Genomic DNA, 115,343 nt, shown 5'->3' on the forward strand with positions numbered 1-115,343 from the left:
CGGTCTTTGGCAGAAAACGCAAAATGCGTCATATTCCGCGCTCTCTGCCACGTCAGGGTGTTTTCAGTCGACTAATCAATCCCGCTTGGTCCTCTGCAGTATCCCACGCTGCGGGATCAGTGGGATCAGTGGGATCAGCGGGACCTGCGAGACCAGCGGTCCAGCGAGATTGAGGCTTGATCAGTGACGGGCGAAGCCGGAGAAGCCGGCGCAAGCGAGCGAGGCGACAGCGGCCTTGATCAGATCACCGGCCACGAAGCCCATCGAGGCGAGCGCGACGGTGGCGATCGGCGCACCGGTGAGCGCGGACTGGATCACGAAGCCGAACGCATACACCACAACCACGCAGCCGATCAGGCTGGCACCGAAGTAGCGCAGTGCAGTGAGCGCACGCTGGGCGACCGAACCGGTGCGTGCCTTGCCTCGCAGCAGGGCGGCCACGATCACGCCGGGCAGGAAGCCGATCAGGAATCCGGCGCTCGGACCGAACAGTGCGGCCGTGGACGCGCCACCCGCGAACACCGGCAGACCCGCGGCACCGGCGGCAAGGTAGACGGCCATCGAGGAGCCGGCCTCACGCCAGCTGAGCGTCAGTGCGGCAAGCATCACCACGAACGTCTGCAGGGTGATCGGCACCGGCGTGCCCGGCACCGGAATCTCACCGACCGCGGCCGACGCCCACATCAGTCCGGCAAACAGCAGCACCTTGGCCCCGGAGACCAGCAGACGACGTGCGCGCGTGGAGTCGGCGGTCCTGGAGACTTCGCTAAGAGGCTGGTTGCTGTGTTGTGCGTTCATACAAATTCCCTTTCCGTCATGGCGGCGATCAACATCGATTGACGTCCCCACTCGTCATATGCGACTTGATCCATGACGTGAAAACGTTGCAATCAAGCCAATTGTTTACTGTATGGCATTCATCCTAGGGATCCAGGCTACGGAACGGTTTGTAGGAGCATACAAAATCCGATCGGGAATTTTGTCGTCTGCCGTCTTTCGGGTGCAATGCGTACGCGAGTAGGTTGTGGGATACAACCGGTGCCATGGGTGTGGGCATCGGTCGGGGAATCATCGTCGCGCGGCAAGGAGCCTGTATGGAACGGTCGGATCAGTGCACCGGCATGGGAGCCAAGGATGATCGTGCCTCCGACGGGACGCCACTGATCGCCGTTCCCAATTGCGCCGGCGACGTCGCTGATTCCAATGATTCCGTGCAGTCCGCCGATTCCGTGCGTGTGCTGACGAGTGTGGATTCGACCAACACCTATGCGACCAGTTCGGTTCGTCGGGCGCTCGCTGAAGACGACATTGATTGCGTGGATGTGGTGCGTGGCCTGTTCGACGATGGACATGCCGAATCGTCGGCCACCGAATCGTCTGCCGTTGCATCGGACTTCGAGCAGCGTGTGCCGATGAGCGTGGTGCTGTCGGATACGCAGACGGCCGGTCGTGGACGACTGGATCGCACATGGTACAACGAGCCGGGCGAATCGTTCGTCGGCACGTTTGTGACGGCAGTGCCCAAGGCGCTGCTCGATGGGGGAAGCTCAGGGTGGATGACCATGGCCGCGGGACTCGCGGCCATCGACGCGTTGGAGAAGACGACAGGGCTGGTCGCCGTGGATCGGCAGAACGAGGCCGGATACGGCGGATGTTCTGAAGGCGTCAAGAATGTTCACGATAACGATAATCAAGTTACACAAGGTGATGATCACGACGGTCGTGCACAACACGACCGGCCCGAACCTCGACTCGCTCTGAAATGGCCGAACGACGTGTATCTGACCGGTCGCAAACTCGGCGGCATCCTCGCCGAACTGGCCGCCGTGCGTGGGGACACCGCGATCGTCGTGTTCGGCATCGGTCTGAATCTGTTCGTGCCGGCTGATCGTCTGCCGACCGATCAGTCCACATCACTGCAACTGCAGGTGAACGATCTGCCCGAATACGCGGAACTGCGCAATCGGATCGCCAACGGCATCGCATCGTCGTTGCGGCATCGGCTCACCCTGCTGGCGGCCGATCCGGTCGCCGCGGCCGAAACGCTGCGCAAGGAGACCGTGGCAGTGAGCTGGACGCTCGGTCGTCATGTGACCGCACGACTTGCGCAGAACGGCGTGACCAGCGGACAGGTGGTGGAGGGCGTGGCGGAGTCCATCAACGCCGACGCGTCGCTGACCATCCGCACCGCGGACGACGAGATCGTCACCGTGACCACGGGGGATGTGGGCGTCGAATAGCGCCGGCACACGGTGGTCGGCAACACAACAACGACCACCAACACAACGGCTGGCAGACCGGCACATCAAGTCTTGATCGAGTAAGCACAACGAACGGTACGGAAAGGAATCATGAAGAAACTGCTGATAGCGAACCGCGGCGAGATCGCGCTGCGGGTGGTGCGTACCGCCCAAGAGATGGGCATCGCCACCGTGGTGGTGTACGCGGAACAGGATCGTGAGTCCATGGCCGCGCAGATGGCCGACGAAGCGTATCTGCTGTCCGGCGACACGTACAAGGACACGTATCTCAACGAGGACAAGATCATGGAGATCGTGGACCGGTCCGGTGCGGACGCTGTGCATCCCGGCTACGGCTTCCTGTCCGAAGTACCCGATTTCGCGCGCAAGGTGATCAACGATGGCATCACATGGGTGGGGCCGAGTCCCAAGGCTCTTGTGGATCTGGGCGACAAGATCAGCGCCCGCCGCGTGGCCGAGTCCGCCAAGGTGCCGCCCGTGCCCGGTCTGTCCGAGCCGGTCACCGACATGCGCGAACTGCTCGACTTCGCCAATTCGCACGGCTATCCGGTGATGCTCAAGCGCGCCGACGGCGGTGGCGGCCATGGCATCACCGTGGTGCACAACGACGACGAGCTGCGCCGGTTCTTCATGAACCACGACGCCTTGCAGGGCGGCGATCTGCAGGACTACTTCATCGAGAAGTTCGTCGATCGCGCCCGTCACGTGGAGACGCAGTCCGGCCGCGACAGCCACGGCAACTTCACCGTCTATTCCACGCGCGACTGCTCGGTGCAGCGCCGCAACCAGAAGCTCGTGGAGGAGGCGCCGGCGCCGTTCCTGCCCGACGAGGTGACGCAGCGGCTCATCGGCTTCTCCAAGCGACTGTTCGACCAGGTGAACTACGTGGGTCTCGGCACCTGCGAGTTCATGGTCACGCCCGCCGGCAAGGTGTACTTCCTCGAGGTCAATCCCCGACTGCAGGTGGAGCATACGGTGAGCGAGGAGGTGAGCGGTCTTGATCTGGTGCGCGAACAGCTCGTCATCGCTAGCGGCGGCACGCTGACCCAGGCACCGGCCCCGCGCGGCCACAGCTTCGAGCTGCGCATCACATGCGAGGACCCCGCCACGAACCTCACGCCGAGCTCCGGCACGCTGGAGAGGATCGTGTGGCCGTCCGGCCCCGGCATCCGCATCGACTCCGGTGTGGAGGAGGGCGACACCGTCTCCCCGAAGTTCGATTCGATGATGGGCAAGGTGGTCGTCACCGCGCAGGACCGCGCATCCGCCGTGGCCCGTGTGCGCCGGGCGCTGCGCGAGATGGAGATCGAAGGCGTGCCCACGCCGCAGAGCCTGTTCCAGAAGATCTTCACCAACCCAGAATTCACGGCCGAGGGTCATCCGTTCTCCGTGACCACCAAATGGCTGGAACGCACATACCTCAATAAGACCCCGCACTCCACGGTGGCGGGTCAGCCCGCGTCGCAGTCCGGTACGACCGGCCCGAACGTGGCCGAACGCCGTACGTCGGCCGCCGAGACGTTCGTGATCGAAGTGGACGACAAGCGCGTCAAACTCACCATGCCCGAGGCCATGCTGGCCGGCATGGGTGGGGGCGCGTCCCGCCGCGGCGATCGTCGGCCCACGCAGCCGTTGCGCGGTCAGGGACTGCACAACGTCGACACCGGCACCCGGCATGACGATGGCGCCGCGTCCGGCATCATCGCCTCGCCCATGCAGGCCGTGGTCACGCGCATCAACGTGGCGGAGGGGCAGACGGTCGCCAAGGGCGATCTGCTCGTCGTACTCGAATCCATGAAGATGGAGAACTACGTGTACGCGCCGGTCAAGGGCACGGTGACGAAGATCTTCGTGTCGCCGGCCGACGGCGTGGAGGCGGGGGAGACCCTCGTCACGCTCGACATCAACGGCGGCGGTAAGGACGGCAAGGCGGGTCAGGACGGCGGCAAGACGAACGATCAGTCCGACGATGCGACAGCAGACGCGAAGAAGGAGGACGTGAAATGACCGACGTCATGGGCATGCGCATCGACGCCCCCGCGCATCAGGCGCAGTCGGCGCAACCGATGCGCGCCACCATCGTACGGGCCGCGCAGCTGGCCCGCGACGCCGAGGAAAAGGCCGTCAAACGTCAGCACGCCAAAGGCAAGTACACGGCACGCGAACGACTCGACCTGCTGTTCGATTCCGACACGTTCGAGGAGATCGGCCGGTTCAACGGCGGCGATATCAACGACGGCAAGGCCGGCTCCGCGGTGATCACCGGATTCGGCACCGTGTACGGACGCAAGGTGGCCGTGTACGCGCAGGACTTCTCCGTGCGCGGCGGCACGCTCGGCACGGCGGAAGGCCGCAAGATCTGCCATCTCATGGACATGGCGATGGACCTGAAGATCCCCGTCGTCGCGCTCATCGACTCCGGTGGCGCCCGCATCCAGGAAGGCGTGGCCGCACTCACCCAGTACGGGCACATCTTCCGCAAGACCTGCGACGCCAGCGGATTCATCCCGCAGATCTCGATCATCCTCGGCCCATGCGCCGGCGGTGCCGTCTACTGCCCGGCGCTCACCGACCTGATCATCATGACCCGTGAGAACTCCGACATGTTCGTCACCGGACCGGACGTGGTCAAGGCAGCCACCGGTGAGACGATCAGCATGGATGAACTCGGCGGCGGCTACGTGCACAATGCCAAGTCCGGCGTGGCCCACTACCTTGGCGAGGACGAGGCCGACGCGATCGACTACGCGCGCACCGTGCTCGCCTACCTGCCGTCGAACAGCGACGAGGAGGCGCCCGTCTACGCGTTCGCATCCGGCCGCGCCGAGCAGGAGGCCGCCAAACGACTGGCCGAGATCATGCCCGACAACGACCGTCAGCCGTACGACGTACTCGACGTGATCCGCTGCATCGTCGACTACGGCGAATTCGTGCAGGTGCACGAACTGTTCGCGCGCTCCGCCGTCGTCGGCTTCGCCTGCGTGAACGGACGACCGGTCGGCATCGTCGCGAACCAGCCGAATGTGAACGCCGGCATCCTCGACGTGGACGCCAGCGAGAAGGTGGCACGATTCGTGCGCCTGTGCGACGCGTTCAACCTGCCCGTCATCACGCTCGTGGACACCCCCGGATACAAGCCGGGCGCCGACCAGGAGCATGCGGGCATCATCCGTCGCGGCGCCAAGGTGATCTACGCGTACGCCAACGCGCAGGTGCCCATGATCACCGTGATCCTGCGCAAGGCATTCGGCGGCGCATACATCGTGATGGGATCCAAGGCCATCGGCGCCGACGTGAACGTGGCATGGCCCAGCTCACAGATCGCCGTGCTCGGCGCCACCGGAGCCGTGAACATCATCCACCGCAAGGACCTGCAGAAAGCCAAGGAGGCCGGACGCGACGTGGACAAGCTCCGCGCCGAACTCGCCGCCGAATACGAAAGGACCACCGTGAACGCGAACCTGTCGCTCGAAATGGGACAGATCGACGCGATGATCGACCCGGAACAGACGCGCGACGTGATCGAACGATCACTCAAACTGCTGGCGACTAAACGTCGTCATCGGAAGACCACGAAGCACCACGGCAACCAGCCGCTGTGAACCACCGTGGACGGCATATGAAACACACTGACACACATACGGAACACACTGACACAGACTTCATCCATCAAACCGATCAAAGGAACACATCAATGACCAGCAACTTCTTCCTTGACCGTCTCGCCGGCCAGCCGCACGCGCTCGCCTTCGCCGGACAGGGCACCCCGTGGCCCGTCGCGCTCGCCGACCAGACGGCAAACCCCGATCTCGACAAGGCGCTGCACGACCACGTGGCCGCCGCGCACACCATGCTCACCCCCGTGGCCGCCGAACTGCTCGCCACCACGGGACGCCCGGTCGACCTGTTCGGATTCGAAGCGAACCCGGCCCGACTGGGTGCCGCCGCCGCGGCCCCCGCCAGCGTGCCCGGCATCGCGCTCACCCAGCTCGGCGCACTGCTCGATGCCCGCGCGCTCGGCTACGACGTGGCCGCCACCAAGCCGGTCGCCGTGCTCGGCCACTCCCAGGGCATCCTCGCCGTGCACATGGTCAAGGCCATCCAGGACGCCGGCTCCATCGAGGCCGCCGCTCGCCAGATCGACGAGATCCTCGCCACCGCCACGCTCATCGGCATCGCCGGCACCCGTCAGGCCCGCCAGATCGCCCTGCACTCGCGCAGCGGCGAAGCCACCCCGATGCTCAGCGTGAAGAACGTCACCCGCGCCCAGATCGACGCGCTCGTCGCCCGCGTGGTCAACCCGCGCGGACCGATCGCCATCGCCGTGACCAACTCGGCCAACCACTACGTGCTGTCCGGATACCCGGAGGATCTGGGCGCGTTCGAGATCGAAGTCGGCAAGGAGCACGCCCGTCAGGCCAAGCTGCGCGAGGAGAAGGTGCGCGGCGGCCGCGTGTTCGACCCCACACTCGAATACCTCGACGTGACCCTGCCGTTCCACTCGCCGCTCATGGCCGACGCCGTGGACCAGACCGTGGCATGGGCCAACGCCTGCGGCATTGACGCCGACCGCGCCCGCGCGCTCGCCGACGAGGTGCTGCTCAGCCATGTGGATTGGGCCGCCCGCGTGCGCGAGACCATGGAATCCACCGACCCGGCAACGCTGTGGGTGGTGGACTTCGGTCCCGGCACGATCGTGGGCAAGCTGCTCGCCACCGTGGCGCAGGGAACCGGCGTGGGCGTGGTCGACGCGTCCACCGTCGAGGCCCGCGCGAAGCTGTCCACGCTGGAATCCGATCCGGCGCGCGCCCAGAACTGGACCCGGTTCGCTCCGCGCGTGCTGCACACACCGGCCGGTGACAAGGTGCGCACCGCGTTCAGCGATCTGACCGGCAAGCCCCCGGTGCTGCTCGCCGGCATGACCCCCACCACCGTGGAGCCGGAGATCGTGGCGGCCGCCGCCAACGCCGGCTACTGGGCCGAGCTCGCCGGCGGCGGCCAGGTGACCGCCGAGGTGTTCGACCGTCACGTGGCCGGACTCGAGCAGGAGCTCGAGGAGGGGCGCACGGTCGAGTTCAACGCCATGTTCATGGATCGCTACCTGTGGAACCTGCAGTTCGGTTCGCAGCGCATCGTGCCGAAGAAGCGCGCCTCGGGCACGCCGATCGACGGCGTGGTCGTCTCCGCCGGCATCCCCGAGCTCGACGAGGCCGTGGAACTCGTGCATTCGCTCAACGCCGACGGATTCCCGTACGTGTGCTTCAAGCCCGGCACGGTCGAGCAGATTCGCGCCGTGGTGCGCATCGCCAAGGCCGTGGCCCCCACCAAGGTGATCATCGAGGTCGAGGGCGGTGCCGCAGGCGGCCACCACAGCTGGGAGTCGCTTGACGATCTGCTGACCAGCACCTACGCCGAAGTGCGCGAGCAGAGCAATATCGTGCTCGTGGCCGGCGGCGGCATCGGCACGCCGGAGCGTGGTGCCGACTACATCACCGGTGAATGGTCCCGTGCCTACGATCTGCCGCTCATGCCGGTCGACGGCGTGCTCGTCGGCACCGCCGCCATGACCGCCAAGGAGGCGCACACCAGCCCGCAGGTCAAGCAGATGATCGTCGATACGCCCGGCATCACCGCCGAGGCCGACGAAACCGATCCGTTCGCCCCGATCGGCGAGCGCTGGGTGCCGTCCGGCAAGGCCGTGGGCGGTGTGACGTCCGGTCTGAGCCACCTGCACGCCGACATCTACGAGCTGGAGAACTCGTCCGCGCAGTGCGGTCGTCTGCTGGTTCGCGTGATGAAGCATCCGGAGGAGCTGGACAGCCGTCGTGAGGAGATCATCGCGGCGCTGAACAAGACCGCGAAGCCGTACTTCGGCGATCTGGAGACCATGACGTATCTGGATTGGGCCCGTCGTTTCGCCGAGCTGGCCTTCCCGTGGGTGGACGACACGTATGCCGATCGTTTCCTGCACCTGCTGCAGCGTATCGAGGCGCGTGTGCGTGCGCAGGAGTCGGGTGAGTTCGAGTCGCTGTTCGTGTCCCGCGAGGATGTGGAGTCCGATCCGAATGCGGCGATCGAGCGTCTTGCCGACGCCTACCCGCAGGCCGGTGAGATCACCGTGGTACCGGCCGATGTGGCCTGGTTCCCGGTGCTGGTTCGTGAGTATCCGAAGCCGATGCCGTTCGTGCCGGTGATCGATAACGATCTGCTGCGCTGGTGGGGTCAGGATCAGCTGTGGCAGTCGGAGGACCCGCGTTATTCCGCCGATTCCGTGCGTATCATCCCCGGTCCGATCTCCGTGGCCGGCGTGACGACCGTGGATGAGCCGGTCGCCGATATTCTTGGTCGGTTCGAGCATGCGATGATCGAGCGTGTGGCCGGTGCTGACGGTGCCGGTGCTGACGGTGCCGGTGCTGACGGTGCCGGTGCTGCCGACGTTGCTGCCGCTGCCGACGGTGAGGTCTTCTCCCAGCTGGGCGAGGCCGCGTCCGCCGAGGAGTTCATCCGCAAGAGCCCGAACATCTCCTGGGTCGGTCATCTCATGGCCAACCCGGCGTATGGCACGCCGAACGGCGACAAGTACTACGAGATCCGCAAGGTGGCCGACACCGACCGCGGTGAACTGTTCGATCTCGACATCCATCTGGACACCTACTGGGACAACGATCCCGACGGTGGTGTGAGCAAGCACGCCGTGCGTGACATTGTGATTCCGCTGCTGGTTGATGGCTCCGAGCCGGGACGCCTGCCCGTGGTGGATCGCGAGACGCTGCCGAAGCACGTGTATGCCATGCTCGCCGCCACGGCCGGCATCGGCAACACGGCCATCACCGGCGACAAACTGACCGCCATGCCCGCGATCGAGGAGCAGGACGACAAGTCCGCGTATCCGTTCGGTCTGGCGCACGCCACGTACACGCTGTCCGCCAATCTCGGATTCGATCATGAGGCCGCCACCGGCGGTGCGCTGCCGGATAGTCTGGTGGCGTCGCGCATCGCGCCCGACGCGCTGGTGGGACCGGCCTGGCCGGCCATCTACGCGGCACTTGGTTCGGTGTACGTCAACGGATTCCCAGTGATCGAGGGCCTGCTCAACGCCGTGCATCTCGACCATCTCATCGAACTCGAGGTCACCGAGGACGAACTGCTGCAGCACACCGGCGAGACGATCACGCTCACCAGCTGGGCCGAGGACTATTTCGAATCGGCATCCGGCCGCGTGGTCACGATCCACGTGACGCACACCGCCGCCGACGGCACGCTGCTCGCCCGTGAAACCGAACGCTTCGCCATCCGCGGTCGCGCATACTCCGACGCACTGCCGCCCGAGGCACCCGACTACGGCGGCATCGACGCCGATGTGCTCGACACCCCACGTCGTCTGCTGCGCCGCGTCAAGGTGACCGCCCCCGGCGAGATGACCGCGTTCGCGCGCACGTCCGGCGACTTCAACCCGATCCACACGTCGCATCGCGGTGCCGCCGTAAGCGGACTCGCCGCGCCGCTCGTGCACGGCATGTGGCTGTCCGCCACCGCGCAGTACGCCGTGCAGGCCACCGACGACAAGGGTGCGCACTACGAGATCGCCGGCTGGACGTACAACATGTACGGCATGGTCCAGCTCAACGATCAGGTCGAGATCTCCGTGGAACGCGTGGGCAAGGTGAACCACGGCGGCATGGTGCTCGAAGTGACCAGCCGCATCGATGGACAGATTGTTTCACGTGGAACAGCGATCGTCCGCGCCCCCAAGTCCGCCTTCGTCTACCCCGGTCAGGGCATCCAGAAGCAGGGCATGGTGCTCGACGAACGTGCCAAGTCCCCGGCCGCCCGCGAGGTATGGGAGCGCGCCGACAAGCTCACCCGCAGCAAGCTCGGATTCTCGATCCTCGCCGTGGTGCGCGACAACCCCAAGGAACTCACCGCCAACGGCGTGACCTACCGTCACCCCGAAGGACTGCTCAACCTCACGCAGTTCACGCAGGTGGCGCTCGCCACCGTGGCGTTCGCCCAGACCGCACGTCTGCGCGAGGCCGGCAGCGACATCTGGCCCGCCTACTTCGCCGGCCACTCACTGGGCGAGTACAACGCACTGAGCTCCTTCGCCGACATCATCCCGCTGGAGACCGTGCTTGAGCTCGTGTTCCACCGCGGCTCCACCATGCATCACCTCATCGAGCGTGACGCGCAGGGTCGCTCCAACTACCGTATGGGTGCGCTGCGTCCGAACCAGTTCGGCGTGGGCGACTCCGGCGTGAAGGAGTACGTGGCCCAGGTGGCGCGCGAATCCGGCGAGTTCCTGGAGATCGTCAACTACAACCTGGCCGGCGCCCAGTACGCCGTGGCCGGTACGATCGCCGGACTCAAGTACCTCAAGGAGGATGCGAACCGCCGTGCCAAGGAGGCCGGCGGCAAGCCGGCGTTCATGCTGGTGCCCGGCATCGACGTGCCGTTCCACTCCACGCTGCTGCGCAAGGGCGTGCCGGAATTCCGCGACAAGCTCGACGCGCTGCTGCCCAAGCACATCGACTACCGTGGACGTCTGGTCGGTCGTTACATCCCTAACCTGGTGGCCGTGCCGTTCGAGATGACCAAGGAATTCGCGGCGAAGATCCTCGAGGTCGTGCCGTCCGAGCGCATTCGTGAGGCGCTGGAGAACCCGGAGGTGTGGGACGCCTACGCCGCCGACGACCAGAAGCTCGGCCGACTGCTGCTCACCGAACTGCTCAGCTGGCAGTTCGCGTCCCCGGTGCGTTGGATCGAAACGCAGGCGCTGCTGTTCGGCGACGCCGCGCACAACGGTCTCGGCGTGGAACAGTACGTGGAGGTTGGTCTCGGCAATGCGCCGACGCTTGCCAACCTCGGTGCCAAGACCCTGCGCCTGCCCGACTTCAAGCATCGTCACGTCACCGTGTACAACGTCGGTCGTGATGAGGGCCGTGTGTACATGACGGATTCCGACTCGCTGGTGCCTGAAGAGCCGGTTGAGGAGACCGTGGCTCCGGCCGCCGCTCCGGCTGCTGCCGCGGCGCCGAGCGCAACGCCGGTTGCTGCTGCCGCTGCGCCCGCTCCGGCTCCGGTTGCTGCTGCCGCTCCCGCCGCCGACTCCGCCGTCGCACAGCTCGGTTCCGCGCCCGCCGGTCCGGTCGACGATCTGCCGTTCAAGGCGTCCGACGCCATCGGCGTGCTCATGGCCTACTCCACCAAGGTGCGCATCGACCAGATCGGCGCGAACGACACCACCGACACGCTCACCAACGGCGTCTCCTCCCGTCGCAACCAGCTGCTCATGGACATCAGCTCCGAGCTGGGCGTGGCCAGCGTGGACGGTGCCGCCGAGGCGACGCTCACCCAGCTCGCGCAGATCGTGAACAAGGTGGCCCCCAACTACAAGCCGTTCGGTCCGGTGCTGTCCGAGGCGATCCGCGACCGTCTGCGCGCACTGTTCGGCGCGGCCGGCGTCAAGCCCGCGCACATCCGCGAGCGCGTGACCAACGTCTGGCAGCTCGGTGAAGGCTGGGTTGCCGCCGTCACCGCGGCTCTGTTGCTCGACACCCGCGAGGGTGCCAGCTCCCGTGGCGACGATCTGGCCAAGCTGCCCACCGGTGCCGTGGCCAACGCGGCCGCCGCGGACAAGCTCATCGACGACGCGGTGATGCTGGTCGGCCAGACCAAGGGCGTCGCCGTCTCCAAGCCGTCCGCAGGCGGTGCTGCTGGCGGTGCCGTGGTCGATTCCGCGGCCCTCGACGCATTCGCCGAAAAGGTCACCGGCAAGGACGGCGTACTCGCCGCCACCGCCCGGTTCGTGCTGCAGGAGCTCGGCGTGGCCGCGCCCGTGGCCGAACCCGGCGAGGACGAGAACGCGGCCGTCGTGGAGGCGGTGTCCGCCGAACTCGGCTCCGACTGGCCCAAGCAGGTCGAACCGCGATTCGACGCGAACAAGGCCATCCTGTTCGACGACCGCTGGGCGTCCGCACGCGAGGATCTGGCCCGCGCCTTCTACCACAACGATCCGGCCGAACTGGAAGGCAGCTTCCGCGGACTGGGCAAGGCCGTGGCCGACGAGGCCGCCTGGTTCGCCGGCAAGGCCCGTGCGAACGGCAACGAGACCCTCGCCGCCGCGTTCGACGCGATCGCCACGCAGGCGCTCGAGCCCGCGTCCGACGATGAGGCCACAAGCCGCTACGCGTCAGACGTGGCCGTGGTGACCGGCGTGTCCGCCAACTCCATCGCGGGCGAGGTCGTGGCCGGTCTGCTCGCCGGCGGTGCCACCGTGATCGCCACCTCGCACAGCTTCCGCCCGAGCATCAAGGCCTGGGCCAAGCGCATCTACCGCGAGCATGCGGCCGGCAACGCCAGCCTGTGGCTCGTGCCCGCCAACCTGTCCAGCTACCGTGACGTCGACGCTCTCGTCGACTGGATCGGCAACGTGCAGAAGAAGGTGAACGGCGCCACCACCACCATCCTCAAGCCCGCCTACGAGCCCAGCCTGTTCTTCCCGTTCGCCGCACCGCCGGTGCACGGCACGCTCGCCGACTCCGGCGAACTGTTCGAATCGCAGGCTCGACTCATGCTGTGGGGCGTGGAACGCGCGATCGCCGGCCTGTCCGCCATCGGTGCCGACACCGACGTGCAGCACAAGCTCCACGTCGTACTGCCCGGTTCGCCGAACCGCGGCATCTTCGGCGGCGACGGCGCCTACGGCGAGGTCAAGAGCGCATTCGACGCGATCGTGAACCGCGCCCGTGCGGAGAAGGTCTGGTCCGGCCGCGTCACGTTCGCCCACCCGAAGATCGGCTGGGTGCGTGGAACCGGACTCATGGGCGGCAACGATCCGCTGGTCGACGTGGTCGAACGCCACGGCATCCACACGTACTCCACCGCACAGATCGCCGAGAAACTGCTCGGCCTGTGCACGGCGGACCAGCGTGCCGCCGCGGCCGTCGCCCCGCTCGACGTGGACCTGACCGGCGGACTCGGCAACGATCCGATCGACATCAAGGCACTGCGCGCCGAGGCCATGGCCGACGCCGCCAAGCAGTCCACGGACGATGCGGATGCGGCCGTCGCGGACGATGCCAAGGCGAACGCCGACGGCAAGACCGTCGTCAAGGGCGCATCGCTCAAGGCACTGCCCACCCCGCACGTGCCGCATCAGGCACCCGTCGATCTGGCCGACTGGACGAACGTCACCGCCCGTCCGGAGGACGAGATCGTCATCGTGTCCGTCGGCGAACTCGGACCGTGGGGCTCCGGCCGTACGCGCTTCGAAGCCGAACTCGGCATCCACCCCGACGGCACCGTCGACCTGTCCGCAGGCGCGATCCTCGAACTCGCGTGGAACATGGGCCTGCTCACGTGGCAGGACAGCCCCAAGCCCGGCTGGTACGACACCGACGGCAACCTCGTGCCCGAGGAGGACATCGCCGAACGCTACCACGACGAGGTCGTGGCCCGCTCCGGCATCCGCCCGTTCGAAGAGGGCATGGGCGCCGACTACAAGGACGGCGCCGACGAGGAGGAGACCGAGGTCTACCTTGACCACGACGTCGCCTTCTCCGTGCCCAACGAGGACGTCGCCCGCGAATACGTGAAGCTCGACGAGGCCCACACGACCATCGCCAAGGACGAGGAGTCCGGCGAATGGACCGTCACCCGCCACGCCGGCTCCATGATCCGCGTGCCGCGCCGCGCCACCATGACCCGCACGGTCGGCGGACAGTTCCCGAAGGGCTTCGACCCGATCAAGTGGGGCATCCCCGCCTCCATGGTCGGCGACGTGGACGAGATCGCGCTGTGGAACATCGTGACCACCGTGGACGCATACCTGTCCGCCGGCTTCACGCCCGCCGAGATCCTGCAGTCCATCCACCCGTCGCTCGTGGCCAGCACGCAGGGCACAGGCTTCGGCGGCATGCGCTCCATGCGCAAGCTGTACCTCGACCGGTTCCTCAACCACGAGATCCCGACCGACATCCTGCAGGAGGCGCTGCCGAACGTCGTCGCCGCGCACGTGATGCAGTCGTACATCGGCGGCTACGGCAACATGATCCAGCCCGTCTCCGCCTGCGCCACCGCCGCCGTCTCCCTCGAGGAAGGCGCCGACAAGATCGCACTCGGCAAGGCCGACTTCGTGGTCACCGGCGCGATCGACGACATCGGCGTGGAATCGGTGATCGGCTTCGGCAACATGAACGCCACCGCCAACTCCGCCGAAATGTACGGCAAGGGCATCGACGCGCGCTTCTTCAGCCGTGCGAACGACCGTCGCCGTGGCGGATTCCTCGAATCGCAGGGCGGCGGCACGATCCTGCTGACGCGCGGCGACATCGCGCTGAAGCTCGGCTTGCCCGTCGCCGGCGTGATCGGCTTCATCCACAGCTACGCGGACGGCGCGCACACGTCGATCCCGGCTCCGGGACTCGGCGCGCTCGCCGCAGGTCTGGGCGGTCGCGACTCGAAGCTCGTGCACGACCTCGCCAAGCTTGGCGTCACGCCCGACGACATCGCCGTGGTCTCCAAGCACGACACGTCCACCAACGCGAACGATCCGAACGAGTCCGAGCTGCACAACACGCTCGCCCACGCCATCGGCCGCACGGACGGCAACCCGCTGTTCGTGATCTCGCAGAAGACGCTCACCGGCCACGCCAAGGGCGGTGCCTGCATCTTCCAGGTCAACGGCCTGACGCAGCTGTTCAACTCCGGTGTGATCCCGGCCAACGCGTCGCTCGACTGCGTGGACCCGAAGCTGCGCCGCGACGACCACATGGTGTGGCTGCGCTCGCCGCTCACCGTGGGCGCGGGTGCGGTGCAGGCCGGTCTGGCCACGTCGCTCGGCTTCGGCCACGTGAGCGGATTCGCCGCGATCGTGAACCCGGGTGCCTTCGAGGCCGCCGTGGCGCACACCGCTGGCGAGGATGCGCTTGCTGAATGGCGTCGTCGTGCCAACGCCCGACTGGCCGCCGGTCAGCGTCGTCTGGAGAACGGCATGATGGGTCGTGCCGCGCTCTACGAGCCGATCGACAACCGCCGCTTCCGCGAGGACGGCACCAGGCTCGCCGACGGCACGCGCTACAACGGTCACGAGGTGGAGAAGGCGATGCTTCTGAATCCGAACGCTCGCTTGGGAGCCTCCGGGTACTTCGAGGCGTGAGGTGCTGTAGGTCGCGTTCGGATTCCGTGCGCGGCCTTGGCAACTGCCCTCTAGGTGCGTCACGTGGGCCGTGTTGTGTCACATGGGCCGGGTCGGGCATTGTGCGCGTGTTGAGAAAACGTTGAAATTGCAACGTTTTCACGCTGTGCGTCACATGGTCCGCCCGGCCCGCGTGACGTAACCCGGCCCGCGTGACGCAGGACGGCCCGCGTGACGGCGGTGCTGTGGAAGTCGGGTTGTTTGGAATGAATTGAAGAAAATGGGAGCCCCGAGTGAGAATCGGACTCACGACCTCTTCCTTACCAAGGAAGTGCTCTACCACTGAGCTATCGGGGCGTGGAGCGATGAACGCTCCGTAACGTTGGATCTGACCGTGTGAGTCAGGTCTGACGGTGTTGAATCTGATTTTCGTCAATCCGGCCTGACCGTTATCAATCGGGTCCGGTTTGTCGATCGGACTTGACCGTGTCAAAAACAACCTAGGCATCATGACATGGTTTCGTATATTGCGCAAGTTATGTGATCGCTCCGCGAGTGTTGGCCCGGTGGGCGGCGTGAACGTCGTCGGTCAGTCGTTCCGTGGAGGTTGAGCCGTTCCGAAGGTATCGGGAATCGCGAATGCGTTCAATGAGATTGTTCCGCGGGCGTTGTGTCGTTCTCGGTTGCGCGCTGATGAATCCATATGTGCCTGTGTCTGTCCATCGCCTGTCAACGGGTTGACGCGTCCGACACAAGCGTGACTATATCAGCCATAAAATGCAAACGCTGTGATCATAGGGAATATTGCGGTTGTGGGTATTTGACACGCCGAATATCGAACCGGTTTGATCAAGCTGTTATCTGAGGTACATTGAAAGCGCTGTGGATGATGCATGACGGACGTATCGAACACGTCACATGCACAATCATCAACGGCAACGAACGTGCCACATACCGCGCTCAACTGCATCATGCGTCAGACTGAAACGAAGGAGTTTCCCATGGCCAAGGCCGCCAAGCCCAACGCGTCATCCAGCGCCGCAACCGCGCCGGACACCACCATCTACAACGAGCGTCTCGCGCGTCATTCCGCCGAACTCGATTGGCTGTTCATGGAGCTGTACAACGATCGTGCCGCGCTTGAGGATCTCAAGGCCGCCATGGCCGACGCCTACGCCGCCCGTCCCGATGATCTCAAGGATCTCGACGCCAAGCGCGAGGCCGATCCCGACTGGTACAAGCGCGGCGACATGTTCGGCATGACCATGTACACCGATCTGTTCGCCGGCGATCTCAAGAAGCTCGCACGCCGCATTCCGTACCTCAAGGAGCAGAAGCTCACCTACCTGCACCTCATGCCGCTGCTGCAGATGCCGCACCCGCAGAACGACGGCGGCTACGCGGTGGAGGACTTCGACAACGTCGACCCGTCGCTCGGCACCAACGAGGACCTTGCCGCCCTCACCGCCAAGCTGCGCAAGGCCGGCATCAGCCTCTGCCTCGACTTCGTGATGAACCACACCGCGTCGTCGCACCGCTGGGCCAAGGCCGCGCAGGCCGGCGACCCCGAATATCAGGACTACTACTTCTGCTACGACGACCGCACCATCCCCGACCAGTACGACGCCGTGGTGCCGCAGGTGTTCCCCGGCTCCGCGCCCGGCAACTTCAGCTGGAACGAGCAGATGGGCAAATGGGTCATGACCCAGTTCTACCCGTTCCAGTGGGATCTCAACTACCGCAACCCCAAGGTGCTCATCGCCATGCTCTCCAGCGCATTGCACCTTGCCAATCTCGGCGTTGAGGTGCTGCGCATCGATGCCGTGCCGTACATCTGGAAGGTGCTCGGCACCAACTGCCGCAACCTGCCCGAGGTGCACACCATCGTGCGCATGCTGCGCATCGCGCTCGAATGCGTCTGCCCGGCGGTGATCCTCAAGGGCGAGGTCGTGATGGCCCCCAAGGAGCTCGCCGCCTACTTCGGCACCCCCGAAGCGCCCGAGTGCCACATGCTGTACAACGTGTCGATCATGGTGAACTTGTGGAGCGCGCTCGCCAGCCAGGATGTGCGCCTGCTCAAGACGCAGATCGACAAGCTCAACGCCCTGCCCGAGAACTGCTGGTTCGTCAACTATCTGCGCTGTCACGACGACATCGGCTGGGGACTCGACGAGGACGTGGAGAAGGAGCTGGACATCGACCCGCTCAAGCACAAGGAATTCCTCTACCACTTCTATGAGGGCTGCGTGCCGGGCAGCTGGGCCATGGGCGAGCTGTACAACTACGATCCGGTCACCAGCGACGCTCGCAGCTGCGGCACTACCGCCAGCCTGTGCGGCGTGGAGAAGGCGCTGATCACGCACGACAAGCCGATGCTTGAGAAGTCGGTGGAACGCGACCTGCTCATGCACTGTGCGATGTCGTTCCTGCGTGGATTCCCGATGCTCAACTGCGGCGACGAGATCGGCCAGCTCAATGGCTGGGATTACAAGGAGGATCCGGAGCGCGTGGCCGACAGTCGCAACCTGCATCGCAGCAAGTTCGACTGGGGAAAGGCCGAGCTGCGCGAGAAGCCCGGAACCCTGCAGAACCAGCTGTGGGAGGGCATGGATGGTCTGCGCGAGATGCGCGACGATCCGTGCTTCGCTCCCGACGCATGGGTGACGACGTGGGACACGCACAACGATACGGTGCTCGGCGTGGTGCGTCGCTCCGGCGACCAGACGCTGGTCGGCCTGTTCAACTTCTCCGACGCCAAGCAGGACGTGTGGCTTGACGGAGCTGACGATCTCATGCCGCGCAACGGTGCCGAACTCGCCCCGTACGAGGCCCGTCTGGTGCGATTCCACCACTGACATCCGGGTATGCGGAATCCTGCAATGCGGGCTCCCGCACTACGTCGGAAGTGGTAAACGGAATAAAGCCGCAGGTGAACGAACGCCTGCGGCTTTGTCATATTCCGGGCCTTCCTGGTCAGATACTCCGGGGATGGGTTCCCTCGGCGGCGAGGTTTTGAAACGATGGCAACGATGAGCGCGTGGAGTGGTGATTATCGGCGATTGACCGTTCGGCGGGAACCGTATATTCCGATGATCTACGCTGGGCGATGGAACCAGTGAACACCGTGAACCGTGAGGGAGGGCAGGATGCCGATTCTGGGACTGGGGCATGACGTGGTGGATGTGAAGGCATTTGCCGAGCAGCTGAATGCACCGGGGGAGGGGGCGCGCAGGCTCTTCTCCGCGCGCGAGCTGCGGCAGGCCGTCATGCGGGGGCGCGCTAAGAACGACGGCGAGGCCGTGCATCTCGCTGCGCGATGGGCCGGCAAGGAGGCCGTGCTCAAGGCGTGGTGCGAGGCGCTCGGAGACAGGCCGGCTCCATACACGCTCGACGATTTCCCCTGGACTTCCATCGAGATCCTCGACGATTCACACGGTCGTCCGCAGGTGGCGGTGCCCGACGCCGTGCGTGCGGTTCTGGAATCCTCGGTGTTGTCGCTCGATGGTGTCGGTGGTGGCCCCGGACGCAGGCATGACCTCATCTGGCATATTTCTCTGAGCCACGACGGCCCGATCGCATCCGCGGTTGCGATACTCGAATCCCGGTGAGAAGATCGCGGCATGGGCTGGCATGGGCTATCTGCGCTACGGTGCCAACGTCGCGGCAGATGCGGTGGAACCCCGCGAGGCCGGCACTCAGAACACGTATTCGCTCAGTCGTCGCATGGCCTCCTCCACACGCGACTTGGGTAGCGCCAGATTCATTCGGATCGCGCACGGATGCTGGAACTGCCGGCCATCCTGCCATGCCACGCCCACATCCGATCCGCGCTTCTCCAGCTCGTCGATCGTCATGCCATGCGTCGCACACCAGTCCGTGCAGTCGAGGAACAGCATGTACGTGCCCTCCGGCTTGGCCACGTGAATCCCCTTGAAATGCGTGCGAATATAATCCACCGCATACTCCACGTTCTCGGTGAGCACGCCGCGCAGCTCATCCAGCCACGCATGCCCCGCAGGCCGGTATGCGCCGATCAGCGCATGCATGGACAGCACGTTCATGGCGTTGTAGTGCGTCTTGCCGCTCACCGCGATCAGTCGATCACGCAGATATTTGCTGTAGACGATGTGATAGCTGCCCACAAGCCCCGCCAGATTGAACGTCTTGCTCGGCGCGTAGAACGCGATCGTGCGATTGCACGCGTCGTCGCTCACCGACTGCGTGGGGATATGCGTATGCCCGTCGAGAATGATGTCGGACCAGATCTCGTCGGAGATCACCACGCAGTCGTTGGCCGCATACACCTCCATCGCGCGTTCGATCTCCCAACGTTCCCATACACGACCGCACGGATTGTGCGGGCTGCAGAACACGACCGCGTGAATGTTGTTCTCCTTGATTTTGCGATCCATATCGTCGAAGTCCATGCGCCATACGCCGTTCTCGTCCGGCTTGAGCGGACTGTGCACGATCCGGTAGCCGTTGTCGCCGATCGAATGCGTGAACCCGACGTAGGTGGGGGAGTGCAGCAGCACCGCGTCGCCCGGCGTGGCGAACGCCTTGAGCGCGCTGACCACGCCGCCGAGCACGCCGTTCTCGTAGCCGATATGCTCTGCGGCAAGGCCGGTCACGGCGTTGCGTGTACGCTGCCAGTCGATGATGGCATCAAAATACTCATCCGTCGGCTGGAAATAGCCGAACAGCGGGTGCTGCGCGCGACGGATGATCTCCTCCTGGATCGAGGGCGCAGTCGGAAAGTTCATGTCGGCCACCCACATGGGGATCACGTCGAATCCGGGCTTGGGGGCGGCCGGTGCCATGTCAGGCATGCGACCCACGGCGTCGATCGCGATGGCGTCCTTGCCGTGCCGGTCGATGATCGAAGTGAAATCGTACGTGCTCATGTCAACTCCTTGACTCTTCCTGGGCGGACTGGGGAGGTCCGCGATCGTTGCTTTCGGTCCGTCGCCGGTGTCATTCCGGTGCCATACCGTGTCTCGGTGCCCTTCGCCGTCGGAGGGCGCGAGGAAACACGGTTATTGTACGAGGTGAACATCGGGTGTATGCGAATCTTTCCACGGAATGCCATGGCATCCGTCAGCATGCCATGTGCGGTGACCGTATGGGACTCGCAGAAGATGGTGACGAACCTGTCTGCCATGCCATGCGCGCAGAGGCCGTGCGGTTGCTGCGTTTCCGTCGCGTGTTGCCGTGTGCCGTCCGCCGCATCCTTAGTGTGATCACACTAAGGAATGGGTGGACCGTGTGTTGAGGTATGCCGCCTGATCACACTAAGGAATGGGGAAATGAGTGAGGGGTGTTGTCGTGTGTTGTGTGGTGTGTACCGTGTGTCGTGGTCGATGCGGCGGTGGTTTGGCACGCGTTTGCGATGAACGCGCCTCGCCGAACATGCCCTCAACATGTCCTGGCGAACACGGCTCAACGAACTCGATGGAACACGCCGTTTGGCAAAATCGCTCAGGTATGTAATAATCGTGATTCGGAAGTTTGACATGTCGACTTCCACGCGGATGTAGCTCAATGGTAGAGCCTCAGTCTTCCAAACTGATTACGCGGGTTCGATTCCCGTCATCCGCTCCAAGGAACCGTTGGGAAGCCAACGGTTTTTTTGTATCCGGTGCGCCGGCGACGGGCAAACGACCTTTCGGGAGGACACATGGCAACCGAACAGCAGTCCACTGATCAGTTCACCGCGCGGCAGTCCGCCGACACAGCCAACGTCGACACAGCCAATACCACCGGTACCGCCGACGTCGTCGACACCGTCAACGTCGAATCGACGGCGACGGTCGCCGATCCGGCCGGTTCCGGTATCAGCGCAGACATCGATTCCGGCACGTTTGGCATGTCTGGCACGTCCGACGCGCTCGGCACGCAGATCGGCCCGGGCCATCGTCCCGTCAGACGCACCGACCCGAGCGCATCGCATCCGCGCGTGCCGTCGATGGCCGAGCGCGAACGCAGCGAATGGCACAAGAGTCGATGGATCGCGTTCATCGTCGCACTGCTCGTGGCGATCATCGTGCCGTACTGGGCCGGTCGTCAGCTGGCCATGACCGGCACGCAGACCGTGGTCGACGCGGTCTCCCCGATCGACCCGCGCGGTGCCGCGCTCATCGCATGGGTAGTCACATCGATGACGTTCATGACGTTGGGCATGGCGGTGATGGAGACGCGCAAGGTGATCTGGCGAGTGCTGTTCATCCTGCTGCTGGCCGTGGAGCAGCTGATCTCCGGCGTGGGACTGCTGCGACTCAACTTCTGGTACTCCACCTATGTGGTGTACGGCGATGCGGCCGCGCCGATCAACGCGGCGAACCTCGGCATCCTCGCATCGGCGATCGGACTGGCGGTGTTCGCCGTGCTGTACGTGGGGCTGCTCGTGCTGATCCGCAAGGATTCACCGCTTAACGTGCTGACGCGCAGCTGGTCGGCGCTGGCGATCTTTTTCGTGATCGAGCTGGTGGCGCTCGCCGTGGTACTGTTCGGCGGACTGGTCACCACGGTGTGACGGCGTGGTCTTCGTCCGAGGGGTGAGTATACTTGAATGTTGGCGTGTTTCGCCCGCGGATAGAGAGCGCCATGAGCATCGTGCTGATGGCACCGCGCAACACATTCAATATAAGGAGGAGCTGTGGCTCTTAGCACCGCTGAAAAGCAGGCAATCATTTCCGAGTACGCGACGCACGAGGGCGACACCGGCTCGCCCGAGGTCCAGGTGGCGCTGCTGTCCAAGCGCATCTCCGACCTGACCGATCACCTCAAGGAGCACAAGCACGACCACCACTCCCGTCGTGGTATGCAGCTGATGATCGGTGACCGTCGTCGTCTTCTCGACTACCTGAAGCGCAACGACATCGAGCGTTACCGTTCCCTGATCGAGCGCCTCGGTCTGCGCCGATAGTATTCTTCCGCCCGAGCATAACTTGCTCGGGCGCTTTTGCATGCCGGCTTTCGGACGGTGGGATGACAACATGAGGGGCCCCGAGAATAGTGGAGGGGTCGGGGAAGTATGGAATTCTGATGCGAGGAGCACGCGGCCAGGTATGCCGCGCCCGGTGTGCTGAGATGATGAAGTGAATGGCCGACGGAACGAACACGGTCGATAACCGATAATTACAACTGAAGCAAGAACACGCACGTACAACGTAATCAAAAACGTAATCAAGCAAGTTCGAGTACGAAAAAAGGAGGAACCCTTGGAGGGTCCCGAAATCAAGGCCGTAGAGGCCGTAATTGACAATGGTTCATTCGGTAAGCGGACGCTGCGCTTCGAAACCGGTCTTCTCGCCCAGCAGGCGGACGGTGCCGTCGCCGCCTATCTTGACGATGACTCGATGATTCTGTCCACCACCACCGCCGGTTCCAGCCCGAAGGAGAACTACGATTTCTTCCCGCTGACCGTGGACGTGGAGGAGAAGATGTACGCCGCGGGCAAGATCCCCGGCTCCTTCTTCCGCCGCGAGGGTCGCCCGAGCTCCGAGGCCATTCTGGCCTGCCGCATCATCGACCGCCCGCTGCGTCCGCTGTTCCCGCACACGCTGCGCAACGAGGTGCAGGTCGTGGAGACCGTCCTCGCCGTGAACCCCGACGACGCATACGACGTGATTGCCCTGAACGCCGCCTCCGCCTCCACCATGATCTCCGGTCTGCCCTTCGAGGGCCCGGTGTCCGGCGTGCGTCTGGCCCTGATCGACGGCCAGTGGGTCGCCTTCCCGCGCTGGAGCGAGCGCGAGCGCGCCGTGTTCGAGATCGTGGTCGCCGGCCGTGTGATCGAGAACGGTGACGTCGCCATCGCCATGATCGAGGCCGGTGCCGGCAAGAACGCCTGGAAGCTGATCTACGAAGACGGTCAGGTCAAGCCCGACGAGACCGTTGTGGCCGGTGGTCTCGAGGCCGCCAAGCCGTTCATCAAGACGATCTGCGAGGCTCAGGACGAGCTCAAGCGCATCGCCGCCAAGGAGACCAAGGAATTCCAGCTCTTCCCGGAGTACACCGACGATCTCTACAACCGCATTGATCAGATCGCTCACGCCGATCTCGATCAGGCTCTGTCCATCGCGGAGAAGCTGCCGCGTCAGGATCGCATCGCCGAGATCAAGCAGAACGTGAAGGACACCCTCGCCGGCGAGTTCACCGAGATGGACGATGCCGAGAAGGAAAAGGAGATCGGCAACGCGTTCAAGGAGCTACAGCGCCAGATCGTGCGTCGCCGCATCCTCACCCAGGACTACCGCATCGACGGCCGTGGCCTGCGCGACATCCGCACCCTGTCCGCCGAGGTCGACATCGTGCCCCGCGTGCACGGTTCCGCCCTCTTCCAGCGCGGCGAGACCCAGATCTTGGGCGTCACCACGCTGAACATGCTCAAGATGGAGCAGCAGATCGACGCCCTGTCCGGCCCGACTTCCAAGCGCTACATGCATAACTACGAGATGCCGCCGTACTCCACCGGCGAGACCGGCCGCGTCGGCTCCCCGAAGCGCCGCGAGATCGGCCACGGCGCCCTCGCCGAGAAGGCCATCGTGCCGGTGCTGCCGGACCGCGAGGAGTTCCCCTACGCCATCCGTCAGGTCTCCGAGGCCATCGGCTCCAACGGTTCCACCTCCATGGGTTCCGTGTGCGCATCCACCCTGTCCCTGCTGGCGGCCGGCGTGCCGCTGAAGGCTCCGGTGGCGGGCATCGCCATGGGTCTGGTGTCCGGCGATGTGGACGGCCAGCATGTCTACAAGACGCTCACCGACATCCTGGGTGCCGAGGACGCGTTCGGCGACATGGACTTCAAGGTGGCCGGCACGAGCGAGTTCATCACCGCTCTGCAGCTCGACACCAAGCTCGACGGCATTCCGGCCGACATTCTGGCCGCCGCCCTGCAGCAGGCGCATGAGGCCCGCGCCACCATCCTCGACCTGATCAACGAGTGCATCGATGAGCCGGCCGAGATGAGTGAGTTCGCCCCGCGCATCATCACCACCACCGTTCCGGTCGAGAAGATCGGCGAGGTCATCGGCCCCAAGGGCAAGATGATCAACCAGATCCAGGAGGACACCGGCGCCGAGATCGCCATCGAGGATGACGGTACCGTGTTCATCTCCTCCGAGGGTGGCGAGGCCGCCGAGAAGGCCAAGGCCATCATCGACCAGATCGCCAACCCGCACGTGCCGGAGGCCGGCGAGCAGTACAACGGCAAGGTCGTGAAGACCACGTCGTTCGGCGCGTTCGTGAACCTGACCCCGGGCACCGACGGTCTGCTGCACATCAGCCAGATCCGCAACCTCGCCAATGGTGAGCGCATCGATGCCGTTGAGGACGTGCTCAAGGAAGGCGACACCGTCGAGGTGGTCGTGCAGGGCGTGGACGATCGCGGCAAGATCTCGCTGGCCATCCCCGGCTTCGAGGATCAGGAGTCCGGTGCCGGTCGTGGTGCCGCTCGCGGTGACGATCGTCGTGAACGCGGTGATCGCCGTGGTGGTCGTGACGACCGCCGTGGCAGCCGTGATGACCGTTACGATCGCGATGATCGTCGTGGTGGCCGTGGCCGTCGCGATGATCGTGATGATCGCCGTCGTGACGATCGTGACGACCGTCGTCCGCGCCGCCGTCGCTACGATGATGACCGTTATGACCACGATGACCGCGACTACGATCGTGATGACCGTCGTCGTGGCGACCGTTACGATCGTGATGACCGTGACGATCGTGATGACCGCCGTGGCAGCCGTGATGACCGTCGTCGTGACGATCGCTACGATCGTGATGACCGTCGCGATCGTGATGATCGTCGTGGTGGCCGTGGCCGTCGCGATGACCGCAACCCGCGCTACGCCGTCGACGACGCCTACGATGAGTACCGCGCCGATCGCGAGGAGCGTTCCGAGCGTCCTCGCCGCCGTGTGCGCCGCGACTTCGATCCGTTCGACGAGGACTGATCGCGTCGATCGCGTGATCTCGTGATCAGATCGTGACCGTCTAGGTACACGATCGGATCACAATCCCAAACCTTCGCCCGCCTTGGTTTCATGCCAAGGCGGGCTTTTCCGTATGCCGACGTGCTTGTCGGACGCATGCATGCGTCGCATGAGCATTGGGGATGGACGCAGATGCTTATTGGACGTATGCATGTGCCAAATGAGCACGGTGGCGGTACTTGGGTGTGTATTGGACGTATGCATGCGTCGAAAAAGCACGGGGGAGATGCCTGGGTGCTTGTTGGACGCATGGGTGTGTCCGATAAGCACCGGACGGGCGGGAAAATCGACGATTGCTGTCATACGGGTGCTGTACCGCATCTGCCGTACTCGTCATACGGTCGTCGTATACCGAGTCGTGAAATCCGCCGTGTTCTTTACGCTGAATGTGGACGATCATGACATATTCATGACGTATTCATGACGCGAATGAAGGAGCAGAACATGACGTTGCGGCGTAACATCGGTCCGTTCGAGACCACGGCCATCGGCATCGGCGAGATGGGCCTGACCATTGAGGGATATCCGAGTCACGAGCAGGCGCTGGAGACGATCCACGCCGGTCTCGACGCCGGCTCCCGCATGATCGACACCGCGTGGGCGTACTACGCGCCCGGCGAGGAGGAGCAGACCGGCGAGAAGCTCACCCGCGAGGCGCTCGACAGCTGGAACGGACCGCGCGACGAGGTGCTTGTCGCCACCAAGATCGGTCTGCGTCGTGATTTCGATGAGAACGGCAAGCCGATCTGGCCGCGCGACGGCAAGCCTGAACATCTGCTCGAGTACGGCAAGCAGTCGGCGATGGCGCTCGGCGTCGACACGATCGATCTGCTGTACATGCACCGTCACGATCCCGAAGTGCCGTACAACGAGTCGATCGAAGCCGTCCGCCAGCTGCTCGACGAAGGCGTGGCCCGCTATGCCGGCGTCTCCAATGTGACGATCGAACAGCTCGACATCGCGCGCGGTATTCTTGGCGACCGTCTGATCGCCGTGCAGAACCAGTATTCGCCGATCCATCGTGAAACGCGCGATACGCTGGACTACTGCGCGAAGCTGGGACTGGCGTTCGTGTGCTGGAGTCCGCTTGGCGGCTTCCGACACCCATACGACGAGCATCTGTTCGATCCGTTCCGCGAGGTGGCGGCGGCTCGCGGCGTGAGCTACCAGCAGGTCACGCTCGCGTGGGAGCTGGCACAGGGCGACCACATGTTCGTGATCCCCGGATGCCACCGTCCCGCCACGTTCCTTGATTCGTTCAAGGCCGGCGATCTGACGCTCACCGACGAGGAACTCGCCAAGCTCAACGCGGGTGCGTGAACGCCGGAGTCCGCACACGCATGTGACGAATGCGAATGGGCACGCGACCATGACTGCATGATCGTGCGCCCATTCGCGTCGCTGTGATTGCGCACGGTTCCGGACTCCGCGATGCCGATAGAACTCGTAGAAATGCAGGCGTCCCTAGAGCTTCCTCGCCACGTCGGCGAGTGTGCGGGCGGCCGCGGCGAACTCCTCGGGCGTGGTATACGCGTAGCTCAGACGAAGCGAATTATCGCCCTCGAAATCGTAGATATCGCCGGGGTTGAGGAGTATGCCGGCCTCCACGGCCTTGGCGAACAGACGGTTCATCGGCATCGGCTGGTCAAAGGTCAGCCAGATGTAGAAGCCGCCGTCCGGCACTCTCCAATGCGCACGGCATGTGCCGGACGGTGTTGTGCCGGACGTTGCTGCCGTGCTCGACGTTGTTCTCGCGTTCGCTATTGTCACCGCGCTCGACGTTGTATCTTCTGATATTGCGTCCGGTGAATTCCCTGTCAAATCATTAGTCAAATCATTAGTCAAATCAGCAAACTTGCTGACTGCGGCATCGTCGTACTCGCTGGACGAACCGTTTGTTGAATCGCCAAACAATTCTTCAAGCGTATCCAACGCCGCATCCCGGCGGCGTCGCAACTCCCGCTTGAGTCCGGCAAGATACTCGTCGTACATGCCGTTGGTGAGGAACCGGGCGAACACCCACTGCGAGAGCAGACTCGCGCCGTAATCCATCTGCATCTTCACATCGGCCATACGATGCACGATCGGCTCGGGGGCCACGATCCACCCGATGCGCAGGCCGGGGGCAAGCGCCTTCGAGGCGCTCCCCAGATAGATCACCATGCCGGTCTCGTCCATCGCCTTAAGCGGCAACGGCGGGCGATCGCCGAAGTACAGGTCCTGATACGCGCCGTCCTCGATGATCGGCAGACGGTTGGCCACGCAGCATTCGATGAGCTCACGTCGTCGCACCTCGCTCATGGTGCGGCCGGTGGGGTTGTGGTTCGTGGGGATCGTATACAGCACGGACCCCGATCCGCGGTGTCGGGCACTCGCCGTACCGATGCCATTGCCTCCGTTTCGATTGAGACCGCTGCTGCTGAGCATATCCGACAGTCCGTTGACGCTCAGCCCGTCATCATCCATGGGCACGCCCGTCAGATGCATGCCCGCCGACTGAAACACCTGCAACGACTTGATATAGCTCGGAGCCTCGGCGAATACGGTGGAACCCGCGCCGAGCAGACTCACCGAAATGATCTGCAACGCCTGCAGTGCGCCCGACGTGACAAGGATCTGCGAGGCATCGGTGTCGATGCCGAGTCTGCGCATGTGGTCGGCGATCGCCGCGCGCAGTTCGGGAATGCCCTCGGGCTCGGGGTATCCCATCGAATCGATCTCGTCGGCGGCCTGCCGCATCACCGTGCGCCACATGTCGGTGGGGAAGAGACGCGGATCGAGTTCACCGGTGCCCAGCCGGGCCATATGCGGCGCGAATTCGAGGCGGTTGATCGCCTGGATCGTGTCATTGTTCGCCTTGAAGAATCCGGACGACACGTAGTCGGCCCAATCCGGCGCGCCGGGCAGCATCAGCGACCAGGTGTTGCTGACGATGCGCGTGCCGGCGCCGTGGGCCCCCTCCACGATGCCGTAGTCGGCGAGCTCGTTCACTGCGGCGATCACGGTGGATCGGTTCACACCGAACCCCTCGGCCAGCGCGCGCTGCGAGGGGAGACGCGCGCCGATGGGCCACGCGCCGCTCGACACCTGCCGACACATGTACTGCACGATCTGCTCGGTCACCGGCACGTTCAGCGTGCGGTTCGGTTTCCAGTCAATGACGAGCGGTGCCGGTCTGGCCATGTGGAATCCCCCTCTGACGGTTGTGTGGTGTGTGCGGTGGCGGCGGTCGTGGCGCGAACGATATGCGATCCGTGGTGTTTGGCTGTCTACTCAACGATTTTGGTTGGCTGTTTGGTTGATGACGTTGATATCGTTTGGCCGGTTGCCAATTGTAGTGTCACCCATAGAATGATGGATAGAAATTGGCGAATATCACTATTCGCAACGATTTCTATTGGTTATGGTGTGGTGGGAATAGTGATTTTGGTTGAGTGAATATGATCCATCCAAAACTGATGTGGACGGATTATGACTGTGATTGGATGGGAAGAGGTAGGTCATGGGATTCTATTTGCAGGGCCTTACGATGGGGCTGGCCTATATCGCGCCGATCGGCATGCAGAACCTGTTCGTCATCAACTCGGCGTTGACCAAGACGCGTCGTCATGCACTGCTGACCGCGTTGATCGTGATCGTGTTCGACGTATCGCTGTCGTTGTCATGCTTCTTCGGCATCGGCACGCTTATGCAGCGTTACGACTGGCTGCGCCTCGCGGTGCTGGCCGTGGGTGGTGTGGTAGTGATCGGCATCGGCGGCGGTCTGCTGCGCCAGCGCGTGGATGCCGACTCCGCCCCGCATGCTGCGGTTACTTCGGATGCTCGCACCGCTGCACACACTGACACTGATGTCGCGAGGTCCTCCGACCGTATGGCGTCGGGCAAGTCAGGCAAGGGTTTGGGGACGCTGGGCGGCTTTCTGGGCAAGACCATCTCCACCGCATGCGTAGTGACCTGGTTCAACCCGCAGGCCATCATCGACGGCACGCTGATGCTCGGTGCATTCTCCGCCACGCTCACCGCCTCGCAGTCCACGCCGTTCATCACTGGTGTGGAGACCGCATCCATCGCATGGTTCATCGGTGTGACGCTACTCGTGTCCGCATTCCGCAACCGTTTCAGCCCCAAGGTGATCGGCGTGCTCAACAAGGTATGTGGCGCGGTGATCATCGCCTACGGTGTCAAGCTGCTCGTCCAGTTCGCGCTCGCTGTGATCTGACGTCCGTGTTGAGGGGTTCTGTGGGATTATGTGCGATTGGTCGCTGGGTCTCCGGAGCGGACAGCGCACAACTCGAAGATACCCTTCGGAAAACGCCCTATTTCGGGCCTTATATTGCAGTTCTGTGATTTGTGAACCGACGCCTTATCGATACTGCGGGAATTTGGGCTCGAAAACCGAACATTTCTGACTGCGACACGTCCGTAACAACGGTCCGCAACGGTCTGTATCGGTTTGCACCGGGTTGCATCGGTTTGCATTGGGCTATTCCGCTACGTCCGTCTCTTCCGATGGTCAATGAAGCCGCCCGTGCTCCGTTCATCCGGATGCCGGCCACTCCGCCCACTCCGAGAGCGAAGGGCCAGCGTTCCTGCCTCTGCCTGCCGCTAGACTTATGGGCGCTATGAACGTTAACGAATCCCTGAACACCGCAGCCGGCATTGCGCAGACCGGCACCCCGACCATGATCCGCCGCACCTCGCCCGAAGTGCTCGCACCGGCAGGCAACCTCAAGTCCTTCAAGGCCGCCATCGACTTCGGTGCCGACGCCGTCTACTGCTCAGGCAAGATGTTCGGCATGCGCTCCGCTCCCAAGAACCTTTCCCTCGAGGAGATCGCCGAGGCTCGCGACTACGCTCACGCCCGCGGCGCTCGCATCTACATCACCTGCAACATCCTGCCCCGCAACGAGGAGATCGCCGGCATCCGCGAATACATCGGCCAGCTTGCCGACATTGGTGTGGATGCGATCATTGTCACCGACATCGGCGTGATGATGATGGCCCACCGCATCGCGCCGGACCTCGAACTGCACGTGAGTACCCAGGCGGGCGTGACCAACTGGCTCGCCGCGAACGAACTGCACGAACTCGGTGCCAAGCGCGTGGTCCTGGCCCGCGAGCTCAGCCTCGACACCGTGCGCGGCATTCGCGCCAACGTGCCTGCTGATCTCGACATCGAGGCGTTCGTGCACGGATCGATGTGCATGGCGTTCTCCGGCCGCTGCCTGATCTCCAACTATCTGACCGGACGCGACGGCAACCACGGCGAATGCGCACAGCCCTGCCGCTGGAAGTACCATCTGGTGGAGGAGAAGCGCCCCGGCCAGTACTTCCCGATCGAGGAGACCGACAAGGGCTCCTACATCTTCAACTCACAGGACATGTGCATGCTCGAACACGTGGGCGACGTGATCGACGCCGGCGTGACCAGCCTCAAAATCGAGGGCCGCGCCAAAAGCGTCTACTACATCTCCGCCATGACCAACGCCTACAAGTGCGCGGTCAATCTGTGCCTGGAAGCCGACGATCCGCGTGACGTCGTACTCCCCGAATGGCTGCGCGCAGAACCGTACAAGGTCTCGCACCGCGACTACAGCACTGGATTCTGGTACCCCGAACACAAGGTCACCCAGAACGCCGACCGCAACGGCTACTACCGCGACTGGGTGCTCGTGGGCGAGACCCGCGGCTGGGCGGACGGCCGACTCACGTTCATGGGACACAACAAGATCACGCCCGGCCAGACCGTGGAGATCCTGCGTCCCGGCGAGCCCCCGGTACGCATCGAATCGGCCGACGACTCGTTCCTCGACGCGGACGGCGTGCCCGTCGCCGCGGCCGCATACCCCACGCGCACGTTCTCCATGGCCTGCCCCGAGCCTGTGGCCGACGGACTGATGATGCGCTCGCCCGCACCCAACCGCACACTCAAGGCCGAATGATCGGAACGCGCGGAATGATCGGAACGTTCGAATAATCGGCACGCGCGATCGCAACGATCACAGAGCGCACATGATCGAACACAGATCGAATGCAAAGGACTAGCAAGGACCAACAATGCCTAACGACAACACCAACTACGACAACGAAATCCTCAACAGCAACGCCATCCCCAGCCACGACAAGAACGGTCGCCCCATCCCCGTGACCATCCCGATCCAACTCGCTCCCGGCATCAAGGTGGTGTACACCACGCGTCTCGGCGGCGTCTCCACGGGCGACTGGGCCGGACTCAATCTCGGCGGACGCGGCGGCGACGATCCCGCGCACGTGGCCGCCAACCGCCAGGCGCTTGCCGACGAGCTTGGCGTGAAACTCTCCCTGATCGGTCAGGTGCACTCCGGCATCGCCGTGGACACTGACGAACTCTGGGAGGAAAACGCCCCCTACGGTTTCGACGCGTCCGGCACCGCACTGCCCGACGGCACCGAAGCCCGCCGTGTGGAGGCAGACGGCCAGGTGACCAACCAGCGCGGCGTAGCCCTCGGCATGTTCGCTGCGGACTGCCTGCCCGTGCTGTTCGCCGACCCTGAATCCGGTGTGATCGGCGCGGCTCACTGCGGCCGTCGCGGACTGCAGCGTGGTGTGATCGGCGCCACCGTGGACCTCATGGTGGCCAAGGGTGCCAAGCGCGAATCCATCGTCGCCACGCTCGGCCCGTGCATCTGCGGAGACTGCTACGAAGTGGGCGATGAGATCGCTGAGGACTTCCAGAACCGCTTCCCTCTCACGCGCACCGTCACACGATTCGGCGGTGCCGGCGTGGATCTCAACGAAGCCGCGATGATCGACCTCGCATTCGCCGGCGTGACCAAGGTCGGCCAGTCCATGCCGCGCGTGAACGCCGCCACCCAGTACCTCGATGCCGACGAGGAGCTCGCCGAGCTGTGCCGTACCGACGGCGAAGGCCCCGAGTCCCTGCATGAGCGCCTCGAACAGATCCGTCACAGCATGTGCACGCTCGAGAACCCGCTGTGGTACTCGCATCGCCGCGCCGCGCTCGCCGGCAAGAGCCACGAAGGTCGCCTCCTCGCCCTGATCGTCCGCGAGTAACCACGCCCGCTCCGCTCCACACCGAGCGCACTCCGCACCGTCCCGTAGCGTCACTTCCACGAGTGCGGGAATTCCCGAACCGCAGCATGAATAAAACACGGCGACCCCGCAGCGCCCGTACATGCGACGTGAAAGATTCGGGCAGTTGTCGATGGGCGGGCGCGGCATCCCCCCGAAGCGGCTACGGTGGTGCCCATGTGTGAGAAGAGCGATGTTACCCAGAACGATCCGACTGTCGACTCCGCTGTCGACCCGACCGTCAGTGTGAATGCCGATCCGGCCGCCACAGCAGCAGTGCAGTCGGCAGCAGCAGTGCAGTCGGCACAGTCCGTGCATCCCGAACAGTCCACCCCGCTGCCCACCGATGTCCCTGTGGTGGCCGTCGTGCTGGCCGCGGGATTCGGCACCCGCTTCGACCCCGACAACCCCAAGCAGCTCGTGTCGGTGGGTGGCAAGGAGATCGTCCTGTGGTCCATCGAGGCGTTCGAGCACAATCCGCTGGTCTCCGACATCATCGTCGTGGTCAATCCGCGTGTGCACGAGCAGGTGGAGAGTCTGATCGTCAACAATGGCATGAGCAAGGTGCGCATGGTGATCGAAGGCGGTGCCGAACGTTCCGACAGCACGCAGATCGCATTGCAGACGCTTGCCGACGCCGGCATTCCCGACGATGCGAAGGTGCTGATCCACGACGCCGTGCGACCGTTCGTCGAACAGTCCGCCATCCGCGGCTGCATCGAGACGCTCAACCAGTTCCGTGCCGCCACCGTGGCCGTGCCCTCCACCGACACCGTGCTGCTGACGCAGGATCTCGGTGACCGCAAGATCATCTCCTCGGTGCCCGAACGTCCTGACACGTTCCGCGCGCAGACCCCGCAGGCGTTCCGTTTCTCCACGATCCGCGAGGCGTACGCCAAGGCGGTGGGTGATCCCGACTTCCATCCCACCGACGACACCCGCGTGGTGGTCGACTATCTGCCCGGCACCCCGGTGGCCATCGTGGCCGGTGCCGATACGAATCTTAAGATCACCACACTCGCCGACATTCCCGTGGCGGAAAACATCGCCGCGAACCTGACGCAGGGCATGTCGAAGGAGGAGGCCCGCGCCCGTATGCATGCCATGCTGTCTGGCGCGCTCGACCAGATGCGTCGATAGGCGGTCACCCCTACAACGTCACCCAACGTCATCCCTACAGCACTTACACTAGGAATCATGCAAGAGTTCAACGTCGTCATTTCCGGATTCGATCATTACGAGGACATCGACATCAACCCTTCGGCCGAAGTGTGCGCGGCGCTGGAATCACGTGGCGTTGAGCCGTCCGAAGACAGTGCCGGCATCGTGCACATCAACGTCACATCCGTGTTGATTCCGCTGAGTTTTCAAAATGCGTGGCCCACGCTGCGTGACGCGATCGATCGTGTGCATCCGGACATGGTGCTCGCCACCGGACTCAAGACGCATGCGCATTCCGTGGCATTGGAACGCTGTGCCACCAATCTGATCGACGCATCACGGCCTGATGCGGACAATATTCAGCCGCGTCGTGCGCCCATCGATCCGGATGGGCCGGCCGCCTACTGGACACGTCTGCCGTTGCGTACGATCCTGCATGATTTTGCCGAGCAGAACATTCCCGCCACATTGAGTTCCGATGCGGGCACGTTCGTGTGCAATTCGTTGTTCTATCGTCTGCTGGACTGGAATTCCATGCAGTCGACGGCGTTGTCCGGATTCCTGAGCTTCCCCAAGATGAATGATGGTGGCAAGTACGGTTCGGGACTGTCGTTGGAGCAGATGATCGCCGCGGCGCAGGACGTGATCCGTGCCACCGCGGACTATGCGATCCACCCGGTTTCCGACGAGATCTGAACCGCGATCTGAGACGGACACCGTTTGTACTCAGTTCGGGCCACCATGCATGATCACGACGATCGGATTGTCCTCCGGTCGTCGTTTTTCGTTACGTCATTCCCAACGTTTTGCATACGGATCAGCGGCTTTTCATCATGCTTCGAACAGCCTGTGATGACTGTGTGTGACATCTGTGCCAAGTATGAGTCGCTGCGGCGCGGCAGAGCGATGCGTGCGCTAAAGTTCCAAGCAGTCGGGGGTGAATCATGCTCCCGTGCAATCGATCGAAGGTAGTGGCAAGGCAGGAGCTGTTATGGCAGAGGAATTCCCCGTCGTTCTGCGTGGGTATGACAAGGAGCGGGTCGATCAGGCGATGGCCGGCATGCGTGAGAACACCGAACGCATGCGTGAACAGATCAAGGCGTACGATCAGCGCATTTTGCAGTTGGAGGCCGAACTGCGCGAGGAGAAGTCCCGCAAGGCCGCTCCCCAGAAGAACTCCTTCGCATCGTTGGGCGCTTCCGCCCAGCAGCTGCTCGCCTCCGCCGAGCAGACCAGCCGTGAACTGCTCGACCGTGCCAAGCAGGACGCGGCCCGCATTCGCAAGACGGCTCAGGAAAAGGCCGACACTATGCTCAACAACGCGTCGATCGATGCCGCGCAGGTGCAGGATGACGCCAAGGCCGAAGCCGAGGCGATGACCTCCAAGGCCCGCACCGAAGCTGACACGATCCTCGCCTCCGCCAAGCAGACCGCGCAGCAGCTCAGGTCCGTGTCCGAGAAGCGCGCCGCCGAACAGCATGAGACCCTGCAGCTCGAACTTGCCGCCGCGCGTTCCGATCAGGAGAAGCAGCTTGCCGCCGAGAAGGCCGCGCATGAGCGTACGCTCGCCGAGCAGCGCACCGAGCTGACCCGTGAGATCGCCGAGCAGCGCAAGATCGCCGACGAGGAGATCGCCAAGAAGAAGGCAGAGTCCGACGACCGTATTCAGAGGGCGCTGGATCAGGCCAATGTCCGCCTCAACGAGATGCGTGATCAGGCTGGCAAGATGCTGTCCGACGCCAAGCGCCAGTCCGGCGAGATCCTCGAGAAGGCGAAGGCCGAGGCCCGTCGCATCACCGACGCCGCCGATGTCGAGCGTGCCGACAAGCTCGCTAAGGTGGGTGCCGAGGTCGAACAGATCCGCAAGGACATCGCCGCTCAGCAGGATGAGGCCACCGCGAAGGTGAAGGAAGTGCTCGCCAACGTCAAGGAGCGCAGCGAGCAGGCCCGTCGCGAGGCCGACGAGCTGCTGGAACAGGCCAAGAAGGCCCGTTCCCAGGCCGACGATTACTCCGCGGTCAAGCACGACGAGGCCGACAAGCAGAGCAAGACGCTGATCGACGAGGCCACTCGCAAGGCCGAGGCGCAGGTGGAGCAGCGTCGTCAGGCCGCCGAGAAGGAGATCAACGGTCTGCAGGAGCACATCACCGCACTGCAGAACCGTGAGGCGTCCATCACCGCCCGTGTGGATGAGCTGCGTTCGATCTTCGCCGACGCGTTCGGATTCGGTGGCGTGGCCGGTGCCGCGGCCGGGGTGTTTGGTGCCGCCAACGCCGAGAAGGCCGTTGTCGAGGATGCGAAGAACGTCGCAGCCGCTGCTGCGGAGGATGCCGCCGCCGCTGCGGAGGATGCTGCCAAGCTGTCCAGTGCCAAGGGCGAGGCTCCGGATGTGCCCGTGGCCAACGCGGTGGCCGACCCCGTGGTCGCCGATGAACCGACCGAGCCCGCCAAGCCGTCCGCGGCAGGGAACGCAGGAAACGAAGGGAACCGCTGATGACCGCAGAAACTGCAACCGCGACTTCCGCAACCGCAACCGCTGATTTCACGCCACTGTCCGACGCCCGTCTGGCCGAGCTGCGTGAGGGATTCGACTCCCGTGAGGCCAACCGCATCGCCATGAACGCGGTGACCGACGCCGGCATCGACAAGGTGGCCCGCAACTTCGACCGCGCCCGTCTGCTGCAGCGTCGCTTCTCCGTGACCGTGGATAATGGCAAGGTCACGTCTCAGGCACGTTCCGGCCGCTGCTGGCTGTTCAGCTCGCTCAATGTGGCGCGTTTCGTGGCCAAGAAGAATCTCGGCATCAAGGATTTCGAATTCTCGCAGAGCTATGCGATGTACTTCGACAAGCTGGAGCGCGTGAACTACTTCATGCAGGACGTGGCCGCGCTGGTGGCCGCCGGCGAACCGTCCGACTCCCGTCTGATGCAGCACCTGCTGCACGACGTGATGGGTGATGGTGGCCAGTGGACGATGGCGCTCAACGTGTACGTCAAGCATGGTGCCGTGCCCAAGGATCTGTTCCCGGAGACCGCGTCCAGCCAGAACACCGGTCAGATGAACACGAATCTGCGCGCGCTGCTGCGTGGTGCCGTGTGCAAGCTGTACGCCGGCGAGGATGCACAGTCGGTGATCGATGAGACGCTGGCCGCTGCGCATCGTATTCTGACGATCCACCTTGGTACGCCGCCCACCAGTTTCGATTGGGAGTGGACGGATGACGATGGCGAGTTCCACCGTGTGGGTGAGATCACGCCGGTCGAGTTCTGGCACAAGTACGTGGATGCCGGTCTTGAGGACTATGTATGCCTGGTCGACGATCCGCGTGCCGAGCACCCGAAGGGCGTGAAGATCGGCATCGAGCATCTGGGCAACGTGGTGGGCGGTACGCCGACCGAGTACCTTAACGTGCCGGTGTCGTTCATGAAGGAGTGCGCTCGTAGGATCATGAGCGAGCAGGGCATTCCGGTGTGGTTCGGTGCCGACTGCCATCCCATGATGGATCGCGAAAACGGTGCATGGGCCACCGACCTGTTTGAATATGGTCGCGTGTATGACGTGGATTATGCGATGGACAAGGAGGAGCGTGTGCGCTTCGCCGACTCCGCCATGAACCACGCGATGGCGTTCGTGGGCGTTGACGTGGCCGACGATGGCACGACCACGCGTCGTTGGCGTGTGGAGAACTCGTGGGGCGACAAGATCGCCGACAAGGGCTACTTCACGATGAGTGACGACTGGTTCAGCGAATACGTCTACGAGGTCGCTGTCCCCAAGTCCATGCTCCCCAAGGAATACCAGGAAGCCCTCACCACCCCCGCCCTCATGCTCCCCGCCTGGGATCCAATGGGCGCTTTGGCCTGACGGTCGCCGACGTCAGGCCAAAGCGAGGAAAGCGTTAAGCGTGACAGTCCGGTGGACTGTCACGTAGCTTTCCCGTGGTGGGTTGCCGACGCAACCCGCCGCAACCGCTTTGGCCAAGTAGCGCACGGAGTGCGCGTAGGCCAATACGCGCGGAGGCGTTGGGAGACAGTCCGGTGGACTGTCGAGCCGATTGCCGCCACAACCCTTTGGGGTCCACTGTTTTATCGAAATTCTTATCGACCAACGCATACCAAGGCATGAAAATCTAGTCCTGCGAATCGTTGAGTAGATCGCTCATTATCGTTGTGATCCAACATCTTCGGCATCTCACTGTATCCTGCAGCATGCTCCTGCAACGATGTCATTGAACGCGTTCTTCATTACTCTCGCCGGCTGTTGGCCGGACGACAGAGGCCAATAATAACAACATCAGTTGCATTTAGAAAGACAGTCCCAGGACAATCCCCCGTACCCTTTCGGCATTGGCGAGAGGGTCTATCGTGCGCGCGTCATGCCTTCGTATCGTGGCAGAGAATGCAATATTGAGCACGTACAGCATTCTCTGCCACTGGCTGTGGCACAGAATCCACGGATGACGAATTGTTCCATTCTCTGCCATGGAAAACGGCATGAAATCGCGGATTATTGATCGATTTCTGGGTAATAACGGTCTATCCCATCCCTTGATGTCATGACGCTTGTGGCAGAGAAGCGTGATAGATCAATTTCGTGCATTCTCTGCCACATCGTCGTGGTAGAGAATACGAAAACAGAGTATTGCCGCATAGTGTGGCAAGGAATCGTGGCAGAGAATGCAAAAATCAAGAGCATTGTCATTCTCTGCCGAGGTCTGTGGCACAGAATGCAAAAGTCGACAGCATCGTCGTTCTGTGCCAAAGCCTGTGACAGAGAATCCCCAATACGGCCGATTGATCATTCTCTGCCAATCATCAGTACGTGATCGGGCGTATCGCAGCGTCTCATACGAAAAATCTGCAGTGAGGACAGACGATGATGCAAGGAACGCATTGGTCTGTCCTTGCAATCGTGCAATCAGTGGTCATAACAGTGCCCGATAAACACGAAGGTGTCTGACTCGAAGCGTATACGAGTCAGACACCTTCATCATCGTGTGCTGTGTGCTGTGTGCCGTGCGACGCACTTGATATCAGTTGATATCAGTTAGTGGTCAACCGCATCACGCATCACGCATAAATGCATCACACGTAACCACACATCACGCATAAATATTGCGAGCGCGCATGTCGCTGGGCAGACCCTCGAGCAGATGGGTCACGGAGTCGCTTTCGAACACGGAACGGATGCCGGCGGCCAGCAGCGGGGCGATCGACAGCACGGTCATGCCATCGAAGCGCTTTTCGGCGGGAACCGGCACGGTGTCGGTGAGGATGATCTCGCGCGCACCGCAGGACTTGAGTCGTTCCACGGCCGGGCCGGACAGCAGTCCGTGCGTGGCGACGAGCGTCACGCTCTTGGCGCCGGCGTTGCGCAGCACCTTCACGGCTTCGCAGATCGTGCCGGCGGTGTCGATCATGTCGTCGACGACGATGCAGTCGCGGCCTGCAACCTCGCCGATGATGCCATGCGCTTCGGCGTGGTTCGGACGGGTGATATCGCGGGACTTGTGGATGAAGGCGAGCGGACGGTTATCAAGCTTGGCGGCCCAACGCTCGGAGACCTTGATGCGGCCGGCGTCGGGGGAGACGATGGTCACGTTGCCGAGTTCGCAGTGGTTGCGCACGTAGTCGATGAGGATCGGCATGGCGGTGAGATGATCGACCACGCCGTCGAAGAATCCCTGCTCCTGCGATGCGTGCAGGTCCACGGTCATGATGCGGTCGGCGCCGGCGGTCTTGAACAGGTCGAACACGAGTCGTGCGGTGATGGGCTCGCGGCCCTGATGCTTCTTGTCCTGACGGGAGTAGCCAAGGAACGGCAGCACGGCGGTGATGGAACGGGCGGACGCGCGCTTGAGTGCGTCGATCATGATGAGCTGTTCCATGATCCACTTGTTGATGGGATCGGTGTGGCTCTGGATCACGAACACGTCGGCACCGCGCACGGGCTGGGTGAAGCGCACGTACATCTCGCCGTTGGCGAAGTCATAGGCGGTTGTCGGAAGAATGTCAAGTCCCAGACATTTCGCCACTGCTTCGGACAGCTCCGGATATGCACGTCCAGTAACGACGGCGAGTTTGCGAATGGGGGTTTCTTCCAATACCGTGGCCATGTTGGCGATCTCCTTTCGACCTCAAGACATAGTAGTAGGTCGGCGCGTCATTTCCTTTATACAGGGTACGGGAATCCGCGGCGAGAATGGCCGGGGGAGTGGTTTTTCCTCAAACTCGTCCAATTTACGAAGTGGCAACCGTCCGTTCATTCCACATTGTGGAAGATCGCCGCTTTTTGACCCTCCTCACTCCTTAGTGTGATCACACTAAAAAACGGGGTTGTTGGAATTTCAACGTTTTGGAGGGATTCGTCACGATAGTGTGATCACACTAAGGGAGAAGGGGCGGAGAAATGAACGGCAAGAATGTGAGACAAAACGGCGGTTTCGCAACGGCTCGTCTATAGTGATGTAGTCCGTGCCCATGGAGGGGCATGGCAATTCACAAATGCTATCCAATACATAGCAATGAAAGAGGTGAGAAATATGGCAGCTCTTCGCGGACCTGACAGCAGCGAAGATGAACGGCGCAATCTCTCGGAGCGCGCGGTTTTTCCCGAAACGATGGATGTGAACATCTATCAGCTTGACCCTATTCCGGCACCTCGCTCCTTTATCCGTGACATTCCGCTCAGCGATAAGCAGCTGGATCTGGTGTCCCGTTCCCGTCAGGAGATTCGTGACGTGCTGCACGGCCGTGACGATCGTCTGCTTGTGGTGGTGGGTCCCTGCTCGATTCATGATCCCAAGGCCGCGCATGACTACGCGCAGCGTCTTGCCAAGCTCAAGAGCGAGCTGAACGACGATCTGGTGATCGTGATGCGTGTGTACTTCGAGAAGCCGCGTACGACGATCGGTTGGAAGGGCCTGATCAACGATCCTGATCTGGATGGTACGTTCAACATCCGCAAGGGCATGTTCCTGGCCCGTCGCGTGCTGTCGGACGTGCTTGATCAGGGTGTGCCGGCGGCCACCGAGTGGCTTGATCCGATCACCCCGCAGTACCTGTCCGACGCGATCAGCTGGGGTGCGATCGGCGCGCGCAACACCGAAAGCCAGGTGCATCGTGAGCTGGCCAGCGGCCTGTCGATGCCGGTGGGCTTCAAGAACTCCACCGACGGTTCGATCAAGGCGGCAGCCGATTCCTGCTACGCCTCGAGCTTCGAACACCACTTCCTGTCGATCAATCTCGACGGTCATGTGATCGCCGCCGAGACCAAGGGCAACCCCGACTGCCATCTGATTCTGCGCGGTTCGAGTCATGGCCCGAACTACGATACCGAGTCGGTGAAGGCCGCGCTTGAGGCGCTGCGTAAGGCGAATGCCCCCGGTCCGAGCAAGGTCGGTCTGATCGTCGACGCCGCGCATGGCAACTGCGGCAAGGACGAGGTCGTGGAGGCCGAGGTGGTGGAGAATCTTGCCGAGCGTATCGCCGCCGGCGAGCAGGGCATCACCGGCATCATGATGGAGAGCTTCATCGAAGCCGGCGCGCAGAAGCCCGCCCCGCTCGATCAGCTTGTGTACGGCAAGTCCGTGACCGACCGTTGCGTGCCGTGGGATCGCACCGCCGAACTCCTGCGCACTCTGGCTCAGTCCGTACGCACTCGTCGCAATAACTGAACCTACACAACGATCTGGGTGTGATCGGGCATCGGGGGACGTGGAACCGTTCTCTCGTGATCTGGTCATACCCAGATCCGTTTCCGGTGTTTTCCGATGTCTCCCGATGATTATGTATATTGGCTAACAATACGGCCAATTCTTGGCAACATGCGGCATGGTCATTCCCCCGCTGGGCATATTCTGCGAGACAATGATTACGGCAACAATCATTTCCGTGCGAAGAGGCAGAGAGAATATGAGCAACGAGACGGTCGTCGTAGTCGTAGAGAGCAAGGCTCCCACCAATCTGAGGGTCAATGATCGCATCGAACCGGTCGATCTGGAACCGGGCGGCGTTCCCGTATTGCGCTGGACCGTCCCGCTGGTGGACGTGGGCGTGGTGAACGCGGCGGATGAGGTCACTGCGAATAATACGGTCGTCGCGTACGAGGTGATCGTGTCGTCCACGTACGACAAGGCCGAATCCGGCAATGGCGACGTATGGGATTCCGGACATGTGGAGGGCGACGGTTTCGACGGCGTTTCGCTTTCCGGCATCGACATGGCTCCCAGTCGTCGTTACTGGGCCTCCGTACGCGTATGGCGCGGCACCGAGGATTCCAGCAAACCCACCGCGTGGAGCGAACCGACCACGTTCGGCACCGGTGCCGGAAAGCACTGGGAGGCCGCCGAACCGATTTGGCCTGACCCGCTCACCGCCAACCCCTACCGCACCGTGGAACTGCCCGAGTCGATCGCGGGCAAGGATCGTGAGATCAGCACCGACGATCAGTTCGCCAAGCGCCCCGATCCCATGACCAGCGAGCACAATTCGCAGGGCTGGGCCCTGTTCCGCGGCTACATCACGTTGCCGAAGAAGCCGATCCGCTGGGCCACGCTCAACGCGACGGCCGCCAGCGTGAGCCGCGCCCGTCAGTTCGTCTACCGCATGTGGCTCAACGGCCACTTCGTCGGATTCGGCCCCACCTTCCCGATCGACGGCGAGACCCGCTACGACGGCTACGATGTGACCCGCTATCTGGTGCCCGGCCGTGACAACTTCATCGGCGTGATCGCCTACGCGCTCGAGGATCAGCGTTTCATGGCGCAGCTCGACGTCATGTACGAGGACGGCACGCTTGCGCACTTCGGCACCGGCGAGGACTGGCTGTCCCGCGTGGGCAACAACGTATGGCTTGACGGCGCGTCCGTGGGCACGCATGTGTACGAGTTGCCCGCCGAGAACATTCAGGCGGCCGCCTATCCGCGTGGCATGTCCGAAGTGGGCTACGACGACATCGACTGGGCCGTCTCCAAGGTCAAGCCCGCGTTCGACGAACTCAAGGCCACGCCGTTCGACAAGCCCACCCTGCGCGAGCGCAAGGCGGTGAAGAAGTGGATCACCGACGACGGTCGTCTGATCGTCGACTTCGGCCGTGCCGTCGCCGGCGGCATCCGTCTCGCTGCCCGGGTGAGCCGTCCCACCGATCTGGTGATTCGTTTCGGCGAGCGCTTGAACGATCAGGGCACCGTGCAGTACCGTCTCGACGCATACAACGAGTATCAGGACGTGTGGCATTACGTGCCGAACAAACTGAACGTGCCGGTCACCGCGCGCACGTGGGGCCTCCGTGTGTTCCGCTACGTGGAGATCCTGCCCACGGAAAGCAATGACGAGAACGCCGAACTGCTGCGTGAACTGCTCGACAGCGACACCGCGCTCGAGGCGCAGGCGCTGCTGTATCCGTTCCACGGTCCGTCCGACGGCTTCGTGTCGTCGAATGAGACGATGAATCAGGTGTGGCAGCTGTGCCGCAACACCGTCGAATCACTCAATGTGAATATGTATGTGGATTCATGGACGCGCGAACGCATTCCGTACGAGGCCGACGCGTGGCTGCAGCAGCGCGCGCACATGTCGCTGGATGCCGATTCCAAACTCGGCGAATACTCCATCGACTATCTGCTGGCCAACCGTACGTGGCCCACCGAGTGGCCGCTGTATCTGGTACTCGCCGTGTACGACGCGTGGGTGCAGACCGGTTCCCTGCAGCAGGCCGCCGAGCAGTGGGACAGGATCGTTGCGATGCTGCCCGACAAGTATCTCGATGACACGACCGGACTGATCGTGAAGGATCCCGGCGAGAGCAGCACCATGGACGGCGATCTGGTGGATTGGCCGCCGGCCGAGCGTGACGGATTCGTCTTCGGTCGTGTGAACACGGTGATCAACGCGCTCGCCGCACAGAGCTATATGTGCGCGGGAGTGCTCGCCCTGAAGCTTGGCAAGGTCGACGAGAGCCGTCGCTACCAGCGTATTGCGTCCCGTATGCGCAAGGCCATCAACAAGTATCTGTGGAACGACGAGGTGGGTGCCTACGCCGACGGTCTGGATACGGGCGTGGACGGCAGGCAGATCGCGCATTGCTCTGAGCATGCGTCCGCGTTTGCGCTGGCGTTTGCGCGCGTTCCCGCCGAGCGTCTGCCTCGCGTGGGTGCGTTCATCCGCTCCAAGGGCATGGCGTGCAGCGTGTATGTGGCGTCCGTGCTGCTCGAGGGACTCTACAAGGGCGGTCAGGGCGTGTATGCCAACGAGCTGATGGCCGCTTCCGAGGGCGAGCGCACATGGCGGCACATGATCGATGAGGGTGCCGGTGCCACCATGGAGGCGTGGAGCCGCGATCTCAAGAGCAACACCACGTATTCGCACCCGTGGGCCGCGTCGCCGGCGTTCCTGCTGCCGCGCTACATGGTGGGTGTGCACCCGCTGGAGCCTGGATTCCGTGAGTTTGTGATGGCGCCGCAGCCCGGTTCCATTGGCGAAGCGAGCGCCAAGGTGCCGATTGCGACTGGTGTGATCGAGGCTGGATACAAGGTGTTGGGCGATACGGTGCCCACCGCCGAGGACCAGTCGCTGGACGGCATCGAGATCACGCTGGTCGTGCCGATCGGTACGACCGCCGATGTGATCGTGCCGCCGACCAAATCCGGTGCGCCGATCGTGCTTGACGGTGTGGAGACGGTGGTCGCGGACGCGCGGTACGGCATGCCGTCCACGATTCCGCAGGGTTCGTATCCGGCCGGCGCGCGTCGTATTCATGGGCTGACCGCTGGGCGTCACGTCATTCAGGCGTGATCCGACCGGGTGGCTGGCTACGTTGTTTCACGTGAAACAACGTAGTTGGTTTGCCAAAAACCAGAACGTGGCTCTCCTCGTTCGTGCGGTTTCGACCATTCCGTAGATTCCGTACAATGAGGGGAGCTTTGTATAGTTGGACGATTGACATGGCAACGGATCGTCGGCAACCGGTGAGATGGCCGGTCATGATGCATGCGGATGACGATGCATGACGATGGACGATGGCGGCGACGGGCCATGTCGGGGGAGGATCTCGATGAGCGAGAACACAGAGAACAACGAGAACACAGAGAACAAGTCGAATACCACTACTGCACATGCCGATGTTGCGAATACCGCAGTCGATGCCGAGGGTTCCGGCAACCGCGGCGATGAGCTGCGCGCTATCCGTCGCGCACTGGATGAAGGCAAGAACCCGCTCAACGTGCAGGGCATTCCGCGCTGGGAGGATCAGGTCGGCATCAGCCGTATCGTCAATCGACGGGTCATGGAACTCGACCCGCTGCCCACGCCGGCCGAAGTGCTGTCCGATCAGCCGTTGGAAGGCGAGGCCCGGGAGCTGGTCGCCAGTTCGCGTGATCAGGTGCGCGCATGTCTGTACGGGCAGGACGATCGACTGCTCGTCATCGTCGGCCCCTGTTCGGTACACGATCCCAAGGCCGCGCTCGACTACGCGCGTCGACTGTCCGCGTTGAACAAGGAACTGGACGGCGAGCTCATGATCGTGATGCGCGTGTACTTCGAGAAGCCGCGTACCACCGTCGGATGGAAGGGTCTGATCAACGATCCCGACGTGGACGGCAGCCATAACATCCACAAGGGCCTGCTGCTCGCCCGCCGCATCCTGCTCGACGTGCTGGATGCCGGACTGCCGGCGGCCACCGAGTTTCTTGAGCCGACGTCGCCTCAGTTCATCTCCGACGCCGTGACATGGGGTGCGATCGGCGCTCGCAACACCGAAAGCCAGATCCATCGTCAGCTCGCCAGCGGACTGTCCATGCCCGTCGGATTCAAGAACGCGACCGACGGATCCGTCAAGGCGGCCATCAACGGATGCTATGCGGCCGCCCAGGAGCACACGTTCTTCGGCATCGATCACATGGGACGTGCCGCCGCCGTCGAAACGCTCGGCAATCCCGACTGTCATGTGGTGTTGCGCGGTTCGAGCCACGGTCCGAACTACGACGCCGAATCCGTGCGCATCGCCATGGAGGCGGTTCGTGACGAAATGCCCGCCGATTCCGCGGCGGCCCACGGACTCGTGATCGACGCCTCGCATGGCAACTCCGGCAAGGACGAACACCGTCAGGCCGAAGTCGTGCGCAACATCGCCGCGCGTGTGGCCGCAGGGGAACAGGGCATCACCGGCATCATGATGGAAAGCTTCCTCGAGGGCGGCAACCAGCCGGCCGCGCCGCTGCCGCAGCTCATCTACGGCAAGTCCATCACCGACAAGTGCATCTCCTGGCCGGAGACCGAGAAGCTGCTGCGCGAACTCGCCGCCGCGGTCAGCGAACGCCGCTGGAACTGATCGACTGATTGACTGGCCGACGAACTGTCTGATCCGAATCCCATCCCCCGAATCCATACCTATATAAAGGAGTGCAAATGAGCAGAACGATCGCGATCATCGGAGCCATGGACGAGGAGGTCGCGCTCATCGCCCGTTCGCTGACCGACGCCGTCACGCATGCCGAAGCCGGTCTGAACGTCACCGAAGGCACATTCGCCGCCGCGTCCGGTGAGACGTTGCACGTGGTCGCCACCGTGGCCGGCATGGGCACGGTGAACGCCGCCTCCACCACGCAGCACCTCATCGACGTCTATGCGCCAGAGTCCGTGATCTTCTCCGGGATCGCCGGCAATCTCAACAAGGATCTGCACATCAACGACGTGGTGCTCGGCGGCACGCTGCGTTATCTTGACACCGACATGCGTCTGATCGCCCAGTCGGCACCCAAGACCGACGAATTCCACTCCGACCCGCATCTGCTGTCCGTGGCCGGCGAGGCACTTGACGAGATGGGCATCACGCATATCACCGGCGTCATCGCCACCGGCAACTACTTCGTGGAAGGCGACGAGAACACCGCCAAGGTGAAGGCCGAAACCGGTGCCGACGCCGTGGAGATGGAAGGTGCCGCCGTGGCGCACGTCGCCGCCCGCAACGGCGTCCCCGCACTGGTCATCCGCGCGCTGAGCGACAATGCCGACACCGAATACGAGACGTTCAAGGAGTTCGACATCAGCGAATACGCCGACACGGCCGCCAAGCTGGTGATCAATATTCTCGGACGGCTGTGATGGCTGTTTGCACAATCGCACTGCTTGGCGTTCAGATGATTCGATGATGAACGCCAAGTGAATCATGGTGAACGCAAGGTTGCGCGACATTGATTTCTCTCTGTCCGACGGTGCGCCTTGACCGACGTTCCCCCACACTGGGAACCGCAGTATGCCGATGACGACGAGGAACGCATCGGCATTGTTGTTTCCAGTGTGAGGATTGGAAGAATATGACACATGCATTCGCAACCGCGGTAAAGGGAGCCGTCGCCGGCTTCGCCGCCGTGGCCATGCTGACGCCGCTTGCCGCGTCCACGGCCTCGGCTGCCACCACGACAGGCAGCAATCAGCAGAGCTTCATCCAGTACGACGTGGCCGAAAGCCCGGCAGCCGATGGCGGCAAGGGACTGACCTCGCTGCTGACCGATTTCAACACCTACTGGACGCCCAACAAGGGTGCCACTGACGCCGGCGTCGCCACGCTGCAGCACGACGACGAGCTGACCGAAAGCATCAACAACGCCGCATTCGGCGCCGATGGCAAGACCGCGCAGGATCAGCGCGCCCTGTCCGATGCCCAGATGAACTCCACCAACACCCTGTACGACGCCCTCGGCCCGACCATCGGCGGCTACTTCAAGTCCGACATGGAAGCCGGCAAGCTGCCCAAGACCGCGGCCTTCCTGGAGGCCATGGACAAGTCCGTGAGCACCGGCGACGCCAAGGGCACCTACGCCCACCCGCGCCCGTACGTGGATCGCGCCAACTACAAGGGCGAGAAGATCGACCTCAAGGGACTCAAGAGCACCCTTGACATCAAGAAGGTCCCCGGCTACGAGAACTTCGACTGGGGTGACGGCGAGGCTCCCGACAACGAGTACGAGGGACTGGCCGAATCCGGTTCCTTCCCGTCCGGCCACACCACCTTCGCCTTCACCCAGGGCGTGGGCCTGTCCGCCATCCTGCCTGAGCTCGGCCCTCAGATCATGACCCGTGTGTCCGAGGCCGGCAACAACCGCATCGTGCTCGGAGTGCACTACCCGCTCGACATCCTCGGCGGCCACATCGCCGGTCAGTACGGCGTGGCCACCGCGGTCAGCGGCAACGACAAGGCCAAGGCCGATGCCGCCGCTGCCCGTACCGAGCTGGTGAACTACCTCACCGCCCAGTGCAAGGCCGACGGCCACGGTGACACCCTCGAGGCCTGCATCGCCAACACCGGTGCCAGCAGCGACAAGGGCTACACCAACGGCTTCACCGACGACGTGGTGAAGACCGCCGTCACCGACCGCAAGAGCGCCATCGACGCCTACACCGCCCGCATGACCTACGGCTTCCAGCAGACCGGCAAGGCCGGTCAGGCCGCCGTGGTGCCCGACGCCGCAGTGAGCATGCTCGACAACGTGGCTGCGTTCAAGAACCTCACCGCCGACCAGAAGAAGGCCGTGCTCGCCGCCACCGAAGGCGACTCTGGATACCCGCTCGACGCCTCCTCCGAAGGCTGGGCCCGTATCAACCTCGCCAAGGCCTACAGCGCCAAGGTGACGCTCGACAAGAGCGGCAAGGTCGTCAAGGTCGAGCCTGGCCAGACCGCCCCGTCCGTGGTGACCGTGAACACCGGTGACAACGGCAACAACAATGGTGGCAATAACGGTGGTTCTGACAACAACGGCAACAACAATGGTGGCCAGACTGACAACAACCAGCAGGGCAACAATGGCCAGAACGGCCACAACGGTCAGAACGGCCAGAACGCCGGTACCAACAATGCCGGCAACAACGGTGCCAACGGCCAGCAGGGCTCCAACGGCTCCAACGGCAACGCCGGTACCAACAACGGCAAGACCAACAACGGTACGAACGCCGCCAAGACCGGCAAGCTCAGCCGCACCGGTACCGCCATCGCGGGCATCGTGGTTGCGGTTGCTGTGATCGCCGTCGCCGGTGCCGCGATGGTCATCCGCCGTCGCCGCGCCTGAAGCCATCGGCAACTGAATAACTGAATACACAACTGAATAATTAGGGGAGTGATCGTGGCTTTTACGTCCGATCACTCCCCTTTTTGATCAAATAACCAACCAAATAACCAATCGAATATCAATACGGGCGGCTGATCGAATCAGTCGCCCGTATTCACCAAGTCACAAGCCAGCGTATACAACGTATACTCAGTCACCGATCGTGGCGACGGAGCCGCGATCGATCAACCGCGGATCGATCAGCATATGACGCGACGGCCACTCGGGATGCTCAAGACGCCACAGCAACGTGTTCAGGCATTCCGTGGCGAACTCGTGCTGCGGCGAACGCAGCACGGTCAGCGGACGCGAACTGGGCGTGGCATAGCCGTCGATGGAGATCAGCGAGATATCCGTGGGTACACGCTTGCCATGTCGCTCGAACGCCTGCGCGAGTGCGATGGCCAGATAATCGGAATGCACGAGCAGGCCGGTCGCCTCGGAGTCGAGCGTGCGTTCCACGATCTCCTCCACGCCGTGCGTGTCGTAGGGCTGGATGCCGTCGAACACGAACGGGCATTCCAGCAGATTCGTCTTGTCGACGAGCTGGTGCCACGCCTCCTCGATGATCTCGGAGGTCGGGGTGAGCGTGAACGCGGCCGCCACATGACGATGTCCTCGCTCACGGAAGTGGTTGATGGCCTTGCGCACGCCATACGGATGGTTGGTGCGCACGGAGTCGTGGAACACGTTGGATGAGTATGGCTGATCGCGTTCGGCGATGACCACCGGGACGGGGGAATGGTTGATCCAGTTCCACGACGCCTGTGAAACGTCCTCCTCGGAGCTGGGGGAGGTGATGATGCCGACCAGATTGTTCACGGAGCCGAACGTGTCAAGAATCTCGTTTTCGCGAATGCGTTCGTAGGAGGATTCGCGGATCTCCACCTGATAGCCGAGTTTGGCGGCCTCGGTCTGGATCTCGCCGATCACGGTGGGCCAGAAGAAGCTGGGTTCGGGGAACATGAGTCCGATCACGCCGTTGTTGCCGTGGTTGTTGCGCGCGGTCGGGGTCGCAGTGGCCGCAGGAATGACAGGTTGCGGAACGCCGATGCTCATGTCGCGAAGATCCTCGTCGTTCAGCGGCATCATGGTGCGGTCGAGCCGGTCGATCGTGGTGTCGTTCAGCAGCGGTTCGCTGTTTCGTGCCGTAATGTTCGCGGTGACGGCGGCGTGTTCGGCGATGGTGGCGGCTGCCCCTGCGGGAATAGTTTCGGCAATCGCCGCGCGGGTTCCACCGACCGACACCGCGTGGTCCGTGCCTGAACCGTCGGATTCGGTGCTGCCGATCGACATGGCACCGCCTCGCACCCTACGCAGCAGTCCGGCGTCGGCGAGCACGGACAGATCACGCCGCACGGTGATCTCGGTGGTGCCGAGATACTTCGCCAATGCGGGGACGGTCACCACATTCTCTCGAGTGAGCAGACTCAGGATCATATCCTGTCGTTCTGCGGGCAGATAACTGCGTTGTGCAGCGGTCGTGGTGCCGTCCGAGGCGGCGTTGAAGGTGGACATAGCGATTCCTTGATGTTGGGGATTGCGTCAATTTATCATCGAACTGGTTATAAGTATACCGTTTTGATCACAAACAAGCATACCATCGATGGCAAAACCGTCGCTTGATATCGGTAAAGTTCTTAGAAATTATACGGTTTTCACGAATGGTCAGACGTCATATTTTCAACTTTTTCATCTTTTGCCAGTGTGTCATAGTGATCATCGATGAAACAAACTGTGGAAAATGATTGAAAGTGATTATATGTGAACAAAAGTGCGATATACTGAAATGGTCATCAATGGAAGAGCGTGGTCGGCAAAGAGGCGACCGCGAAGAACAAGACAAAGGACAGTCATGGCAGACGATTCCGTACTCACCGCAGCACAGGCCCGGTACGCCAACGAATTCTGGACGGCCACCTCGGGCGATCTCACGCAGCGTCGCGAAACGATCAACGCTCCCGAATATGTCGCCGAACCCGGCGATGCCACGCCGATCGTGATCGATCCGGCCGACCGCAAGCAGCCGTGGATCGGTGCGGGCGCGGCCATCACCGACGCCGCCGCATCCCTCATCTGGGGATCCATGGACGCCGAACAGCGTCATGCGTTCCTCGACGATTGCTTCAATCCCGCCAAGGGCGGTTTCTCCGTGATCCGCATCCCGCTCGGCTCCTGCGAGCCCAGCGCCCAGCCGTACTACACGTACGACGATCTGCCCTTCGGCGAGCATGACAACGCGCTCACCAAGTTCTCGCTGGGCACCGGCGAACCCGGCGCGCCCGACGCCACCAAGGACTTCAAGTACATCATCCCCGTGGTGCTCGAGATCCTCAAGATCAACCCGGCCGTGAAGATCATCGCCTCCCCGTGGAGCGCCCCCGCATGGATGAAGAACACAGGCCACCTGTGCCAGGGCGGTCACCTGCGCTTCGACGAGTGGACCGGCAACGGCTTCGACCCCATGCTCGACAGCTTCGAGGGCTGCTACGCGCGCTACTTCGTCAAGTACGTCGAGGAGATGGCCAAGATCGGCATTCCGATCTGGGGCGTGACCGTGCAGAACGAGCCGAGCAACGCGCCCAAGTGGCCCGCCATGATGTGGACGCTCAAGCAGCAGGCCGAATTCGCCCACAAGTTCCTGCGCCCGGCCATGAACCAGAAGTTCCCGGAGATGCGCATCTTCATCAACGACGACTCCACGCACAACATCCTGTGGCCGGTCAACGAGATTGTCACCCCGCAGCAGGCGGCCAGCGTCGACGGCTTCACCGTGCACACGTACGAGGGCCCGTACTCCAACTTCTTCAACGCATCCCGCTCGTTCCCGCATTGGATGTTCGGCATGACCGAGCGCCGCTGCATGATCGACGAGACGCCCGAGGACGCCGCGCACATCATGCTCGGCATCATCGGCAACTGGCTCGTGCGCAACGGCGAGAGCTTCATCGCGCTGTGGAACATCGCGCTTGACGAACGCGGTCTGCCGAACCAGGTGGGTGCCACCGGTCGTCGTGGCGTGGTGACGATCCAGCACGAGACCGGCGAGGTGATCCGCAACCTCGAGTACTTCATGCTGCGTGCGTTCGGCCAGGACGTCAAGCCCGGCTCCGTGGTGGTGCGCTCCACCAACCACACGCCCGACGGATGGTCCGGCGGACTCGGCTCGGTCGCGTTCCTCTCGCCCGAAGGCGATGTGGCCGCGCATGTGTACAACCCGACCGGCGAGCCGATCGAGGCCGCGGTGACGATCAACGGTCAGGGCGGCGCGTGGCAGAAGGTCACCGTTCCGGCCTGGGGCGTGGTGACCGTGCACAAGTCCAACGGCGCGATCAACGTGTCCGAGCCGCCGGCCGACGACGAGTTCGAGCTCAACCCGGCGCCGAAGCACCTGCTCGGCGACGTGGCCCCTGGCAAGGTTCGCGTCTGGGGTCAGGACGAGTGACGTCTTGCCGCCGGTGATCTGAACGCCGGGCCGGTTCCGGGGTGTTTTCGGTGCTCTGTGCACTCGGCGCTTTGCACTCCCGGGTTCTGGCCTGTGGGCTCTCCCAGTTGATGGGGGAGCCCTTTTTTTCATGCCCAATTCTCGCCGTCACATGGGCCGGGTTGTTTTGTTACGTGGGCCGTGTTGTGTTACGTGGGCCGTGTACGGCCCACGTAACGGGGTCGCAAAATCGTTGAAAATTCAACGTTTCTATCGACTGTTACGTGGGCCGCGGACGGCCCGCGTAACAGTCGCGGCCCACGTAACGCGGCCCACCTAACGTTACGCGGGCCGACGTGGTCTGGGGAACGGCTGCATGACGAAGGCCCGCACCGAATGTTCGGCACGGGCCTTCGCGAGTGAGTAGTGAGTTTATGATTCGATCGCGCGACTACTCGAAGAGCGTTTCGTCGTGATCGTCGGCGGGGTGCGGCGTGTAGGTGATCTCGAATTCGTCGTCGACGGGGGCCTGCGTGGTGTTCACGGACTCCTCGACCGATTTGTGGAAGCTCACCGTGCCGTAGGCGGGTACGGTCACCGTCTGCCAACGCGCGCCGTCGCCGTTCACTGTCACCGCGGCCTCGATCGGCTCGCCGGTCGGGTTGTAGAGGAATCCGGCCAGATCGCCGTTCGGCGCGAGGAAGGCGACCGAACCGAGTCCGCCGTGACGACCGTCGGGCGTGTGGTTGGTGGATGCCACGCGACGGGAGCCCACGGCCACGTCCTGACCGTAGTTGCGCAGCATGAAGTATTCGAGATTGCGGATCACCTTGCCGGTGCTCGAATCGATGGTGATCACGCCGCGGCGTCCGGACGTGCCGGCCCACGACGGGAAGCCCTGCTCGTCAAGCGCCATGTTCCACAGGTTGATCAGGCCCACGCCGTTGCGCACGAGCCAGGTGCCGATCTCGCCGAACATCACGTGCGACGCCTCGGCCACGGTGTCGTCGAGCATGCAGCGGCGTTCGGTCATGGCGGCCTTCCAGTGCGGGAACTGACGGGTGCCGTTGTGCACCCAGTGCGGCAGGCCGGAGTAGGTGTGGAACGCGGCGCCGGCGAATGCGTTCGCCTGCTCGGGGGTCATGTAGTCGCTGGCCGGACGCTGCCAGAAGCGCAGCGAGTCGTCGCCGAAGTAGATCTCCACGTCGGGATAGGTCTTGTCGAGCGCCGGACGCAGATAGTTCGCGCCCCATGCGGTGAGTTCCTCGGGCGTCCACACGGTGATCGGCCACGGGCAGCCGTTGCTCGGCTCGTTCTGCATGGTCACGGACGAGATCGGAATGCCGTACGATTCGTAGGCGGCGATGAACTTGACGAAGTACTGCGCGTACACGTAGTCGATGGTGTCCTGGTACCGGTAGCCGTTGCCCACGTACTCGCCGAGACGCAGACGCCCGGCACCGTCGAGTCGGCCGCTGGTCTTCATCCAGGCGGGTGCGCTCCACGGGGAGGCCATGACCTTGACTGCCGGATTGATCGCTAGGATCTCCTGCAGCACGGGCACCACGTTCTTGAGATCCTTGGTGGCGTCGGGCGCACCGGGCTCGCCTTCGCCAATGGAGAAGTGGTCGAGCGCGGGATCGGCGGCCACGCCGTCGGGCAGATCGTCGTAGGAGTAGTAGGCCTGGCTGGAGAAGTCGCACGAACCGATGGAGATACGTACGGAGGAGAAGCCGCCCTGCTCGGGATCGAACATCTCGGTGAGGATGGCGTGGCGCTGTTCCGGACTCATGGACTGCATGAACAGGGATGCGCTGGAGTCGGTGATGGCCGCGCCGGCACCCTCCCACAGCTGGTATTGACGGGTGGGGTCGATCACGATCTTGACGGCGTTCGCGGCATCATCGTTGCCCTTGATCTCCGGCGTGGGGATCGGGGTACGACGATCGGCGAGATCGCCGCTCGTGCGAGTCCAGTATTCCGTACGGTAGCTGGTCATCATTGCTCCTTCTGCTTCCTTATATACAGGTGACTGAGTTCATCATTGAACAATCGACATTGATAAACTTACAATCAATTATAATCACAAATGAACATGGTCATATCTGATCATTCGGCGTGTTGGGCGTGTTCTTCTGGTGATCAAGTCGATGCTTTCGTTGAAAATACTGAACGTTTGCGTAATCATCGCTATGATCGGATGGCATTGATCACAGAAAAATCGAAGACAAATTTTGGCAACATTCCGAATTGATCATTAATGAACGTGTATGATCGAAAGCAACAGATAACGAAAGACCCGAAACGAACGGAACGTGAAGTTGGTTCAATCGGGTTGACGGGACTCTGATAGCGGCAATGCAGCCGAAGTAAACGAAAGGAAGAACAATGAAGTTGAATCGCGTGTTCAAGGCTGTCGCGGTGGCTTCTGTCCTGGGTCTGGCTCTGACCGGATGCGGTGGCGGCAGCGACTCCGCGGCTTCCGGAAGCTCCGATGCCTTCGACAAGAACGCCAAGACGGAGATCACCTTCGCCGGTTGGTCCCTGAGCTCCACCCCTGAGTTCCAGACCCTCGCCGACGCCTTCATGGCCAAGTACCCGAACGTCAAGGTGAACGTCAAGGAATACTCCGCAGACGACTACGACAAGCAGCTGACCGCCGATATCTCCTCCGGCGCCCAGCCCGACGTCTTCCCGATCAAGAACCTGCAGAAGTACTACACGTACTCCCAGTCCGGTGGTCTGGCCGAGCTCAACGACATCGCGGACACCTACAAGTCCGACAAGAACATCGACATCTCCAACTACGAGCTGGACGGCAAGTACTACGCCATGCCGTACCGTCAGGATTCCTGGGTTCTCTTCTACAACAAGGACATGATGGAGAAGGCCGGCGTGGCCACTCCGGACGGCACCTGGACGTGGGATGACTACACCAAGGCCGCCGAGGACCTCAAGACCAAGCTCCCGGCTGCCGGCTACGACGCCAACTCCGTCTACCCGATCTACCAGCACAACTGGCAGTCCGTGGTTCAGGCCTTCGCCCTGGCCCAGACCGGCTACAAGCCCGACACCAACTTCTTCAAGGCCAAGTTCGACTACATGAAGCCGTTCTACGAGCGTGCCCTGAAGTGGCAGGACGAGAAGCTGACCATCGACTGGAACACCTCCAACTCCACCGCCGTCCAGTATCAGGCCCAGTTCGGTACCCAGAAGGCCGCCATGATGCCGATGGGCACCTGGTACGCCGCCACGCTGGTGAAGCAGCAGAAGTCCGGTGACGCCGACCAGTTCACCTGGGGTATCGCTCCGATCCCGCAGAACCCGGATACCAAGAGCTCCGACAAGCCGGTGACCTTCGGTGATCCGACCGGTCTGGCCGTCTCCTCCAAGTCCACCGGTCAGAAGCTGGCCGCTGCCAAGGAGTTCGTGAAGTTCTGCGCCGGTGAAGGCGGTGCTGAGGCCCTCGCCAAGATCGCTACCACCCCGGCCTACTTCTCCGACGCCGTTGCCCAGACCTACTTCTCCGTGGACGGCATGGCTACCGATGACCTGACCAAGAAGGCCTGGCAGGAGCACGACACCAAGCCGGAGAACCCGGTTGGTGAGGGCTCCGATACCATCATCTCCCTGCTCAAGGATGCCCACTCCTCGATCATGACCGAGACCGCCTCCGCGAACGACGCGCTCGCCAAGGCGACCCAGGACATCAAGGATCAGGGTCTGGTCACCGAGTGATGACACTTGGCTCTCGCCTCTGACAGCGGGAGCCAAATCCACCTCTCTTCATATCTCTCCTATTTCCTCTTTCTTCCACAGGCGCGGTCCTGGCTCATAACCCGGGCCGTGCCTTTTCAATGCCATAAATCGATCGCGAACCGCACAAAACACAGAAAAACGAACAACAACATGAGCGGTTCAAGCGAAAGGAGTCAGCGGTCATGTCCCACACGGCTGCCCAGGCCGATTCGAAGACGGCCACTCGCGGGGGCGGAAACAAGCCCCAGCACAACACGGGGAAGATGTCGAGCGCGGCTATTTCGCGACGTAACTTCCTGCATGGCGTAGCATTCATCACGCCGAACTTCCTCGGATTCATCTTTCTGATTCTCATCCCGGTCTGTGTGCTGTTCTACATCGCGAACACGCGTTGGAGCGCATTCGGCGATCCGGTCTGGACAGGTGCCACCAACTGGAAGCGTCTTACACGCGATAGCGTGTTCCAGGATGCATTCTGGAACACCATCTACTACTCTGTCGTCCACATCCCGCTGACGCTGATCATCGCCTTCGGTCTGGCGGTGCTGCTCAACTCCAAGCTCAAGGGACGCGCCTTCTTCCGTACGGTCGCCTTCTTCCCCTACATCACCTCGATCGTGGCCGTCGCCCAGGTGTGGAACATGCTGTTCGACGCCAGGAGCGGTGTGATCAACCAGTTCCTCGGCATCTTCACTGACAACGTGCCCGGCTGGCTCGGATCCACCACGTGGGCAATGCCCGCCGTGATCATCGTGGCCACGTGGCGTGAGGCCGGCTACTTCATGATCCTGCTGCTCGCCGGTCTGCAGACCATTCCGAACGAGCTCTACGAGGCCGCCGAACTCGACGGTGCCAACGCATGGCAGCGTTTCTGGAAGGTCACCGTGCCCTGCATGCGCCCCACCCTGTTCTTCGTGATGGTCACGCTGACCATCGGCTCCTTCAAGATCCTTGATCTTACCTTGGTCATGACCAACGGTGGACCTGGTACCAGCACCCTCGTGCTTGCGCAATACGTCTACCGTGTGGCATTCGAACGCAGCGACTTCGGCTACTCCAGCACGGTCTCGCTGGTGCTGTTCGCGCTCTGCATGGTCATCACTCTGATTCAGTTCTGGTACAACAACGCTAAGGAGAAGTGAGATGACTGCACAGACTGCATTCCCGAACGCGGTCAGCTCCGCCGACGTTCCCTTCAACAAGAAGCCCACATCGCCGGGTAAGATCATCGGCACAATCATCGGCTATGTCGCCATGATCCTGTGCTCCCTGTTCGTCCTGCTGCCGTTCATCTGGATGACCCTCGCTTCCTTCAAGCCCAACAACGAGGTCTTTCTGGTTCCGATGAAGTGGCTGCCGAGCGTGTGGCACTGGGAGAACTACATCAACATCTGGTCCGACTCGAACATGCTCGTCTGGGTGGGCAACACCGTGTTCTTCGCCATCTGCGTGACGTTCCTGCAGGTGTTCACCGGTTCGTTCGCCGCCTACGGCTTCTCCAAGGTCAAGTTCCGTGGTCGCAACGTGCTGTTCCTGATCTACATCGCCACCATGGCCGTGCCGTGGCAGGCCTACATGATCCCGCAGTTCAAGATCCTGTCCGCGATCGGTCTATCCGATACCCGTTGGTCCATCATCCTGCTGCAGGCGTTCGGTGCGTTCGGTGTGTTCATGATGAAGCAGTTCTACGACACCATCCCGGAGGAGCTTTCGGAGGCCGCCCGACTCGATGGTCTGTCGGAGTTCGGCATCTACCGTAGGATCGTGTTGCCGTTGTCCGGCCCGTCGATCGCCGCCCTGGGTATCATCACCTTCACGAATACGTGGAACGACTACATGGGTCCGTTGATCTACTTGCGTAGCCCCAGCCTCTACACCATCCAGCTTGGTCTGAAGACGTTCATCTCGCAGAACTCCGCGGATTACGCCATGATCATGACCGGCTCCGTGATGTCGGTGATCCCGATCCTGATCGTCTTCCTCATCGGTCAGAAGCAGTTCATCGAAGGCATCGCAACTTCTGGTATGAAGGGCTGAGCCGTTATGCGACAGTCCAGTGGACTGTCGCATAGGCTCAGGCGAAGGCCGCCCGCCAAGGGCGGCCGAAGCCAGCAAGGCGGAATCCGAAGGATTCTCCATAATTGCAGGACTGAGCCGTTGGCGATCAGGCGAAGGCCGCCCGCCAAGGGCGGCCGAAGCCAGTAAAGCGGAATCCGAAGGATTCTCAACTCTTGCAGGACTGACGGGCACAAAGTCGACTGCCCGTCAGGCGAAGGCCGCCAGCCTTCTCTCCATAACACCAAACTCGTCCTTCAGACTCCTCCCAAATAAGGAGTCCGAAGGACCTCAAATCCTTCTTTCCAGACCTTTTCCCAAAGAAAACGGAAACCGAAGGACCTCAAAATCTCATCACCCTTCCAGACTCCAACCAATCCATCAAAGAATCCGAAGGACATCACCCCCTCACTCCTCAGCTTTCCAGCAAGCGAAAACCGAGGAGTCCGAAGGACCTCAAATCCCACTCCCAGCTCTCCCTATGAAGAGCTGCAAAACCTTACCCCACGGCGGTCCCACACCCACAACCGCCCTACATTCTTCCCCTCCCGAATCAATCGCGCAGCCGTGTTTCTTCCTTCCTGTGGCTGCGTCGGCCGTTTGCGAAGACCGCCTGCCAAATCGGCCTTCGCAAACGGCCTTTTCCATATCCGTCACATCACCCGACCCGCACGCGCCCTCGTCCATCCCATCTTTCCCGGTCCACCCACCCATCCACCTCAACCTTGAAGGAGTACCATGACGGCCATGGCAGAAAACACTCCACAGAAGCAGTCGTCCTCGAATTTCGCCGGCACGTTCCTTACGGTCGCGAATTCCATCTTCGTTATCCTGGCACTTGGATGGTGCTCACTGGTGGGCATGCTGCCGCTGCTGCTGGTCTCCGGATTCGTGCACGATCTTTCGTACTACGCGCTGTATCTGGTTGCCCTTGCGCTGAGCACGCCGGGCATCGCCGCCCTGTTCGCCGTCTTCCGTGATCAGCCCACGCTGTTCTCGGGCAATTCCGCATTGCGCGCCAAGGTGTGGCAGGATCATGCCGACGAGAAGGATTTCCCGCCGGACTGGATCGCCCGTCCGTATGTGGACCCGAACCACAACGCCGCCGTGATCAGGCCGTATTTCCGCGCCTACGCCCGTGTGTTCGTCCGTTCGCTGATCATGGGCTTCACGTTCGCTCTGCTGGCGTTCTGCTTCCTGTACAACATGCAGATCTTCGCGCAGATGCCGTTCGGCGTGTATGTGACGCCGATGCTGGCCGTGTGCCTGGTGTTCCTCGCTCAGGCCTGGCTGATCTCGCTGGTGCTGGTGGCCGAGTATCCGAAGGCGAAGTGGCTGGTTACGGTAAAGAACGCGGTGATGCTGTCGGTTCGCCGTTTCTACATGATCATCGTGTCGGGCATCGTGCTGGCGGCGTTCGGTTTCGCACTGGTCACGTGGAGTCCGATCCTGTTCCTGCTGCTCGGCACCGGTGTGGTCGGCTATATGCTGTGGGCGTCGGCCCGCTGGCAGGCGGACAAGCTGTTCGTGCTCATGGCCAATGAGAGCAAGGACAAGCGCATCATCGACATGTACAGCGCGCAGAGTCGCGGCAACAACTTCTTCAACGCCCAGTCCGACTGGCAGCAGTGATCACAGCCGATCGGTCATCACCAGCCACCACGATTCAGGGGGTCATCATGGCATCATCCGCATCTGCATCATCCTCATCGCCGGCCACGCCGCAGTTTCCGGCCCCGTCGTCGCCACTCGGCGCGGTGGATATCCGCATCGACGCCGAAGCTGTCGACAACGCCATCGCCAGCCGTCATGGTCTGACCTTCAAGGGCTTCGGCGTGCTGTCCGGCAACGCCACGTCAAGTCTGCTCATGGACTACAAGGCAGCCCATCCGGACGACTATTGGCGTCTGATCGAAACGCTGTTCGGCGGTCCGCGCCCGATCATGAACCTCGTCAAAGTGGAGATGGGCAACGATCGCAACAATTCCACCGGGCCGAACGTCGCCACCATGCGCGACCGCGACGAATACCCGGCCGTGCGACGCGAGCCCGGCTTCCAACTCGCCGCCGATGCCCGCCGCTATCAGCCGCGGCTGCACGTAAGCATGCTGCGCTGGCACGCCCCCACCTGGGTGCGGTCGAACGACGACATCTACCACTGGTACAAGAACACCATTCTCGCCGTCTACCGCGAATACGGCTACATGGTCGACACGGTGAATCCCGACGTAAACGAACGCACCGCCGATCTGGCGTGGGTGGCCGAATTCCGGCATCGCGTGGCCAACGACACGACCGGATTCATCGGCAACGGCCCGGATGATCCGAACGCCGGGTTCCGTGACGGGCGTGAGCAGGAACTGTTCCGCTGCATCCGCGTGATCACGTCCGACGAGGAGACGACGGGCACATTCGGCGACGATCTGGTGGCCGACCGGGAGCTGCGCGATACGATCGACATCGCCGCCTACCACTACAGCGTGCGCGACGACGACGAGGGCAATTTCACCCGTCTGGCGGACGAATTCGACAAGGAGATCTGGAATTCGGAGGCGCAGGCCACGTTCTCGAATTCCGCCGATCGTCCGAACAACACGATGGACGATGGCCGTGGCGCCGGTCGTGTGGGCACCCGTCTGGGCGGCATCGGCTCGCCGCTGGAAATGGGAAATACGATCATCAAGGGCTTTGTGAAGTCCCGTCGTACGAACGCGATCTATCAGCCGGCCATCGGATCGTTCTACGAGGGTCTGGAGTATTCGCATAAGGAGCTGATCTCCGCACGTGACCCGTGGAGCGGCTGGATCTACTACGACGCCGGTCTGACCGTGTTGGAGCATTTCTGCCGATTCGCGGAACTGGGCTATGACGATCGTGCGTGGCGCGCGGTGCCCGAGGCGAGCGTATGCGAAGTGGATGGCAACAATCCGGTGTGCGGCGCCCGTCATGGCGAGCCGTCCGCGCTGACGCTGGTGTCGCCCGACGCATCGAACTATTCCACGGTGATCGTGAACGACAGCGGCTACGAGCGCGTCTACCGCATCGAGGCGCGTGGATTCGCCGGCGAGGGCCGTCCGCTGCACGTGTGGCGGACGCGCGCCGCCGAACCGGGCCGTGCGTACGACAGCGACTATCTGCAGGTCGTCAACGCGGTCGAGCCGGCGAACGGTGTGTGCACGATCGTGGTCGAACCGTGGTCGGTGGTGACCGCCACCACGCTGTCGCCGGACGAGGTGCCCGCGGTGGGCGTGCCGCATACGGACGAGCGGACGCGCGATGTGCTCGATGTGGATCCGAACGGCACGCTGCTGTACGCCGACGATTTCGACTACGCCGACCAGCCTCCGGTGGACGTGTTCAAATACGACGATCTGGTGAAGGATGACTACCTGACCAGTCGTGGCGGCGAAACGGGCGCGTCGGCGCGGTACACGACCGATACGAACGGCGCGTTCGAGGTCGTGGCCACCAATGTGCTGGTGGACAACGGCTATCTGACCGGTGACGCGTCGCGTGGCCATGGCGGTCATGTGCTGCGTCAGCAGATCGACTGGAACCACGCCGGCAACGCGTGGATCGAGGGCGATCCTCGTACGTCGATCGGCGACCTGCGATGGGCCAACTATCGCGTGGGCGTGGACGTGCTGTTCGAGGAGTATCCCGGTCGTGCGCCATACGTACTGATCGGCGCCCGCGAGATGGGCGGCTCCAAGTTCAGCACCGATCTGGCCGCATACGATTTCAAGCTGCGTGCCGACGGCGTGTGGCTGCTACGCAACTACGGCAACGAGGTGCGCCGCGGTCACGGCGTGGATCTTGAACTCGACGGCACCGGATTCAAGACCGGATCGGGGGAGTGGAACCGCGTGGAGCTCGAAGTGGCCGCCGATACGGTCACCGTGTTCATCAACGGTGTGCGCGTGACCTCGTGGCGCGATCCGCATCCGCAGACCGCGGGACGTGTGCAGCTGGGCACCAGTTTCGACCATGTGCTGTTCGACAATCTGCGTGTGGAACGACTGCCCGGATTCGCGCCGTATTATCGTCATCTGATCGACGACATGCATATGACCTCGTGGGAGGGGAGTCGCGACGACTGTGCCGAAGACGTCGACGAATGCGATACCACGGTGCCGGGGCTCGAATACTCCGGCGAATGGACGCACGACAACGGCAAGGGCATGTACACGTATCAGCGCACCGAATCGGTGGCGCTCGCGGCCGGCGCCTCGGTGAGCCTGACGACCGACGGTTCCGGCGTGGACCTGTTCGGTCCGAGTGACGGCAGCGCGCGACTCAACGCCTACGTGGACGGCGTGTTGGTACGGTCCGGCATGACCGTGCACCCCACTACGGCATCGCTGCGCACCGCATTCCAGCTGCGTGGGCTACCGGCCGGTACGCATCGCATCACGTTCGCGCTCGCGGACGGCAGCACGCCGTTCACGCTTGACGCGGTCGGCGTGCTGTAAGAGCCCTAGTGCAGTCGCAGTGAACCCCTAGTGCAGTCGCAGCAGATGGATGTCCGACGACGCGGGGCCGGTGCTGGCGCGCGGAATGAACGTCGATCTGAGGAACTTCGTCGTCGGCATGGCCGACTCGGCTTGTGCGTGACGCAGCTGCGCGATGATCTCGTCGACCGCCTGCTCGGCGGGTTCCTTGCGTGGCAGTCGCACCGTCGACAACGCCGGGTCCACCAGCGAACTGATCGGGGTGTCGTCGATGCCGACCACGCTCACCTCCTCCGGTACGCGCATGCCCTTGGCCTGCAACGCCTTGATGAATCCGATGGCCACGATGTCGTTGTATGCGATCACCGCGGTCGTCGGATTGCGCATGAATTCGTCGGAATACCGGTATCCGCCGCTGTACGACGGCGCATTGGAGGAGATGCGGCGCAGTCGCATGCCCGCCTTCGAGCAGTACTGCGACAGCACGCGCCAACGTCGGCCATCCTGCCATGACGCCTCGGGGCCGGACAGATACGTCAGCTCGCTATGACCTAGTTGCATCAGATATTCCACGGCCTCGGCCACGCCCTGCTGCGCGTCGGGGACGATTGAATGCACGCCGCGAATGGGCCTGTTCAGTACGATCAGCGGCTTGATCTCGGCGAGTTTGCGAATCGTGGCATCGGAGGAGCGCGACGACGCGAGGATCAGTCCATCCACATGATGCATGGCCAGCTTCAGCGCCTTGCGTTCGATCAGATGCGTCTCCTCGAAATCGATGATCAGCAAACCGAATCCCTTGCGCAGACACTGATGCTGCGCGCTTTTCACGTAGTCGGCGAAGATCGGATTGCCCAGATCGGCCACGGTGATGGCCAGCAGTCCGTTGAGCTGATCGGAATCGTTCATGTTCAGCGAAGTGATCGCCTTTGCGCGATATCCGAGACGATCGGCGGCGTCGCGGATACGTCGTGCGGTTTCCGCGCTCACGCGGCCCGGTCGCGCGAACGCACGCGACACCGTGGATGGCGATACGCCCACCGCCTTGGCCACGTCGCGGATCGTGGCCATCTTGCGCCTACCTGTGCCGCCCGTGCTGGCGTGATCGCTGGCGGTATCGGTGTCATCGGGGCCGTTCATGCCGGCGTCGGCGGTCTTCGGGTCGGCGATATCATGATCTTCGGCGGTCTCGTTGCCGTCGTTGGCATCCATCGGTGAGTTCATTAATGTTCACTCCTGATCGTTGTCTACTGTTTCCTTACTTTACCGGTCTGCATCAAAGTTCTCCATCAGTCGCATTATCGGAACGATGTGCACGATAAAACCGTCACCGATGCCAAACGTCGGCAAATAGTGGCAACATCATGATGCGCGGCGTCCTCAATCCGATAATCGAAATGGAGGATATAGCAAACAAAGGAGTTTCCATGGTTAACGCTGATAGGCTGTTTCCCGCCGATCCCGCGCTGCGCGACATCACTCGCGAACTGTACGCGGAAGTGAAGGATCTGCCGATCATCTCCCCCCACGGCCACGTGCCGATTCAGTGGTTCCACGACAAGGACTACCACTTCGCCAACCCCACCGAGCTGTTCATCACGCCCGACCATTACGTGACCCGCATCATGCACTCGCAGGGCGTTGAGCTCAAGGATCTGGGCGTGAACCAGAAGGAGTTCACCCCTGAGCAGTCCAAGCACGCGTTCGAGCTGTTCGGCAAGTACTGGTACGCCTACGCAGGCACCCCGATGCGCTACTGGTTCGAGGACGCACTGGCCAACGTATTCGGCATCGACAAGGAATTCGGCCCCGACACCGCCGGCGAGATCTACGACGAGCTCGACGCGCTGCTGAAGACCGACGAATTCTCCACTCGTGCCCTGGTGAAGAAGTTCAACCTCGAGTTCATCTCCACCACCGACGACACGTTCGATGACCTGCACCTGCACGACGAGACCAACGCCGACCCCGACTTCCCGGCCCGCCTTGCGCCGGCCTTCCGCCCCGACAAGCTGCTCGAGCCCAAGAAGACCCCGGACTGGGCCGCCCAGGTGGCCAAGCTCGGCGAGGTGACCGGTGAGGACACCTCCACCTACGAAGGTTTCTTCGAGGCCATGCGCAAGCGCCGTCTGTACTTCAAGGAGCACGGTGCCGTGCTGTCCGACCACTCCCACGACGACGTGCGCTCCGACCGCGTGCCGGACGACGAGCTGCCCGCCCTGTACAAGGAGGCCCTCGACGGCACGATCAGCGAAGAGGACGCCACCCGTCTGCGCCGCACGTTCTTCAACGATCAGATCCGCCTCGCCCAGGAGGACGGCCTGGTCATGACCGTGCACCCGTCCGTGTTCCGTAGCTACGACAAGGGCAACCTCGCCACCTACGGTCCCGATACCGGTGCCGATATCCCGGCCCGCGCCGAGTTCGCCGCCGCCCTGCAGCCGATGCTCAACCAGTACGGCTCCAACAAGGACTTCCACTTCGTGGCCTTCACCATGGACGAGACCGTGTACTCCCGCGAGCTCGCCCCGCTGGCCGGCTTCTACCCGGGCTTCTACGTGGGTGCCCCGTGGTGGTTCATCGACTCCCCGGAACCGATCCTGCGCTACCTCAACGCGGTGACCACCGCCGCCGGCTTCACCAAGCTGTCCGGCTTCATCGACGACACCCGCGCCCTGTGCTCCATCCCGGCCCGTCACGACATGAACCGTCGTCTGACCTGCCGCTTCGTCGCCGGACTGGTGGCCGACCACCGTCTGAGCCTCGAGGAAGGCAAGCGCGTGGTCCGCGACTCCGTGCAGGCCGTGCCGCGCAAGGTCTTCAAGCTCGACTGAGCGTTGAGCGATAGCAGAATCGGTCTTCGGCCGGTGCGATGACACTTCGGAATCATGACACGCTGATCATGCATCATCGATCATGAACCGTTGGAATCACACCGGCCGCAAGGCCGATTCTCATGTACGGCGTTGCACATTCGATATATACGAATAGATACGACGATATATACGAATTGCACGGTGAATCGCAATGATGAATTGCAACGTCGTTTTGGCCATGGATCACGACTGTGGCAAACCATGGCTACTTGCCAATATCGAACACGAATTCACATAGACTGAATATCAGCGACGCGTGCCAACGAAGGTGCGCGGCACATCAATGGAAGGAAAACGTCAATCATGGTTCTTCATCTGACTGATGATTTCAAGGCCAATGCAGCCGAATGGGAGGCTGCCGGCGTTACGCTGCCGCAGTACGATCCGGAGGCCGTCAAGGCCTACACCGCCGAACACCCCTACTGGGTGCACTTCGGCGCGGGCAACCTGTTCCGTGAGGTTCACGCGCTCATCGCGCAGAGCCTGCTCAATCAGGGCCTGACCAAGTCCGGCGTGATCGTCGCCGAGACCTTCGATGCCGACATCGTCACCGACGCGTTCAAGCCGTTTGACAACCGCGGCCTGTCCGTCATCCTCAAGTCCGACGGCTCGATCGACACCGAGCTCGTGGCATCCGTCGCCGAATCCTTCGGCGTCAAGCAGCACGACGAGGTGTGGGACGGTCTGGTCAAGGTCTTCACCAACCCCGAACTGCAGTTCGTCACCGTCACCATCACCGAGAAGGGCTACTCGATCAAGAACAACGACGGCGAACTGCTGCCGTGGATCAAGCCCGAGGTCGAGAACGGCCCCGACTCCGCCGTGTCCGCCATGGGTGCCATCACCGCGCTGCTGTTCGAGCGCTTCAAGGCCGGCGCCAAGCCGATCTCCATGGTCAGCACCGACAACTTCTCCCAGAACGGCGACCGCTTCCGTGCCGTCATCGTTGAGTTCGCCCAGCTGTGGGCCGACAAGGGCTTCGTGCCGGACGAGTTCGTTGCCTACGTGGACGACCCCGATAAGGTGGCCTTCCCGCTGAGCATGATCGACCGCATCACCCCGAACCCGGCCGAGTCCGTCTCCAAGCTGCTCGCCGACAAGGGCTTCGCCGACAACGAGATCTTCCACACCGCCAAGGGCACCAACGTGGCTCCGTTCGCCAACTCCGAGGAGACCTGGTACCTGGTTATCGAGGATCAGTTCCCGAACGGACGCCCCGAGCTTGAGAAGGCCGGCGTGTTCCTGGGCGACCGCGACACCGTCAACGACTCCGACGAGATGAAGGTCACCACCTGCCTCAACCCGGTGCACACCGCGCTGGCCACCACCGGTCGCCTGATGAGCTACGACTCCATGAGCAAGACCATCGCCGATCCGGATCTCAAGGCTCTCGCCGAGCGCCTGTCCTACGTGGAGGGTCTGCCGGTTGTGGCCGACCCGGGCATCTTCTCCCCGAAGGACTTCGCCGAGAAGGTCATCGACGTGCGCGTGCCGAACCCGAGCCTGCCTGACTCCCCGGCCCGCATCTCCACCGACACCTCGCAGAAGGTGCCGATCCGCTACGGTGTGACCATCAAGAAGTACATCGAGTCCCCCGATCACAACGTGAACGAACTCGTCGCCATTCCGCTGGCCATCGCCGCCTGGCTGCGTCTGCTGCTTGGCAAGGACGGCAAGGCCACCGACGACAACGGCAACGAGATCACGCTGAGCCCGGATCCGCGTATGGCCGAGCTGCAGAACGCCCTGAGCCCGCTCACCCTGGGCGGCGACCTGTCCAAGGCCGACGAGGTGCTCAAGCCGATTCTCGCCGACGCGACCCTGTGGAACGTGGACCTCACGCAGACCCCGCTCGCCGAGAAGATCGTCAAGTACTTCAAGGAGTTCGCGGCCGGCACCGGTACGCTGCACCCGGTTCTTGAGAAGGAACTCGGTCTCTGAGTCTGAGTCGTCTTACGACTACGACCAACTGAATCATTCAAGCGAGGGAAGGGAACGACCCCTTCCCTCGTCAGACAACACAGACAACACAGACAACACAGACAACCAAAAACCGACAACAAGCAAAGGATCATCATTATGAAGATGGGTTTCCGCTGGTACGGCGAGGGTAACGACACCATTTCGCTGGATGACATCCGCCAGATTCCCGGTGTCGAGACGATCGTCTGGTCCCTGCACCACAAGCAGGCCGGTGAACTGTGGGAGCCGGAGGAGATCGAGCATGAGATGAAGCTCATCACCGGTCTCTCCGAGGACGACCGCAAGCGCGGCATCACCAAGACGTTCAATGCCGACGTCGTCGAATCCGTCAACGTGCACGAGTCCATCAAGACCGGCAAGACCATGCTCGGCATGAGCCGCGACGAGGCGCTCGACAACTACATCAAGACCATCGAGAACCTCGGCAAGGCCGGCGTGAAGGTCGTCACCTACAACTTCATGCCCGTGTTCGACTGGCTGCGCACCGACATGTTCCACCCGAGCCCGGACGGCTCCACCGCCCTGTACTACGATGCTCACAAGGTCGCCCAGCTCACCGACCCGCAGGCTCTGATCGACGAGACCCTCAACGGTGCCGGCAACTTGACCATGCCGGGCTGGGAGCCGGAGCGTCTGGCCCACCTGCCCGAGTTCATCGAGGCCTACAAGGGCATCGATCACGACAAGTACTACGAGAACTACAAGGTGTTCCTGGACGCCGTGATCCCCACCTGCGAGAAGTACGACGTCAAGCTCGCCGTGCACCCCGACGACCCGGCCTTCGATCTGTTCGGCTGGCCGCGCGTCGTGTCCTCCAAGGAAGGCATCCAGCGCGTGCTCGACCTCAACCCGAGCCCGTACAACGGACTGTGCCTGTGCCTCGGTTCGTTCTCGTCCCGCCGCGGCAACGACCCGGTCGACGCCGTCAAGACGTTCATGGACCGCATCCACTTCAGCCACGTGCGCAACATCAAGTTCCTCGACGAGGCCGGCTCCTTCTCCGAGGTGGGCCACCGCGCATCCGAGGGTGACGTGGACACCATCGGCATCATGAAGGCGTACGCCGAGGCCGACTACCAGGGCTACATCCGTCCGGACCACGGCCGTCACCTGTGGAACGAGAACACCCCGGAGCACAAGCCGCGCCCGGGCTACGGCCTGTACGACCGCGCTCTCGGCATCCAGTACCTGCTGGGTGTGTGGGACACCGTCAAGTACAACAAGTAGTCGTCGGTTTCCATTCTCCGAGCGTGATCCGGTGACAGTTCGGTCTGCACGATCGTTGTGATGGTGAAGACGGTTCGGTCCAACGGGTCGATGCTCGCTCCAGCCAAAGCGGTCGACTGATCGTGGTGGTTGATCTTCCGTTGACCGAGGGGCTTCCCGTGCTGGTGCGCGCGGGAAGCCCCTCGTCGTATATGCGCGTCGTATATGTCGTATATGCGCGTGGCACCGAGTCGAAACGGTGAACGTCATGCCTATGTGACACACGTATACGTCAAACAAGCACCGGAAAGACACGTTCAATGCGTATCTGACGCAATCTGTCACCGAACCCGCAGCGTACATAATCCCATACTGCGGGTCTGATATGGGCCGATAGAAAAACCGCACCGTGCGTGATTCCATACTGCGGGTTCATGATCCACTGACAACAGACCCGCAGCGAGTGGTGTTTCTCGCTGCGGGTCTGGAACGGATTGATGATCAATCCGCAGTGACAACACGAACAGTCGTCGCGGCCGTCGCGGTTACTCCACGTTGGCGTGGTTGGCGTTGGCCTGCGCGTCGGATACGTTGTCGCGGCGTGACAGCAACAGGCACAGCGCGTCGAGGGCGATATGCACGCTCTGATCGAACAGCGAGCTCAGCAGCTGGATCGAACCGCCGGCCTCACCCTTCACACGGCCCGGCACCAGAATCACGACGTCCGCGGCGGCGGCCAGCGGCGACTCCGGCTTCGACGTGACGGCGATCACCTTCACGCCGAGCTTCTTCGCGGCCTCGGCGTCCTCCACGGTCTTGCGGGTCTTGCCCGAGCCGGAGATGGCGAGCAGTACATCGCCCTCATGCATGGACGGGCAGATCGTTTCGCCCATCATGTAGCTTGTGTATCCGATGTGCATCATGCGCATGGCGAAGCTGCGCGCCTGGAATCCGGAGCGGCCCTCACCGGTGGCGTACACGCGGTCGTTGCGGCCGATGATGTCACGCGCGGCGATGAGATCGTGTTCGTCCATCTTGGCGATAACGCCATGGATCTCCTCGACGATCTGATCAAGTACGCGCGGCTCGGTGGCGGTGACGGACGTGGTGGCGGTTTCGTTGACAGTGGCTGCGTTGACAGTGGTTGCGTTGACAGTGGTGGTTTCGTTGGTCATGATCAACTCTTTTCCTTGGTGTTTTTGGTTAGTAACGGTCGTGTGCAATCCCTTAGTGTGATCACACTAAGAGATTGAGGTCTCAAGTCCGGTCTTGCCTGCAGGTTCGCATTCGGCCGTCACGCGGTTCTGCACGCGGCCTTGCACTCGGCGCAGGCGGCGGCGATATCGGCGGCCTTGGTGATGGCCGACCCCATGATCGCGATCTCCACGCCCTCGGCGGCGAGTCCGGCCAGCTGATCCTTCGTAATGCCGCCGGCGATGGCGATATGACGAATCTGCGGATATCGCGCCTTGAACGCACGCACCTGACCGACCGGATCGGCCGTCGCGCCGGAATCGACCGACGTGTGCAGACAATACACGGCGTTGTCGTAGTCGCTGATCCGTTCGATACGATCGTCGTCGCACTCCAGCAGATCGATCATCATCACGCCGTCATGCGTTTCGGCGGACGCATAACACACGTCGAGCGTGCCCTTCGACGACGATCCCATCACGGTCAGATACCGGAATCCGCAGTCGAATCCGAGATCGAATTCGTACCGTCCCTCGTCGCACGTCTTGATATCGCCGAGCACGGCGGTGCCGTTCGCCGCCTCGATCAGTGGACCGAGCGCACGCACACCGAACTCCTTGGTCAGCGACGTTCCCACTTCGATCACGTCGGCCGAATCGGCCACCTGACGGATGATCTCCACCGCGCGTGGAATATCCACACGATCAATCGCAACCTGCAGTTTCACAGCGATACTTCCTTTCTGGGAGTGTTGGCGATGAATGAGTCAAGCTGTTCGCGGCTCGGCAGCCCCTCCGAATCGGAGACGCTGGTCACCTGGATCGCGCCCACGGCATTCGCGCGCTCGAGCAGACGGTCGGCGGGCAGATCCTCCAGCAGCGCCGTGATCGCGCCGGATGCGAATCCGTCGCCGGCGCCCACGGTGTCGACCACGTCCACCACGAAACTGGGTACCACGGTCTCCACGCGCTCGCCGTCGTCGTTGCGTGAGAACAACGCCGATCCGTTGGCGCCGAGCTTGATGATCACCTGCCGCACGCCCATGTCGAGATAGAAGTCGGCCACGTCACGCGCGTCCTCGCGTCCGGAGAACATCTGCCCCTCCGACATGCCGGGCATGAACACGTCGCATTTGGTGGCGAGCGCGTTGGTGGCGCGGATCATTTTCGCTTCGCTGGACCACAGCGTGGGTCGCGGGTTCGGGTCGAACGTGACGATCGCACCGTGGTCGTGGGCGGCGTCGATCAGTCGTTCGATGGTGGCGTACGTGTTGTCGGCGAGCGCTGCGAACACGCCGGATACGTGCAGGATGCGCAGTCCGCTGAAATCGATGCCGTCGACGATGTCGGGCGTGGTGCGGCTGGCGGCCGAGCCCTTGCGGAAGTAGATGACCTTGGGATCGCCGTCGGGCAGGACCACCTTGAGCTGGGAGCCGGTGGCGGCTTCGGTGCTGCGGCGGATGTTGGCGGTGTCGATGCCGGCGTTGGTCATGTAGTCGACGATCATGTCGCCCTGCCAGTCGCTGCCGAGCGTGGTCACGTAGCTGACGGTGTGGCCCTGACGGCGTACGCCGATGGCGACGTTGAATTCGGCGCCGGCCATCTGGGTGGGCAGGGTGCGGGCTTCCATGTAGGTCTGGTCGGAGTCGGCGATGAGGTTCACCATGGGTTCGCCGATGGTCATGACTTCTGGCATTGCGGGGTCCTTTATGGGTTGTGTGTGTGGTGTGGTGTGTGGAAAGAGAGTGAGGGACGGGGGAGTCGGGGCGGAGCTGGGAGGCTGCGGAGTGTGTTCGGTGGGAGCGGGGATGAAGAATGTTCGTACGCCGTGGATGGCGTGGAAAAGATTGGGGATGGAGTCCGGTCGCGCCCAGGCTGCCAGTACAGAGGCTGCCAGTACACAAGCTGTCAGTGCCGAAACCTCGGTACTCAGTCGGGCCGATGCCGGACTCCGTGAATCAGGACGAATCAGTGAATCAGCGGCATATCAGTGACGAATCAGCGGCACATCAGTGTGGTGGTTACCGCAGTTCGAGTTCGACGCGCTCCTACGCCAGCGCGGCGCGAACCTGTTCGACCTGTGCGGCGACGTTTGCGGCGTCGATCGGGAACTCAAGGAACACGGGCACGCCGGCGGGCAGCTGGGCGAGCAGGGTCTTCCAGTCGATCACGCCGTTCTCGAGCATGGTGGTGGCGAGTTCGTCACGTTCGGCGGCACCGTTCACGTTCTTGAGGTGGAACACGCTGACCGAATCCTTGAGCTCGGCGAATGCGGCGGCCGGGTTCTCGCCGCGCCAGAACCAGTTGCCGAGGTCGAACGTGTATCCGATCGCACTGCCGGCGGCGGCCACGTTGGCGAGCGAGGCGCGCGTGCAGTCGAGCGTGCCGTTTTCGGGGGTCTGATCGTTTTCGATGGTCACGGTCACGCCGTATTCGGCGGCGAGCGCATCGATGGCGCGCAGCACGTCGGCGGCAACGTCCTTCACGTCGCCCTGGTTGAGTTTGACGTTCGTGGCACCCATGCGCTTCGCCTCGGTGAAGTACTGCTGCAATGCCGGATTGGCGACGCCGTTCGCGGTGATGACCTCCGGTACGGAGTAGAAGAGCGCGAGTCCACCGGCCTTGGCCGCGGCGGCGATGCGGTCGAATTCGGCGTCGTCGGCGATGTATTCGCGGCGGACCTCGGCGAGCGTGATGCCGAGATCGGCGATACGCGGCAGCAGTTCGGACTGCGGAACACCGTTGGCGAGGTCGGTCAGGTAGACGAGCGTGTTGATGCCGATGGTGTGGGTCTGCGTTGCTACGGAGGGGTTCTGCGCGGTCATGACATTGTCCTTTCGTGACGTCCGGTGTTGTCCGGTAGCGTCGATGATGCGTGTTGGTTATGGTCCGGAACCGCGGTCGGGAACGATCCGATCCATGGTTCCGGATTCCGTTGTAGTCGTTGTGGTCGTTGGAGTCGGGGAACGGTTGGGAATATGGCGGTGATTAGAACAGCAGCAGTCCGGCGAGGCCCATGATCGGGAAGGTGCAGGCCCAGTAGACGGGCACTCCGTTCTTGAGGAAGGTCTTGGGTTCGAGTCCGGTGTAGCCCACCGACCAGGTGTTCCACGACTGCGTGATGCAGGCGGAGATGCAGGTCATGGACGGCACGACGAGCAGGGCGAACAGGAACCAGGCGTTGAACATGCCGGTGGCCATGAAGATGCTGATCACCGCGGAGCCGGCGCCGTACAGTTCCAGCGGGCCGCGGAACAGGGCGAGCGGGGCGAGGACGCAGAAGGCGAGACCGAGGATGAACATGTTGTTCGGGATGAGCGGGGTGAGCACCGGGCCGAAGTCCTTCATCACGGTGACGGCCGTCTCCTGGAAGAAGCGCAGCACGAGCAGCATGATGATCAGCGGGCCGATGTCGCCGATGGCGGTCTTGGCGGTGGATTCGATCATACGGCCGAAGCCCTTGAGGGTCTTCATGTGACCGGTGAACGCGAAAGTGAGGATGGTGGCGAGCATGAGGGCCGGCACGGCGTTCCACTGCAGGATGATGCACAGGGCCACGGGCACGATCGGCATGATGTAGGTCCACACCGGCACATCGGGGATATCGGTCGGACGTTCGTCGGGATCGCCCACCTCGTACGGCGTGCCGTTCTTGATGGCCTTGGCGTTGATGAGGATGAAGATGATCACGCCGAGCATCTGCACGGCGAGTGCGGCGATGCCGAAGCGCAGATAGTGGGTGCCCCAGCCCACCACGGATCCGTCGGGGGACTTGTAATCCTGATAGAAGGCGGCGAACTGCACGAACAGCACGCTGTTGACCCACATGGCGGCACCGATGGACAGAGTGAACACGGGCACGGCCACGCGCTTGGGTACGCCCAGACGGCCCATGATCGGGAAGAGGATCACACCGATGGCGATGGCTGAACCCACGCCGTATGCGCTGGTGAAGATGAGGCAGGTGACGGCGGCCATGCAGATGGTGGCGAGAACGGGGTTCTTCTCGCCGACCTTGGCGGTGCGGTAGGAGATCGACGACGCGATGCCGGTGTCCACGAGCACGCGGCCGAACCATGCGCCGCAGACGATCTGAATGATCGTCGGACCGTAGGTGAGGGCCGGCTGGGCGAAGATGTCCTCCACCACGTCGAATGGTTCGCCGACGCCGAATGCCACGCCGAGGAAGTAGATGAGCAGCCAGACGATGGTCTGCACGAAGAATCCGATGGTGAGGTTGCCGCCTTTCATCGCGTATACCGCGAAGCAGACGAAGGAGAGGATGAGCAGTATGCCCATGATTCCGGTGATCATTGCGCTCCTCCTTGAGCCGGTGCCCCTGAGCATGGCAGTGGGCAGGGTATGTCCGTGGGGTTCGGCGGGTTCGCAGGTCGTTGCGTATGTCGCCGTTCCGGTGGTGTTGTTTGCTGCTTACTACTGATTGTGATTGTTGCCTGCTATTTGTGTACCGGTTTTGTGTACCGGTTAACAAGCGTTGACTTGAGTATGCCACGCTTATGTGTACCGGTCAACTAAACTATCCTCTCGGCGTGTCGTTTTCCGTACGCCCGTATCCTCCGCACTCCTGTGTCATATAAGCACCGAAGTGTGTCTTCGGTGCCTGTATGACGTATGCGTGTGTCATATGAGCATCACAGCGTGTCTCCGGTGCTTAAGTGACGTATTCGTGCGTCGTTTGAGCACCGAGCAGTCTCTTCGGTGCTTGTCGGACGCACGTATGTGTCATATGAGCATCGGGGCGTGCGTCCGGTGCTTGTTCGGCGCATACGTGCGTCGTATACGCACTGAAGCGTGTTCTTAACTGCGGGTTTGACTCGTACGTGCGTCGGATGGGTAGCGTACGCACTGCTTGGTGCGGGTTTGCCTCAGATGAGGCGGAAATCTGAAGGGCCGTCACTTGAATCCATGTCGGTACCAGCGCCCTACCGATTCTGCGTCGAACCGAACACCCTGAGTCGGGCCGGGATCTCCAATCGTTCCGCGGGGGAGGAGTCGCCGTCGTAGATGCGTGCGATCAGTCGCGACGCGGCCGTGCGTCCCATGAGCACCGGATTCTGATCCAGGCAGGTGATGCCCGGTCCGCTGTATCGTGCCCATCGTTCGGTGGCGAACGCGCATAGCCCCACCGTCGTGCCCATGCCGTTCACCGTGCCGGTGCCGACTGAGAAGTCGTGATCGTCTCCGGCAGCCCGATCGTGATCGTTGTCGTGATCGGTATCGTCATGGACATCGTGATCGCTGCCGTTCGCATACGGCTCGCTCGGCTCGGCCAGTACGGCGAACACGTCGCACATCGCATCCTCGTTGTTGGCGAATATGCAGATGCGCTCGCCGACGTGCGCATCCAGAATCGATGTGAGTCGTGCGGCAAGTCCGACGCCGTTGCCATCGTCGACTGTGCCATGCTCGACCGTGCCGTTATCGCCGATCGTATCGTCAACCGTGCTGCCGTCGTCAACCGTGCCGCAGTGACCAATTGTGCTGCCGTGAGTAGCCGAGTCGTTGTCAACCGTCCTACCGTGGCCAGCCGTGCTGCTGTCAGCCGCACCTCCGCCGCTAACCGCACCGCCGCCAGTCACACCGCCGTAATCCATATCGTCGCGCGGCGAATCGGCATATTCCAGCACTTCTCCGGCGAGGTCATGCGTGGCGAGATACGTGCGGACCGCCTCCGCGCGGGTCTGTCGGGTCGTGATGCCTGCAATCGGCTGCGTCACAAACACCGCGTATGTGAACCCGCGCTCGCGCACATGATCAAGCATCATGTCCACTGCGCCGGCATTGTCGGTCACGATGCAGTCGCAGACGATCGGCGAGATCATACGGTCGAGCATCACGATCGGAGGATTGCCCGCCGTGCTCGCGAACGTTGTCAAAAACTCGTCGTTGCCGCCGACCGTGTTGATGATCAGCCCGTCCACCTGTGAATCCATCAGCGATTCGATGGCCGCGCGTTCCAGCGCAGGATCGTCGTCGGCATCGCTGACCAATAGCTGGATGCCGCGTGCCCGGCACACGGACTGCATGCCCTTGAGCAGTTGTGAACTGAACGGATTGCTGATGTTCGCGATCGTCACGCCGATCATACGGCTGTTCGTGGCCTTGAGTCCCTGCGCCATCTTGTTCGGCCGGTATCCGAGTTCCTTGACCACCGCCTCGATGCGGGCGCGCGTGTCGGCGGACATGTAATCGTATTCGCCGTGCAGATACCGCGAAATCGTGGTCTTGGATACGCCGACTGCGGCCGCCACGTCGGCGATGCTGGGCTTGCGTTTCGCTTTCGCTGGGCGACTCATGACTGCGGAACCTCCTTGAAAGGCCATGGTGGGTGTTCATCGAACGATGCGAACGGTTGCGGCTCGATCTGAAACCGGTCCGCAGATGTTGCGGAATCCGATTTCACTCGTTCTCCGTGCGTTCTCCATCCTTCAGGTTAACCGGTTTCCGTGGCAGTCGCATCAACGGAATGGCGGCGATGATCGCCGCGCCGAACGCCAGCGTCCACGTGTACCGGGTCTGATGGCCGGGCAGCAGCAGGAGCGTGAGTATGGTCAGCGCCCACGGCGTGAACAGCACGAGATTGCGTCGTCGTTCCGCGCCCGCCAGACAGCACAGCGCCAATGCGGTCAGCGGCACGAATACCGCATACGTGGCCTCGCTCATCAGGAACGATACGCCGGGCATATGCGCCAGCGTCTTGTAGATCGCCGCGCCGTACTGCTGCGGTATGGATTTCTCCGCGCCCTCGTCGTCGCTGTGGTATTCGGGAAGGATGAAACGTTGCGGATTCTCGCTCTCCCACCCCCATCGCACGTACCAGCCCTCGTCGTAATACGAGCTCATCGTGAACGGATCGCGCAGCCACGGCACGGCATGCAGATAGTCGCCGATATGCGTGACGCCGAGCCTTGCCCACAGCATCAGGAACCGTGCGGTGTCGGCGGTGGTGGCGGTGTGGTCGTAGCAGCGATCCTTGATCGTGTCGGCGCTGCCGATCTCACGGGCCCGATACGGTTCGATCAAGAGATATCGCCGCAGCTGACTCGTGGTGCACATGTTCACCGAGTCGACCACGGCCCGGTCATCGTCGGAAAGCAGCGGTTTCGTCGAGCCGCCGTCCGTCGAATCGGTCGTCGAATCGGTCGGATGCATGCCCGGCGCGTATCCGTCATACTTGGCCACGACATACAACGTCTGCTGCAGCGGAATGCTGATCATCTCCTGGCGTCCGCCGGGTGCCACATGCAGCAACGGGAACACGATCGCCGTGATCACGCTCACCAGCACGACCGGTATCACGGCCAGCGACAGTGAGATCAGACGCCGTCCGCGCAATGCCACGGCGAACACAAGGAACGACGCGGCGATGATCTCCATCGCGATCTTGCGGGTCTCCGCACAGATCACCGCCAGCACCACGATGCCGACGATCATCCATGGACCGAGGCGCTCGCCGGCGACTATCCGTCGCACGTATTCGATCATGAGCACCATGAGCAGCAGGAAGAACGGCATCGACGTGGTGTCCTTGACGATCGCCATGGACGTGCGGCCGAAGCAGGGCGTGAGTCCCACGAACGCCAGTGCGCCCGCGCAGTACTGCCACGGCACGCGCATCACGCCGCCCAGATAGGAGAGCACGACCGCCAATGCGGCGATGATGGCCAGCGTCTGCAGTACGGCCAGCAGATACAGGCCCCACTGTTCGCTGCCCATGGCCAGACCGAGCCGGTCGAAGAATCCGTAGATCACGGTGTCGAGCCACGGATGCTGATCGTTCATTGTCGAGCCGAGATCGACCGCGCGCGACGACGGGTCCCAGACGTACCCGGAACGCACCCACATGATCTGGGCGATCGTGTCGGCCGCGATGTTGACCGGCCACAGCAGAATCATCCACGGCAGCCAGCACACGGTGATCATGCCGAACAGGATGGCGACGTTGCGTGCGGAGAAGGTGTGGAAGAGTCGGGGGAGGAACGTGGCGGCCAGGGAAGCGGATTTGGCGGGTTTCAGCATCGTAATGCTGGTGGGTTTCGGCATTGTTATGGCTGTCGAGTCCTGCGCAGTCTGTTCTTGTGCAGTCTGTTCTTGTGCAGTCCGTGTCATGACTCGTGTGGACCACGAGAGCAGTATGGCCATGGCGGCGATGGCGAGCAGGGCGAAACCGGCATACCGCAGCGCCATGAACAGATGGAACCATATGGTCCGATATTGCGGTGCCACATACGGCAGCGTCGGCGTGGCCTGCGGGGGAGCGTGTCGCCCGCCATCGTAGTGGGCGGGGATGGTGAGTGACAACGCGAAAACAAGACCGGTGCCCACGGCCCATTCGCGAATGCGGGCCGTTTTGGCGAATGCCTGCCATCCCGCAAGTTCGATGACGAATACCGCGACGAACAGGGCCGGACCGGCGGCGCTGCCTGTTGCGCTCATCGTTGTGGCGATGTCCGTGAGCGCGGATGGAAGATCATGGAACGCTTTGACGTCGGTGTATGAGGCCGTCAGCGCGAAGCATGATATCGCGCTCGCCGCGAGAACGGGCAGAACAACCCGGACGGGCGGAACGGGTACGGGAATGCGAAACGGTGTGTGACCCGTTGCGGTGGTGGCCGATCGAATGAGTGCCATGGCGTTCATGCTACTCAGTGGTTGGCAAAACGTTGGGATATCGTTTAGAAACGATGGAATCATGCGATTTTTCGTGTGGTGTGGCCATGTTATGAAACCGATTTCAAATGTGAGTTCCGCCACAGGAATGGCAAATGCTGCCAACGCTGCCGGCCTACGACATCGTGCCGCTACTATGATGGATAGTGGCCGGGTTCAGGGTTCGAGCCCCGCCAAGACGACGTATCCATTTTGAACAAAGGGATTTCTCATGACGTTGGGTGCATCAACTGTGGATATCAAGCCTGGCAAGGTGCTGCTGGTCGGTGAGGCGATGGCGCTGTTCACCGCGCAGCAGGAGGGGGACATGGCCGAGGTCGAGACGTTCGGAGCCTCGGTCGCCGGTGCCGAGCTGAACGTGGCCGTGGGTCTGTCCCGTCTGGGACAGAAGCCGGTGTACATGACCAAGCTGGCCGAGGATCCGTTTGGTGGTCGAATCCTCAACTTCATGAAGCGCAACAACATCGATACCTCGCTGGTGACGATCGACAACACGCATCCCACCGGATTCATGCTGAAGTCCAAGGTGAGCAAGGGCGATCCGAAGACCGCATACTTCCGCAAGGGTTCCGCCGCCTCCACTCTGGCTCCCGCCGACGTGGACGCGGTCGATTTCTCCGGTATCTCGCTGGTGCACATCACCGGCATCCTGCCCCCGCTGAGCGAGACCACGCTGGCCGCCGCCAAGGAGCTGATCGCCAAGGCCCGCGAGCACGGCGCCTACGTGTCATTTGACCCGAACCTGCGTCCGGCCATCTGGCCGAACCTCGACCTGATGCGCAAGACGCTCGTCGAGCTTGCCTCCCAGGCCGATCTGGTGCTGCCCGGCGTCGGCGAAGGCCGTGAGCTGTTCGGTGCCGACGATCTGGAAAGCACCGCCCAGGCGTTCATCGACAACGGTGCCAAGCTCGTCGTGGTCAAGGATGGTCCTGCCGGCGCGTACGCCACCGACGGCAAGGGCTCCACCTACGTGCATGGATTCGTCGTGGACAAGGTTGTGGACACGGTCGGCTGCGGTGACGGTTTCGCCGCCGGCACGCTGTCGGCGCTTATGGACGGTCTGACCGTGGACGAGGCTCTGGAGCGTGGCTGCGCGCTCGGTGCCATCCAGACCCAGTTCATCTCCGACAACGAGGGTCTGCCCACCCCGGAGGAACTCGAGGCGTTCAAGGCGTCCCACCGTCGCGCCGAGTGACGGCATCGGAAACGTGGCAACACGAGAACCGCAAAACCATCTGTTGGCAACAACTCAAAGGAGTAATCACTATGGCAGATAAGACCAACGAAGAGCAGCTGGCCTACCTTTCCGAGCTGGGCGTGGTGCCGCTGGTCACCCTCCACAGCGTCGAGGAGGCCGTCCCGCTGGCCAAGGCCCTTGAGGAGGGCGGCGTTCCGGTGGCTGAGGTCACCTTCCGTTCCCCGTACGCCATCGAAGGCATGAAGAAGATCCGCGACGAGGTTCCGGGCGTCACCCTGGTGGCCGGCACCGTGCACACCGTGGAGCAGGCCAAGGCCTCCATCGAGGCCGGCTGCAAGGGTCTGGTGACCCCGGCCTTCACCAAGTCCGTGGTGGATTACGCCCTCGAGAACGACGTTCTGATCCTCCCCGGCACCGCCGTTCCGTCCGACGTGGACGACGCCTACCAGCGTGGCCTGCGCTACGTGAAGTTCTTCCCGGCCGAGGCCTACGGCGGCGTGAAGACCCTCAAGGCCCTCAACGGCCCGTTCGCCGAGATGAAGTTCCTGCCCACCGGTGGCGTGAGCCTCAAGAACGCTGAGGAGTACCTGTCCCTGAACAACGTGTTCGCCATCGGCGGCTCCTTCCCGGTGCCGTCCGCCGCGCAGAAGGCCCACGACTGGGCTGCCATCGCCCAGGCCTGCAAGGACGCGCGCGCCCTTGTCGAGAAGGTCCGCGGCGCCAAGGCCTGATGCCTTGAGCCTGTGAGCTCTATGATTCTGAGATCCTGAGAGGGTCCTAGGATCTTCGGCCCGAGCCTCCGCGAGGGTCGTATGATGCCCGTTTCGCATCATGATCGGATATGCCAAGTCCGGCATTTTCCCGGTCGCGACGCGAAACGGGCATTCGCCATATTTAGGCAAATCATGGCAACCATAGGTCATGTGCACGGTAAAACACCCACAATAGGTGTGGTTCTTCTAATGAACAAAAACGAACGAAATTGTTCGCGCACTGGCAGCGTGGATGATTTCGGCCGCCGGACCGCTGCGTCGCACCTGGCAGTAGACGCATCGATTCCCGACGTATGACGTGAAAAATGGGTTCCACGTCATCAATGCCGATGCGGTTCTTTCGAGAACCGTTTCGAGGAAGGAAAAACATTGGCCTCCAATAACGCAAAGTGGCCTTATAAGGCCCATGACATCACCATTGGTCGTGGTATCCAGTACGGCATGCTCGACCTCATGGGTGGTGGCTGGAACAACATCGTTTCCGGCGTCATCTTCGCATACCTCACCCTGGCGCAGGGCTTCAACCCCGCAATCGCCGGTTCCATCGCCGCTGCCGGCCGTATCGTCGACTGTGTCTGGAACCTGTTCCTCGGTCTGATCACCGATAACTTCTACAAGACCAAGCTCGGCCAGAAGTTCGGCCGCCGCCACTTCTTCATGGCGATTGGTCTTGTGCTGTTCGCCTGCGTCTTCCCGCTGTTCTGGATCAGCTCCACCAGCTGGGTTTACTACCTCGTGGTGTATATCGCCATGGAGATCATCATCGCCATGATGATTGTGCCGTGGGAATGCCTGCCCACCGAGATGACGCGTGACTACAGCCAGCGCACCACGCTCTCCGGCTCCCGTATGGTGATCTCCGCCACCGGTACCGCTCTGGTGTTCCTGATTCTGGCCGCCCTGAAGCAGGCCCAGAACCCGAACGCCTACCTGATCGCCGGTATCGCCTGGACCGTCCTGTTCGTGGTCGCCATCGGCATCTCCACCTTCGGCACCTGGGAGCGTCCGCTCACCAAGGAGTTCATCGAGTAGCTCAACTCCCGTCCGAAGCAGTCCGTGGGCGAAGTGCTCAAGGACTCCATCAAGGGCTACGCCGACACCTTCAAGAATCAGGCGTTCCGTACCCACCTTGCCGTGTACCTGCTGAGCTTCACCGGTAAGGACTTCTATTCCACCCTGCTGCCGACGTTCATCGCCTGCTGCATCTCCGGTGCCGGCGACTCCTGGCCGTGGACCTTCCAGGCCATGTCCATCCTCGGCATCCCGATGACCATCTGGTGCGCCCGCCTGATGATCACCCACGGCCCGAAGTTCCTGTTCCGCCTGAGCTACGTCTCCATCCTGATCGCCATGATCGCGTACGTGGCCGTGTGGGCCATGGGCATCCACAACCCGTTCTGGATCTTCCTGATCGTCTCGATCATCTACCAGTGCGGTCGTGCAACCCTTGAGTTCACCCCGTGGAACCTCTTCCCGTTCATGCCTGATGTGGACTACATCATGACCCGTGGTGACCGCGCTGGTCTGTACGCCTCCGTGATGACCTTCTTCCGCAAGTCCACTGGCGCCATCGCCACGTGGGTTGCCGGTATCCTTCTGGAATTCACCGGCTACAAGGCCGACACCATGAAGAGCTTCGACACCACGCCGCACAACGTTCAGGTCGGCATCGTGCTGGTGTTCTTCCTGGGCACCTCCATCCTGATCGCCTGGGCCCTGTGGCTGAGCCGTCACATCTACCTCGACCGTGAGACCCACGGTGTGCTCAAGGCCGAGATCGAGCGCCTTGAGGAAGGCGGCGACAAGAAGGACGTGAGCGACGAGGCCCGCAAGGTCGCCGAGGAGCTCACCGGTCACCCCTACGAGAAGCTGTGGCCGGATCTGGACAAGAACGGTCGTCCGATCGAGCAGATCTGACACTGAGTTGTGAGCCGCGGGTGGCGGATGCCGTCCGCGGCTCATCCATAACTGAATAGAACAACTGAATATCAATAATCACGCGGCCGTACCGATGGGGGCGGCCGAATCATGAAAGGCAATGCAATGGCGCAGATCATTCTGTACAACGAGAAGATCGACAAGATGGTGTTCATCCAGGCCGAGTTCAACGACGGCAAGGTCGCGTTCACCGGTCTTGACCAGGCTGGACAGCTCGACTTCGCCACGCCGGCCGACCAGATCGAGCCGACGCTGGCCGCGCTGACCGACGCCAACACCTTCGTCCTCAACGAGGGACTCGACGGCAAGTTCAAGTCGATGACCTACGGCGAGTGGGAGGCCCTGCGTTGCGCCCAGGCCAACGCCGGCATCAAGGCGAAGGTCGACGAGCTGGCCGTGTCGGACGAGACGAAGGCCGAGATCAAGGGCTTCTTCGACTCCTTCACCGACTCGATGACCGTCAAGTACATCCAGGGCAAGCGCTCCTGGGGTCAGATCTACGACGAACTCTTCGCCGACTTCTCCAAGCTCGCCAAGTGAGCTGTCCGTTTCGGTGAACACCACGTCAAATGATGGCAAACGGTTGCCAACATACGACGTTATCAGCGAAAATAATGGTACCCGGCAATGCAGCTGAAGATCTGTGCCGATCGGAAGCCGCCTCTCGTAGCCTAATCACCTTCGACCGTGCCGGTAAGTCGAATACTTATCACCCGGGCAACTCCACTCGAGCGATCGGTGTTTGCAAGTGACTTCGCGGTTTTGATCGGTTCCGCGATGTGTGTGCCATAAACCCGTCCGACATCCTTCCGTCGGGCGGGTTTTTCTATGTCCGCAGACGGTTGCGCGATCTCTATTTTGGAAAACGGTGGAAAATGCGGTTGATTCTTGGCGTCATCAGACCGTAAAACTGTTGGCAACGCTTGATTATGCGATTCAATCGACAGTTTTGTGATCTGCTTCACGAAAAACGGCTCCCAAAAATGGAAAACGGTGGAAAATCCGATTCGTTGTGATCTGCCTCACAGCAGACTGGAGTCATACGGACATGACGCGACAACGACATCGCGATCATGGCCGTGACCAATCATCAGCGAACGACAAGCGAAACGAAGACGCATCGCGGTCGTACGCATGACGCGAAGGAGCCGTAGTGAAAATCAGCACCCTGCTCACCGGTCTGGAGAACCATGGCGATCACCTCGACGTGACCACCAACGGCGCCAAGTTCCAGGTGTATCTGATCGACGAGAACATCATCCGCATTCGCAGCACGTTCAAGGATGAGTTCCCCGAGGAGCTCAACTACGCGATCGTCAAGACTGCATGGGACGACGTGTCCGACGAACTCATGGCGGGGGAGCGTACCCGCGTGGAGCCCATCGCCATCGAACTGCAGGAACCCGAACCGGGCGTGCACACCGTGTCCACCGGCACGTACACGCTGCGCATCCACAGCGATCCGTTCGCGTTCGAGATCGTGGATGTGGACGGCAACGTTCTGCACTCCGATCTGCCCGGCCGCTCGTTCATGGAGGACAGCCTCGGTCGTCCCACCCACTACACGCAGATGGGCAACCACAACTACTTCTACGGATTCGGTGAAAAGAGCGGCGAACTCAACAAGATCCGCCGCCGTATGCGTATGCACAACGTCGACTCGCTCGGCTGGGACTCCTCCAAGTCCGATCCGCTGTACAAGATGATCCCGTTCTACATCAATTTCGACTCCGAACGGAACCTCACCCACGGCCTGTTCTACAACAACTCCGCCGATTCCGTGTTCGACATGGACTGCGAGCACAGCAACTACTGGCTGCGCTACAGCTACTTCCAGGCCGAGGCCGGCGACATCGACCTGTACTTCATCGGCGGCCCGACCATCAAGGACGTGGTGGAACACTACACCGACCTGACCGGCAAGACCGCGATGATGCCGCTCAGCTCCCTTGGCTACATGGGATCGACCATGTTCTACACCGAGCTCGACAAGGACTGCGACAAGGCCATCGAGGACTTCGTCGACACGTGCGCCAAGTACGGCATCCCCGTCGACGGCTTCTTCCTCTCGTCCGGATACACGTCGGGCGAGGACGGCAAGCGCTACGTCTACAACTGGAACTACGACCGCTTCCCGAGCCCTGCCGGATTCGTCGAGGCGCTCGAGGAGAAGGGCGTGCAGGTATCACCGAACATCAAGCCCGGCATGCTCAACACGCACTACCTGACCGACGAGTTCGAGCAGGCGCGCGCCTACGTGCGTACCGCCGACGATTCCGGTTCGCAGGTCGACCGCTACTGGGGAGGCCCCGCGCACTTCGTCGACTTCACCAGCCCGGCGGGCCGTGCCAAGTGGAGTGAGCACATGACCAAGCAGCTGCTCGCCAACGGCATCCGCTGGATCTGGAACGACAACAACGAGTACGAGATCGCCGACAACGACGCCATCGCCGAAACCGAGGGACTCAAGCGTCCGATCGGCGAGGTGAAGCCGCTGATGAGCACGCTTATGGCCAAGACCGCGCATACCGCGATCGAGGCGTTCGACGCCGACGTGCGCCCGTACGTGACCAACCGCGCCGGCTACGCGGGCATCCAGCGCTACGCGCAGACCTGGTGCGGCGACAACGGCACCTCGTGGACCAACCTCAAGTACAACGTGCCGACCATCCTTGGCATGGGCCTGTCCGGCGTGGCCAACCAGGGTGCCGACATCGGCGGATTCGACGGCCACGCGCCCGAACCGGAACTGTTCGTGCGCTGGGTGCAGAACGGCGTGTTCCAGCCGCGCTTCTCCATCCACTCGTGCAACACCGACAACACTGTGACCGAACCGTGGATGTACCCCGAGTACACGCACTACATCGCCGACGCGATCCGTCTGCGCTACCAGCTGGCACCGTACTACTACTCGCTGCTGCACGAGGCGTCCGTCACCGGTGCGCCGATCATGCGACCGCTCGTCTATGAGTTCCAGAACGATCCGAATACGTGGAACGAAAGCTTCGAGTTCATGATTGGATCCTCGCTGCTCGTGGTCAACGTGCTGGACAAGGGCGTCGATTCCATCGACGTGTACCTGCCGGCCGGCACCGACTGGTATGACTTCGAGACCCGCCAGTGGCTCGCCGGCGGTCAGACGATCACCGTGCCGGTGACCCTGTCCAGCATCCCGATGTTCCTGCGCGCCGGTTCGATCGTGCCGCAGTGCCCCGGTCTGACCAACCTGCACAACCAGCCGATCGACCATCTGACCCTGCTCGTCGAACCGGGGGAGAAGACCACCTTCGACCTGTACGAGGACGACGGCGTGACCCGCGCCTACGAGCATGGCGACTACCTCAGCACCACGGTCACGGTGACGCCCTCCGCCGACGGCGTGGACATCGACTTCGCCCGCACGGGATCGTACGAGACCCGTGTGAAGACCATGGAACTCGAGGTGCTGTGCCGCCGCATCGCGCCGCTGAGCGCCGAAGTGGCCGGGCGTGAGATTCCGCGCTTCCTCAATTACGACAAGTTCCTCGCCGCCGACGAAGGCTGGTTCTTCGACGGCCAGACCCGCAAGGCGCTGGTCCGCTACGCCAACCCGACCGGCGACTACCGCGCCAGCCTGGTCTTCAAGGCCAAGGATCTCGTCTCGATCTGAGTTGATCCGCCTGAGTTGATCCGCAAACGAAAGAACAATCCGGTATGGGCGATCGAACCGCCAAGAACGCCGCCCATGCCGGACCGTAATAGTCAATACATTTAGGAGAGAGTAATGACTACGCAAACTACCGTAGGCGTCAATCAGGACGCCAAGGCCGCCGAGCCCAAGTTCAATCTCATGCGATGGATGGCCGGCTATCTGGCCTTCTGGATCATCATGTCCATCGGCTTCGCCATGGTCAGCCAGGTGCTGCTGCCGCAGCGCATCAAGGATCTCGGCGCGGAGAACCCCACCGCGGTGCTCGGCACCATGACCGCCGTCGGCTCGATCGTCGCCCTCGTGGCGAACATCATCGTCGGCGCACTGTCCGATCTGACCAAGTCGAAGTTCGGCAAGCGTACGCCGTGGCTGTTCTGGGGCGCCTGGTTCTCGCTCGGCTTCTACTTCCTCATGGGCAACATCGGCATCATCGCCGGCCTGACGCTTGTGCTGTGGCTGAGCAAGATCGGCTTCAACATGATGAACTCGCCGATCTACTCCACTGTGTCCGACCGCGTGCCGGAACAGTACCGTGGCACCATCTCGTCCGCCATCGGCTTCGGCAACACGCTCGGTCTGGCCATCGGCGCGTTCGTCGGCTCCTACTTCGTCAACTCCGTGCGCTTCGGCTTCACCATCGCCGCAATCTGCATGTTCGTCTCCGCCATGCTGTTCCTGCTCATCATCCCGCGCGAGCCGAGCAACAAGGACGAGAAGACCGAACTCAAGGAGGGCAGCGTCTGGAAGCACGTCGTCTACTCCTTCACCCCGCCGGTCAAGGGCGCATCCGACTTCTGGAAGGCGTTCTGCTGCCGTACGTTCCTGCTGCTGGCCATCCAGATGCTCGCCGGCTACTGGCTGTACATCTGCCAGGACTACATCGGTCTTGAGAAGAACGCCGCCGCCAAGGTCGTCTCCATGATCGCCATCTTCCAGATGATCGCCTCGATCGTGGCCATGATCGTCGGCCCGCTGTCCGACCGCATCCACCGCCGCAAGCCGATGGTCGTGCTCTCCGCAGGCCTCGCCATGATCGGTTTCGCATTCCCGATCATCATGCCGAACATCACCGGCATCTACGGTGCCGCCGTGTTCGTGGCGCTCGGTCAGGGCATCTTCATGTCGATCGATCAGGCGCTGAACGTGGACGTGCTGCCCAGCAAGGAGAACGCCGGCAAGGACCTCGGCTTCATCAACGCGGCCACCACCGCCGGCCAGTCCGCCGGCATGGCGCTCACCTCCGCCATCGTGACCGCCACCGGCACCTACGACTACATCTTCCCGATCGCCATCGCGATGAGCGTGCTCTCGATCATATCGGTGCTGCTCATCAAGAAGGTCCGCTAGTCGTCTGGACCGACTTCGCCTCGGCTCCTCTCCCTTCCGGAGGGGAGCCTTCGGCATATCATCACCCAGCAAAGGAGCAATCATGAACCTGCCGAATCAGCAGCCGCAATCGCTCGCGAACTCACCGCTGCAATCCACCGTCATCACGCTTAACGAAGATCGCAACGTCATCCTGTCCGCCTATCTGCAGGGCGTCGGCGACCGCTTCCGTATCGACGCCCGTCCAGCCGTCATCGTCATCCCCGGCGGCGGCTACCAGTACTGCGCCGAACACGAGGCCGAACCCGTCGCACTCGCCTTCATGCGCGCCGGATACCACGCGTTCGTACTGCGCTATTCCGTGGCCGAACACGCCGGCTGGCCCAACCAGCTCGACGACTACGAACAGGCCATGTCGTTCATCCGCGCCCACGCCGACGACTGGGGAATCATCCCCGACCGCGTCGCCGTATGCGGCTTCTCCGCAGGCGGTCACCTCGCCGGTGCGGCCGCCACAATGTCCAGCCCGGCCACCCGACCCAATGCCGCCATTCTCGGCTACCCGGCCCTGCTCGGCTCCTCCATCCAGGGCTGCGATCCCGCCGCGCCCGACGTGGTCGACGCCGTCGACGTCACCACCTGCCCCTGCTTCGTATTCGGCACGCGCGACGATGCGCTCGTATCCGTCTCCAACCTCATCTGCATGAACGAAGCGCTCGCCGACAACGGCATCTCCTTCGAATCGCACATCTACGCATTCGGCCCGCACGGCTTCGGTGCTGCCACGCCGAGCGTGACCGACGTCAGCAAACTGTCCGGCCGCGCCCTGCGCTGGCTCGACGACGCGCTCGACTGGCTCGGCGAGATCTTCGGCACACTCACACTGAACGGCATGACCCAGCCGCGCTGCCTGCCGCATGTGAGCGCCGACTACGAATCGTCGTTCTCCCTCGACTGCACATTCGGATACCTGCGTACCAACGAGCAGGTGGCCGCCGTGATGCGCCCGTTCCTCGACTGGTTCGACGAGCATTATCTTGAAGTCGCCGCCAGCATCGGCCCGGCCATGCTGCATCTGGCGACCACGCAGGGCAAGCCGGGATTCTACGCGATCGGCGACGCCCGAACCATGCGCGAGATCCTTGACAATACGCCGTTCGACGACGGGTATGCGGTCGATCTCGCCGCCGCGCTCGCCGCGATCGACAAGCGGTAGCGGTGTTGAATACGATCTGCTGCGGTCGTCTGCAATAGCGGACGACCGCTTTTGCATCTACATCATCGACGACGCCGGTGCCGCGGCGATCGAATCGCGGTTCACGAATTCGGATTGCATGCGGATCGGTGTCAGATCGCCGTCCGACACATGCAGCAGACGGTCGATGATACGGCTCGCCGTGGCCTCGCCCAACGCACGTCGTGGCACGCGGATGCTTGACATCTTCGGCGTGCAGATCTCGCATTTCGGGGTGTCGTCGATGCCGATCAACGACACCTGCCACGGCACACGCAGTCGATGCGCCTCCAGAAACAGCATGAACGCATACGCCACGTCGTCATTGAACGCGATCGCCGCGGTGGTCGGCCGTGCCAGATATGCGGCGAACGCGTCCGCCGATCGTTCGTCCACCGGATAGGCGCATGGCGTGCGCCGGAATTTCAATCCTTCGCGCTTGCATGCGGTGATGATCGCGTTCGTGCGCAGACCGTTCTGCCACGAACTGTCCGGGCCGGGGAGATACGTGACCTGCTGATGGCCAAGACGTTTGAGTTCGCGTACCGCATCGGCCAGACTCGGCCCATCGTCCGCGTACACCGACTGCACACCGCCGACGATACGATTGATCACGGCCAGCGGTCGCACCTGCGCCACCTTGCGGATCGTGGCATCCGACAGTCGTGACGCACTGAGAATAATGCCGTCCACATGCGGGATGCTGCGCTTGATGATCGCCAGCTCACTCGCCTTGTCCTCCTCCGTATCGCACACCATTAGACCGAAATTCCGCGCCGCGCATTCGCGCTGGATACTGCGCGCGAACTGCGCCGATACCGGATTCTCCAGATCGGTGACCACGAGCGCCAGCAGCCCGCGCAGATGCTTCTCCTCGCGGGGAATGATCGATTCGCTGCGATAGCCGAGCCGCTTCGCCGCCTCGAGTACACGGCCCAGCGTCTTCACGTTCACACGCGACGGCTGACGGAACGCACGCGACACCGTGGTGGGGGAGACGTTGGCCGCAGCGGCCACATCCCAGATCGTCGCCGGATCGGAGATGGGCGTGTTGTGGGGCATATCCGCCTTATCTGACGCATTCGTGCCGTTTTTCGTGTAGTCATTCATACCGTCGGTCATATTCGCACCGTCGTCCGTCATGGTCGTCGTGCCGCCGGCCGTGACCTCATCCGGCATACGATTCTCATTCACATCATCGTGTGCGTTGTCCATACCGTCATCGTATCCAATTCCGTCGGAAAACGATTGTAAATTGCACTCGACGAACGCAACAACGGCCAACAATGGGTAAGGAACGCATTCGTGACGCATTCCCCGCAACGACGTCGAGCCGTCACTCTGCCTTTCAATGGAGAAAACGGAAGAAAAACCAATCAGGGAGGAACCACCGTGGCAACCCCAACATCATCGGCTTCGCCGTCTGATGCCGAACTCAAGGTAACCATCGACAACAAGCGCCCGTTCGGCCTGCGCGACAAGATCGGTTACGCACTCGGCGATGCCGGCAACAACTTCTCGTTCAACATGGTCAACACGTTCCTCATGATCTTCTACACGAACGTGTTCGGCCTCCCCGGCGCGGCGGTCGGAGGCCTGTTCTTCGCCGCACGATTCATCGACGCCATCGCCGACGTGACCATCGGCCGTCTGGCTGACAACAGCCCGCTCACCACGGCCGGACGTTTCCGCCCGTGGATCTTCCGTATGAAGTATCCGCTGCTCATCGCCGTGATCCTGCTGTTCGTGCCCATGGTGCGCTTCCTGCCGTACACCGGCCGTCTGGTATATGTGTTCATCACGTATCTGGCGTTCGGCATCCTGTACTCGTCGGTGAACATTCCGTACGGCTCCATGGCCTCGGTGATTAGCAACGAGCCGAAGCACAAGACCTCGCTGTCCACGTGGCGAAGCATCGGCGCGGCGGTTGGCTCCGCCATCGTGAGTTACTGCCTGCCGATCTTCATGTACGTGGGCGACTCCACCACCATCGATCCGAACCGCTTCTTCGTCGTCGCCTCGATCTGCGCATGCCTTGGCTTCCTGTGCTATGTGGGTCTGTACTACATGAGCACCGAGCGCGTGCGCACCGAGAAGAGCAAGCCGATTCCGCTGGGCAAGATGCTCATCGACATGTTCAAGAACAAAGCGTTGGTCGTGCTCGTCATCATCGACATCGTGGTGGTGATCAACCAGAACCTGTCCGGCACCACGCTGTCGTACCTGTTCAACGACTACTTCCAGAACAAGACCGCACTGTCGATCGCACTGATCATGAACTACGTGACCGTGCTCGTGCTTGCCCCGTTCGCATCGATCCTCGTCGAACGATTCGGCCGCAAGGCCACCTGCGTGGCCACGCTCGCATGGGGTGCCGTGGTGTACGGTGCCGGTCTGATCATCCACACTACCAACCCGATCGTGTGCATCGTTATCCTGTTCCTCGGTTCGCTCGGTGCCGGTATGTTCAACCTCATGGTGTGGGCGTTCATTACCGACGTGATCGACAACCAGGAAGTGCTGTTCGGTGCTCGTGAGGACGGCATCGTGTACGGCATGAACTCCTTCGCCCGCAAGATGGCTCAGGCCATCGCCGGTGGCTTCGGTGGCGTGATGCTCACCGTGATCGGCTACCAGTCGTCCACCACGGGCGGCGTGCAGCAGACCGCCGAAGTGGTGGATCGTATCTACTACCTCACCTTCGGTATCCCGACCGCATGCTGCGCGCTCGCCGCGATCATCATGTTCGTGTTTTACCCGTTGAACAAGAAGAAGGTCAACGAGAATGCGCGCATCCTCAAGGAACGCGCCGAGGGTGGCAAGTGATCGGCGTCTGATTTCGGTCGGACGCTGACATAGAAAATGTGCCGGACCGTTGACGGGGGAACTCTCTCCTCCCCATCAACGGTCCGGTTTTCGCTATGTACGATTAGGTGTTATGAGCAGTGATGAACGCGGATCGGTAACGATCTGGGATGTGGCGCAGGAGGCAGGCGTGTCGATCGCCACGGTGTCTCGGACATTCAGCCAGCCGAACCGGGTGAACGTCCATACGCTGCAGCGTGTGCGCGATGCTGCGGAACGACTTGGCTACCATGCGAAGCCGGTCAAGCCGGTCCGGCGTGACGACGAGAGATTGCGGGGGCTGGTCGCTCTGGTGATTCACGATCTGGAGTACACGACGTCCGCGCAACTGGCACGTGGCGTGCAGCAGCTCTGCGAATCGAAGAATTTCGGACTGCTGGTTTCGGACTCCGGGGGAAATCCCGAACGGGAGATCGCGATCGTCCGACGGAGTCTGGCGCACGTGGATGGAGTGATCTTGGGATCGTCCAGAATGGCGGATTCCACGATCCGTAAGCTTGCGCAGCTCAAACCGTTGGTATCGCAGAACCGCATGGTGAGCGGGGTGAAATCCATTGTGGTGGATGAAAGCCTGGCGCTCACCGAAGCCGTTGACGCCCTCTGTCGGTTGGGGCATCGACGGCTGACGTATCTGGGTGGGCCGGACCGTTCGTGGCAGAACGGGTTGCGGCGCAACATCATCACGCATGCCTGTGAGGAGCGTGACATGGCCTTCCAACGCATGCGTGTGGTGGAACCGGTGGAACGCCATCGCAAGGAGAGCTTTGCGCCATTTCTCGACCGTCCGACCAGCGCGGTCATCGCCTTCGATGATGCCGTGGCCATGGAGTTCATTTTGTTTCTGATCGACAATGGTGTACGTGTGCCGCGTGATGTTTCTGTGGTGGGCGTGGATAACGTGCCGACAAGTCGACTGTTCACGCCGAGCCTGTCCACCATCGACGTTCCCAGATACGAGACTGGGCGATTGGCTGCATCGGCGCTGATCGGGAAGATCCTGCATATCGGCGAGGATGATGCCGCGCCCGTCTCGGTGGGCGCCGAATTCCTGCCCAGAAATAGCATCGGCCCAGCCCCGAATCAATGATCGGGGCCGGGCCGATGCCGGGCGGTATGGTGGTGAGACGGTGTCGCTTGCTGCCTTATTGGTTGTTGCCGGTGTTATCGGTACTGTCCATGCTGTCCGTGATGGTCACGTCATCCAGTACAATCGCGTCGTCGCTCACACCATGGACCATCACGCTCTCGCATGGGATGGCGATCTTCTCGTCGCCGCGTTTCCACGGACGCACATCGAATTCCTGCACGCCGTCGAACTGTCTGGTCACCTGCAGATCCACGTCATGCAATGTGATCCCGCGCATCGTGGCAGGGTCCTCGGCGCAGACGACCACGCCGGCTCCCACTACGCCGCGGATTCGCTCGAATCGTACGTTCTCAATCGTCCGGCCGGTCAGATCGGTATCGTTGTCACGCGGCAGCAGCGTCAGGTAGATCGCCTCGCCCGAGCCCCACCATTCCTTGCTGAATCCCTTGGTTGTGATGGTGATGTCGCGGAATGCGACGTCGCGCGCGCTGCCTGGGTCGCGCAACTGGAAGGCAAGACCGCGATTGGTGTCACGGATCGTCAGACGCTCGAACACACAATTCTCGAAGTCGCCGAAGCTGCTGGAACCGAACTTCACGGCCGACGATTGCGATGTGATCACACAGTCACGCGCCGTCAGATTCGTGCAGTTGCCGTACTGGGCGGTCTCCTCCGTGCACTTGGGACAGATGCCGTCGTCGCCGGTGATGATCTCGCAATGCTCGATTATCGTGTTGTCGCAGCGGTCAATATCGAATCCGTCGGTGTTCGGCATGCGCATTTCGTTGTGGATCTTCACGTTCCGAGCAACCGTATTCGTACAGCCGACCAGATGGATCGTCCAGAACGGTGCGTTCTGCACAGTCACGTCGGTGATCGTGGTGTTGCGGCAATCCTCGAAGTACAGGGTCATCGGACGCGGATAAGCGTAGAAGCGAAGATGTGGTTCGTCACCCTGATCCGGCAGAATGAACACTTCGTAATTGCCGTCGATCGCGCCATCGCCACTGACCGATGCCCCCTCGCAGCCAAGGGCGTGGATGAACGCACAAATCGGCGTTTCGTTGCGCAGCAGTTCGAAGCTGCCCGGGCGGTGCGTATAGCGGTCCTCGTCGCCGCTGCCCTTCAGCGTCACCCCGGCACCGACATGTAGGTCCACGTGGGACCGTAGGTTCAGGCCGTCGCATAGATACGTGCCGGGACGGTCGAGCAGTACACGGCCGCCACCGTTCGCCTCGCAGTCGTCGATGGCGTGCTGCACGAGAGCGGCGAACTCGGATGGTCCCATGCCTTCGTGGTAGTCATCGAACACATGGATGGTGGTTTTGTTGCTCATGGAGATCCTTTCGTTAGATGAGGAACATCCTAGGAATACTGTGCCGCATCTGTGCGGCTTGGCAATTGATCAGACGCGTTTATGGGTGCGCAGGAATTACTACCGTTTTCATTGTTCTTGGATGGAGAGGGATGCGCTCTGGATTTACATTCTTTTTCCATGGCATTTTGGAAAACCATGGAAAGGGTACGAGAGGAATGTGACGACTGAGGCAGCATTGTGAATGCAATCGTGTACGGTCGTACCATTCAACGAGGAATACGACTCAACGAGGAATACGACAACGGGAGGGGAATCATGTCCAAATCGACAGAACAGAACAAGCACGACGACTCCGCCAAGCACGACGACTCCACCACCGATCTCACCGTCGGCAGCCCGCTGCTGCGCATCCTCATCTTCTCCATCCCGCTCGTGCTCGGCACGCTGTTCCAGCAGATGTACAGCTTCGCCGACGCGGTGATCGTCGGCCGACTCATCGGCGACGACGCACTCGGCGCGGTCGGCGTCACCTACCCGCTCAACTTCCTCATCCTCGGCTTCGTGCAGGGCGCATGCATCGGCTTCTCCATCCCCGCCGCGCAAAGCTTCGGCGCCAAGGACGAGCGCGACTTCCGCCGATTCATGTGGAACGGCGCATGGCTCGGCGTGATCCTCTCGGTCGTATTCACCATCGCCATGGTCCTGCTCGCCAAACCCATGCTCGAACTCATCGGCACACCCGCCGAACTGCTCGACATGGCCGTCGCCTACATCGTCGTCATCTTCCTCGGCATCCCATCGGCCATCCTCTACAACCATTCCGCGGCCCTGCTGCGCGCGGTGGGCGACTCCAAGCACCCGTTCTACTTCCTGCTCGTCGCCTGCGTGGTCAACATCGTGCTCAACTACACGTTCATCGGCGTGATCGGCATGGGCGTGATCGGTTCCGCGCTCGCCACCGTGATCGGGCAGACGCTGTCCGCCGTACTCAACTGCTGGTGGGCGTTCACGCGGATCGACATCTTCCAGGTGCACCGCGACGAGATGGGCTGGTCCGGCCATCACATCGGTCGACTCTGCTACGTGGGTCTGCCGATGGGATTCGAATATTCCGTGTCCGCGATCGGCGCCGTGGTGATGCAGGATGCGATCAACTCGCTCGGCGCGGCCATGGTCACCGCACAGACCGCGGGCGAGCGCATCCGTCAGATGTTCACGCTGCCGATGGAAAGCGTCGGCATGGCGATGGCCACCTACGCCGGTCAGAACTACGGCGCGCGGCGGCTCGACCGTATCAAGCTGGGTCTGCGTGACGGTGTGATCATCCAGGCCGTGTATTGCGTGATCGTCTGGGTGGTGATCTTCCTGTTCAAGGCGCCGATGTGTCGGTTCGTGCTGGGTGACACGAGCCCGACGGTGTTCGATGGCGCGGTGCAGTACCTGTTCATCATGAGCTGCTTCTTCATCATCCACGGCTCGCTGATGATTTTCCGCAACACGTTGCAGGGCATGGGCTACAGCACGCATGCGATCGTCTCCGGAGTGGGCGAGCTGATCGGCCGCTGCCTGGGCGGATGGCTGACCATCATCGGGGGTGGCTACCTCGCCGTCTGCTACTCGAATCCGCTGGCATGGGGACTCGCGTTGCTGTACTGCATGGTGATGGTCACCGTACTCATCCGCCGCAAGCGCCGCGATCCCGATTTCGCCGCCCTTGCATAGTCGGGGAATTCAACGATCCGCCGGTCCGATGCTCGCCTGCGGCAGGAACGACGTGGCGCAGTGCCTGATCGGGGCGGCTCCGGGATCGGCCGCATGCAGAATCCGATCGATGCACATGGTGGTTCCGGTCTCGATCATCTCCCGTCTGGGGATGATGATGCTTGCCAACGGCGGTTCGAACATCTGCGCCAGTCGCGTGCCGTCGATGCCCACCACCGACACCTGATCCGGAATCCGCACGTCGTGTTGTTTGAGGAACGCCATGAAACCGAGGGCCATCACATCGTTGTAGGCGATCACCGCCGTGGTTGGATGGTCGAGAAAGTCCTGAAAATCATGATATCCGCCACGATAGGTGGGTGCTTCGCACTGCATGCGCCGCACCTTGATGCCGCGCTGGGCGCAGAGTTGCGCGACCAGCTGCCAGCGGTGCCCCTCCTGCCAGGAGAGCGTAGGGCCGGCAAGATACGTGATCGATCGGTGTCCGAACGCGTACAACTGATCGATCGCGTCATCCAGACTGCTGTTCAGATCCGGAATCACGCACGGCAATCCGCCCACGATGCGATTGATCACGGTGACCGGCTTGAGCTGTGCGGCCTTACGCAGTGCGGTGTCGGACAGTCTGGGGGAGATGAGAACCACGCCATCGGCGAGCTGCGCGGCATTGCTGAGCAGCCGCTTCTCCTGTGAGACATCCTCCTCGCTGTCGCTGACGGTGACGGAGAACCCGCGGCGGATTCCTGTCGATTGCAATGTATGAATGGCCGTGGTGAACGCGGGATTGTTGATGTCCGGCACGATGGCGGTGACCATGCCGTGCAGTTGCTCCTCTCGGAACGAGTCGACCTTGTCGGAGCGGTAGCCGAGTTCCTTCGCCACGAGGAGCACGCGCTGCGCGGTCTTATAGTTCACCCGTCCCGGGCGTGACAATGCGCGGGATACGGTCGCCGGCGAGACCCCGGCCACGGCCGCGACCTCGTCGAGCGTGACCTTTTTCGATTTGTCTGATCTCTCACTCATTGTTGCCTATTGTAACGATGGGGTATCGGCATCGGCATTGGCATGGGTATCGGTATTGGCATCGGTATCGTCGGACCAACTGCAAAGCGTGGAAAGAAAATCCGATCCATTGCAATCCACCGTATCGTCGATACCAGAGACAGGCAATGCAGACCGTCTCCCATTCCAAGGAAGGAAACATCAATGGCAACGATATCGTTGGATGTCGGGCTGCTGAAGCAGATTCGCACGGTCGACCCGCTGATGGCGTCATACAACATCGAAATGACCGAGGTGACCGGCGGCACATTCTGGAAACGCTATACGCCGGGACAGATCGCCGGCACGGAACCGTTCGTATTGCACGGCATCGCCGACCTGCAGAACAGCATGGAACCGTATCCGCCCAAGGATCTGCGCAACGCCCGTCTGCTCGCACTGGCCAAGGCGATCGGACCGGCCTGGGTGCGCGTGTCCGGCAGCTGGGCGTCGAACACCTACTACGACTTCGACGGCACGACCGGCGGCAAGGCCCCGGAGGGTTTCTCCAGTGTGCTGACCCGTGACCAGTGGGAGTCCGTCCTTGATTTCGTCAAGGCGATCGACGGGCGTCTGCTCGTGTCGGTGGCCAACAGCGCCGGCGTGCACAATACGCCCGACGGCAGTTGGGACCCGGCGCAGGCGAAGCTGCTGTTCGATTTCAGCCGCGACTATGGCGTGCCGATCGCGGCCGCCGAGTTCATGAACGAGCCGAACATCCTCACCCCCGACAATTCGCCGCTCGCGTCGGGCTACGGCATGATCGAGTACGCGCGCGATCAGGACGCGTTCTTCCGCTTCCTGCGTGAAAACTATCCGGATGTGCTGTGCGTCGGACCGTGCGCTTCGGAGATCGGCGGGCCGCATGTGCCGTACAGTACGGTCAATGCGCAGACCAACGCCGCCGCGGGCAATGCGCTCGCCTCGCTGGACGCCTTCAGCAGCGACGATCTCATGCCGCATCTGCAGGAGCGCGCCGACGTGTTCAGCTACCACTGGTACAACGGTATCTCCGAGCGTGGCGCAAGTGTGCTCGGCAACCATTGGGATGCGTCGGAGGCGATGGGGAAGGACTATCTTTCGGTCGCCGAGGCCGCCTGCCGCCGATACCTGCCGATGCGCGATGAATACATGCCGGGCGCGCCGATGTGGATCACCGAAACCGCCGACGCCGGACTTGGCGGCGACACATGGGCGTCCACGTACCTCGACGTGTTCCGCACCGCCTGCGAGCTGGGTGTGTTCGGTGAGCTTACGGATGGTGTGATCTTCCACAACACGCTCGCCTCGTCCGACTACGGATGGCTTGATTTCGGCGACTTCTCGCCTCGGCCCAACTACTGGTTCGTGCTGCTGTGGAATCGTCTGATGGGCACGACCGTGTATGGCGTGGATGAGGGTGTGCTTGGCGCCGGTGGTGTGCCTGACGATGGCGATGCCACGCTTGACGATTTCGTGCACGTGTACGCACGGTCACGCAAGGACTGCCGTGACGGCGTGGCATGGCTGATCGTCAACAGTTCGACGACTGAATCGATCGACGTGCACGGCGTCTCCGGCGGCTGGGTCTACCAGCTCACCGCCGACGATCCGCACGCGCGCGATATCCGACTCAACGGGCGTCCGCTGGCTCTTGGCCCTGACGACGAACTGCCCGACCTGGTCCCCGACACCGTCTCCGGCGACACCGTCACCCTGCCTCCCGCATCCATCATCTTCCTCGTGCGGTAGAGGGTTCCTGGGGTCGGACCTGCGGACAAGGTCTTGGTCCGGCCCCGGTTACTACTGAAAAATCATCATTCAATGACTTGTCTTCATGACGATCCGCTTGCTTTGACGATCCTGTCGTTTCGACAATTAATTTCAGCATTTCGGCATTGCTGTAGCTCTGCCGTTTTGGCAGATTTGCCATCTCAGCAATTTCAACAATCTCAAAGGAGAGAGAACAATGAGTTCACCAACGTCTGGCACTACAGTGCGTCCCTTCGGCATGCGTGACAAAGTCGGCTATCTGTTTGGCGACTTTGGCAACGATTTCATGTTCACGTTTGCCAGCTCGTTCCTGATGATTTTCTACACCAAGGTGATGGGTGTGCCCGGCGCTGTGGTCGGTACCCTGTTCCTGATTGCGCGAATCATCGATGCCTTCGCCGACGTCACCGTGGGCGTGCTTGTCGATAAGGCCCCGGCCACAAAGAACGGCAAGTACCGCGTATGGATGATGCGTATGGCTGCACCCGTGGTCATCTTCTCCTTCCTGATGTATCAGACCTTCGCCATCGGTGCTTCGATGGGCGTGAAGATCGTCTACATGTACGTGACGTACATCATCTGGGGCATTTTGTACTCCTCGGTAAACATCCCCTATAGCTCCATGGCGTCGTTGATCTCTCCCGAACCTGACGATCGTACGAGCCTGTCCACGTATCGTTCTGTTGGTTCCACCTGTGCTTCCCTCGTCATCGGCGTGGTCGCCCCGTTGATCATCTACTCGGCTGATGCCAATGGCAACCAGATCATTCGTGGTGGCGAAGGTACGCAGGTGTTCGCTCTGGTCTCCGGAATCTTCGCCGTGTGTGCGTTCCTGTGTTTCTACGCCTGCTACAAGATGTGCACCGAACGTGTGAAGCCGGAGAACCATCACGCCGATACTGCAGCTGGAGAGCGCAAGTCCACGTTGCACATGATCGGGAACGCGTTGAAGAGCCGCTCCCTGTGGGGCCTGATTCTTATGTCGCTTTCGGCCACTATCGCCATGCTGTTCCTCATGCAGATGGTCAACTATGTCTATGCCGATTACTTCCGTTCCGCTAGCATGATCTCCCTCACTGTGATGTGTGGATCTCTGGGTATGCTTGCCTGTGCGCCGCTGGTGAAGCCGCTGTCCAAGCGTATCGGACACAAGGGCTGCGCAGTCTGTGGACAGCTGCTGGCCTGTGCTGCGGTAATCGTGTTGTTCGTGCTGCACACCGACGTGCCTATGGTGTTCACCGTTGGTTACGTGGTTATCTTCTTCGGCGTGGGTATGAGCAACATGGTGTGCTACGCCATGGCTACTGACACCATCGACGACATCGAAGTTACGCAGAATATGCGTGAGGATGCCACCGTGTACTCGGTATACTCCTTCGGTCGCAAGGTCGGTCAGGCCATCGCTGGATGGATCTCCGGTAACGCGCTGACTTGGGTCGGATACAAGGCTGGTGCTGAGGCGGTTCAGAATGATGCCGTGCGCAACAACATCTACAATTTCAGCACCGCGATTCCCGCTGTGGCGTTGGGGGTTGGCGTTCTGCTGCTGATCTTCGTCTACCCGCTGAACAAGAAGCGCGTCGATGCCAATGTCGCAGTGCTTAAGGCCAAGCGTGTGGCGGGTGAGACGGAGGCCTGATCCCGTCGCCCGGTTTCTCGCCACTTGCAGGAAAGTAACTCACTTTGAGGGAAGCTACTTACCTGACATCCCTCACTCCCCAATTCCAACCGCGACTCCCTTCCTCGAAGGAAGCCGATGACACCGGCGACTGAGGCATTGCCAGGTTCCGCCCTTCGGGGACGTGCCTCAGTCGCCAAAGCCCCTTCCGGACCTCCCTCGGAAGGGGCTTTTTCTGTTTGGAGCTATTGTTACGGCCATTCTGACCGCGCACTGTTTCTCGGTTTCTCGCCAGTCACCGTTTCTGCAACAGCCAATTGAGCACGGAGCCGGATGCCACGAGCAATGCGCCGAACCAGAACGGTAGCGACAGGCTCAGATGCAAGAGCAGTGCGCTCGCTCCCACCGACAGCACCGGTGTGGCATAGGACGCCACGGCCATCGTCTCCATGCTGCCGTGCAGAATGCCGTATCCCCAGCACGCGTATCCGCCGGCGATCGCCACCGCGGCGAATACCACCGTCAGCCATGCCGACACCGGTTGCGCGGCGATCCAACCGCCCAGATTCCCCAGAGCCGAGGCGATTCCTGCGCCACTCGCATCGTCCGAACCGCTCGTCCCTCCGCCAACCACACTCGTAACAATGTGAATAACCCACAGTGTGCAGGTCACCATCGGAAAGAACAGACTCGTTCCGTCATACCCCTTCGCCATCGACGGCGTGATTACGGCATAGACGGACCACGCGAACGCGCCGGCGAATGCGAGCAGATACGGCAAGGGATTGGACGCCACATTATGCGCGGCCACATGCCAGTCCAGCCCGCTATTGCCGCCCACCGACACGATCACGCCCGCCGTCGCCACGATCGCACCGGGAATCGCATATGTCACCGCATGCTTTCGATGTGAAACGGCCGCCGCCAGCAGCACCATGAGCGTGGGCCACAGGTAGTTCACCAGACTGATCTCCACGGATTGCGCCGACGTGGCGGCCAGTCCCACCGACAGTGCGATCGACGTCTCGTAGAACACGAACAGTCCGCCACCGATCAGCAGGTATTTCCGAGGTGCCTGGCTCAGCGGCTTGGGACGCCGAAATACCAGCAGCAATATCGCCCCGCACGTATAGATGAGCGCCGGACCAAGCGTTGCGCTGAACGACTCCGACACCAGACGCACGAGTCCCATCATTAGACTCCACAGCACGATCGCCATCATGCCTACCGCGGTCGCCACGGCGGAGGAGTTCCGCTTCTTCCCAAGTTCCAGTTTCATGCCGCCATGGTATCAGCGCCCGTTTTCATAAAACCGGCGATTTACCGCCATTCCCCAATCCCCGGTGTAAATCCCTGCAAACCACAATCCCCATATCCACCCCGGGCCACACTGAAATCGTGCAATCGGCAATGATGTCGGTCGCAACGCTTCGCCTGCCAGGTGGCGAAGCATCACAATGCCAATGAAGTCTCATGACGAAGAACCACTCATGTAAGGCTACGGAGAAGAAACGGATAACCGGCAATGGCAGACAACAAACATATTCCAAGCGTGTATCGGCCGCGCAAGATCACGGTCGCTCGCGCCATCGGCTACGGCATGCCCGACATGATGGGCGGTGGTGCGTTCACCCTGATCGGTGCGTGGCTGCTGTTCTTCTGGACCACCTATGCGGGACTGACCGCCATCGAGGCGGCGTCGATCCTTGCGATCGCCCGCGTGGCCGACGCCGTGATCAGTCTGTTTATGGGCGCGATCACCGACAATCTGTACCGCTTCAAGATCGGCAAGAAATTCGGCCGCCGCCACTTCTTCCTACTGATCGGCGCACCGCTCATGTTGGAGTTCATTCTGATGTGGGTGACCGGCATGAGCTACTGGTACTACCTGATCAGCTACGTGCTGTTCGAGCTCGTGGCTGCGATGGTACTGATTCCCTGGGAGACGCTGCCCACCGAGATGACCGAGGACTACAACAAGCGCACGATGCTGTCCACCGCGCGTCTGGTGATCTCCTCCGGAAGCTCGTTCCTGGCCACGTTCCTGCCCGGCCAGCTGTTCAAGATCTTCGGTGAGGACAGCCCGATGTCGTACACGTTCAACGCGATCGTGTTCGCCGTGATCTACATGGTGTCCGTATTCATCGCCTACAAGACCACGTGGGAGCGTCAGATCACTCCGGAGATGGCCGCCAAGCTCGAGGCGAAGGCCAAGGAGGGTGCCGGCCGTACGTTCGGCGAGCAGTTCAAGGCATACATCGCCACGGTGAAGCTGCGCACGTTCCGCAAGCATCTGATCGTCTACCTGTGCACGTTCACCGCCAAGGACACGTTCAACGCCGTGTTCGCCTACTTTGTGGTCTCCGTGCTTGGCCTGTCCGCCGGCGTGTCCAGTGGCGTGCTGTCATTGAACATCATCGGCCTACCGCTGACGATTCTGGTGGGCTATCTGCTGGTTAAGTTCAGCCCGCGTTGGGTGTGGTGCGTCGGCATCGTGGTGGAACTGGTCGCGCTGGTCGGATTCTGGGTGCTGTCCGGAGCCGGCATGAACGATCTGACGATGTGGCTGTACGTGGTCGGTCTGGTATACAACATCGGTCTTGGTGCTGTGATTGCCACTCCATGGAACGTGTTCCCGATGATTCCGGATCTCGATGAGTTGGTGTCCGGCGAACATCATGAGGGTCTGTATGCGTCCGTGATGACGTTCGTACGCAAGTCCACGGTTGCGGTCGCCACGTTCGTGGTGGGTCTGGTGCTCACCGAAGGCGGTTACGTGGAGGGGCAGATCGAGCAGTCGATCGGCACCCAGCACACGATCACCGGCATCCTCGTGTTCGGCACCGGCGCACTGCTGGTCGTCGCTCTGCTCACCGCGGCCACGTTCCGCCTCAACAAGACCACGCACACCGTAGTCAAGGACGAGCTCAACCGTCTGCGCAACGGCGGGCACAAGGCCGATGCCCCCAAGGAGACCCGCGAACTCATCGAGAAGCTCACCGGTACCAAGTGGGAGCACATCTGGGCCACCAACCCCAACCAGTGATCGCGTTGCACGATCATCAATAGCCGATCCGGACAACCGGATAAGTCAACCGGCCGGATCAATCAACCGCAAAGACCACGGATGCCGTCATTCTCTCTCCTGACGGCATCCGCCTCCCCATCCTCGATCCTCATCATCCTGAAATCACATCATCAACCAACAAAAGGACCTTCAATGAAGAAGTCAGATAAGATCATCGCTCTTGAATCCAACAACGACTACATCCACATCACCACCGGCGGCAGTCAGCTGCGCGTGTACCTTGTGGATGACGACACCATCCGTTTCCGCTGCTCGTTCGATGAGGAGTTCGCCCCCGAACACTCGTACGCGCTGGTCAAGACCGCATGGCCCGACGAGCTCGATGAACTCTTCGCCGCCGAACGCACTCGAGTCACTCCGATTGTGCCGAACGTTGAGGAAACCGACGACTACTACGTCACCCGCACCGCCAAACTGGAGATCCGTCTGACCAAGGATCCGTTCGGCATCGAAATCTACGACACGGACGGCAATCTGCTGTACAAGGATCTCAAGGAACGCACGTTCATGGAGGACTCGCACGGCCGTCGCTACCACTATTCGGTGATCAACGCCGGCGATCATTTCTACGGCTTTGGCGAGAAGACCGGTAAGCTCAACAAGAGACTGCAGTATCTGCGCATGCACAACACCGATACGTGCGGTCATGACGCCGAACTGTCCGATCCGCTGTACAAGCACATCCCGTTCTACGTGCGGTTCAACGACCACACGCGCAAGGCGATCGGCGTGTTCTACAACAATCCGTTCGACTCCGCGTTCGATCTGGGCCGCGAGTGGAGCGGCTACTGGGACAAGTATTCGTTCTACTGCACCGACGGCGGTGACGTCGACATGTTCTTCATCAACGGCCCGACCATTCCCGAAGTGGTGGAGCGCTACACCGACCTGACCGGCAAGACCGCCCTGCCGCCGCTGGGCAATACCGGCTATACGCACACCACCATGTTCTATACGGAACTCGAGAAGGACGTGGATCAGGCGATCCTCGAATTCGTGGACCGGTGCAAGGCCAATGACATTCCGTTCGACATGTTCGGCATGGCTTCCGGTTACACGTGCATGCCGAACGGCAAGCGATACCAGTTCCATTGGAACAGTGCGAAGTTCCCCGATCCCGCCGCATTCATGGCGGAGATGAAGAAGCGCGGCGTGGCCGTGACCCCGAATGTCAAGCCGGGCATCCTCACCACGCACCCCGACTATGACGAGTTCGCCAAAGCCGGCGCATTCATCAAGGACGAGACGGGGGAGAATCCGGAGAACGAACGTTACTGGGGCGGCTTTGCGGCCTTCCCCGACTTCACCAGCAAGGCCGGTCGCGAGGTGTGGGAGCGGCACATGACCGAGGCGTTGTTGGACAACGGCATCGAAGGTATCTGGGATGACAACTGCGAGTTCGACATCCAGAACGCCGAGGCGATGGTCGACGGCGACGGCCGTCCCGTCACTGTGGAGGGCATGAAGCCGGTGCTTGGCAACATGATGGCCTATACGTCCAACCACGCGCTCACCCAGGCTCGTCCGAACACCCGCCCGTTCATCATTAGCCGCGCCGGCTTCGCAGGCATCCAGCGATATGCGCAGACGTGGGCCGGCGACAACTACACCTGCTGGAAGACCCTGAAATACAACATCCCCACCATTCTCAACATGGGTCTGTCCGGTGCTGCCAATCACGGCTGCGACATCGGCGGCTGGTTTGGTCCCGCTCCCGAACCCGAACTGCTGGTCCGCTGGTTCCAGGAGGGCGTGTTCATGCCCCGGTTCATGACGAACTCGTCGAACACCGACAATTCCGTCACCGAGCCGTTCATGTACCCGAACTACACGCCGTACATCTCACGCGCTGTCAAACTGCGGTATGCGCTCGCACCCACCATGTATTCGCTGCTGCGTGAGGCATCGGTCAAGGGCAGCCCGGTCATGCGTCCGCTCGTCTATGAGTTCTCCGACGATCCGAACTGCTGGGACGAGAGCTTCGAGTTCATGTTCGGTCCGAACATTCTCGTGGCCAACGTGACCGATCCGGGCATCACCGAAAAGAGTGTGTACCTGCCGGCCGGTACAGACTGGTACGATTTCCGCACCAAGCGCCGCTACGAAGGCGGCCAGACGATCAGCGTGCCCGTCGACCTCGACACAATCCCCATGTTCCTGCGCGCTGGAGCGATCGTGCCGATGACCGACGGTGTGACCAATCTGCACACGCAGACCATCGATCATGTCACGCTGCTGGTCGAGCCGAGCGTGGCTGGATCGTTCACGATGTACGAGGATGACGGCGAGACCAACGAGTACAAGAACGGCCGGTATCTGGCCACCATGTTCTCGATCACACCGGGTGCGGCCGCCAACCCGTACAGCACCGATGGTGAGAGCAACGCCGGAACGTTCCCCGCCAGCGATGAGAGCCATGAGGTCACGGTGATCCGTGCCACTTGCGAGGGCACGTACGATAGCCGCGTCGCGCGAGTGGAGATGGACGTGTTCACGCATAACGTGCAGCCGTTTACCGTATCGATGGCCGATCAGTCGGGCGAACGTCTCATCGAGAAGTTCTTCGATCCGGTCAAGTGGGAGGCTGCCGATGAAGGTTGGCTGTACGACATGGAATCCCGCACCACGCGAGTGAAGTATGCGAACCCGTCTGGTGACTACGAGATCCGCGTCAGCTATGCGATCAACGATCTGGTGAAGATGTAGGAACTGGCTTCCGGCAGATCGATGAACGCCCGGCGAACGTGATGTTCGTTGGGCGTTCGCCTTTGTCGGTGCGCGGCAATCACCCGATTCCGGCGGCGATGAGGGGGTTGATGGCGGCGATGCTGTCCCGTTGCACGAACGATGATTCGAAATGCAGCGGCACGACATCGCCGCCGTTGTCGTCACGGTCCGCGTTGACGTTGCCGTTTCCGCGCTCGCCGATCGATGCAACAGCTGGTGCGTCGACCGGCGCAATATGCAGCAGCCTATCGATCACGATCTTGGCGGCCGCATGACCCATGTCCCGTCGCGGGAACGAGATCGTGCTCAACGCCGGTGTGATGGCGCGACCCATGGGAATGTCGTCGATGCCCATCACCGAGATCTGCTGCGGTACGCCAACGCCATGCGATTCGAGAAACCGGATGAATTCCACGGCGATGGCGTCGTTGAATGCGATCACTGCCGTGGTCGGTCGTTCCATGAACGCCGCGAACGCCGCGGCCGCATTGCCCTCCAGCGGGTAGGCGCACGGCAGGAGACGGCAGGTCAGTCCCAGACGCTGGCAGGTGGTGAGAATGGTGTTACGCCGCACGCCGTTCTGCCAGGAATTGTCCGGTCCGCACAGATACGAGATCGATCGGTGCCCGAGTTTGGCGAACACGCCGATGGCCGTGCGCAGGCTCGGCGCGCAGTCGAAGGTCACGCTTGTCACGCCCGACACCACGCGGTTGAGCACCACCACGGGTTTGATCTGCGCGAGTTTGCGGATGGCGGTGTCCGGCATTCGCGTGGAGTCGAGGATCACGCCGTCCACATGGTTGAGGCTGCGTTTGATGATGGCGAGCTCGGCCGACGGATCCTCCTCGGTGTCGTTGACCATGAGACCGTAGTTCTTTTCCATGCAGTACTGCTGCACGCCGCGCGCGTACTGCGCGGAGATCGGATTCTCCAGATCGGTGACCACGATCGAGATGAGCCCCCGCAGTTCGTCGTCCTCGCGACTGCGATGCGTGATCGTTTCGGTGCGGTAGCCGAGTCGTTCCGCGGCGTCGTGCACGCGGCGTAGCGTGGCGGCGCTGACCTTGCCGGGGCGGGAGAATGCGCGCGACACCGTGGCGATGGACACGCCGGCCGCCTGCGCCACGTCCCAGATCGTCGTCTGCCCCGGTTTCGCGCGGCTCAGTCGATTGCTGCTTGCATCAGCCACTTCAGTCATGCCATTCCATTCTCCTCGGATCCTCTCAGTCCGTCGTCGATTCCACCGCCGCGATTGGCCGTTCCGGCGCGGGCCCCACACTGGCGCGCTCGATGAACGTCGAGTATCGCACCACCGGCGTGGTACTGCCGTCGGACGTGTGCAGGATCTTGGCGATGAGCTTGTTCGACGCATCGGTGCCCATTTCCTCGCGCGGGGTGTGCACGGATGCCAGCGGCGGATTGCTACGCGACGCCTCCGGAGTGTCGTCGATGCCGATCACCGATACCTGTTCGGGCACCCGCACGCCGTTCGCCTGCAGTCGTTCCATGAATTCCAATGCGAAGATGTCGTTGAACAGCACCACGGCGGTGGTGGGGTTGCGCATGAATTCCACGAATGGTTCATCCATGAGCGGACCTCCGACGTAGGTCGCCAGATTCGGTCCGGCGATTCGACGCAGTTTGATCTGCTCCTGCTGACACGCCACGAGCATCGCCTGCCATCGCAGCCCGTTCTGCCAGGAGTTTTCAGGGCCGGTGATATACGTGATCGACTGATGGCCAAGCGCCTTGAGTCGTCGTACGATCCGGTTGAGTGCGGGACGATCGTCGCTGATCACGGATTGCACTCCGCTGATCAGACGGTTGACCACCACGGTCGGTCGCATCTGCGCGGCCTTGCGCACGGTGGAGTCGGACAGTCTCGACGATGTGAGGATCAGTCCATCCACTTGCGATGTCATACGCACGATCGTGCTGCGCTCCAGATCACGGTTCTCCTCGGTGATGGCCGTGAGCAGAATGAAATTGCGGTGGATGCATGGCTTCTGCATGCCGGTCACAAAGTCGGCGAATACGGAATATTTGAGATCGCTCGTCGTGGTGAGGATCATACCGCGTAGCACATCGTCCTGCTGCGGTTCCAGATTCTTGGTGCGGTACCCCAGTCGTTCCGCCACCTCCTGCACTTTGGTGGCGGTTTCCAGATTCACACGACCGGGCCTCGACAGCGCTCGGGAGACCGTGGTGGGGGAGACTCCCGCTTCCCTTGCCACATCGCGGATGGTGATTTTTTCGCTCATCGATTTGCTCCTATGCTGTTTGGGCCGTGCACGCCTTCCTCGGTCTGCGCGACTGCATATTCATGCTAACCGTTGCATAGGCATCATTCCAGTATTTTCCGATGAACAGTTAGTGATCAGTAAGTTTTCCGCGTGTTGGACATTGACCGATATTCAACGAATACGGGGGTGCTGTCGGTTGCGGACGGGGGTGTTATCCAACGTCCTGTGGAAAACTATGGAAAGAAAATTCGCCATCGTTTTTCTCGCATACAGTAAGAATCACAGGAACGGAACCGACAACGAGGTACCGGTACCGCTCCTTTCACCTCGACAACCCCCGACCACATTTGCAACTCGACCATGCCGACATCGATCGTCGGCGATACCACAGGACAAAAGGACGGTACCATGCGTTTTTCCGAAACCCTTCATGATGGCTGGCTCTTCACCAAGGAGGCCGTCGACGGTGTACCCGCCTACGCTCCGGGACCCGAATGGGAGGCCGTCGAGGTTCCCCACACCTGGAACGCGTTCGACGGACAGGACGGCGGATCCGACTACTACCGTGGCGCATGCTGGTATGTGCGTCAGCTGACCCTCAAGCCCCACGCCCCCGAAACCCGCGTCTACCTGGAGTTCCAGGGTGCGGCCAACGTGGCTGAAGTGTACGTCAACGGCTGCAAGATCACCGAGCATGTGGGCGGCTACTCCACGTTCCGCGCCGACATCACCACCGCGCTCATGCCGGGTGAGAACGTGCTCGCCGTGAAGGTGAGCAACGAGGAGCGCACCGACGTCTACCCGCAGATGGCCGACTTCACGTTCTACGGCGGTCTGTACCGTCCGGTTGAGGTGCTGTACGTCAGCCCGACCCACTTCGAACTCGACTACCACGGTGGCGAAGGCGTAACCGTTTCGTCCACGATCGACGACGGCACTGCAGTGCTCGACGCCCGCGCGTGGGTGACCGAACCCGCCGAAGGCGATGTGGTCAACTTCCAGATCTTCGACGACGACGGCAACGAGGTCGCGTCCGCCGCGGTTCCGGCCGATCTTGGCGACGGCAATGTGCGCACCGAGATCGTCATTCCCGACGCCCACCTGTGGCAGGGCGTGGAGGACCCGTACCTGTACGACGTCGTCGCCACGATCATCCGTCACAACGAAGTACTCGACGAGGTTTCGTTCCTGCACGGCGTGCGCGAATTCCGCTTCGACCCGCAGGAAGGCTTCTTCCTCAACGGCAAGCTCACCCCGCTGCGTGGCGTCTCCCGCCACCAGGACCGTCTCGGCAAGGGCAACGCCCTGAGTCTCGAGGACCACGTCGAGGACGCCTACCTGATTAAGGAGCTCGGTGCCAACACCATCCGTCTGGCCCACTACCAGCAGTCCCGCGACTTCTACGATCTGTGCGATCAGCTCGGATTCGTGATCTGGGCCGAAATCCCGTTCATCTCCAGGATGAGCGACGATCCGGCCGCGCATCAGGACTGCCTGAGCCAGATGACCGAACTCGTGATCCAGAACTTCAACCACGCGTCCATCCTCATGTGGGGCATCTCCAACGAGATCCTCATCGGCGGCGACAGCCCGAAGCTGGTTGAAAACCTCAAGGAGATCAACGATCTGGCGCACTCCCTCGACCCCACCCGCGTCACCACCATGGCACAGGTGTCGAGCACCCCGAAGGATTCCGAGCACAACCAGATCACCGACATCCTCAGCTACAACCACTACTTCGGCTGGTACGGCGGCCACTTCGAGGACAACGAGGCATGGCTCGACGACTTCCACGCCATGCACCCGGACCGCTCCTTCGGCCTGTCCGAATACGGCTGCGAAGGCATCATCAGCTACCACACCGACGACCCGCAGTGCGGCGACTACTCCGAGGAATACCAGGCGCTCTACCACGAGCACATGGCCCGCATCATCGACGAACGTCCGTGGCTGTGGGGCACCCACGTGTGGAACATGTTCGACTTCGGCTGCGACGCCCGCAAGGAGGGCGGCGTCGAAGGCCGCAACAACAAGGGTCTGGTGACCATCGACCGCAAGATCAAGAAGGACTCCTTCTTCATCTACCAGGCCTACTGGTCGGCCGAACCGATGGTGCACATCTGCTCCAAGCGTTACGCCCGCCGTGCCGCCGACACGATCGACGTGAAGGTGTACTCCAACCAGGACGAGGTGGCGCTCGCCGTCGACGGCAAGCCGTTCGCCACGCTGGCTGCCTCCGCGCAAAGCGACCCGCACATCTTCATCTTCAAGGACGTGCCGCTGGCCGATGGCTACACGCATGTGACCGTGCGCGCCGGCATCGTCGAGGACTCCGCCACCTGGCAGAAGGTCGCCGAGCCGTACGAGCCGTACAAGTTCGTCGATCCCGAGGGCGGCAACATCGTGATGAACTGGTTCGATGACGTTTCCGCCGACGACGGTCTGCCGGTCGACGCCCCGTACGACGAGGCCTACTACTCGGTGCACGACACCGTCAGCGCGATCCTCGACAACCCCGAGGCGTCCGCCACGGTGACCAACGCCGCGTCCAGCCTCGCGAACATGAGGATCAAGGCTAGCATGCTTGGCGTGCTCGGCAACAAGAGCCTCGTCGAGATGTTCGACCAGCTGCGCAACATGTCCGGCGGTGCCTCGGACATTCCGCAGAAGCTCGCCTACCTGAACAAGCAGCTTCAGCAGATCAAGAAGTAGCAGGCAGCGGCACGTAGCCGCGGCAATCACAGCAATCAATACGTATCGCCTTGCGCGATGCCTGCTATATCCCGCCCCGGGCGCGTTCCCTTCCCCGCGCCCGGGGCGTTTTTTCGTTGTTTCGACACTCCCGGGCAACTCCTCGAAAATCCTTGTATCACAAGGCGTTTCGGCGAATAACGGCCGCTGTCGCGGAAACTCGTGGAAACATTTCCGGCGTCATGGTTCACCAATTAAAGTGGAAATCACGCAGTGAGGAACATCACATTTAATCACTGCAAATGAAAGAACATCGACAATCGCAAACGTCACGCACAAACAGGGCCGTGCGTGTCTGACTATCGCTTTGAAACCTGGCAAGTGAAAAAGCATGTCCGCACGAGGATGCGCGGACTCATGGTCTCCGAAATCTGGTCCTGTCATGCCCAAGGGAGGGAATGAAGCAATGAGTGCTGCAAGCAATTCCAACGCCGTCAAGCCTTTTGGCTTGAAGGATAAGGTCGGCTACATGTTCGGTGACTGGGGAAATGACTTCATGTTCATTTTCGCCAGCTCGTTCCTTATGGTGTTCTACACCAAGGTGATGGGCATCCCGGGCGCTGCGGTCGGCACCCTGTTCCTGATCGCACGAATCATTGACGCATTCGCCGACGTCACCGTGGGCGTGGTGGTCGACAAGGCCAAGAACCATCCGAACGGCAAGTACCGCGTCATCATGATGCGCATGGCCGCTCCGGTCACCATCTTCTCGTTCCTCATGTACCAGACCTTCGCCGTCAACTCCTCGATGGGCATCAAGATCCTGTACATGTACGTCACCTACATCATCTGGGGTATTCTCTACTCCTGCGTGAACATCCCCTACGGCTCCATGGCGTCCGTCATCTCGCCCGAGCCCGAGCACCGCACCAGCCTGTCCACCTTCCGTTCCGTGGGCGCCACCTGCGCCGGTCTGATCATCGGCGTGGGCGCCCCGCTCATCATCTACACCAAGGACGAAGCCGGCAACCAGATCATCCGCGGCGGTGAGGGCACCAACATCTTCATGTGGGTCTCCCTGATCTTCGCCATCGGCTCCTTCCTCTGCTACTTCATCTGCTACAAGATGTCTACCGAGCGCGTGAAGTCCGAGGACCACTCCGGTGCCACCGCCGGCAGCGAGCGCAAGTCCGTCGCCCAGATGATCTCCGGCGCCTTCTCGTCCCGCGCCATGGTCGGCATCATCGGCGCCGCCATCGCCCTGCTCATGGCCATGCTCTTCATGCAGCAGATGGCGAACTACCTCTTCACCGACTACTTCAAGAGCTCCGCCCTGCTGTCCACCGTCAACCTGGTCTGCAGCCTGCTCACCTTCGCCATCGCGCCGTTCGCACAGCCGCTGGCCAAGAAGCTCGGCCACAAGACCATGGGCGTCATCGGCGCCACCATCGGCACCGCCTGCATGGCAATCCTGTACGTCATCCACACCACCAACGCCATGCTGTTCTCGGCCCTGTACATCCTGTCCTTCGTGGGCATCGGCCTGTTCAACATCGTGATCTGGGCCATGATCACCGAGGTCATCGACGACATCGAAGTGCACAAGGGCATTCGTGAGGATGCCACCTGCTACTCCGTGTACTCCTTCGCTCGCAAGCTCGGCCAGGCGTTCGCCGGCTGGTTCGCCGGTGCCGCCCTCGGCTGGATCGGCTACAAGGAAGGCGCCGCCGTGGTGCAGTCCCAGGAGACGCTTGACGGCCTGTACATGTACGTCACCCTGCTGCCGGCCATCTTCTTCGGCGCAATGCTGCTCATCCTGGTCTTCGTCTACCCGCTGGGTAAGAAGCGCGTGGATGCCAACACCGCGGCCCTCAAGGCCAAGCGTGAGGCCAAGGAAGCCGCCGAGGCCTGATCCTTCAAGGGCTCCCCGTCCAACTTCCAAGGAGGGGAGCCCTTCCAATGACTACGATTCCATCCCATCGCCGCAACCATCTACTCACCCACTCATCTACTCATCTATAACAACCCGCAACCGAAAGAAGACACCGATGTCATTCGCATCCCTGTACCCTCGCGTCACCGCCACCCGCCGCATGCAGAGCATGAACGGCTCCTGGGATTTCCAGTTCGATCCGGAATCCAAGGGTGTGGCCGAAGGCTGGACCAACGGTCTGCCGAACCCCACCGATATGCCGGTCCCCGCCAGCTTCGCCGACGTGTTCACCGACAAGTACTCCCGTGAATACACGGGCGATTTCTGGTACGTCACCACGCTGTTCGTGCCGGGCGAATGGAAGGACGGCAGCGTCGACATCCGTTTCGATGCCGCCACCCACGCCGCCACCGTGTACGTCAACGGCACCGAGGTCGCACACCATGAAGGCGGATTCCTGCCGTTCGTCGCGCACATCAACGACGCGGTCAAGTGGAACGACTACAATATCGTGGCCGTCAAGCTCAACAACGAACTGAGCTGGCAGACCCTGCCCGTGGGCGAGACCACCACCCTGCCGGACGGCACCAAGGTGAGCGCCCCCTACTTCGACTTCTACAACTACTCCGGTCTGCAGCGCAATGTGAACCTGCTGTATACGCCGAACGAGCGCATCGAGGATCTGGACGTCGTCCATCACATCGACGGTTCCGACGCCCATGTGGACTACACGGTCGCCACGTCCGGCGATCACGATGTCGAGATCGTCGTGATCGACGAGGACGGCGTCGAGGTGGCCCGCGCCGACGGCAAGGCCGGCACGCTTGACATCACGGACGTCCACCTGTGGAATCTGCGCGCCGCCTACCTGTACAAGTTCGTCGTGCGCATCAAGGATGGCGGCCGGATCATCGACGAGTACTTCGACGAGATCGGCATCCGCACGGTCGAGGTGAAGGACTGCAAGATCCTGATCAACGGTCGTGAGGTGTACCTCAAGGGCTTCGGCCGCCACGAGGACTCCAACGTGCACGGCCGCGGTTTCGACCCGGTGATGAACAAGCGCGATTACGAGGACATGAAGTGGATCGGCGCGAACTCGTTCCGCACCTCGCACTATCCGTACGCCGAGGAGCAGCTGTACGAGGCCGATCGTGACGGCTTCTTCGTGATCGACGAGGCCCCGACCGTGGGCATGTTCAAGTCCACGATGAACTTCCTGGGCGCGTCCGGCGCGGTCGGCAACGACAAGCCGAAGACCTTCTTCGAGGAGGAGTCCGTGCAGACCGAGACGCTGGCCGTGCATCGCCGCACGCTCGAGGAGATGGTGGCCCGCGACAAGCGCCACGCCTCCGTGTGCGCGTGGAGCCTGCTCAACGAGCCCGACACCACGAACGAGGCCGCCGTGCCGTACTTCGAGAACATCTTCGATCTGGTGGCCGAGATCGACACGCAGAAGCGTCCGAAGACCTATGCATCGATCATGATGTCGCCGGCGGGCGTGGACAAGACCCATCACGTTGCCGACTTCCTGATGCTCAACCGCTACCACGGCTGGTACGTCAACGGCGGCTACGCGATCGCCAAGGGCACGATCGATATGAAGGCCGAACTGGAGAAGTGGCATGAGCTGGAGCCGACCAAGCCGGTCATGTTCTCCGAGTACGGTGCCGACACCATGGCCGGCATCCACAAGCTGCCGAGCGTGATGTGGAGCGAGGAGTACCAGGTCGAGGTCATGAAGATGTGGGCCGAGATCTTCGATTCCTACGACTGGATCGTCGGCGAGCAGCCGTGGAACCTCAACGACTTCCAGACCACCGAGGGCATCATGCGCGTGGACGGCAACAAGAAGGGCCTGTTCACCCGCGACCGCCAGCCGAAGATGGCCGCGTTCTTCCTCAAGGATCGTTGGACCGCCATCCCCGACTACAAGGACTGACCGAGCTGCGCTGACCGCGTGATGGCGCTTTCCATGGCAAAAATGGAAAATAGTGGAAAGCGCCTACCTCGTGGCGTGTCGCTTTTCTACCATGTTCACTAGTTCGGTCGGGACGACGTTCGGCCTTCCTCGAGCGTTGTTGTTCAACCGTTCTTCCCCAGTTTTGTCCGCAATGCCAGGGCGGGCAACACCAAACAGACGGCGATGTCGTGGACCAGCGTGGAGGCCAAGTCCTGACATCGCCGTTTTGCATATCGCATCCAGTGCAACGCCGCAACACTCCGGGCGTGTCGCAAAGTTGCGCATGTCGGCATACATGGTGTATAGTCCAAGTTTTGTAAACCACAGACCGTTGGTTGGAGCCGCAAGGTTCCCGAAGATTGCCAGCGCAGGTTGAGAAAACACCATCTTGGATTCAAGATGCCGCAGCGCATATTCGCGCCGCAATGCTTGTTCGCTCCGCCTGTGCGCGGGGCTTTTTTATTGCCTCCGATGGCTTTCCGGAACGACTCACGGCCGAATTAGGAAGGAACGCCATGTTAAGGCCCGAAAAGGCTGAGGTCATTGCACAGCTTACGGAGCAGTTCCGTAACGCCGACGCCGTGTACCTCACTGAGTACCGCGGGCTGAGCGTGCCGCAGATCTCCGATCTGCGCGAAAAGCTGGGCCGCGATACTTCCTACACTGTGGCGAAGAACACGCTTGCTCGTATCGCTGCGAAGGAAGCCGGCATCGAGGGTCTTGAGGATCTGCTCAAGGGCCCGACCGCTGTGACTTTCGTCTCCGGTGACTACGTCGAGG

At 61.9% G+C, this 115,343-nt stretch carries 68 protein-coding genes, 2 tRNA genes and 3 pseudogenes (1 of these 73 cut by a window edge); 51 read left to right on the top strand and 22 right to left on the bottom strand.

From position 1 onward, the window contains the following. Positions 1-180: 180 nt before the first annotated feature. Positions 181-798, bottom strand: coding sequence for a biotin transporter BioY (locus tag EP30_RS00430; RefSeq protein ID WP_140555182.1), 618 nt, complete (start codon positions 796-798; stop codon positions 181-183). Positions 799-1,094: 296 nt separating this feature from the next. Between EP30_RS00430 and EP30_RS00435 the strand changes: the two genes are divergently transcribed. The 5 genes and pseudogenes from EP30_RS00435 to EP30_RS11290 form a co-directional block, all read left to right on the top strand. Next, on the top strand, positions 1,095-2,240 hold the full coding sequence (locus EP30_RS00435; RefSeq protein WP_181160718.1) for a biotin--[acetyl-CoA-carboxylase] ligase: 1,146 nt from the start codon (positions 1,095-1,097) through the stop codon (positions 2,238-2,240). 111 nt (positions 2,241-2,351) lie between these two features. Then, positions 2,352-4,268, top strand: coding sequence for a biotin carboxylase N-terminal domain-containing protein (locus EP30_RS00440; protein WP_140555186.1), 1,917 nt, complete (start codon positions 2,352-2,354; stop codon positions 4,266-4,268). After that, positions 4,265-5,863: an acyl-CoA carboxylase subunit beta gene (locus EP30_RS00445; protein WP_140555188.1), complete on the top strand. Its 1,599-nt coding sequence runs from the start codon at positions 4,265-4,267 to the stop codon at positions 5,861-5,863. Before EP30_RS00440 ends, EP30_RS00445 begins: the two co-directional genes overlap by 4 nt. A gap of 92 nt (positions 5,864-5,955) precedes the next feature. Beyond that, a pseudogene (locus EP30_RS00450) lies at positions 5,956-13,300 on the top strand (fatty acid synthase subunit beta domain-containing protein); the annotation flags it as partial. 80 nt (positions 13,301-13,380) lie between these two features. Beyond that, positions 13,381-15,417: pseudogene (locus EP30_RS11290) on the top strand (beta-ketoacyl synthase N-terminal-like domain-containing protein); the annotation flags it as partial. Between the two features lie 264 nt (positions 15,418-15,681). On the opposite strand, the gene EP30_RS00455 reads toward EP30_RS11290, so the two are convergent. Further along, a tRNA-Thr gene (locus EP30_RS00455) sits at positions 15,682-15,753 on the bottom strand. A 644-nt stretch (positions 15,754-16,397) separates the two neighbouring features. Here EP30_RS00455 and EP30_RS00460 point away from each other — a divergent pair. Together EP30_RS00460 and EP30_RS00465 are read left to right on the top strand one after the other, a co-directional pair. After that, positions 16,398-18,251: an alpha-amylase family protein gene (locus EP30_RS00460; protein WP_140555192.1), complete on the top strand. Its 1,854-nt coding sequence runs from the start codon at positions 16,398-16,400 to the stop codon at positions 18,249-18,251. Positions 18,252-18,542: 291 nt separating this feature from the next. Beyond that, on the top strand, positions 18,543-19,004 hold the full coding sequence (locus EP30_RS00465) for a holo-ACP synthase (RefSeq protein ID WP_181160720.1): 462 nt from the start codon (positions 18,543-18,545) through the stop codon (positions 19,002-19,004). Positions 19,005-19,091: 87 nt separating this feature from the next. Here the strand turns inward: EP30_RS00465 and EP30_RS00470 are convergent, their stop codons facing one another. Next, positions 19,092-20,300 carry a MalY/PatB family protein gene (locus EP30_RS00470; protein ID WP_140555194.1) on the bottom strand — a complete coding sequence of 403 codons (1,209 nt, stop codon included), beginning with the start codon at positions 20,298-20,300 and terminating at the stop codon, positions 19,092-19,094. A 623-nt stretch (positions 20,301-20,923) separates the two neighbouring features. On the opposite strand from EP30_RS00470, the gene EP30_RS00475 reads away from it, so the two are divergent. From EP30_RS00475 to EP30_RS00495, 5 genes are all read left to right on the top strand, one after another. Continuing rightward, a tRNA-Gly gene (locus EP30_RS00475) sits at positions 20,924-20,997 on the top strand. Positions 20,998-21,073: 76 nt separating this feature from the next. Continuing rightward, positions 21,074-21,928 carry a hypothetical protein gene (locus tag EP30_RS00480; RefSeq protein ID WP_140555196.1) on the top strand — a complete coding sequence of 285 codons (855 nt, stop codon included), beginning with the start codon at positions 21,074-21,076 and terminating at the stop codon, positions 21,926-21,928. 123 nt (positions 21,929-22,051) lie between these two features. Further along, entirely contained in the window at positions 22,052-22,321 is a 270-nt protein-coding gene (gene rpsO, locus EP30_RS00485; RefSeq protein ID WP_094662227.1) for a 30S ribosomal protein S15, read from the top strand. A 295-nt stretch (positions 22,322-22,616) separates the two neighbouring features. Further along, the gene (locus tag EP30_RS00490; protein ID WP_094662229.1) at positions 22,617-25,346 is read left to right on the top strand and encodes a polyribonucleotide nucleotidyltransferase; all 2,730 of its coding nucleotides are present in this window, start codon (positions 22,617-22,619) and stop codon (positions 25,344-25,346) included. A 483-nt stretch (positions 25,347-25,829) separates the two neighbouring features. Beyond that, positions 25,830-26,705, top strand: a complete 876-nt coding sequence (locus tag EP30_RS00495; RefSeq protein ID WP_140555198.1) for an aldo/keto reductase — start codon at positions 25,830-25,832, stop codon at positions 26,703-26,705. Positions 26,706-26,849: 144 nt separating this feature from the next. Here EP30_RS00495 and EP30_RS00505 read toward each other — a convergent pair whose 3' ends face one another. Beyond that, positions 26,850-28,568 carry a PLP-dependent aminotransferase family protein gene (locus tag EP30_RS00505; protein ID WP_258185282.1) on the bottom strand — a complete coding sequence of 573 codons (1,719 nt, stop codon included), beginning with the start codon at positions 28,566-28,568 and terminating at the stop codon, positions 26,850-26,852. A 319-nt stretch (positions 28,569-28,887) separates the two neighbouring features. On the opposite strand from EP30_RS00505, the gene EP30_RS00510 reads away from it, so the two are divergent. The 7 genes from EP30_RS00510 (at position 28,888) to EP30_RS00540 (ending at position 37,481) form a co-directional block, all read left to right on the top strand. Continuing rightward, the gene (locus EP30_RS00510; protein ID WP_094662233.1) at positions 28,888-29,604 is read left to right on the top strand and encodes a LysE/ArgO family amino acid transporter; all 717 of its coding nucleotides are present in this window, start codon (positions 28,888-28,890) and stop codon (positions 29,602-29,604) included. A gap of 463 nt (positions 29,605-30,067) precedes the next feature. Then, entirely contained in the window at positions 30,068-31,327 is a 1,260-nt protein-coding gene (locus tag EP30_RS00515; protein WP_094662507.1) for a U32 family peptidase, read from the top strand. 115 nt (positions 31,328-31,442) lie between these two features. Beyond that, the gene (locus EP30_RS00520; RefSeq protein WP_140555201.1) at positions 31,443-32,438 is read left to right on the top strand and encodes a polyphenol oxidase family protein; all 996 of its coding nucleotides are present in this window, start codon (positions 31,443-31,445) and stop codon (positions 32,436-32,438) included. Between the two features lie 312 nt (positions 32,439-32,750). Beyond that, positions 32,751-33,596: an IspD/TarI family cytidylyltransferase gene (locus EP30_RS00525; RefSeq protein ID WP_375137725.1), complete on the top strand. Its 846-nt coding sequence runs from the start codon at positions 32,751-32,753 to the stop codon at positions 33,594-33,596. A gap of 57 nt (positions 33,597-33,653) precedes the next feature. Further along, on the top strand, positions 33,654-34,313 hold the full coding sequence (locus EP30_RS00530; RefSeq protein ID WP_140555203.1) for a pyroglutamyl-peptidase I: 660 nt from the start codon (positions 33,654-33,656) through the stop codon (positions 34,311-34,313). Between the two features lie 295 nt (positions 34,314-34,608). Next, the gene (locus EP30_RS00535; RefSeq protein ID WP_140555205.1) at positions 34,609-36,111 is read left to right on the top strand and encodes a cell division protein; all 1,503 of its coding nucleotides are present in this window, start codon (positions 34,609-34,611) and stop codon (positions 36,109-36,111) included. Next, a complete protein-coding gene (locus tag EP30_RS00540) occupies positions 36,111-37,481 on the top strand; it encodes a C1 family peptidase (RefSeq protein ID WP_140555208.1) in 1,371 nt (456 codons plus the stop codon). The genes EP30_RS00535 and EP30_RS00540 overlap by 1 nt, the downstream gene beginning before the upstream one ends. Positions 37,482-38,718: 1,237 nt before the next feature. Here EP30_RS00540 and EP30_RS00545 read toward each other — a convergent pair. Further along, on the bottom strand, positions 38,719-39,732 hold the full coding sequence (locus EP30_RS00545; protein WP_094662245.1) for a ribose-phosphate diphosphokinase: 1,014 nt from the start codon (positions 39,730-39,732) through the stop codon (positions 38,719-38,721). A gap of 426 nt (positions 39,733-40,158) precedes the next feature. Here EP30_RS00545 and EP30_RS00550 point away from each other — a divergent pair, with 426 nt between their 5' ends. The 5 genes from EP30_RS00550 to EP30_RS11265 all read left to right on the top strand — a co-directional run bounded on the left by EP30_RS00550 (position 40,159) and on the right by EP30_RS11265 (position 48,678). After that, positions 40,159-41,292, top strand: a complete 1,134-nt coding sequence (locus tag EP30_RS00550) for a 3-deoxy-7-phosphoheptulonate synthase (RefSeq protein ID WP_140555210.1) — start codon at positions 40,159-40,161, stop codon at positions 41,290-41,292. Positions 41,293-41,530: 238 nt separating this feature from the next. Next, positions 41,531-44,410 (top strand): family 78 glycoside hydrolase catalytic domain, encoded by a 2,880-nt coding sequence (locus EP30_RS00555; protein WP_181160721.1) that lies wholly within the window; start codon positions 41,531-41,533, stop codon positions 44,408-44,410. Positions 44,411-44,669: 259 nt separating this feature from the next. Next, a complete protein-coding gene (locus EP30_RS00560; RefSeq protein WP_140555214.1) occupies positions 44,670-45,944 on the top strand; it encodes a 3-deoxy-7-phosphoheptulonate synthase in 1,275 nt (424 codons plus the stop codon). A gap of 77 nt (positions 45,945-46,021) precedes the next feature. Further along, complete coding sequence (mtnN, locus tag EP30_RS00565) at positions 46,022-46,717, top strand: 5'-methylthioadenosine/S-adenosylhomocysteine nucleosidase (protein WP_140555216.1); 696 nt, start codon at positions 46,022-46,024, stop codon at positions 46,715-46,717. 212 nt (positions 46,718-46,929) lie between these two features. Continuing rightward, positions 46,930-48,678, top strand: coding sequence for a phosphatase PAP2 family protein (locus tag EP30_RS11265; RefSeq protein ID WP_140555218.1), 1,749 nt, complete (start codon positions 46,930-46,932; stop codon positions 48,676-48,678). Positions 48,679-48,867: 189 nt separating this feature from the next. On the opposite strand, the gene EP30_RS00575 is transcribed toward EP30_RS11265, so the two are convergent. Further along, positions 48,868-50,235 (bottom strand): substrate-binding domain-containing protein, encoded by a 1,368-nt coding sequence (locus tag EP30_RS00575; RefSeq protein ID WP_140555220.1) that lies wholly within the window; start codon positions 50,233-50,235, stop codon positions 48,868-48,870. Positions 50,236-50,572: 337 nt separating this feature from the next. On the opposite strand from EP30_RS00575, the gene EP30_RS00580 reads away from it, so the two are divergent. After that, positions 50,573-52,162, top strand: a complete 1,590-nt coding sequence (locus tag EP30_RS00580) for a glycoside hydrolase family 30 beta sandwich domain-containing protein (RefSeq protein WP_140555222.1) — start codon at positions 50,573-50,575, stop codon at positions 52,160-52,162. 430 nt (positions 52,163-52,592) lie between these two features. On the opposite strand, the gene EP30_RS00585 is transcribed toward EP30_RS00580, so the two are convergent. Beyond that, complete coding sequence (locus tag EP30_RS00585; RefSeq protein WP_140555224.1) at positions 52,593-54,143, bottom strand: glycoside hydrolase family 30 beta sandwich domain-containing protein; 1,551 nt, start codon at positions 54,141-54,143, stop codon at positions 52,593-52,595. Between the two features lie 386 nt (positions 54,144-54,529). Between EP30_RS00585 and EP30_RS00590 the strand changes: the two genes are divergently transcribed. The 5 genes from EP30_RS00590 (at position 54,530) to EP30_RS00610 (ending at position 62,427) form a co-directional block, all read left to right on the top strand. Then, the gene (locus EP30_RS00590; RefSeq protein WP_094662263.1) at positions 54,530-55,879 is read left to right on the top strand and encodes an ABC transporter substrate-binding protein; all 1,350 of its coding nucleotides are present in this window, start codon (positions 54,530-54,532) and stop codon (positions 55,877-55,879) included. Positions 55,880-56,082: 203 nt separating this feature from the next. Next, a complete protein-coding gene (locus EP30_RS00595; protein ID WP_094662265.1) occupies positions 56,083-57,042 on the top strand; it encodes a carbohydrate ABC transporter permease in 960 nt (319 codons plus the stop codon). 1 nt (position 57,043) lies between these two features. Further along, positions 57,044-57,937, top strand: coding sequence for a carbohydrate ABC transporter permease (locus EP30_RS00600; protein ID WP_094662267.1), 894 nt, complete (start codon positions 57,044-57,046; stop codon positions 57,935-57,937). 765 nt (positions 57,938-58,702) lie between these two features. Continuing rightward, positions 58,703-59,587 carry a hypothetical protein gene (locus tag EP30_RS00605; protein ID WP_140555226.1) on the top strand — a complete coding sequence of 295 codons (885 nt, stop codon included), beginning with the start codon at positions 58,703-58,705 and terminating at the stop codon, positions 59,585-59,587. A 47-nt stretch (positions 59,588-59,634) separates the two neighbouring features. Beyond that, positions 59,635-62,427: a family 16 glycoside hydrolase gene (locus tag EP30_RS00610; protein ID WP_140555228.1), complete on the top strand. Its 2,793-nt coding sequence runs from the start codon at positions 59,635-59,637 to the stop codon at positions 62,425-62,427. A 27-nt stretch (positions 62,428-62,454) separates the two neighbouring features. Here EP30_RS00610 and EP30_RS00615 read toward each other — a convergent pair whose 3' ends face one another. Further along, positions 62,455-63,630 carry a LacI family DNA-binding transcriptional regulator gene (locus EP30_RS00615; protein ID WP_140555230.1) on the bottom strand — a complete coding sequence of 392 codons (1,176 nt, stop codon included), beginning with the start codon at positions 63,628-63,630 and terminating at the stop codon, positions 62,455-62,457. A 203-nt stretch (positions 63,631-63,833) separates the two neighbouring features. On the opposite strand from EP30_RS00615, the gene uxaC reads away from it, so the two are divergent. The 3 genes from uxaC (at position 63,834) to EP30_RS00630 (ending at position 68,492) form a co-directional block, all read left to right on the top strand. Continuing rightward, complete coding sequence (gene uxaC, locus EP30_RS00620) at positions 63,834-65,240, top strand: glucuronate isomerase (RefSeq protein WP_223848131.1); 1,407 nt, start codon at positions 63,834-63,836, stop codon at positions 65,238-65,240. Between the two features lie 345 nt (positions 65,241-65,585). Further along, the gene (locus tag EP30_RS00625; RefSeq protein ID WP_140555232.1) at positions 65,586-67,223 is read left to right on the top strand and encodes a mannitol dehydrogenase family protein; all 1,638 of its coding nucleotides are present in this window, start codon (positions 65,586-65,588) and stop codon (positions 67,221-67,223) included. A gap of 138 nt (positions 67,224-67,361) precedes the next feature. Beyond that, entirely contained in the window at positions 67,362-68,492 is a 1,131-nt protein-coding gene (locus EP30_RS00630; protein ID WP_140555234.1) for a mannonate dehydratase, read from the top strand. Positions 68,493-69,016: 524 nt separating this feature from the next. On the opposite strand, the gene hxlB is transcribed toward EP30_RS00630, so the two are convergent. From hxlB to EP30_RS00665, 7 genes are all read right to left on the bottom strand, one after another. After that, entirely contained in the window at positions 69,017-69,646 is a 630-nt protein-coding gene (hxlB, locus tag EP30_RS00635; protein WP_140555236.1) for a 6-phospho-3-hexuloisomerase, read from the bottom strand. 119 nt (positions 69,647-69,765) lie between these two features. Further along, entirely contained in the window at positions 69,766-70,392 is a 627-nt protein-coding gene (locus EP30_RS00640) for an orotidine 5'-phosphate decarboxylase / HUMPS family protein (RefSeq protein WP_140555238.1), read from the bottom strand. Beyond that, positions 70,389-71,360, bottom strand: coding sequence for a sugar kinase (locus EP30_RS00645; RefSeq protein ID WP_140555240.1), 972 nt, complete (start codon positions 71,358-71,360; stop codon positions 70,389-70,391). The genes EP30_RS00640 and EP30_RS00645 overlap by 4 nt, the downstream gene beginning before the upstream one ends. Positions 71,361-71,712: 352 nt before the next feature. Beyond that, on the bottom strand, positions 71,713-72,489 hold the full coding sequence (locus EP30_RS00650) for a sugar phosphate isomerase/epimerase (protein WP_140555242.1): 777 nt from the start codon (positions 72,487-72,489) through the stop codon (positions 71,713-71,715). A gap of 163 nt (positions 72,490-72,652) precedes the next feature. Beyond that, positions 72,653-73,978 (bottom strand): gluconate:proton symporter, encoded by a 1,326-nt coding sequence (locus tag EP30_RS00655; protein WP_140555244.1) that lies wholly within the window; start codon positions 73,976-73,978, stop codon positions 72,653-72,655. A gap of 629 nt (positions 73,979-74,607) precedes the next feature. Then, on the bottom strand, positions 74,608-75,981 hold the full coding sequence (locus EP30_RS11040) for a LacI family DNA-binding transcriptional regulator (RefSeq protein ID WP_258185283.1): 1,374 nt from the start codon (positions 75,979-75,981) through the stop codon (positions 74,608-74,610). A 103-nt stretch (positions 75,982-76,084) separates the two neighbouring features. Continuing rightward, positions 76,085-78,121, bottom strand: a complete 2,037-nt coding sequence (locus EP30_RS00665) for a DUF6020 family protein (RefSeq protein ID WP_140555246.1) — start codon at positions 78,119-78,121, stop codon at positions 76,085-76,087. A gap of 445 nt (positions 78,122-78,566) precedes the next feature. Here EP30_RS00665 and EP30_RS00670 point away from each other — a divergent pair, with 445 nt between their 5' ends. From EP30_RS00670 to EP30_RS00685, 4 genes and pseudogenes are all read left to right on the top strand, one after another. Continuing rightward, complete coding sequence (locus tag EP30_RS00670) at positions 78,567-79,550, top strand: sugar kinase (protein WP_140555248.1); 984 nt, start codon at positions 78,567-78,569, stop codon at positions 79,548-79,550. A 71-nt stretch (positions 79,551-79,621) separates the two neighbouring features. Beyond that, complete coding sequence (gene eda / locus EP30_RS00675) at positions 79,622-80,284, top strand: bifunctional 4-hydroxy-2-oxoglutarate aldolase/2-dehydro-3-deoxy-phosphogluconate aldolase (RefSeq protein WP_094662292.1); 663 nt, start codon at positions 79,622-79,624, stop codon at positions 80,282-80,284. A gap of 483 nt (positions 80,285-80,767) precedes the next feature. Further along, positions 80,768-82,243, top strand: a pseudogene (locus EP30_RS00680) (MFS transporter). Positions 82,244-82,369: 126 nt separating this feature from the next. Then, a complete protein-coding gene (locus EP30_RS00685) occupies positions 82,370-82,804 on the top strand; it encodes a hypothetical protein (protein WP_094662294.1) in 435 nt (144 codons plus the stop codon). Positions 82,805-82,935: 131 nt separating this feature from the next. On the opposite strand, the gene EP30_RS00690 is transcribed toward EP30_RS00685, so the two are convergent. Beyond that, positions 82,936-83,229 (bottom strand): hypothetical protein, encoded by a 294-nt coding sequence (locus EP30_RS00690; protein WP_140555250.1) that lies wholly within the window; start codon positions 83,227-83,229, stop codon positions 82,936-82,938. A 188-nt stretch (positions 83,230-83,417) separates the two neighbouring features. On the opposite strand from EP30_RS00690, the gene EP30_RS00695 reads away from it, so the two are divergent. The 3 genes from EP30_RS00695 (at position 83,418) to EP30_RS00705 (ending at position 88,497) form a co-directional block, all read left to right on the top strand. Beyond that, the gene (locus EP30_RS00695; RefSeq protein ID WP_140555252.1) at positions 83,418-85,913 is read left to right on the top strand and encodes a TIM-barrel domain-containing protein; all 2,496 of its coding nucleotides are present in this window, start codon (positions 83,418-83,420) and stop codon (positions 85,911-85,913) included. A 114-nt stretch (positions 85,914-86,027) separates the two neighbouring features. Then, the gene (locus tag EP30_RS00700) at positions 86,028-87,302 is read left to right on the top strand and encodes an MFS transporter (RefSeq protein ID WP_140555254.1); all 1,275 of its coding nucleotides are present in this window, start codon (positions 86,028-86,030) and stop codon (positions 87,300-87,302) included. 82 nt (positions 87,303-87,384) lie between these two features. Beyond that, positions 87,385-88,497, top strand: a complete 1,113-nt coding sequence (locus tag EP30_RS00705; protein ID WP_140555257.1) for an alpha/beta hydrolase — start codon at positions 87,385-87,387, stop codon at positions 88,495-88,497. A gap of 57 nt (positions 88,498-88,554) precedes the next feature. On the opposite strand, the gene EP30_RS00710 is transcribed toward EP30_RS00705, so the two are convergent. Then, positions 88,555-89,694 (bottom strand): LacI family DNA-binding transcriptional regulator, encoded by a 1,140-nt coding sequence (locus EP30_RS00710; protein ID WP_181160722.1) that lies wholly within the window; start codon positions 89,692-89,694, stop codon positions 88,555-88,557. A gap of 213 nt (positions 89,695-89,907) precedes the next feature. Here EP30_RS00710 and EP30_RS00715 point away from each other — a divergent pair, with 213 nt between their 5' ends. Together EP30_RS00715 and EP30_RS00720 are read left to right on the top strand one after the other, a co-directional pair. Further along, positions 89,908-91,341, top strand: coding sequence for an MFS transporter (locus EP30_RS00715; protein ID WP_140555261.1), 1,434 nt, complete (start codon positions 89,908-89,910; stop codon positions 91,339-91,341). 112 nt (positions 91,342-91,453) lie between these two features. Further along, complete coding sequence (locus EP30_RS00720; protein WP_140555263.1) at positions 91,454-92,467, top strand: LacI family DNA-binding transcriptional regulator; 1,014 nt, start codon at positions 91,454-91,456, stop codon at positions 92,465-92,467. Positions 92,468-92,522: 55 nt separating this feature from the next. Here the strand turns inward: EP30_RS00720 and EP30_RS00725 are convergent, their stop codons facing one another. Beyond that, positions 92,523-93,803 (bottom strand): glycoside hydrolase family 28 protein, encoded by a 1,281-nt coding sequence (locus tag EP30_RS00725; protein ID WP_140555266.1) that lies wholly within the window; start codon positions 93,801-93,803, stop codon positions 92,523-92,525. 297 nt (positions 93,804-94,100) lie between these two features. Between EP30_RS00725 and EP30_RS00730 the strand changes: the two genes are divergently transcribed. Beyond that, positions 94,101-95,507 carry an MATE family efflux transporter gene (locus EP30_RS00730; protein ID WP_140555268.1) on the top strand — a complete coding sequence of 469 codons (1,407 nt, stop codon included), beginning with the start codon at positions 94,101-94,103 and terminating at the stop codon, positions 95,505-95,507. A 9-nt stretch (positions 95,508-95,516) separates the two neighbouring features. On the opposite strand, the gene EP30_RS00735 is transcribed toward EP30_RS00730, so the two are convergent. After that, positions 95,517-96,530 (bottom strand): LacI family DNA-binding transcriptional regulator, encoded by a 1,014-nt coding sequence (locus EP30_RS00735; RefSeq protein ID WP_140555270.1) that lies wholly within the window; start codon positions 96,528-96,530, stop codon positions 95,517-95,519. A 183-nt stretch (positions 96,531-96,713) separates the two neighbouring features. On the opposite strand from EP30_RS00735, the gene EP30_RS00740 reads away from it, so the two are divergent. Both EP30_RS00740 and EP30_RS00745 read left to right on the top strand, forming a co-directional pair. Further along, entirely contained in the window at positions 96,714-98,279 is a 1,566-nt protein-coding gene (locus tag EP30_RS00740; RefSeq protein ID WP_140555273.1) for a beta-glucuronidase, read from the top strand. A 217-nt stretch (positions 98,280-98,496) separates the two neighbouring features. Beyond that, entirely contained in the window at positions 98,497-99,939 is a 1,443-nt protein-coding gene (locus EP30_RS00745; RefSeq protein ID WP_140555275.1) for an MFS transporter, read from the top strand. Positions 99,940-100,213: 274 nt separating this feature from the next. Here EP30_RS00745 and yddG read toward each other — a convergent pair whose 3' ends face one another. Next, positions 100,214-101,197: an aromatic amino acid DMT transporter YddG gene (gene yddG, locus EP30_RS00750; protein WP_140555277.1), complete on the bottom strand. Its 984-nt coding sequence runs from the start codon at positions 101,195-101,197 to the stop codon at positions 100,214-100,216. A 246-nt stretch (positions 101,198-101,443) separates the two neighbouring features. On the opposite strand from yddG, the gene EP30_RS00755 reads away from it, so the two are divergent. Then, positions 101,444-102,964 (top strand): MFS transporter, encoded by a 1,521-nt coding sequence (locus EP30_RS00755; RefSeq protein ID WP_140555279.1) that lies wholly within the window; start codon positions 101,444-101,446, stop codon positions 102,962-102,964. A 174-nt stretch (positions 102,965-103,138) separates the two neighbouring features. Beyond that, entirely contained in the window at positions 103,139-105,712 is a 2,574-nt protein-coding gene (locus EP30_RS00760; RefSeq protein ID WP_140555281.1) for a TIM-barrel domain-containing protein, read from the top strand. A gap of 79 nt (positions 105,713-105,791) precedes the next feature. On the opposite strand, the gene EP30_RS00765 is transcribed toward EP30_RS00760, so the two are convergent. Continuing rightward, a complete protein-coding gene (locus EP30_RS00765) occupies positions 105,792-106,931 on the bottom strand; it encodes a LacI family DNA-binding transcriptional regulator (RefSeq protein ID WP_181160723.1) in 1,140 nt (379 codons plus the stop codon). Between the two features lie 25 nt (positions 106,932-106,956). Beyond that, entirely contained in the window at positions 106,957-107,994 is a 1,038-nt protein-coding gene (locus tag EP30_RS00770) for a LacI family DNA-binding transcriptional regulator (RefSeq protein ID WP_140555286.1), read from the bottom strand. Positions 107,995-108,384: 390 nt separating this feature from the next. Between EP30_RS00770 and EP30_RS00775 the strand changes: the two genes are divergently transcribed. From EP30_RS00775 to rplJ, 4 genes are all read left to right on the top strand, one after another. Continuing rightward, positions 108,385-110,688 carry a glycoside hydrolase family 2 protein gene (locus tag EP30_RS00775; protein WP_140555288.1) on the top strand — a complete coding sequence of 768 codons (2,304 nt, stop codon included), beginning with the start codon at positions 108,385-108,387 and terminating at the stop codon, positions 110,686-110,688. 445 nt (positions 110,689-111,133) lie between these two features. Beyond that, positions 111,134-112,579: an MFS transporter gene (locus EP30_RS00780; RefSeq protein ID WP_140555291.1), complete on the top strand. Its 1,446-nt coding sequence runs from the start codon at positions 111,134-111,136 to the stop codon at positions 112,577-112,579. A gap of 136 nt (positions 112,580-112,715) precedes the next feature. Continuing rightward, positions 112,716-114,542: a beta-glucuronidase gene (gene uidA, locus EP30_RS00785; protein WP_140555294.1), complete on the top strand. Its 1,827-nt coding sequence runs from the start codon at positions 112,716-112,718 to the stop codon at positions 114,540-114,542. Positions 114,543-115,078: 536 nt separating this feature from the next. After that, on the top strand, positions 115,079-115,343 hold the 5' portion of the coding sequence (gene rplJ, locus EP30_RS00790) for a 50S ribosomal protein L10 (protein WP_140555297.1). Its footprint extends 257 nt past the window's final position; only the first 265 of its 522 coding nucleotides appear in the window; the start codon lies at positions 115,079-115,081; its stop codon lies off the right edge, out of view.

Source organism: Bifidobacterium sp. UTCIF-39 (assembly GCF_006408715.1).
Lineage (GTDB): Bacteria > Actinomycetota > Actinomycetes > Actinomycetales > Bifidobacteriaceae > Galliscardovia > Galliscardovia tissieri.

Coding starts and splice junctions, on each gene's coding strand:
- EP30_RS00430 (WP_140555182.1), bottom strand. CDS start 798: ATGAACGCACAACACAGCAACCAGCCTCTTAGCGAAGTCTCCAGGACC.
- EP30_RS00435 (WP_181160718.1), top strand. CDS start 1,095: ATGGAACGGTCGGATCAGTGCACCGGCATGGGAGCCAAGGATGATCGT.
- EP30_RS00440 (WP_140555186.1), top strand. CDS start 2,352: ATGAAGAAACTGCTGATAGCGAACCGCGGCGAGATCGCGCTGCGGGTG.
- EP30_RS00445 (WP_140555188.1), top strand. CDS start 4,265: ATGACCGACGTCATGGGCATGCGCATCGACGCCCCCGCGCATCAGGCG.
- EP30_RS00460 (WP_140555192.1), top strand. CDS start 16,398: ATGGCCAAGGCCGCCAAGCCCAACGCGTCATCCAGCGCCGCAACCGCG.
- EP30_RS00465 (WP_181160720.1), top strand. CDS start 18,543: ATGCCGATTCTGGGACTGGGGCATGACGTGGTGGATGTGAAGGCATTT.
- EP30_RS00470 (WP_140555194.1), bottom strand. CDS start 20,300: ATGAGCACGTACGATTTCACTTCGATCATCGACCGGCACGGCAAGGAC.
- EP30_RS00480 (WP_140555196.1), top strand. CDS start 21,074: ATGGCAACCGAACAGCAGTCCACTGATCAGTTCACCGCGCGGCAGTCC.
- EP30_RS00495 (WP_140555198.1), top strand. CDS start 25,830: ATGACGTTGCGGCGTAACATCGGTCCGTTCGAGACCACGGCCATCGGC.
- EP30_RS00505 (WP_258185282.1), bottom strand. CDS start 28,568: ATGGCCAGACCGGCACCGCTCGTCATTGACTGGAAACCGAACCGCACG.
- EP30_RS00510 (WP_094662233.1), top strand. CDS start 28,888: ATGGGATTCTATTTGCAGGGCCTTACGATGGGGCTGGCCTATATCGCG.
- EP30_RS00515 (WP_094662507.1), top strand. CDS start 30,068: ATGATCCGCCGCACCTCGCCCGAAGTGCTCGCACCGGCAGGCAACCTC.
- EP30_RS00520 (WP_140555201.1), top strand. CDS start 31,443: ATGCCTAACGACAACACCAACTACGACAACGAAATCCTCAACAGCAAC.
- EP30_RS00530 (WP_140555203.1), top strand. CDS start 33,654: ATGCAAGAGTTCAACGTCGTCATTTCCGGATTCGATCATTACGAGGAC.
- EP30_RS00535 (WP_140555205.1), top strand. CDS start 34,609: ATGGCAGAGGAATTCCCCGTCGTTCTGCGTGGGTATGACAAGGAGCGG.
- EP30_RS00540 (WP_140555208.1), top strand. CDS start 36,111: ATGACCGCAGAAACTGCAACCGCGACTTCCGCAACCGCAACCGCTGAT.
- EP30_RS00545 (WP_094662245.1), bottom strand. CDS start 39,732: ATGGCCACGGTATTGGAAGAAACCCCCATTCGCAAACTCGCCGTCGTT.
- EP30_RS00550 (WP_140555210.1), top strand. CDS start 40,159: ATGGCAGCTCTTCGCGGACCTGACAGCAGCGAAGATGAACGGCGCAAT.
- EP30_RS00555 (WP_181160721.1), top strand. CDS start 41,531: ATGAGCAACGAGACGGTCGTCGTAGTCGTAGAGAGCAAGGCTCCCACC.
- EP30_RS00560 (WP_140555214.1), top strand. CDS start 44,670: ATGAGCGAGAACACAGAGAACAACGAGAACACAGAGAACAAGTCGAAT.
- mtnN (WP_140555216.1), top strand. CDS start 46,022: ATGAGCAGAACGATCGCGATCATCGGAGCCATGGACGAGGAGGTCGCG.
- EP30_RS11265 (WP_140555218.1), top strand. CDS start 46,930: ATGACACATGCATTCGCAACCGCGGTAAAGGGAGCCGTCGCCGGCTTC.
- EP30_RS00575 (WP_140555220.1), bottom strand. CDS start 50,235: ATGTCCACCTTCAACGCCGCCTCGGACGGCACCACGACCGCTGCACAA.
- EP30_RS00580 (WP_140555222.1), top strand. CDS start 50,573: ATGGCAGACGATTCCGTACTCACCGCAGCACAGGCCCGGTACGCCAAC.
- EP30_RS00585 (WP_140555224.1), bottom strand. CDS start 54,143: ATGATGACCAGCTACCGTACGGAATACTGGACTCGCACGAGCGGCGAT.
- EP30_RS00590 (WP_094662263.1), top strand. CDS start 54,530: ATGAAGTTGAATCGCGTGTTCAAGGCTGTCGCGGTGGCTTCTGTCCTG.
- EP30_RS00595 (WP_094662265.1), top strand. CDS start 56,083: ATGTCCCACACGGCTGCCCAGGCCGATTCGAAGACGGCCACTCGCGGG.
- EP30_RS00600 (WP_094662267.1), top strand. CDS start 57,044: ATGACTGCACAGACTGCATTCCCGAACGCGGTCAGCTCCGCCGACGTT.
- EP30_RS00605 (WP_140555226.1), top strand. CDS start 58,703: ATGGCAGAAAACACTCCACAGAAGCAGTCGTCCTCGAATTTCGCCGGC.
- EP30_RS00610 (WP_140555228.1), top strand. CDS start 59,635: ATGGCATCATCCGCATCTGCATCATCCTCATCGCCGGCCACGCCGCAG.
- EP30_RS00615 (WP_140555230.1), bottom strand. CDS start 63,630: ATGAACTCACCGATGGATGCCAACGACGGCAACGAGACCGCCGAAGAT.
- uxaC (WP_223848131.1), top strand. CDS start 63,834: ATGGTTAACGCTGATAGGCTGTTTCCCGCCGATCCCGCGCTGCGCGAC.
- EP30_RS00625 (WP_140555232.1), top strand. CDS start 65,586: ATGGTTCTTCATCTGACTGATGATTTCAAGGCCAATGCAGCCGAATGG.
- EP30_RS00630 (WP_140555234.1), top strand. CDS start 67,362: ATGAAGATGGGTTTCCGCTGGTACGGCGAGGGTAACGACACCATTTCG.
- hxlB (WP_140555236.1), bottom strand. CDS start 69,646: ATGACCAACGAAACCACCACTGTCAACGCAACCACTGTCAACGCAGCC.
- EP30_RS00645 (WP_140555240.1), bottom strand. CDS start 71,360: ATGCCAGAAGTCATGACCATCGGCGAACCCATGGTGAACCTCATCGCC.
- EP30_RS00650 (WP_140555242.1), bottom strand. CDS start 72,489: ATGACCGCGCAGAACCCCTCCGTAGCAACGCAGACCCACACCATCGGC.
- EP30_RS00655 (WP_140555244.1), bottom strand. CDS start 73,978: ATGATCACCGGAATCATGGGCATACTGCTCATCCTCTCCTTCGTCTGC.
- EP30_RS11040 (WP_258185283.1), bottom strand. CDS start 75,981: ATGAGTCGCCCAGCGAAAGCGAAACGCAAGCCCAGCATCGCCGACGTG.
- EP30_RS00665 (WP_140555246.1), bottom strand. CDS start 78,121: ATGAGCGCAACAGGCAGCGCCGCCGGTCCGGCCCTGTTCGTCGCGGTA.
- EP30_RS00670 (WP_140555248.1), top strand. CDS start 78,567: ATGACGTTGGGTGCATCAACTGTGGATATCAAGCCTGGCAAGGTGCTG.
- eda (WP_094662292.1), top strand. CDS start 79,622: ATGGCAGATAAGACCAACGAAGAGCAGCTGGCCTACCTTTCCGAGCTG.
- EP30_RS00685 (WP_094662294.1), top strand. CDS start 82,370: ATGGCGCAGATCATTCTGTACAACGAGAAGATCGACAAGATGGTGTTC.
- EP30_RS00700 (WP_140555254.1), top strand. CDS start 86,028: ATGACTACGCAAACTACCGTAGGCGTCAATCAGGACGCCAAGGCCGCC.
- EP30_RS00705 (WP_140555257.1), top strand. CDS start 87,385: ATGAACCTGCCGAATCAGCAGCCGCAATCGCTCGCGAACTCACCGCTG.
- EP30_RS00710 (WP_181160722.1), bottom strand. CDS start 89,694: ATGCCGGATGAGGTCACGGCCGGCGGCACGACGACCATGACGGACGAC.
- EP30_RS00720 (WP_140555263.1), top strand. CDS start 91,454: ATGAGCAGTGATGAACGCGGATCGGTAACGATCTGGGATGTGGCGCAG.
- EP30_RS00725 (WP_140555266.1), bottom strand. CDS start 93,803: ATGAGCAACAAAACCACCATCCATGTGTTCGATGACTACCACGAAGGC.
- EP30_RS00730 (WP_140555268.1), top strand. CDS start 94,101: ATGTCCAAATCGACAGAACAGAACAAGCACGACGACTCCGCCAAGCAC.
- EP30_RS00735 (WP_140555270.1), bottom strand. CDS start 96,530: ATGAGTGAGAGATCAGACAAATCGAAAAAGGTCACGCTCGACGAGGTC.
- EP30_RS00740 (WP_140555273.1), top strand. CDS start 96,714: ATGGCAACGATATCGTTGGATGTCGGGCTGCTGAAGCAGATTCGCACG.
- EP30_RS00745 (WP_140555275.1), top strand. CDS start 98,497: ATGAGTTCACCAACGTCTGGCACTACAGTGCGTCCCTTCGGCATGCGT.
- yddG (WP_140555277.1), bottom strand. CDS start 101,197: ATGAAACTGGAACTTGGGAAGAAGCGGAACTCCTCCGCCGTGGCGACC.
- EP30_RS00755 (WP_140555279.1), top strand. CDS start 101,444: ATGGCAGACAACAAACATATTCCAAGCGTGTATCGGCCGCGCAAGATC.
- EP30_RS00760 (WP_140555281.1), top strand. CDS start 103,139: ATGAAGAAGTCAGATAAGATCATCGCTCTTGAATCCAACAACGACTAC.
- EP30_RS00765 (WP_181160723.1), bottom strand. CDS start 106,931: ATGACTGAAGTGGCTGATGCAAGCAGCAATCGACTGAGCCGCGCGAAA.
- EP30_RS00770 (WP_140555286.1), bottom strand. CDS start 107,994: ATGAGCGAAAAAATCACCATCCGCGATGTGGCAAGGGAAGCGGGAGTC.
- EP30_RS00775 (WP_140555288.1), top strand. CDS start 108,385: ATGCGTTTTTCCGAAACCCTTCATGATGGCTGGCTCTTCACCAAGGAG.
- EP30_RS00780 (WP_140555291.1), top strand. CDS start 111,134: ATGAGTGCTGCAAGCAATTCCAACGCCGTCAAGCCTTTTGGCTTGAAG.
- uidA (WP_140555294.1), top strand. CDS start 112,716: ATGTCATTCGCATCCCTGTACCCTCGCGTCACCGCCACCCGCCGCATG.